Origin of the sequence: Methylobacterium sp. GC_Met_3 (genome assembly GCF_026540775.1) — a bacterium.
Taxonomy (GTDB): Bacteria; Pseudomonadota; Alphaproteobacteria; order Rhizobiales; family Beijerinckiaceae; genus Methylobacterium.
In genome coordinates, this window is record NZ_JALNUL010000011.1 from 56,067 (window position 1) to 156,260 (window position 100,194).

91 protein-coding genes and 3 pseudogenes are annotated in these 100,194 nt (G+C 68.8%); 47 read left to right on the forward strand and 47 right to left on the reverse strand.

Annotated features, from left to right (window positions below):
• Positions 1-271: 271 nt before the first annotated feature.
• The 8 genes and pseudogenes from OXS27_RS15485 to OXS27_RS15520 all read right to left on the reverse strand — a co-directional run bounded on the left by OXS27_RS15485 (position 272) and on the right by OXS27_RS15520 (position 11,222).
• On the reverse strand, positions 272-1,654 hold the full coding sequence (locus tag OXS27_RS15485) for a 2-hydroxycarboxylate transporter family protein (protein WP_243918327.1): 1,383 nt from the start codon (positions 1,652-1,654) through the stop codon (positions 272-274).
• A gap of 360 nt (positions 1,655-2,014) precedes the next feature.
• A complete protein-coding gene (locus OXS27_RS15490; protein WP_267357257.1) occupies positions 2,015-3,613 on the reverse strand; it encodes a porin in 1,599 nt (532 codons plus the stop codon).
• Between the two features lie 657 nt (positions 3,614-4,270).
• Positions 4,271-5,902, reverse strand: a pseudogene (locus tag OXS27_RS15495) (porin).
• Between the two features lie 938 nt (positions 5,903-6,840).
• Positions 6,841-8,475, reverse strand: coding sequence for a porin (locus OXS27_RS15500; protein WP_267357259.1), 1,635 nt, complete (start codon positions 8,473-8,475; stop codon positions 6,841-6,843).
• Between the two features lie 406 nt (positions 8,476-8,881).
• Positions 8,882-9,571, reverse strand: a complete 690-nt coding sequence (locus OXS27_RS15505) for a metal ABC transporter permease (RefSeq protein ID WP_267357261.1) — start codon at positions 9,569-9,571, stop codon at positions 8,882-8,884.
• 124 nt (positions 9,572-9,695) lie between these two features.
• Positions 9,696-9,974 carry a LysR family transcriptional regulator gene (locus tag OXS27_RS15510; RefSeq protein WP_267406941.1) on the reverse strand — a complete coding sequence of 93 codons (279 nt, stop codon included), beginning with the start codon at positions 9,972-9,974 and terminating at the stop codon, positions 9,696-9,698.
• Positions 9,975-10,081: 107 nt separating this feature from the next.
• A complete protein-coding gene (locus OXS27_RS15515) occupies positions 10,082-10,681 on the reverse strand; it encodes a HupE/UreJ family protein (RefSeq protein WP_267357263.1) in 600 nt (199 codons plus the stop codon).
• Between the two features lie 265 nt (positions 10,682-10,946).
• A complete protein-coding gene (locus OXS27_RS15520) occupies positions 10,947-11,222 on the reverse strand; it encodes a hypothetical protein (protein ID WP_267357265.1) in 276 nt (91 codons plus the stop codon).
• A gap of 70 nt (positions 11,223-11,292) precedes the next feature.
• On the opposite strand from OXS27_RS15520, the gene OXS27_RS15525 reads away from it, so the two are divergent.
• From OXS27_RS15525 to ggt, 6 genes are all read left to right on the forward strand, one after another.
• Positions 11,293-12,780: an ABC transporter substrate-binding protein gene (locus tag OXS27_RS15525; protein ID WP_267357267.1), complete on the forward strand. Its 1,488-nt coding sequence runs from the start codon at positions 11,293-11,295 to the stop codon at positions 12,778-12,780.
• Positions 12,780-13,724 (forward strand): ABC transporter permease, encoded by a 945-nt coding sequence (locus OXS27_RS15530; protein ID WP_243917330.1) that lies wholly within the window; start codon positions 12,780-12,782, stop codon positions 13,722-13,724. Before OXS27_RS15525 ends, OXS27_RS15530 begins: the two co-directional genes overlap by 1 nt.
• A gap of 241 nt (positions 13,725-13,965) precedes the next feature.
• The gene (locus tag OXS27_RS15535; protein WP_267357270.1) at positions 13,966-14,880 is read left to right on the forward strand and encodes an ABC transporter permease; all 915 of its coding nucleotides are present in this window, start codon (positions 13,966-13,968) and stop codon (positions 14,878-14,880) included.
• Positions 14,877-15,893, forward strand: a complete 1,017-nt coding sequence (locus OXS27_RS15540) for an ABC transporter ATP-binding protein (RefSeq protein WP_243916482.1) — start codon at positions 14,877-14,879, stop codon at positions 15,891-15,893. The genes OXS27_RS15535 and OXS27_RS15540 overlap by 4 nt, the downstream gene beginning before the upstream one ends.
• A complete protein-coding gene (locus OXS27_RS15545; protein WP_243916483.1) occupies positions 15,890-16,807 on the forward strand; it encodes an ATP-binding cassette domain-containing protein in 918 nt (305 codons plus the stop codon). The genes OXS27_RS15540 and OXS27_RS15545 overlap by 4 nt, the downstream gene beginning before the upstream one ends.
• Before the next feature lie 161 nt (positions 16,808-16,968).
• On the forward strand, positions 16,969-18,570 hold the full coding sequence (ggt, locus tag OXS27_RS15550) for a gamma-glutamyltransferase (RefSeq protein ID WP_267357273.1): 1,602 nt from the start codon (positions 16,969-16,971) through the stop codon (positions 18,568-18,570).
• Positions 18,571-18,659: 89 nt separating this feature from the next.
• On the opposite strand, the gene prfB is transcribed toward ggt, so the two are convergent.
• A protein-coding gene (gene prfB, locus OXS27_RS15555) for a peptide chain release factor 2 (protein WP_243916485.1) occupies positions 18,660-19,788 on the reverse strand; the annotation gives its coding sequence in 2 pieces (ribosomal slippage) (positions 18,660-19,718 and positions 19,720-19,788; 1,128 coding nt in all).
• A 188-nt stretch (positions 19,789-19,976) separates the two neighbouring features.
• Here prfB and OXS27_RS15560 point away from each other — a divergent pair.
• Positions 19,977-20,315, forward strand: coding sequence for a DUF3140 domain-containing protein (locus tag OXS27_RS15560; protein WP_267357275.1), 339 nt, complete (start codon positions 19,977-19,979; stop codon positions 20,313-20,315).
• A gap of 169 nt (positions 20,316-20,484) precedes the next feature.
• On the opposite strand, the gene OXS27_RS15565 is transcribed toward OXS27_RS15560, so the two are convergent.
• Positions 20,485-20,844, reverse strand: coding sequence for a hypothetical protein (locus tag OXS27_RS15565; protein ID WP_243916487.1), 360 nt, complete (start codon positions 20,842-20,844; stop codon positions 20,485-20,487).
• Between the two features lie 111 nt (positions 20,845-20,955).
• On the reverse strand, positions 20,956-21,168 hold the full coding sequence (locus OXS27_RS15570) for a hypothetical protein (protein WP_243916488.1): 213 nt from the start codon (positions 21,166-21,168) through the stop codon (positions 20,956-20,958).
• Between the two features lie 418 nt (positions 21,169-21,586).
• Between OXS27_RS15570 and OXS27_RS15575 the strand changes: the two genes are divergently transcribed.
• A complete protein-coding gene (locus tag OXS27_RS15575; RefSeq protein WP_267357277.1) occupies positions 21,587-21,994 on the forward strand; it encodes a hypothetical protein in 408 nt (135 codons plus the stop codon).
• Between the two features lie 69 nt (positions 21,995-22,063).
• Here the strand turns inward: OXS27_RS15575 and OXS27_RS15580 are convergent, their stop codons facing one another.
• Together OXS27_RS15580 and OXS27_RS15585 are read right to left on the reverse strand one after the other, a co-directional pair.
• Positions 22,064-23,281, reverse strand: coding sequence for an LL-diaminopimelate aminotransferase (locus tag OXS27_RS15580; protein WP_243916490.1), 1,218 nt, complete (start codon positions 23,279-23,281; stop codon positions 22,064-22,066).
• 112 nt (positions 23,282-23,393) lie between these two features.
• A complete protein-coding gene (locus OXS27_RS15585; RefSeq protein WP_267357280.1) occupies positions 23,394-23,792 on the reverse strand; it encodes a hypothetical protein in 399 nt (132 codons plus the stop codon).
• A gap of 218 nt (positions 23,793-24,010) precedes the next feature.
• On the opposite strand from OXS27_RS15585, the gene phaC reads away from it, so the two are divergent.
• A complete protein-coding gene (gene phaC, locus OXS27_RS15590; protein ID WP_243916550.1) occupies positions 24,011-25,792 on the forward strand; it encodes a class I poly(R)-hydroxyalkanoic acid synthase in 1,782 nt (593 codons plus the stop codon).
• 166 nt (positions 25,793-25,958) lie between these two features.
• Here phaC and OXS27_RS15595 read toward each other — a convergent pair whose 3' ends face one another.
• Positions 25,959-27,272 carry a porin gene (locus tag OXS27_RS15595; RefSeq protein ID WP_243916551.1) on the reverse strand — a complete coding sequence of 438 codons (1,314 nt, stop codon included), beginning with the start codon at positions 27,270-27,272 and terminating at the stop codon, positions 25,959-25,961.
• A gap of 416 nt (positions 27,273-27,688) precedes the next feature.
• On the opposite strand from OXS27_RS15595, the gene OXS27_RS15600 reads away from it, so the two are divergent.
• Both OXS27_RS15600 and bioB read left to right on the forward strand, forming a co-directional pair.
• Positions 27,689-28,573, forward strand: coding sequence for a fumarylacetoacetate hydrolase family protein (locus OXS27_RS15600; RefSeq protein WP_243916491.1), 885 nt, complete (start codon positions 27,689-27,691; stop codon positions 28,571-28,573).
• 44 nt (positions 28,574-28,617) lie between these two features.
• A complete protein-coding gene (gene bioB, locus OXS27_RS15605; RefSeq protein ID WP_267357282.1) occupies positions 28,618-29,619 on the forward strand; it encodes a biotin synthase BioB in 1,002 nt (333 codons plus the stop codon).
• Positions 29,620-29,649: 30 nt separating this feature from the next.
• Here the strand turns inward: bioB and OXS27_RS15610 are convergent, their stop codons facing one another.
• From OXS27_RS15610 to mnmA, 4 genes are all read right to left on the reverse strand, one after another.
• Entirely contained in the window at positions 29,650-31,104 is a 1,455-nt protein-coding gene (locus tag OXS27_RS15610) for a HAMP domain-containing sensor histidine kinase (RefSeq protein ID WP_267357284.1), read from the reverse strand.
• 365 nt (positions 31,105-31,469) lie between these two features.
• Positions 31,470-32,267, reverse strand: a complete 798-nt coding sequence (locus tag OXS27_RS15615; protein WP_267357285.1) for a VTT domain-containing protein — start codon at positions 32,265-32,267, stop codon at positions 31,470-31,472.
• Positions 32,264-32,917, reverse strand: a complete 654-nt coding sequence (locus OXS27_RS15620) for a class I SAM-dependent methyltransferase (protein ID WP_243916495.1) — start codon at positions 32,915-32,917, stop codon at positions 32,264-32,266. The genes OXS27_RS15615 and OXS27_RS15620 overlap by 4 nt, the downstream gene beginning before the upstream one ends.
• 25 nt (positions 32,918-32,942) lie before the next feature.
• A complete protein-coding gene (gene mnmA, locus OXS27_RS15625; protein ID WP_267357287.1) occupies positions 32,943-34,097 on the reverse strand; it encodes a tRNA 2-thiouridine(34) synthase MnmA in 1,155 nt (384 codons plus the stop codon).
• Positions 34,098-34,346: 249 nt separating this feature from the next.
• On the opposite strand from mnmA, the gene OXS27_RS15630 reads away from it, so the two are divergent.
• From OXS27_RS15630 to OXS27_RS15665, 8 genes are all read left to right on the forward strand, one after another.
• Positions 34,347-35,969, forward strand: coding sequence for a flagellar hook-length control protein FliK (locus tag OXS27_RS15630; RefSeq protein ID WP_267357289.1), 1,623 nt, complete (start codon positions 34,347-34,349; stop codon positions 35,967-35,969).
• Positions 35,970-36,043: 74 nt separating this feature from the next.
• Positions 36,044-36,727 carry a flagellar hook capping FlgD N-terminal domain-containing protein gene (locus tag OXS27_RS15635; protein WP_243916498.1) on the forward strand — a complete coding sequence of 228 codons (684 nt, stop codon included), beginning with the start codon at positions 36,044-36,046 and terminating at the stop codon, positions 36,725-36,727.
• 91 nt (positions 36,728-36,818) lie between these two features.
• Positions 36,819-37,094, forward strand: coding sequence for a DUF1153 domain-containing protein (locus tag OXS27_RS15640; RefSeq protein WP_243916499.1), 276 nt, complete (start codon positions 36,819-36,821; stop codon positions 37,092-37,094).
• A gap of 322 nt (positions 37,095-37,416) precedes the next feature.
• On the forward strand, positions 37,417-39,054 hold the full coding sequence (fliF, locus tag OXS27_RS15645; RefSeq protein WP_267357291.1) for a flagellar basal-body MS-ring/collar protein FliF: 1,638 nt from the start codon (positions 37,417-37,419) through the stop codon (positions 39,052-39,054).
• Between the two features lie 23 nt (positions 39,055-39,077).
• A complete protein-coding gene (locus OXS27_RS15650) occupies positions 39,078-40,124 on the forward strand; it encodes a flagellar motor switch protein FliG (protein WP_243916501.1) in 1,047 nt (348 codons plus the stop codon).
• Positions 40,121-40,732 (forward strand): FliH/SctL family protein, encoded by a 612-nt coding sequence (locus OXS27_RS15655; protein WP_243916502.1) that lies wholly within the window; start codon positions 40,121-40,123, stop codon positions 40,730-40,732. The genes OXS27_RS15650 and OXS27_RS15655 overlap by 4 nt, the downstream gene beginning before the upstream one ends.
• 10 nt (positions 40,733-40,742) lie before the next feature.
• Positions 40,743-41,075: a flagellar motor switch protein FliN gene (gene fliN / locus OXS27_RS15660; protein ID WP_243916503.1), complete on the forward strand. Its 333-nt coding sequence runs from the start codon at positions 40,743-40,745 to the stop codon at positions 41,073-41,075.
• Positions 41,076-41,147: 72 nt separating this feature from the next.
• The gene (locus OXS27_RS15665) at positions 41,148-42,506 is read left to right on the forward strand and encodes a sigma-54 dependent transcriptional regulator (RefSeq protein WP_267357293.1); all 1,359 of its coding nucleotides are present in this window, start codon (positions 41,148-41,150) and stop codon (positions 42,504-42,506) included.
• A 603-nt stretch (positions 42,507-43,109) separates the two neighbouring features.
• Here the strand turns inward: OXS27_RS15665 and OXS27_RS15670 are convergent.
• Positions 43,110-43,394, reverse strand: a complete 285-nt coding sequence (locus OXS27_RS15670; RefSeq protein ID WP_243916505.1) for a hypothetical protein — start codon at positions 43,392-43,394, stop codon at positions 43,110-43,112.
• A gap of 98 nt (positions 43,395-43,492) precedes the next feature.
• Complete coding sequence (locus OXS27_RS15675) at positions 43,493-44,800, reverse strand: capsule biosynthesis protein (protein WP_243916506.1); 1,308 nt, start codon at positions 44,798-44,800, stop codon at positions 43,493-43,495.
• 281 nt (positions 44,801-45,081) lie between these two features.
• Between OXS27_RS15675 and OXS27_RS15680 the strand changes: the two genes are divergently transcribed.
• The 3 genes from OXS27_RS15680 to fliP all read left to right on the forward strand — a co-directional run bounded on the left by OXS27_RS15680 (position 45,082) and on the right by fliP (position 47,429).
• Positions 45,082-45,525 carry a hypothetical protein gene (locus OXS27_RS15680; RefSeq protein ID WP_243916507.1) on the forward strand — a complete coding sequence of 148 codons (444 nt, stop codon included), beginning with the start codon at positions 45,082-45,084 and terminating at the stop codon, positions 45,523-45,525.
• 63 nt (positions 45,526-45,588) lie between these two features.
• Complete coding sequence (locus OXS27_RS15685; protein WP_267357296.1) at positions 45,589-46,656, forward strand: lysylphosphatidylglycerol synthase domain-containing protein; 1,068 nt, start codon at positions 45,589-45,591, stop codon at positions 46,654-46,656.
• A gap of 5 nt (positions 46,657-46,661) precedes the next feature.
• On the forward strand, positions 46,662-47,429 hold the full coding sequence (fliP, locus tag OXS27_RS15690) for a flagellar type III secretion system pore protein FliP (protein ID WP_243916509.1): 768 nt from the start codon (positions 46,662-46,664) through the stop codon (positions 47,427-47,429).
• A gap of 31 nt (positions 47,430-47,460) precedes the next feature.
• Here fliP and OXS27_RS15695 read toward each other — a convergent pair whose 3' ends face one another.
• The 3 genes from OXS27_RS15695 to OXS27_RS15705 all read right to left on the reverse strand — a co-directional run bounded on the left by OXS27_RS15695 (position 47,461) and on the right by OXS27_RS15705 (position 51,963).
• Positions 47,461-50,847 carry a hypothetical protein gene (locus tag OXS27_RS15695; protein ID WP_267357362.1) on the reverse strand — a complete coding sequence of 1,129 codons (3,387 nt, stop codon included), beginning with the start codon at positions 50,845-50,847 and terminating at the stop codon, positions 47,461-47,463.
• Between the two features lie 135 nt (positions 50,848-50,982).
• Positions 50,983-51,672 (reverse strand): invasion associated locus B family protein, encoded by a 690-nt coding sequence (locus OXS27_RS15700; RefSeq protein ID WP_267357298.1) that lies wholly within the window; start codon positions 51,670-51,672, stop codon positions 50,983-50,985.
• A 114-nt stretch (positions 51,673-51,786) separates the two neighbouring features.
• Positions 51,787-51,963 (reverse strand): hypothetical protein, encoded by a 177-nt coding sequence (locus OXS27_RS15705; protein ID WP_243916511.1) that lies wholly within the window; start codon positions 51,961-51,963, stop codon positions 51,787-51,789.
• Between the two features lie 371 nt (positions 51,964-52,334).
• On the opposite strand from OXS27_RS15705, the gene OXS27_RS15710 reads away from it, so the two are divergent.
• Together OXS27_RS15710 and OXS27_RS15715 are read left to right on the forward strand one after the other, a co-directional pair.
• Positions 52,335-53,780 carry a saccharopine dehydrogenase NADP-binding domain-containing protein gene (locus OXS27_RS15710; protein ID WP_243916512.1) on the forward strand — a complete coding sequence of 482 codons (1,446 nt, stop codon included), beginning with the start codon at positions 52,335-52,337 and terminating at the stop codon, positions 53,778-53,780.
• Between the two features lie 174 nt (positions 53,781-53,954).
• Positions 53,955-54,143: a TM2 domain-containing protein gene (locus OXS27_RS15715; protein ID WP_267357364.1), complete on the forward strand. Its 189-nt coding sequence runs from the start codon at positions 53,955-53,957 to the stop codon at positions 54,141-54,143.
• On the opposite strand, the gene OXS27_RS15720 is transcribed toward OXS27_RS15715, so the two are convergent.
• Positions 54,121-54,969, reverse strand: coding sequence for a metallophosphoesterase (locus OXS27_RS15720; RefSeq protein WP_267357302.1), 849 nt, complete (start codon positions 54,967-54,969; stop codon positions 54,121-54,123). The genes OXS27_RS15715 and OXS27_RS15720 overlap by 23 nt on opposite strands.
• An 8-nt stretch (positions 54,970-54,977) precedes the next feature.
• Complete coding sequence (locus OXS27_RS15725; protein ID WP_267357304.1) at positions 54,978-55,610, reverse strand: cation transporter; 633 nt, start codon at positions 55,608-55,610, stop codon at positions 54,978-54,980.
• Between the two features lie 158 nt (positions 55,611-55,768).
• On the opposite strand from OXS27_RS15725, the gene croR reads away from it, so the two are divergent.
• From croR to OXS27_RS15750, 5 genes are all read left to right on the forward strand, one after another.
• Positions 55,769-56,242, forward strand: a complete 474-nt coding sequence (croR, locus tag OXS27_RS15730) for a 3-hydroxybutyryl-CoA dehydratase (RefSeq protein ID WP_267357306.1) — start codon at positions 55,769-55,771, stop codon at positions 56,240-56,242.
• 1 nt (position 56,243) lies between these two features.
• Positions 56,244-57,074, forward strand: a complete 831-nt coding sequence (locus tag OXS27_RS15735; protein ID WP_267357308.1) for an RNA methyltransferase — start codon at positions 56,244-56,246, stop codon at positions 57,072-57,074.
• Between the two features lie 203 nt (positions 57,075-57,277).
• Complete coding sequence (locus tag OXS27_RS15740) at positions 57,278-57,901, forward strand: TadE/TadG family type IV pilus assembly protein (protein WP_267357310.1); 624 nt, start codon at positions 57,278-57,280, stop codon at positions 57,899-57,901.
• On the forward strand, positions 57,901-58,512 hold the full coding sequence (locus OXS27_RS15745; RefSeq protein ID WP_243916519.1) for a TadE/TadG family type IV pilus assembly protein: 612 nt from the start codon (positions 57,901-57,903) through the stop codon (positions 58,510-58,512). Before OXS27_RS15740 ends, OXS27_RS15745 begins: the two co-directional genes overlap by 1 nt.
• Positions 58,513-58,696: 184 nt before the next feature.
• Positions 58,697-60,013, forward strand: a complete 1,317-nt coding sequence (locus OXS27_RS15750) for a pilus assembly protein TadG-related protein (protein ID WP_267357313.1) — start codon at positions 58,697-58,699, stop codon at positions 60,011-60,013.
• A gap of 219 nt (positions 60,014-60,232) precedes the next feature.
• Here OXS27_RS15750 and OXS27_RS15755 read toward each other — a convergent pair whose 3' ends face one another.
• Positions 60,233-61,108, reverse strand: a complete 876-nt coding sequence (locus OXS27_RS15755) for a LysR family transcriptional regulator (protein ID WP_267357314.1) — start codon at positions 61,106-61,108, stop codon at positions 60,233-60,235.
• A 74-nt stretch (positions 61,109-61,182) separates the two neighbouring features.
• Here OXS27_RS15755 and OXS27_RS15760 point away from each other — a divergent pair, with 74 nt between their 5' ends.
• The 5 genes from OXS27_RS15760 (at position 61,183) to OXS27_RS15780 (ending at position 66,995) form a co-directional block, all read left to right on the forward strand.
• Complete coding sequence (locus tag OXS27_RS15760; protein WP_267357315.1) at positions 61,183-62,397, forward strand: YbfB/YjiJ family MFS transporter; 1,215 nt, start codon at positions 61,183-61,185, stop codon at positions 62,395-62,397.
• A 260-nt stretch (positions 62,398-62,657) separates the two neighbouring features.
• Positions 62,658-64,247, forward strand: a complete 1,590-nt coding sequence (gene crtI / locus OXS27_RS15765; protein ID WP_267357316.1) for a phytoene desaturase family protein — start codon at positions 62,658-62,660, stop codon at positions 64,245-64,247.
• Between the two features lie 77 nt (positions 64,248-64,324).
• On the forward strand, positions 64,325-64,705 hold the full coding sequence (locus tag OXS27_RS15770; protein WP_267357366.1) for a DUF2141 domain-containing protein: 381 nt from the start codon (positions 64,325-64,327) through the stop codon (positions 64,703-64,705).
• A 5-nt stretch (positions 64,706-64,710) separates the two neighbouring features.
• On the forward strand, positions 64,711-65,790 hold the full coding sequence (locus tag OXS27_RS15775) for an ABC transporter ATP-binding protein (RefSeq protein ID WP_267357317.1): 1,080 nt from the start codon (positions 64,711-64,713) through the stop codon (positions 65,788-65,790).
• The gene (locus OXS27_RS15780) at positions 65,787-66,995 is read left to right on the forward strand and encodes an ABC transporter permease (protein WP_243916525.1); all 1,209 of its coding nucleotides are present in this window, start codon (positions 65,787-65,789) and stop codon (positions 66,993-66,995) included. The genes OXS27_RS15775 and OXS27_RS15780 overlap by 4 nt, the downstream gene beginning before the upstream one ends.
• 10 nt (positions 66,996-67,005) lie before the next feature.
• On the opposite strand, the gene OXS27_RS15785 is transcribed toward OXS27_RS15780, so the two are convergent.
• The gene (locus OXS27_RS15785) at positions 67,006-67,485 is read right to left on the reverse strand and encodes a cache domain-containing protein (RefSeq protein WP_243916526.1); all 480 of its coding nucleotides are present in this window, start codon (positions 67,483-67,485) and stop codon (positions 67,006-67,008) included.
• 47 nt (positions 67,486-67,532) lie between these two features.
• A complete protein-coding gene (locus tag OXS27_RS15790; protein ID WP_243916527.1) occupies positions 67,533-67,838 on the reverse strand; it encodes a hypothetical protein in 306 nt (101 codons plus the stop codon).
• 294 nt (positions 67,839-68,132) lie between these two features.
• On the opposite strand from OXS27_RS15790, the gene OXS27_RS15795 reads away from it, so the two are divergent.
• From OXS27_RS15795 to OXS27_RS15810, 4 genes are all read left to right on the forward strand, one after another.
• Positions 68,133-68,978 carry a type 1 glutamine amidotransferase gene (locus OXS27_RS15795; protein ID WP_267357319.1) on the forward strand — a complete coding sequence of 282 codons (846 nt, stop codon included), beginning with the start codon at positions 68,133-68,135 and terminating at the stop codon, positions 68,976-68,978.
• Positions 68,979-69,075: 97 nt separating this feature from the next.
• A complete protein-coding gene (gene crtI / locus OXS27_RS15800) occupies positions 69,076-70,605 on the forward strand; it encodes a phytoene desaturase family protein (protein ID WP_267357321.1) in 1,530 nt (509 codons plus the stop codon).
• A 230-nt stretch (positions 70,606-70,835) separates the two neighbouring features.
• Positions 70,836-71,594 (forward strand): lysophospholipid acyltransferase family protein, encoded by a 759-nt coding sequence (locus OXS27_RS15805; protein ID WP_267357323.1) that lies wholly within the window; start codon positions 70,836-70,838, stop codon positions 71,592-71,594.
• Between the two features lie 67 nt (positions 71,595-71,661).
• Positions 71,662-72,798: a glycosyltransferase family 2 protein gene (locus OXS27_RS15810; protein ID WP_267357325.1), complete on the forward strand. Its 1,137-nt coding sequence runs from the start codon at positions 71,662-71,664 to the stop codon at positions 72,796-72,798.
• A gap of 31 nt (positions 72,799-72,829) precedes the next feature.
• Here the strand turns inward: OXS27_RS15810 and OXS27_RS15815 are convergent, their stop codons facing one another.
• Positions 72,830-73,405 carry a hypothetical protein gene (locus OXS27_RS15815; RefSeq protein WP_267357327.1) on the reverse strand — a complete coding sequence of 192 codons (576 nt, stop codon included), beginning with the start codon at positions 73,403-73,405 and terminating at the stop codon, positions 72,830-72,832.
• A 164-nt stretch (positions 73,406-73,569) separates the two neighbouring features.
• Positions 73,570-73,914 (reverse strand): annotated as a pseudogene (gene cutA, locus OXS27_RS15820) (divalent-cation tolerance protein CutA).
• A 160-nt stretch (positions 73,915-74,074) separates the two neighbouring features.
• On the opposite strand from cutA, the gene OXS27_RS15825 reads away from it, so the two are divergent.
• A complete protein-coding gene (locus OXS27_RS15825; RefSeq protein WP_267357328.1) occupies positions 74,075-74,842 on the forward strand; it encodes an NAD kinase in 768 nt (255 codons plus the stop codon).
• A gap of 2 nt (positions 74,843-74,844) precedes the next feature.
• On the forward strand, positions 74,845-75,327 hold the full coding sequence (locus tag OXS27_RS15830; RefSeq protein WP_267357368.1) for a GNAT family N-acetyltransferase: 483 nt from the start codon (positions 74,845-74,847) through the stop codon (positions 75,325-75,327).
• 54 nt (positions 75,328-75,381) lie between these two features.
• Here OXS27_RS15830 and OXS27_RS15835 read toward each other — a convergent pair whose 3' ends face one another.
• The 6 genes from OXS27_RS15835 to OXS27_RS15860 all read right to left on the reverse strand — a co-directional run bounded on the left by OXS27_RS15835 (position 75,382) and on the right by OXS27_RS15860 (position 78,602).
• A complete protein-coding gene (locus OXS27_RS15835) occupies positions 75,382-75,582 on the reverse strand; it encodes a hypothetical protein (RefSeq protein ID WP_243916535.1) in 201 nt (66 codons plus the stop codon).
• Positions 75,583-75,621: 39 nt separating this feature from the next.
• The gene (locus OXS27_RS15840) at positions 75,622-75,990 is read right to left on the reverse strand and encodes a DUF6481 family protein (protein ID WP_243916536.1); all 369 of its coding nucleotides are present in this window, start codon (positions 75,988-75,990) and stop codon (positions 75,622-75,624) included.
• Positions 75,991-76,097: 107 nt separating this feature from the next.
• Positions 76,098-76,307, reverse strand: a complete 210-nt coding sequence (locus tag OXS27_RS15845; RefSeq protein WP_243916537.1) for a cold-shock protein — start codon at positions 76,305-76,307, stop codon at positions 76,098-76,100.
• A 354-nt stretch (positions 76,308-76,661) separates the two neighbouring features.
• The gene (locus OXS27_RS15850) at positions 76,662-77,789 is read right to left on the reverse strand and encodes a beta-ketoacyl-ACP synthase (protein WP_267357370.1); all 1,128 of its coding nucleotides are present in this window, start codon (positions 77,787-77,789) and stop codon (positions 76,662-76,664) included.
• A gap of 11 nt (positions 77,790-77,800) precedes the next feature.
• Positions 77,801-78,268 (reverse strand): 3-hydroxyacyl-ACP dehydratase FabZ family protein, encoded by a 468-nt coding sequence (locus tag OXS27_RS15855; RefSeq protein ID WP_267357330.1) that lies wholly within the window; start codon positions 78,266-78,268, stop codon positions 77,801-77,803.
• A 25-nt stretch (positions 78,269-78,293) separates the two neighbouring features.
• A complete protein-coding gene (locus OXS27_RS15860) occupies positions 78,294-78,602 on the reverse strand; it encodes an acyl carrier protein (RefSeq protein WP_267357332.1) in 309 nt (102 codons plus the stop codon).
• A gap of 300 nt (positions 78,603-78,902) precedes the next feature.
• On the opposite strand from OXS27_RS15860, the gene OXS27_RS15865 reads away from it, so the two are divergent.
• The gene (locus tag OXS27_RS15865) at positions 78,903-80,021 is read left to right on the forward strand and encodes an AI-2E family transporter (protein WP_267357334.1); all 1,119 of its coding nucleotides are present in this window, start codon (positions 78,903-78,905) and stop codon (positions 80,019-80,021) included.
• 7 nt (positions 80,022-80,028) lie between these two features.
• Here the strand turns inward: OXS27_RS15865 and OXS27_RS15870 are convergent, their stop codons facing one another.
• The 3 genes and pseudogenes from OXS27_RS15870 to OXS27_RS15880 all read right to left on the reverse strand — a co-directional run.
• Positions 80,029-80,286, reverse strand: a complete 258-nt coding sequence (locus OXS27_RS15870) for a hypothetical protein (protein WP_267357336.1) — start codon at positions 80,284-80,286, stop codon at positions 80,029-80,031.
• Positions 80,283-80,471 carry a hypothetical protein gene (locus tag OXS27_RS15875; RefSeq protein WP_267357338.1) on the reverse strand — a complete coding sequence of 63 codons (189 nt, stop codon included), beginning with the start codon at positions 80,469-80,471 and terminating at the stop codon, positions 80,283-80,285. The genes OXS27_RS15870 and OXS27_RS15875 overlap by 4 nt, the downstream gene beginning before the upstream one ends.
• Before the next feature lie 154 nt (positions 80,472-80,625).
• Positions 80,626-81,030 (reverse strand): annotated as a pseudogene (locus OXS27_RS15880) (methyltransferase domain-containing protein); the annotation flags it as partial.
• A gap of 105 nt (positions 81,031-81,135) precedes the next feature.
• Here OXS27_RS15880 and OXS27_RS15885 point away from each other — a divergent pair.
• Positions 81,136-81,423: a GtrA family protein gene (locus tag OXS27_RS15885; RefSeq protein ID WP_267357372.1), complete on the forward strand. Its 288-nt coding sequence runs from the start codon at positions 81,136-81,138 to the stop codon at positions 81,421-81,423.
• 1,002 nt (positions 81,424-82,425) lie between these two features.
• Here OXS27_RS15885 and OXS27_RS15890 read toward each other — a convergent pair.
• The gene (locus OXS27_RS15890; RefSeq protein ID WP_243925365.1) at positions 82,426-83,853 is read right to left on the reverse strand and encodes a hypothetical protein; all 1,428 of its coding nucleotides are present in this window, start codon (positions 83,851-83,853) and stop codon (positions 82,426-82,428) included.
• A gap of 593 nt (positions 83,854-84,446) precedes the next feature.
• On the opposite strand from OXS27_RS15890, the gene OXS27_RS15895 reads away from it, so the two are divergent.
• From OXS27_RS15895 to OXS27_RS15905, 3 genes are all read left to right on the forward strand, one after another.
• Positions 84,447-86,036 carry a TolC family outer membrane protein gene (locus tag OXS27_RS15895; RefSeq protein WP_267357341.1) on the forward strand — a complete coding sequence of 530 codons (1,590 nt, stop codon included), beginning with the start codon at positions 84,447-84,449 and terminating at the stop codon, positions 86,034-86,036.
• A gap of 119 nt (positions 86,037-86,155) precedes the next feature.
• Positions 86,156-86,788 carry a DUF2497 domain-containing protein gene (locus OXS27_RS15900; RefSeq protein WP_267357343.1) on the forward strand — a complete coding sequence of 211 codons (633 nt, stop codon included), beginning with the start codon at positions 86,156-86,158 and terminating at the stop codon, positions 86,786-86,788.
• A 90-nt stretch (positions 86,789-86,878) separates the two neighbouring features.
• Entirely contained in the window at positions 86,879-89,596 is a 2,718-nt protein-coding gene (locus OXS27_RS15905; RefSeq protein WP_267357345.1) for a valine--tRNA ligase, read from the forward strand.
• A 21-nt stretch (positions 89,597-89,617) separates the two neighbouring features.
• On the opposite strand, the gene OXS27_RS15910 is transcribed toward OXS27_RS15905, so the two are convergent.
• Positions 89,618-89,752: a hypothetical protein gene (locus OXS27_RS15910; protein ID WP_267357347.1), complete on the reverse strand. Its 135-nt coding sequence runs from the start codon at positions 89,750-89,752 to the stop codon at positions 89,618-89,620.
• A gap of 277 nt (positions 89,753-90,029) precedes the next feature.
• On the opposite strand from OXS27_RS15910, the gene OXS27_RS15915 reads away from it, so the two are divergent.
• A complete protein-coding gene (locus OXS27_RS15915) occupies positions 90,030-91,574 on the forward strand; it encodes a Do family serine endopeptidase (RefSeq protein WP_243925362.1) in 1,545 nt (514 codons plus the stop codon).
• Between the two features lie 391 nt (positions 91,575-91,965).
• Positions 91,966-92,910: a hypothetical protein gene (locus OXS27_RS15920; RefSeq protein ID WP_267357349.1), complete on the forward strand. Its 945-nt coding sequence runs from the start codon at positions 91,966-91,968 to the stop codon at positions 92,908-92,910.
• Here OXS27_RS15920 and OXS27_RS15925 read toward each other — a convergent pair whose 3' ends face one another.
• From OXS27_RS15925 to hpnA, 6 genes are all read right to left on the reverse strand, one after another.
• Complete coding sequence (locus OXS27_RS15925; protein ID WP_267357373.1) at positions 92,911-93,618, reverse strand: phosphorylase; 708 nt, start codon at positions 93,616-93,618, stop codon at positions 92,911-92,913.
• Between the two features lie 226 nt (positions 93,619-93,844).
• The gene (shc, locus tag OXS27_RS15930; protein ID WP_267357350.1) at positions 93,845-95,842 is read right to left on the reverse strand and encodes a squalene--hopene cyclase; all 1,998 of its coding nucleotides are present in this window, start codon (positions 95,840-95,842) and stop codon (positions 93,845-93,847) included.
• Between the two features lie 43 nt (positions 95,843-95,885).
• Positions 95,886-97,187, reverse strand: coding sequence for a hydroxysqualene dehydroxylase HpnE (gene hpnE, locus OXS27_RS15935; RefSeq protein ID WP_267357352.1), 1,302 nt, complete (start codon positions 97,185-97,187; stop codon positions 95,886-95,888).
• Positions 97,187-98,038 carry a presqualene diphosphate synthase HpnD gene (gene hpnD / locus OXS27_RS15940; protein WP_243925359.1) on the reverse strand — a complete coding sequence of 284 codons (852 nt, stop codon included), beginning with the start codon at positions 98,036-98,038 and terminating at the stop codon, positions 97,187-97,189. The genes hpnE and hpnD overlap by 1 nt, the downstream gene beginning before the upstream one ends.
• Positions 98,035-98,982 (reverse strand): squalene synthase HpnC, encoded by a 948-nt coding sequence (gene hpnC, locus OXS27_RS15945; RefSeq protein ID WP_243925358.1) that lies wholly within the window; start codon positions 98,980-98,982, stop codon positions 98,035-98,037. Before hpnC ends, hpnD begins: the two co-directional genes overlap by 4 nt.
• On the reverse strand, positions 98,979-100,007 hold the full coding sequence (gene hpnA / locus OXS27_RS15950; RefSeq protein WP_243925357.1) for a hopanoid-associated sugar epimerase: 1,029 nt from the start codon (positions 100,005-100,007) through the stop codon (positions 98,979-98,981). Before hpnA ends, hpnC begins: the two co-directional genes overlap by 4 nt.
• Between the last annotated feature and the right edge of the window lie 187 nt (positions 100,008-100,194).

The window sequence follows — 100,194 nt, forward strand, 5'->3', positions numbered from 1 at the left end:
TCCCTGTGAGGGGGAGGGAAAAGCGCTTTAAACTGTGAGGGTTCGACTTTAGAGTAAGAAGTGCAAATCCGCTCGTTGCGGGGGGGCTGCGCCTGACCGGTGTCCTTACGCTCGCTTACGCTCGCGTCGAGCGGTCGCCCGTCATTGAAGACAAGAAAATCCTGCTCGAACTTTTCAGCCGTGTAGGCGCCGAAAGCGGTGCGCGGCAGGCGGGGATCCTCCGGATCGGCCAGCAGCGGGATTAGATCGTCTACGCGTCCTGCGGGGTCGGTCAGACCCCGATCCACTTCATCGCGATGATCGTGCCCGTCACGGTGAGCGCGCCGCCGATGCGGGTCGCGATCTGCGCGAAGGGCATCAGCGCCATCCGGTTCGCCGCCGTGAGGATCGCGACATCGCCGGTGCCGCCCTGGCCGCTGTGGCAGGCGTTCACGATGGCGGTCTCGATCGGGTACATCCCGAGCCAGCGCCCGACGAAGAAGCCGGTGGTCATCAGCGTCGCCACGGTCGACACGATGGTGATCAGGTTCACCAGCGTGAACGCGGCCATCAGCTCGTGCCAGGGGGTGAGCGCCACGCCGATGGCGAAGAGCAGCGGATAGGTCATCGAGACCTGCACGAACTTGTAGACCACGAAGCCGCCGGCCTGGAGATGGGGCGACACAGCGCTGGCAAGCTTGGCGAACACCGCCAGGAACAGCATCGCCACCGGCGCCGGCAGGCCGACCAGGTGGTGGGCCATGACGCCGAGCAGGTAGAGCGTGATGGCGGTCAGCCCCGCGGCGCCGATCGTGGCGGGATCGATCTGGCCCCGCGCCGCCTCGGACTTGGCCTGGGCGTCGCTGGACTTGAGGCCGTCCGAGTCCGGCTGGAGCCGGCCCTCGCCGGTGAGGTGGGGATAGCGCTTGCCCACCGAGTTCAGGGTGCCCGCGAAGATGATCGCGGTGAGCGAGCCCAGCATCACCGGCGGCAGGACCTGGGCGAAGATCACGCCCTGCTGCTGGCCGAGGATCGCCGCGTAGCCGATCGACAGCGGGATCGCTCCCTCGCCGACGCCCCCGGCCATGATCGGCACCACGATGAAGAAGAAGGTCTTGTAGGGGCCGAGGCCGAGCAGCGTGCCGACCAGCGTACCCACGATGGCCGCCGCCACCGAACCGGTCGCCAGCGGCGCGAAGATCTTGAGGAAGCCCTTGATCAGGACCTCGCGGTCCATTCCGAGGATCGAGCCGACGATGATCGTGGCGATGTAGATGTAGAGGAAGTTGGTGAACTTGGTGAAGTCGGTGATCGCCTTCACCATCTGCGGTGGGACGAGCGCGTAGTAGACCAGCGCCGAGGGGATGAAGGTCGCGAAGATCGCGCCCGCACCGATATTCCGGAGAATCGGGATGCGTTTCCCGATCTCCGCGCAGGTGAAGCCGCCCATCACCAGCACGGCGATCATGGTCGGCCCATCCGGCTTGATCTCGCCCTCCTGGACGAGGATCACAATCAGCGCGGCCAGGATGACGTAGACCGGCAGCGGTATGATGCCGATCTTGGTGTCGACGAGGCGCCACCAGCGATCCGGCCAGAACCGGGCCGGGCGCCTCTCCTCGACCCGTGTCTCGACCGCTGACGGGATCGGCCTTGGCGAGGCGGTGCTGGTCATGGACGTCCCCCCGGATGCCTCTCAACGCGTCGGCAATTCACGGCCTCCGCGCATGATTTCGCGCCGGCCGATAACCGTCGCGTCACGTCACGACCCGCACAGCCGGCGGAAATAAAGTGACATTCGGCGTATCAGTGCGGGCGGAGGGCGGCAACGCGCTGCCGGGAACAAAGAGCCCGACCTGTTCCGCGGGTGGGGATTAAAAACGCACGCACCACGAGGGCGATACAGGCCGCCGGGTCCTTCGCGGCGCGCGGACGCTTACCCCGGCGAGGCCCGTGCCCACGAAGAAAGGCCCGGCGCAGAGCCGGGCCTGATTGGTGTTGGCGTCGACGGGAGTTCCCCCGCCGACGCAGGGGATCAGAAGTCGCGCTGGACGCGGAACCGGACGTGGGTCATCGAATCCTGCGTGGCGGTCCGAACCGCGAAGGTACCGTTGTTGATGCCGGCCACGTTGGCATAGGCCGTCGGGCTCTTGTCGGAGTCGATCACCCGACCGTTCTTGACGCCCATCTGGGTGTAGAAGGCCTCGACGCCGATATCGAGATCGGCCACCGGCGACCAGATGAGGCTCGCGCCGGCCGCGACCTGGTAGGTATCGCGCAGGGCTTGGCTGAGCTGGTAGAACCGGGTGCCCGGGACGCCGACGGCGTTCACGCCGAAGCCGCCCGTGCCGTTCGCACTCGCGAGGCCGTACAGGGCTCCCTGGGCCAAGCGGGCACCGGCGGAGAAATCCTGCTCGCCGTAAGAGGCGAAGACGGCTGAGCGCCACTCGGGCGACCAGTAGTGCAGGAACGACGCGACCGCCGAGAAACTGGTCGAGGTCTGGAGCTGGCCGGTGAACGGGTTGATCGACGCGTCCGCGAAGTACTGCTCGAACTTCTGCGTGTCGAAGCCCGTGTTGGATTGCCTGTAGCAACCCGCGATCATGCAGTACCCGGTGTAACTCTGGGCACCGTTGGCGTAGGCACCCTGCAGATAGAGGGTGTCGCCGGAAGCGATCGCGGGCAGGTTGATCTTCACGCCGCCCTGGACGCCCCAGCCCTGGACCGAACGGGTGTGCGGGATGCCGGTGAGCACGCCGCCCGTGCCGGCCGCGGTCGCGGTCGACAGGTTGCCGACATTGATCTCGTGCGTGGCGGCGGAGAGCTGCGCGGAGCCCCAGGCCTGATCGACCCGCAGGGCAGCGACGAAGTCAGGCAGCCTTGAGCGCTGGATCGGATCGACGTTGCCGTAGCGCGTCGGCAGATTGTTGGCGTAGGCCACGAACACGGGGCTCACCGGCGGCCCGGAGAGCGGCGCGAAGACCGGCGAGCGGGTGTAGACCGGGTCTTCGACCGAGAGCGTCGCCGAAAGGCCGTCCCCGAAGGTCGCCGTGTAGGCGAGCAGGTTGGTGGACGAATTATCGGATCCCGAGGTTGCGCCGTAATACTCGAAGTCGTGGGCGTAGAAATCGAAGAACGACGACGCGCGGCCGGCGGTCAGCCCGGCGAACTGGATAAACGCCTTGTCGACGTTCACGTATTGCTGCACGCGGCCCGCCTCGTCGACGCCGGTAGCGCCGTAGGCCTGGCCGATGCGCAGCATGGTCCCGGAGTGGACCACGCCGGTACGGGAGGCGGCATCGAGCCGCGCGAAGGCGCGAAGCGTGCCGTAGGCGGTCTGGGTGCGCGCATCGAGATTGATGCGCAGCAGGCCGCGATACCCCGACGTGTCGCCGCTGGCGCCCGGCTGCCGGCTGGACGCGGTCTGGTAGGCCCCCTCGAACCGGGCGCGGCCCGAGATGCGCAGGCAGGTGTCGGTCCCGGGAATGTAGAAGAAGCCGGCCCCGTAGGCGGTGCAGACTCGGACGTACTCGATCGGCGCGGCCTTCTTGACCGGAAGGTCAGCCGCCTGCGCGGCACCCGTCATCGCGAAGGCCGCGGCGGATCCGAGCAGGATATGCTTGAATGATGTCATTGAATTCCCCAGAGCTTACAATTCCACGACGGCCGGTTTCCAAGCCAATTAAATTATTGACAGTATTATCCTGCCTTGTTTTATGACAGATGATGATTTCTACGATCAGATCGCCGATTTTATCTCTTCGATCGTCCTGATGCCCGGCAAAATTATCGGCAACAGCGAATCATCTTTCGATTTTATCTTTGACCTATCTGTTGCTTAGGTGCAACAAAACATAGATTGTATTCAATGCATGTATAGCTTAAATGAGATGGTGCGAAATTTTGTGTATTTTACTCTACTTGTCGGCAGTGAAAATTATTAGCCGGAGCAGATCGGCGGATAAATGTTGTGATTTTTGCGGATCACACGGTCGCTTCAGGGAGCGGGTCGCTCTCCTGGCCACGTTCGCACCGTGCTGCGCGCCGCCTGTCGATCGGCGCGAACGGCTAAAAGCCCTGAAACTTGGCTGTGATTCGCTCGCCGCGTTGAAAAGCAGCGATCGCGCGACTCGGCATCCCCGAATCGCAGTCCATGCCGGCACCGCGGAGGCGCGCGCAGCAGGCGGCCATGCCCAGCACCGTCATAAAAAAGGCCCGGCATGGCCAGGCTTGAAAGTCATGCTGCACGGGGCCGGCGTCGGGACCGAAATCCCGGCGCCGGGCTCTTGGATCAGAAGTCGCGTTGGACGCGCAGGCGAACCGAGGAGACGGAGTCCTGGGTGACCGTCCGCGGCACAAACGTTCCGGCGTTGATCCCCGCGACGTTGCTGTAGGCCGTCGGACTCTTGTCCTTGTCGATCACCCGACCGTTCTTGACGCCGATCTGCGTGTAGTAGCCCTCGACGCCGATATCGAGGTCCTTGACGGGCGACCAGATCAGGCTCGCACCGGCGACGATCTGGTAGGTGTTCCGCAGCGCCTCGCTCAGGTTGTAGAACCGCGTACCAGGGGCGCCGACCACGAGGTTGCCACCGATATTGGCCAGGGACGAGGCCACGCCCTGGGCGGCGCGGGCGCTCTGCGAGAAGCTCTGCTCGCCGTAGCTGGAGAACACGGCCGAACGCCATTCCGGGGTCCAGTAGTGCAGGTAGGACCCGACCACCGTGAAGCTCTGCGAAGTCTGCAGCTGCCCGGTGAACGGGTTGATCGTCGCGTCGGCGAAGAACTGGTTGAACTTCTGGCCCTGAAGGGTCGCAGTGGTCTGCGTGTATGAGCCGGTGAATGACGAGTAACCGGTGTAGAGCTGAGCGCCCTAGCCATAGGCACCCTGCAGGTACAGGGCGTCGCCCGGAGCGATGAACGGTGCGTTGACCTTCAGGCCACCTTGAACGGCCCAGCCCTGGGTGTTCCGGGCATGCGCGATCGGCGCGATCGGCTGACCGGACGCCTGGCTCTCGTTGCCGACGTTGAGTTCATGGGTCGCGGCGGTGAGCTGGGCCGAACCCCAGGCCTGGTCGAGGCGCAGCGCACCGACGAAGTCGGGCAGGCGCGTACGCTGGATGGTGTCGACGTAGCCGTAGCCGGTCGGGAGGCCGCGGGTGTTGTAGGTGATGAAGACCGGCGTCGGCTGGTTGGTGACCGCCAGGACCGCCACACCGCCGATCCCGCCATTCGTGGCGACGCCGACACTGTAGGGCGAGAAGATCGGGGTACGGCGGTAGATCGGGTCTTCGACCGAGAGCGTCGCCGACAGGCCATTACCAAACGTAGCCGTGTAGGCCAGCAGGTTCGTAGAAGCGACATCCGACCCCGCGGAAGCACCGGCGAACTCGAAATCGTGCGCGTAGAAGTCGAAGAACGAGGAAGCGCGACCGGCGGTCAGGCCAGCGAACTGGATGAACGCCTTGTCGACGTTCACGTACTGCGAGTCGCGGCCGAAGCTGTCGTTGCCGAGGCCGGGATAGGCTTGGCCGATGCGCTGCTGGGTGCCGGACTGGCCGACGCCGGAATAGCCGGTGCGTGCGCCGGCATCGAGGCGGGTGAAGGCGCGGAGCGTGCCGTAGGCGGTCTGGGTGCGGGCATCGAGGTTGATGCGCATCCGGCCCTGGTAGCCCGACGTGTCGCCATTACCGGTCCCGCGCGAGTTGCTGGGCATGTACCCGCCCTCGAACCGGGCGCGGCCCGAGATGCGTAGGCAGGTGTCGGTGCCGGGGATGTAGAAGAAGCCGGCACCGTAGGCGGTGCAGACGCGGACGTACTCGATCGGCACGGCCTTCTTGACCGGCAGATCGGCTGCGTGCGCGGCGCCCACTGCCGCGAACGCGGCGGCAGAACCGAGCAACGAGCCCTTCAAGAGCTTCATAGATATCTCCAAGTTCTCAAGACCCCATAACGCCATCCACGCAGTCTATTTCTGCGCTAATAGCTTATTTTTTGCACAACTCGCCTGTTGATGGCAAAGCTGTTCGGGACCTCGAGGTCGAGATGCACCGATGCGTGAGCACATTGTGCAAACGCCGTCGCATCCGCAACTTTGATCAACGCAAAACAATAATGTTAGCAGAAAGCGTTGTATGCTTACCACAAAACTAAGACTTACATTTAAGCGAGTCAGTTTTCTGATTTATGATTTTTCGATAATTACCAACGACGTATTATTTTATCTATCTTGTTTTGAGCAGCAGAAGTGCAATTCAGGTGGCCATTGTTTTGTCGCGGTCTACGGCGCGCCCGAACCGCGACGGCACGGTCGCGGCGGCGCTGATCTGCACCCTAGGCGGGCAACGCCCACCTCTGCGCACAACCGATTTGGAAATGACGTCGCCACCGCGGATCCCACGCGGAGTGCCTAGCGATTCTGATTCTCGACCGGATCGCGGCGCGACCGCGCTTTGCGTCAGGGATGCTCGCATCGCGCGCCCGCGCGGCCACCCCTTGGAGCCGCGGCTCGGCTCACCTTGCGCCGAGGGGCAAACGCCACCGGGCTGCCAAAGCGGCCCGGGCGAGGAGTCCGACAGGTATCGTCAAGGATGCTGCCCCGCGCTGATCCGGCCCGCGCAAACACGGAAAATCCGGGTCGCAACGCTCCGGTTCAGCATCGGCGGGAATTTGCGCCGCGCTGGCCCGGTCCCGCGTACGGCGCCATTGGGCCTCAAGGCGGCGCGGATGCGCTCGGCCTTACCTACGGTACGCGCGGGATCGTCGAACCACCCGGCGCAACAAAAAAGGCCCGGCCGAAGCCGAGCCTTGCGCTGTGATGGATGAGGCAAGCGGCCGGGGCAGAAGCCCCGGCGCCTGGGATCAGAAGTCGCGCTGGACGCGGAACCGGACCTGCGAGACCGAGTCCTGCGTGGCGGTACGGACCGCGAAGGTACCGTTGTTGATGCCGGCGACGTTGGCGTAGGCGGTCGGGCTCTTGTCGAGATCGATCGCCCGGCCGTTCTTCAGGCCGATCTGGGTGTAGAACGCCTCCACGCCGATATCGAGATCCTTGACCGGCGACCAGATGATGCTGCCACCTGCCACGAACTGGTAGGTGTCGCGCAGCGCCTGGCTCAGGTTGTAGAACCGGGTGCCGGGCGTGCCGACGGCGTTGGCGCCGAACGGGTTGCTGCCGGCCAGCGTGCTGGTGAGGTTGTAGATCGCGCCCTGGGCGAGGCGCGCGCCCTGGCCGAAGCTCTGCTCGCCGTAGGAACCGAAGAAGGCCGAGCGCCACTCCGGCGACCAGTAGTGGAGGTACGACGCGACCGCCGTGAAGCTGGTCGAGGTCTGCAGCTGGCCGGTGAACGGGTTGATGGTCGCGTCCGAGAAGTACTGGGCGAACTTCTGACCCTGGATGGTCGTGGTGCTTTGCGTGTACGAGCCGGTGTAGGCGGAGTAGCCGGTGTAGAGCTGCGCGCCCTCGCCGTAGGCACCCTGCAGGTACAGGGCGTCGCCCGGGGCGATGAACGGGGTGTTGATCTTCAGGCCGCCCTGGACCGCGAACCCTTGAACGTTGCGGGTATGCGCCGGGGCGACGATCGGACCGGTGCCGGTGCTGGCGGCGGTCGAGAGGTTGCCGACGTTCAGCTCGTGGGTGGCGGCCGAGAGCTGGGCCGAGCCCCAGGCCTGATCGAGGCGCACGACGCCGACGAAGTCGGGCAGGCGCGAGCGCTCGATGCTGTCGATGTTACCGAAACGGCCCGGGCCGACGAAGACCGGGGTCGGCTGGTTGGTCACGCCGAAGTTCGACACGGCGCCGGTGTTGACCGTCGCGGAGATGTTAGTCGGCGAGAAGATCGGGGTACGGCGGAAGACCGGATCTTCGATCGAGATCGTGGCCGACAGGCCGTTGCCGACCGTGGCGGTGTAGGCCAGCAGGTTGGTCGAGAACACGTCCGAACCGGCGGTCGCGCCGGCGAACTCGAAGTCGTGGGCGTAGAAGTCGAAGAACGACGACGCGCGACCGGCGGTCAGACCCGCGAACTGGATGAACGCCTTGTCGACGTTCATGTACTGCTGGTCGCGGCCGAAGCTGTCGGTGCCTATGCCGGCATAGGCCTGGCCGATCCGCTGCTGCGTGCCGGAGGTGCCGACGCCGGAGTAACCGGTGCGGGCGCCGGCATCGAGACGCACGAAGGCGCGGAGCGTGCCGTAGGCGGTCTGGGTGCGGGCATCGAGGTTGATGCGCATCCGGCCCTGGTAGCCGGACGTGTCACCGACGCCGTTCTGACGCGAGTAGCTGGTCTGGTATCCGCCCTCGAACCGGGCACGGCCCGAGACGCGCAGGCAGGTATCGGTGCCGGGGATGTAGAAGAAGCCGGCGCCGTAGGCGGTGCAGACGCGGACGTATTCGATCGGCACGGCCTTCTTGACCGGCAGATCGGCGGCGTGCGCGGCGCCCACCGCTGCGAACGCAGCAGCCGACCCGAGCAACGAGCCCTTCAAGAGCTTCATCGATATCTCCAAAGCTTCGAGACCCAATAATGCGGACGTGCCCGGTTAACCGGGTCTAGCCGCACGTTTTGTAGATTTGGCCTGCGTCTTGGGCGGCAGGCTCTTGCGGGCTCTCGCTTGGCGATGCCCCCGTGCACCCTCACCATGTGCGAACGGGTTACGGGCGGCAACGTGGATTCTCGCTTACGGCCCCGGTTCCGACTGCATGTTGCCTGCTGGCAACAATTTCGGAGCGCATTGGCCACTAACCCGTGTCCGGGGGCCGGTTTCGCGCGAATTTTCAGAGCGTCTTCGGACTCGAATAGCCCAGCGCCCGTATTCGCGCGCCGGACGAATCGCGCGCAGGGCCTCCTGCAGCCGTGGTTGCTGCGGGCCCTGCGCGCGACAGCCGCGTTACATTGCCGGCTTACATGGGCGGGGTCAGGCCGTCCTTGCCGACGGCGACCCGGCGGGCCGTGAGATGGCCGTCATCTTCGCGCGCGACGAGCACGAAGGCCCGCGCACCCGGTGTGAGGGCCGCGGCGTCGGCCGGCGCGAAGCTGACGACGGGCGCCTGCGGGGGCACCAGGACCTGGATGGACTGGCCCTTGCCGTAATCCACCGTCAGCGTCCGCTCGGCTCCGCCGCCGCTCGCCGTCACGGTACCGTTGGTCATCGCGCTCTTCACCCGGGGGGCGTCGGGGGCGGTCGAGCGGACGTCGGCCTTCACGGTGCCGTTGGTCATCGCGCTCTTCACCCGGGCGCCGCCGGCCGTGTGGTCCGCGATCATGTCCCAGTCGTAATGCCCCTCGCCGGTGCCGCGCATCGCCTCGGGGAACAGAACGACTTCCAGTGCCACCGGGGGCTGGCCCTTGGTGGCCGTGCCGATGAACACGCCGTCCTTGATCTGATCGAGGCTCGCCGGGATGACCCACGAGACCTTCGCGTCCGCCGGCAGCGCGACCACTTCGGACTTGCCGTCGAGGGTCTTCAGCGTGAAGCCACCCTGATCGACCGCCTCCACTGTTCCCCGCAGGCGTTCAACCTTCGGGGCCGCCTGCGCCGCCGTTGTGACAGCCAGTAGGCTCATCAGGGCGAGCGTCGTGTACTTAGCCATGTGGGGTCCTCTTGTTGCCGCCGGGATCGTCGCGACCGGCAGCACGTGGGGCAGCGTGCGCTGCATTCAGCCCCTGGAGGCCTGTGACACGCACGCTCGCTTATCGCGCCCACGCCCGGGCCGGTTACATGTCCCCCGCCTGCCCCAGCCGGTTCAAGTACGGAGCGGCCGCCACTTCAGCGGCGGTTTCGACGGCGCGGTACCGGGCCACGACATCGGCCCCGAACTCCGAGAGGCGTGCGCCGCCTCCCGCCCGTCCGCCGGTCTGTGCCTCGACCACCGGGCGGCCGAAACCGGTGTTCATCGCCTCGACCAGCAGCCATGCCCGGCGATACGACATGCCCAGGGCACGGCCGGCGCCGGCAATGGACCCGTGCTCGGCGATCAGTTCGAGCAGACGCACTTTGCCGGGACCGAGCCGGTGCCCGGGCCCCAGATCGATGCGGATACTCAGGCGCGGCTCCGACCCCGTATCGGGCGCGCGCGCCGCAGACGGGTCGGCCGCCTCGGTCAGGCGGGCAGCACCAGCAGGGCGAGGCCCGCCATCGCGACGCCGGCCCCGAGGACCGGCGCGGCCCGGGTCGCGCCCAGGCGGGCACCGGCCATGCCAAGGCCGATCCCGGCCGCATGGAGGAGCGCGGTCGCCGCCAGGAAGCCAAAGCCGAACGACAGGCCGGAGGCGGTCTCCGGCATCTCGGCCCCGTGTGCGTAGCCGTGGAACACCGCGAACACCCCGACCAGGGCGGCGAGCAGGGCCACCGGCGCCCGCAGGCCGACCATGACGGCGAGGCCGAAAACCACGATGGAGAGCGCGATCCCGGTCTCGGCGTAGGGCAGCGCGATCCCCGCCATGCCGAGCCCCGCCCCCGCGCTCATCAGTGCCAGGAAGGACAGGGGCAGCGCCCAGAGAGCCCGCCCGCCCCGGAGGGCTGCCAGCAGGCCGACCGCGACCATCGCCAGCACGTGATCGACCCCCATCAGCGGGTGCAGGAACCCCGCCTCCGCACCGATGGCGGCGCCATGACCCGGATGCGCGAGCGCCGCCTGCGGCAGCACCGCAAGAACGGCCGGGAGGGCGGCGGCGAGGGATGCGGAGAGATGACGCTTCATGGGATGTCCTTCGCTGATCCTGAATATTGTAGCGCCCATCCGCCGCCGCTGCGAGGGCCGCGGGCGTGTCGCTGTTCTATAAGGTCATCGCCCTATGACGGCGCTGGGCTCGAACGGCCTCAGATACCCTCACCTTGTGGGTGCCCTGCCGCATCATCCGGGCCATTGTCCGGTCGACCCGGATCGTTGCGCAGAGTTCCAGCGTCCGATCGATCAGCACTGCCACGCCGGACGCCGAGATGGCGAGCACCGGCCCCGAGACGGCTTAGCCGTCCTCCAGTGTCACCGCGGTGATCTTCTCCTTCGGGACGATACGAGGGTGTACCCGAACCGGGGGGCTGGGATCCGGCGCCCGGGCCAGCGTGACGAACTCGCGCGCGAGGTCCGTCAGGGCAGGCCGGTGGCCGCGTACCGAATATCCGAACAGCCGCAGCGCGACACGTCGCTGACGCCGTTTTGCCGGTTTGGATAAAAGATGCAGCTTGATCGTCTGGCATGGATGCTGCCTTGGGATTGTGCATGCCACGGCGGTGCGCGACATTCTTCGCCGCCTCCGGATCGGCCGCGGCCGATCGCATCCCGCCACCCGCGCCAGCCTCCGGACCGATTTCATGTTGCGTCTCGCCGCCTGCCTCCTCGCCGGACTGATTGTGTCCGGGCCCGCCGCGGCACAGACCCTGCGCTACGGCATGATGGAGGATCCGGACGCCCTCGACCCGACGCTGGCCCGCACCTTCGCGAGCCGGATGGTGTTTGCCGCCCTGTGCGACAAGCTCGTGGATATCGGGCCCGACCTGAAGCCGGTGCCGCAGCTCGCGACCTCCTGGGAGTTGTCGCCGGACGAAAAGGCGCTGACCCTGCACCTGCGCCCGGGCGTCCTGTTCCACGACGGCGAAAAGCTCGACGCGGCGGCGGCCAAGTACTCGATCGAGCGACATATGAAGATGCCGGGCTCGCAGCGCCGCTCGGAGATCGCGCCGATCGACTCCGTCGACGTGGTCGACGACCTCACATTCCGCATCAACCTGAAGCAGCCGTTCGCGCCGTTGCTCGCGCAGTTCACCGACCGCGCCGGCATGATGGTCTCGCCCAGGGCCGCCGAGCGGCTCGGTGACAAGTTCGCCTCCGCGCCGGTCTGCGCGGGCCCGTACAAGTTCGTCGAGCGGGTGCCGCAGGACCGGATCGTGGTCGAGCGCTTCCCCGACTACTGGAACAAGGACGCGATCCAGATCCAGCGGATCGAGTTCCGGCCGATCCCCGACGCCACCGTGCGGCTCACCAACCTGCGCGCCGGGCAGCTCGACCTGCTGGAGCGGCTCGCCCCGACCGACGTGCCGCAGGTGAAGCGGGACGCCAAGCTGAAGCTCGATTCGACCACCGAACTCGGCTTCCAGGAGATCCTGTTCAACCCCCACAAGGCCGGCTCGCCGGTCTCCGACCCGAAGGTGCGCGCCGCCTTCGAGGCCGCCATCGACCGCAACGCCATCAATCAGGTGGTCTATAACGGCGAGTTCCTGGCCGGGAACCAGTGGGTCAACCCGAAGAACCCGAACTACGTCGCCGAGTACCCGATCCCGAAGCGGGATGTCGCCAAGGCCAAGGCGCTGCTCGCCGAGGCCGGCAAGCCGAACCCGCAGATCACGCTCACCGTCTACGCCAACAGCGAGTCGCCGCAGGTGGGCCAGGTGATCCAGGCCATGACCAAGGAGGCGGGCTTCGACGTGAAGATCCAGGCGGTGGACTTCACCACGGCGCTGGATGCCGCCGACAAGGGCAATTTCGAGGCGCAGCTCTATTCGTGGAGCGGCCGCTCCGACCCGGACGGCAACACGTTCAGCTTCCTCGCCTGCAAGGCGGCGCTGAACTATCCCAAATACTGCAGCCCGGAGGCCGACGCGGCCCTCCAGGCCGAGCGCGGCACCATCGACCCGGCGAAGCGCAAGGCCGCCTGGAAGGCGCTGGCCGATCACGTGCTGACCGACCGGCCGGGCATCTACATCCTGCACCGCAAGCTGCTCTGGGCCTACAGCCAGAAGATCACCGGCTTCGTGCCCTATCCCGACGGGCTCGTGCGCTTCCCTGGCCTGAAGCTGAACTGATGCTGCGCTTCCTAGCCCGACGCCTCGCTTTGGCGGTCCCGACGCTGATCCTGGCCTCGATGATCATCTTCGCCCTGCAGCAATTGCTGCCCGGCGACGTCGCCACGGCGCTGACCGGGGAAGAGCGCGATCCGCAGGTGATCGCCTTCATCCGCGAAAAGTACCACCTCGATGAGCCCCTGCCGGTCCGCTACGCCTACTGGGCCAACGGCGTGCTGCGGGGCGATCTCGGCGAGTCGATCCGGCTGCAGAAGCCGGTCTCGGAGCTGATCGTCGAGAAACTGCCGGTGACGCTGGAACTCGCCTGCTTGGCGATGCTGGTGGCGCTCGCCATCGGCGTGCCGATGGGCGTGCTGTCGGCGGTCAAGCGCGGTCAGGCCGCCGACACGATCGCCAACGGCATCGCCCTGTGGGGCCTGTCGGTGCCGAATTTCTGGCTCGGGATCCTGCTGATCCTGCTATTCTCGGTGGAGCTGGGCTGGCTACCGGCCTCGGGCTACGTCTCGCCGTTCGAGAGCCTGTCGGACAACCTCGCCGCCATGGTGATGCCGGCCTTCGTGCTCGGCAACGCCATCGCGGCGGTGATGATGCGCCACACCCGCGCGGCGATGCTGGGCGTGCTCGGCTCCGACTACGTCCGCACCGCCCGCGCCAAGGGCGTCTCGCCCCTGCGGGTGACCCTGCGGCACGCCCTGCCCAACGCCGCGATCCCGATCATTACGCTGGGCGCGCTGGAATTCGGGCAGCTCCTGTCCGGGGCGGTGCTGACCGAGCAGGTGTTTTCCGTGCCGGGCTTCGGCAAGCTGATGGTCGATGCCGTGTTCAACCGGGATTTCGCCACCGTCCAGGGCGTCGTGATCTGCACCGCCGCCACCTACATCGCCCTGAACCTCGCCGCCGACCTGCTCTCGGCGGCCGTGAACCCGAAGCTGAGGCGGGCATGAGCGGTATGTTTGAGCGCGACGCCTCTCCTCCCCCTTCTGCGGGGGAGGGTGGCCCCTGCGTCAGCAGGGGTCGGGAGAGGGGAGCGCGGCTTCCGAATGCGGCGCGACCTTCCCGTAGCACTGAGCTTTGTTCTGCACCGTCGCTCCCCTCTCCCGACTCCCTTCGGGGGCCACCCTCCCCCGCAGAGGGGGGAGGGAGAGCGCGTGTCAGTGTCGTCGCTGCCACCTGCGCGAGCCCCCGATGAGCACCGGCACCCCCATCGCCGAGGTGACCGGCCTCGCCGCGCCCATCGGAGCCCCCGCCCTCATCCAGGAACCCGGGACCCTCACGGCGTTCTGGCGCCGCCTGCGCGCCCGCCGGAGCGCTGTCGCGGGGCTCGTCATCGTCGGCCTGCTGATCCTGATGGCGGTCTTCGCCCCCTGGATCGCCCCCTACGACCCAACCGCTACCGACTGGGCCAACGTCCGCGGGCACCCAAGCTTTGCGCACCCGTTCGGCGGCGACGAGGTCGGACGCGACGTGCTTTCGCGGATCATCTTCGGCGCCCGCGCCTCGCTGGGCGCCGGCCTCGTCTCGGTGGCGCTGGCCGTATCCCTCGGCCTGCCGCTCGGATTGCTCGCCGGCTACGCGGGCGGCTGGATCGACGGCGTGATCTCACGGCTCACCGACGCGCTCCTGGCGATCCCGTTCCTGATCCTGGCGATCGCACTGGCCGCTTTCCTCGGCCCGAGCCTCGTCAACGCGATGATCGCGATCGGCCTCTCGGCGACCTCGACCTTCATCCGGCTGACCCGGGCGCAGGTGCGCGCCGTGGCGGCCGAGGAGTTCGTTGAGGCGGCGCGCGCCATGGGCAACCCGCCCTGGCGGATCGCCCGGGTCCACATCCTGCCCAACATCGTCCCGGCGATCCTCGTCCAGGCGACGCTCACCATCGCGGCCGCGATCATCGCGGAAGCGAGCCTGTCGTTCCTCGGCCTGGGCCAGCAGCCGCCCGAGCCGTCCTGGGGCGCGATGCTCAACACCGCCAAGAACTTCATGGACCAAGCGCCCTGGATGGCGATCTGGCCCGGCCTGTCCATCTTCCTGGCCGTGCTCGCCTTCAACCTGTTCGGCGACGGCCTGCGGGACGCCCTCGACCCGAGGCAGCGGACATGACCAAGCCCCTCCTGGATGTCCGCGACCTCGCGGTCGCCTTCGACACCGATGGCGGCGCGGTCCACGCGGTCAACGGCGTGTCCTACACCCTACACGAGGGCGAGACGCTGGGGATCGTCGGCGAGTCCGGCTCCGGCAAGAGCGTGCATGTGCTGGCCATGCTCGGCCTGATCCCGCGCCCGCCGGGCCGCATCACCGGCGGGCAGGTGCTGTTCGAGGGCCGGGACCTGCTCGCCCTGAAGGAGCGCGAACTCCGGAAGATCCGCGGCGGCGCGATCGGCTTCGTGTTCCAGGATCCGATGAGTTCGCTGAACCCGGGCATGACCGTCTCGGCGCAGATCGTCGAGCCCCTGCGGATCCATCTCGGCCTCGACGCCCGCGCGGCCCGCGCCCGGGCCAAGGAGCTGCTCGACCTCGTGCGCATCCCGAACGCGGCGGCGCGCCTCGACCAGTACCCGCACGAATTCTCGGGCGGCCAACGCCAGCGGGTGATGATCGCCATCGGCCTCAGCTGCCGGCCGAAGCTGCTGATCGCCGACGAGGCGACCACCGCGCTGGACGTCACCGTCCAGGCCGAGATCGTCGCGCTGGTGCAGGAATTGAAGCGCGAACTCGGCATGGCGATCATCTGGATCACCCACGATCTCGGCGTGGTAGCGGGCATCAGCGACACCGTGCAGGTGATGTATGCCGGTCGGATCCTCGAGCGCGGCCCGGTGGACGACATTTTCGCCGATCCCCGCAACGCCTACACGCTGGGGCTGCTGCGCTCTCTGCCGGACCTGAGCGCCGGCCGCGCCGGGCGCCGCCGCCTCCACCAGATCGAGGGCGCGCCGCCGGACATGCGCCACCCGCCGCCGGGTGATCCGTTCGCGCCGCGCAACGCCTTCGCGACCCCGCGCTGCCGGGCGGAGATGCCGCCCCTGGCTCAGGCGCCAGGCGCCGCCCCCGGCCACCTCGTCGCCGCTTGGTACGATTTGCCGAACCTGCTGGCGCAGGAGGCCACGCGATGAGCGGGCAGAATTATCCGATCGTCTCGGTGCGCGACCTGTCCAAGCACTATCCCCTGCGCTCGTGGTGGGGTGGCAAGGAATCCGTGTTTCGTGCCGTCGAGGGCGTGAGCTTCGACATCCGCCCCGGAGAGACCCTGGGCCTCGTCGGCGAATCCGGCTCCGGCAAGTCGACCATCGGCCGGGCCGTGACGATGCTCAACCCGCCGACCTCGGGCACCATCGCGTTCGAGGGCACCGACCTCGCCAAGCTCTCAGCGAGCGCCATGCGCAAGATGCGCGCCCGGATCCAGACGGTGTTTCAAGACCCCTACGCGGCCCTCAACCCACGGATGAGCGCCGGGGACTACGTCGCGGAGGCGTTCAAGCTGCATCGGCGCGACATGCGAGGCCCCGAGCGGCGGGAAGCGGTGGCGGCCCTGTTCCAACGGGTCGGGCTCGATCCCCGCTTCATGGGCCGCTACCCGCACCAATTCTCGGGCGGCCAGCGCCAGCGGATCTGCATCGCCCGCGCGATCGCCCTCAAACCCAGCTTCATCGTCGCCGACGAGCCGATCGCAGCGCTCGACGTCTCGATCCAGGCGCAGGTGGTGAACCTGCTGCAGGATCTACAGGACGAGATGGGCCTGTCCTACCTGTTCATCTCCCACGACCTGCGGATGGTACGCTACCTCTGCCACCGGGTGGCGGTGCTCTGGCGCGGGCGGATCGTCGAGCTGGCCGAGGCCGACGCGCTCTACGCGGATCCGCGCCATCCCTACACGCGCCGCCTGCTCGCCGCAGTTCCGGTGCCGCACCCGGCCGAGGAGCGCGCCCGCCTCGCCGCGCGAGACCTCGGGGGCCACGACCAGCCGCCGGACGGACCGCTCACCGAGGTGGCACCGGGGCACTGGGTGGCGCTACCGGGCGCCGGGTAACTATGGCGCACGCGTCTCTCCTCCCCCTTGCGGGGAGGAGCCGGAGGTGGGGGTGGTGCAGAAGGAACCGCACTGCTCGATCCTGAACCACCCCCACCCCTAACCCCTCCCCGCAAGGGGGAGGGGAAACGTTGGACGACTCGGAAACGACAGGACATCCCGTGAGAGACTTCTCCGCCCCCGGCCGCTCCCCGGTCTACGCCGCCAACGCCGCCGTCGCGACCTCGCACCCGCTCTCGACGCTCGCCGCCATCGAGGTGCTGCGCGCGGGCGGCAACGCCGTCGATGCCGGCATCGCGGCGGTCGCCGTGCAATGCGTGGTCGATCCGCTGATGACCGGCATCGGCGGCGACTGTTTTGCGCTGTATGCCCCCGCGGGCGCCACGAAGCCGATTGCCCTCGACGGCTCGGGCCGGGCGCCCGCCGCCGCGACGCCCGACTGGTACGCCGAGCACGGCGTCACGATCACGCCGACCTCGCCGCACGCCGTGACGGTACCGGGCGCCGTCGCGGCCTGGGATCTTCTGGTGCGCGAGCACGGCACCCGCTCCCTCGGCGAGTTGCTCCAGCCGGCGATCCGCTACGCCGAGGACGGGTTCGTCATCCAGCAACGGGTCGGCTGGGACTGGCACCGGGGCGCCGAGCGCGTGGCGACCGATCCGCACGCTGCCGCGACCTACCTGCCCGGCGGACAGGTGCCGGCGATCGGCAGCGTCCTGCGCCTGCCGAAGCTCGCAGCCACGCTCCGTCGCATCGCTGAGGACGGCGCGCGCGCCTTCTATACCGGGCCCGTGGCCGAGGACATGGTGAGCCGGCTTAACGCCCTCGGCGGCCTGCACACCTTGGACGACTTCGCCGCAGCCCGGCCCGACTTGGTCGTGCCGGTCTCGACCCGCTACCGCGGCTACGATGTCTACGAGTGTCCGCCTGCCGGCCAGGGCTTGGCCGCGCTGATGATGCTCAACGTGCTGTCCCACTACGATGTCGGCGCGCTGTCGGAGCTCGACCGGCTGCATCTGTTCGCCGAGGTATGCAAGCAGGGCTACCATCATCGCGACGTGCTGTTCGGAGACGCCGCCCTCGCCAACGTGCCGATCGAGCACCTGCTCTCCGACGCCTGGAAAGCCGCCGCCCACGGGGCGATCGACATGGGCCGGGCCCAGGAGCCGAAGATCTATCCCGAGATCGCCCGCGAGATGGCCGAGGGCCGCGCCCACAAGGACACGGTCTATCTCTGCATCGTCGACCGGGACGGCAACGCGCTGTCGCTGATCAACTCGATCTTCCAGGGGTTCGGGTCCGGAATCCTGGCACCCGAGAGCGGCGTGCTGCTGCACAATCGCGGCCTGTCCTTCCGCACCGAGGGCGGCCACCCGAACAGCGTCGGACCGGGCAAGCGGCCGATGCACACGATCATCCCCGGCATCCTGATGAAGGACGGGCAGGCGGTCGCACCGTTCGGCGTCATGGGCGGCCATTACCAGGCCATGGGCCATGTCGAGCTGCTCTCGGGCCTCCTCGACCGCGGCCTCGACGTGCAGGAGGCCCTCGATGCGCCCCGCAGCTTCGCCTATGGCGGGACCTTGGAGGTTGAGGGCGGGATCTCCGACGCCGTGATGGCGGGGCTGAAGCAGCGCGGCCATCCGGCGATCCGGGCGCCGCTGCCGCTCGGCGGCGGTCAGGTCATCTGGATCGACCGCAAGTCCGGCACGCTGGCGGCGGGATCGGACCCGCGCAAGGACGGGGCGGCGCTGGGGTATTGAAGGCGGTTCGTGGGCGCCGCCTCAAGCGCGACGTCCTCCCTCCCCCGCGGAGGGGGGAGGGAGATCCTGCGGAGCTGTCCGCGCCCTGATCAATCGATATCCTCGACCGCCTCCATACCGCCAAAGACCCGCTGGGCGAGCGAGGCTTCCATGAACGGGTCGATGTCGCCGTCGAGCACCTCGTCCGGATCCGTGGACTGCGTGCCCGTGCGCAGATCCTTCACCAGCTGATACGGCTGCAGCACGTAGGACCGGATCTGGTGGCCCCAGCCGATATCGGTCTTGGAGGCGGCCTCGGCATTGGCCTTCTCCTCGCGCTTCTTCAGCTCGGCCTCGTACATCCGGGCGCGCAGCATGTTCCAGGCGGTCGCCCGGTTCTTGTGCTGCGAGCGCTCCTGCTGGCACGCCACCACGATCCCGGTGGGATTGTGGGTGATGCGCACCGCCGAGTCGGTGGTGTTGACGTGCTGGCCGCCGGCGCCGGACGACCGGTAGGTGTCGATCCGGCAGTCGGATTCCTTGATCTCGATCTCGATCCGGTCGTCGATCACCGGGTAGACCCAGACGCTGGCGAAGCTCGTGTGCCGCCGGGCGCTGGAATCGTAGGGCGAGATCCGCACCAGTCGGTGCACGCCGGACTCGGTCTTGAGCCAGCCATAGGCGTTGTGGCCCTTGATCAGGAGCGTGGCGCCCTTGATCCCGGCCTCTTCGCCGTCGGTCATCTCGACGATTTCGACCTTGTACTTCCGGCGCTCGGCCCAGCGGGCGTACATGCGCTGGAGCATGTTGGCCCAGTCCTGGCTCTCGGTGCCGCCGGCCCCGGCATGCACTTCGAGATAGGTGTCGAAGCCGTCGGCCTCGCCGGACAGCAGGGTCTCGACCTGCCGGCTCGCGGCCTCCTTCTCGACGGCCAGGATCGCAGCCTCGCCCTCGCGGATCGAGGATTCGTCACCCTCCATCTCGCCGAGTTCGATCAGCGTGGCGCCGTCCTCGAGATCGCGCTCGAGCTTCTTGATCGCCGTGACCGCCTCGTCGAGTTGCTGGCGCTCGCGCATGACGTTCTGGGCGGCCTCGGCATCGTTCCAGAGGTCGGGGTTCTCGGAAGCTGCGTTCAGCTCCGCGAGGCGTTTATCGACTGTATCCCAGTCAAAGATGCCTCCTCAGCAGCCCTATAGACTGCTTGGCGGCATCCGAGGCTTGCTCGATCTCGGCGCGCATCTGGTTCTTCGGAAAACGTGTGAGGCTGGTCGGGCCGGGGTGATACCCGCCGGGGGCCGGACTGTAAACGCCACCGCGCCGCCGTATGAGCGCTCCGTGCGGCGGCCGACCGCAGGGAGGGGAGCGACCCCACCGGCCCCGGACGCGTTGGTGTCGACACCTGACGGGGCAAACGGAGGACCGGATCGATGGCAGAGGCCGACCACGGCGAGACCTGGAAGGACTTCAACGAAGCGGTCAACATGACGCCGGCGGCGCTGAAGAAACACCTCGACAGCGAGGCCAGCCAGGAGGTCGGCCAGAAGAAGGACGGCGATGAATCGACCGGCCACGAGATGGGCCGGCGCATCCTGGCGATCAAGGACACGAAGAAGGCCGACCTGACCGACGACGACTATGCCGCCATGCGCAAGGTCGTGGGCTACGTCCACCGCCATCTCAAGCAGGGCGGCGCGGCCCGGAAGGACCCCGACTCGCCCTGGCGGCTCTCGTTGATGAACTGGGGCCACGATCCGCACAAGGATTGAGAGCCCGTTCGACCTGAGCGCACGGTCGTCCGATGCATCAAAGGCCGAGTTCCGGTTTCGAAAGGTCGAGACCTTTCGCGGGTCCAGGGCGGCGCCTTGGAAAGGACTTCAGGGCTCTGCCCTGAAAACCCGCCCAAGGGCTCGCCCTTGGGAAACCCGGATAACCGGCTCAGTAGCGCGGGGGGACGACGTAGGACGGGGCGATCACGTATTCCTTCGGCCGCTTGCGCGCCCCGAACCGGCCCTCGGTGATCTGGTCGTTGTAGTAGTCGAACCCGGTGTAGCCGAAGCCGCCGCCGTTCATCACCTCGGCCACGGGGATCGCGGGCTGGGCGAGATCGGGGCGGCCCGGCGGCACGACCACCGTGCAGCAGCCCTCGGTGTCCAGGACCGTCGGTCCGTTCGGCGCCGTGAACACGTAGGATGGCCCGCGATACGACCCTGGCGCGTAGGCGGCGTCGGAGGCCGAGGCGCCCTGCCCTGCCACGAGAGCGAGGAGTCCGGCGGCGATCAGGGTCTTGGTGCTCACGCGATGCTCCGTCACAGGCCGGCTGGGCCGGCAACTCCCGAACAGTCTAGCTGATCGCGGCCGAATTGTCCGGCTCTTCCGACCCGACCGGTTAGCGAATGGTCGGCCGGATCAGCCCCGGGCGCGCAGGACCACTTGCGGGCTCGCCGGAACCGGCTTGCAATCCGAGATGAAGGCGTTGAGCGGCAACGGCTTCGAATCACAGGCGTAGACATCCGTCGGGCCGGGCGCCGGGATCGGATCGCGGGCGATGATTGGGTTCGGCGCACAGGCCGAAGCCGCGGCGGCGAGCAGCAGGGCGGCGATCAGGTTCAGGCGGCGCATGCTTCTCTCGGGACGCGGGGGGACCCCTCCCCTGACCCTGGCCATCGCAATCCGCACTGACAAGCGCCGGCGCGGGACAGCAGCACCTTTGGCGGAGCCTGTCGCGCCGCGGCAACAATCAGGGCGGGCGCACCCGGAGAACGGAATGCGGGCATCGAGCCGCGTCTGCGTTCCGTTTCATGAGGCAGTGGCCATGGCAGGGTCGGGTTCGACAACACAGTTTCACGATATCGAAGAACAGATTAAAACGAGACTAGCTTCGATAGGCGAGATGGAAATAGATTCCATGATCTTTTGGTTTGATCTCTTAGTATAAAATGGCATAAATCAGGACTAAAATCAGCGCTTTGCGCTTTCTTAACCATCCAGACCTAGGATCTGCTCGTGTCCTGATGCAAACCAGCCTGGAACAAAAGCCATGAGATCGTCCCTCGCATCGTTGATGGCTGACGGGCTCAAGTTTTTGGCCGTCGGCCGTGCCAAAAGCGTTCCCCCCACAGGCTTCGACGGTGAGATCGCGGTTGCGGCCCAGGTTTTCGCGGATGGCTTGGCCGAGATGTGGGCGGCCCGGCGCGATGCGGCGACGGCGCGGCCTTCGGACCCGGCGAGCAGGCGCGCCCTGCTCGACTCGATCACGAACCGGGCCGGCATCCTAACCGCGCGGACGACCGCACCGGCGGCGCAGCCCGGCACGGCCGGCGGCTTCGCACCGGCCGGGGCGTCGATTCACGACCTCGCCCGCAGGGTCCGGGCGGCCCAGACGCTGGCGCCGCACCCTGCGAACAGGCGTACGGCGGAACTTCGGGCCTCCGGCAGCGCGGCTTAGGTCACCGCCGGAGACCCGAGCGTCGCACCGCGGAGGGCGCGACGCCGGCCGGTTCGCGTCGGGTCGGCCTTATCCGGCCCGCACCATCGGCACGACGTTGTGCAGGGTCTTGTCGGTGCCGTCGAAGAAACGACGCACGTTGCGGGCGGCCTGGCGGATGCGCTGCTCGTTCTCGACAAGCGCGATGCGCACGTACTCGTCGCCGAATTCGCCGAAGCCGATGCCGGGCGCCACCGCCACGTCGGATTTTTCCAGCAGCAGCTTCGAGAATTCGAGGCTGCCCATCTCCCGGTAGCGCTCGGGGATCGGCACCCAGGCGAACATCGAGGCCGCGGGCGAGGGAATCGTCCAGCCGGCCTTGCCGAAGGATTCGACCAGCGCGTCGCGGCGCTTCCGGTAGATGCTGCGCATCTCGTTGATGCAATCGTCCGGCCCGTTGAGGGCTGCGGTCGCGGCGACCTGGATCGGCGTGAAGGCGCCGTAATCGAGGTAGGACTTCACCCGGGTCAGCGCCGAGAGCAGGCGCTCGTTGCCGACCGCGAAGCCCATGCGCCAGCCGGCCATCGAGTAGGTCTTCGACAGCGAGGTGAACTCCACCGTGCAATCGATCGCGCCCGGCACCTGCAGGACGGAGGGCGGCGGATTGCCGTCGAAATAGACCTCCGCGTAGGCGAGGTCCGACAGCAGGATCAGCTCGTGCCGCTTCGCGAAGGCCACGAGGTCCGTGTAGAAATCGAGGTCCGCCACGTAGGCGGTGGGGTTTGACGGGTAGCACACCACCAGAGCGACCGGCTTCGGGATGGAGTGGCGCATGGCCCGCTCCAGCAGCGGGAACATCGCCGGGGTCGGCTCGGCCGGCACGGAGCGGATCACGCCGCCCGCCATCAGGAAGCCGAAGGCGTGGATCGGGTAGCTCGGGTTGGGCACCAGCACGACATCGCCCGGGGCGGTGATCGCCTGGGCCATGTTGGCGAAGCCTTCCTTGGAGCCGAGCGTCGCCACGACCTGCGTGTCGGGGTTCAGGGTCACGCCGAAGCGGCGCTGATAGTAGCCGGCCTGGGCCTTGCGGAGCCCGGCAATGCCCTTGGAGGCGGAATAGCGGTCGGTGCGCGGGCGCCCGGCGGTCTCGCACAGCTTGGCGATGACGTGCTTCGGAGCATCGAGATCGGGGTTGCCCATGCCGAGATCGATGATGTCGGCGCCCTGCGCGCGGGCGGCGGCCTTGATCCGGTTGACCTGCTCGAAGACGTAAGGCGGCAATCGCTTGATGCGGTGAAAGTCGGTCATGGGCCTGTCCATCGGCGCGCCCCGGAGCTGGCGTCTCTCATTCGTGCCGGTCGCGCGAACCAAAGACTCTAGCAGACTTACGGGCCGCCGCCGACCCACAAAACCGTGGCTTTTACGGAGGCGGGGGCGCCGGCTTGATCGTGGCCGCCGCGCCCTGGCCGGCGCTCGCGGCGGCACGGCCGCGCGCCACGTTGCGACCGCGCGCGCTCTCCAGCTCAGCCTCCAATTCCTTCTGGCCGGTCGCGGACTTTGCCCGGATCGGGCGCTTCGGCGCGTCGACGCCGACAGGCATGTAGTCCGGCGCGGCCTTGCTGCGGGTTTCGGCCACGAAGTCCGGCGCCGCCACGACCCTTGGCCCATAGCCCGCATCGGAGGCGAGCGAGCGCACGACGTCGCCCGAGCAGGCGGCCAGCGATCCGGCGAGGAGTGCGAAAAGCGCCGCCCGGATGAATGCCGGGTGCCGGCCGGGATCACGGAGGCAGGATCCGGGGTTCAAAGAGGGTCGATCCATAGTCACATGTCCATGAGAAGACGCGCGGGCATGAGAAGATCGGCCGGATGTTTCGATCGCGTTCGTGAGCGCACTGGCGAAAACTCTGGCTCGCTCTTTATTTTGTCGGAAACGCGGCCCCTGCGCGGGTCGACGGATAAACCCACAGGGAGGCACGTTTGACCAGCCCTCAGGCGCCGGACCGGACCGCCCCTCCGAAACCGCCGACCAGCGGCGCGATGCCGGCTGGCGTCAGCCCGGCCTTGCCGGACTTCGAGGCGCTGTCGCGCAACGCCGGACAGTTCATGGAGGCGATGGGCCGCAATGTCGGCCGTCTGCTTCAACCCGACGCCCAGGCCGGCGCCCCCGGCGGGGACATGAACGAGGCCGCCAAGGTCCTCCAGCAGGTGGCCGAGGCTTGGCTCACCGACCCGAACAAGAGCGCCGAGGCCCAGGCCCGCCTGTCCCAGGCCTTCTTGAATCTCTGGGGCTCGACCTACCTGCGCCTTCAGGGCCAGCCGGCCGATCCCGTGGCGCTCCCCGAGCCGCGGGACGCGCGTTTCGCGCACGCCGATTGGTCCACCAACCCGTATTTCGACTTCCTCAAGCAGGCCTACCTGATCGGCACCCGCTGGGCCGAAGGGCTGGTCGAGGAGGCCGACGGGCTGGACGCGCATACGCGTCACAAGGCGCAGTTTTACCTGCGCCAGTTCACCAGCATGCTCTCGCCCTCGAACTTCCTGCCGACCAACCCGGAATTGATCCGCCACACCCTGCAGGAGAATGGCGCCAATCTCGTCCGCGGCCTGAAGATGTACGAGGAGGATCTTGAGGCCGGCGGCGGGCAATTGCGCGTGCGCCAGACCGATCCCAGCGGCTTCGAGGTCGGCAAGAACGTGGCGGTCACCCCAGGTGAGGTCGTGTTCCGCAACGACCTGATCGAGCTGATCCAGTACACCCCCACCACCGAGACCGTCCTGCGGCGCCCATTTTTGATGGTGCCGCCCTGGATCAACAAGTTCTACATCCTCGATCTCAATCCCCAGAAGAGCTTCTTCAAGTGGATGGTCGACCAGGGACTGACGGTGTTCTGCATCTCGTGGGTGAACCCGGATGCGCGCCACGCCGACAAGGACTTCGAATCCTACATGCGGGAGGGGATCGAGGCGGCGATCGACGCGATCGGGGTCGCCACCGGCGAGAGCGAGGTGACGGCTGCCGGCTATTGCGTCGGCGGCACGCTGCTCTCCGTGACGCTCGCCATGCAGGCGGCCACCGGCAACCGGCGGATCAAGAGCGCGACGCTGCTGACCACCCAGGTCGACTTCACGCATGCAGGTGACCTGAAGGTTTTTGCCGACGAGGACCAGATCCGCCAGATCGAGGCCCGCATGGAGCAGCAGGGCTACCTGGAGGGCGCCCAGATGGCGAACGCCTTCAACATGCTCCGGCCGAACGACCTGATCTGGCCCTACATCGTCAACAACTACATCAAAGGCAAGGCGCCCACGGCCTTCGATCTGCTGTACTGGAACTCCGACGCGACCCGGATGCCGGCGGCGAACCATTCATTCTACCTGCGCAACTGCTATCTGAACAACACGCTGGCGCAGGGCCGGATGGTGCTGGGCAATGTCCGGCTGGACCTCAAGAAGGTGCAGATCCCGATCTTCAACCTCGCCACGCGCGAGGATCACATCGCGCCGGCGCTCTCGGTGTTCGAGGGTTCGAAGGTGTTCGGCGGCAAGGTCGATTTCGTGCTCGCGGGCTCCGGCCACATCGCGGGAGTGGTCAACCACCCGGCGAAGCCAAAATACGGCTACTGGACCGGCGGACCGGTGAAGGGGACGCTGGAATCCTGGATCGAAGCCGCGGTGGAAACCAAGGGCTCGTGGTGGCCCTACTGGTTCCAGTGGATCGAGGCCCAGGCCCCCGAGCGGGTCCCGGCCCGCAAGCCGGGCGGCGACGCGCTGCAATCGCTGGGGCCGGCCCCGGGGACTTATGTGCGGATGCGCGCCTGAGGCAACGGGTCTGGAAAGCAGATCAGGATCGGCCGGAGCCTCCTCTTGTCGTTCCGGGCGAGGCACTGGGACCCAGACCAGCGTAAGATCCGCAAGCGTTCCGTCGGATGGAATGGCAGCGCTGCGCTCGCAGGGACGAGCGCAGCGAAACCGCTGAGCGGGTGCCTCAGTACTTCCGCACCAGCGGCGCGGGGGCCGGCGCCGGCGGGGCGCCGAACACGTAGCGGAAGCCCACCGAGACGATGTCGGCGCTCGAATCGACCACGCCCGCGAAGGCGATGTTGCCGACATTGTAGTCGCGCCCGATGCCGGCCAGGATCCGCGACCGGTCGAGGAAGAAGTGCGAGTAGGCGGCGTTGAGGGTCAGCTTCTCGTTCCACCGATAGCTGGCGCCGACCGAGACGTTGTAGCGGTCGCCATCGGGCAGGCGCACCGAGCGGTTGGAGAAGTCGATCGGCGAGGTCTCGTAGGCGAAGCCGGTGCGCAGGGTTAGATTCGGCGCGGCGTCGTACTCGGCACCGATCGAGTAGGTGTAGCCGTCCTTGTAGTTCAGCGGCAGCGAAGTGACCGGAAGGCCGAGCGACTTCGAGACGATGCCGATATTGCCGAGCCTCGACCAGTTGTCCCATTCGAAGCCGAGGTTGACCCGTGCCACCGGCGAGATCGCCTGGGTCAGGCCGACGCTCAGCTTATCGGGGGTGTTGAGCTTGGCGCGGACCTGACCGGCTGCTCGGGCCAGGGCGACCAGCGGCACGCCGATCGAGCCGTCGATATCGTGGTGCACCGAGGAGCGGTAGCCGATGCCCAGCACGGTCCCGTCGCGCGGCGTGATCGTGGCGCCTGCGGTGAAGCCCGCACCCCAGGACTCACCCTTGAGGAAGGAGCTCGGATAGACGGTCGGCTGGATGCCGGGGATCGGCAGCGCCTGCCGCAGGGTCAGGCGAAAATATTCGATGTTTGGACCGGCGGCGACGGACAGCCACTCGTTGACCTTGAAGCCGATCACCGGGTTGAAGGCGAGCGAGAAGATCCGCGACGAGCGTCCGTAGACCTCACCGGCCCAGACCTGCCGCGGCTTGGTCACGAGGCCGAACGGCGCCCCGGTCGAGAGGCCGAGCCAGAGGCGGTCGTTGAGCTGGTAGGAGGTCGCCCCCGCCGGCACGACCGCGCCCTGGCCGATATCGCCGGATCCGCCGAGGCGGGCGAATCCCGGATTGGTGCCGACATCCGGCCGGATCGTGGAGGACAGGCCGATATAGGTGAAGTTCTGCTCCGCGACGAAGCCCGGGTTCATCGTGATCGTCGCGGGATTCCAGAAGATCGAGGAGACGCCGCCCGAACCCGCCGCGGCGCCGGCCCAGGCGAGCCCCTGCGCCTGGGTACTCTGCTCCCGGATCCCGAACGCGCCCGCATGCGCCGCCCCGGCGCCGAGGACCATCGCTGTCGCCGCGAGCATCGCCGCGCGCACCGTCCCGCCCATCTCGTCCCCCAAGCCCTTCGACCCTGTTGGGCACCGTCGAGTGTTCGTGACTCGTTATGCGGCACCGCTTCGCTCATGGTGCCAATTCCGAGGGCAAAACCGCAACGACAATCGGTCATTCCTGCGCGAAGACGAAGCATGCCGAGAGACCTAGAGTACGCTCAAGGATGCTGCAGTTATTTTGGGAACGACTGTTTTTACGAGATCCTATCCTGAGTTCCGCCGCACACGCGCATGCAGGAACAATAGATCAACAAACGGGTAGATATGCACTTTTCCGCCGGTGCGTTGCTCGGCGGCAACACGTGCGCGGACACCGGTCCGCAGCGTTCGCGCTTGCGCCTGGACCGGCGCCCGGCCATGGTCCCGGCGACCGGCGGAGACCGGTTCCAGGGTAGGAATTCAGGAGCGCGGCGATGAAGCTCTTCCGGCACGGTCCGAGCGGCGACGAGAAGCCCGGCCTCGTGGACGCGAGCGGGGGCCTGCGCGACCTCTCGAGCGTCGTCCGCGACATCGCCGGACCGGCGCTGTCCCCCGAATCGCTCGCGCGGCTGCGGGCGTTGGATCCCGAGACCCTTCCGAAGCTGCCGCCGGACGTGCGGCTCGGCCCCTGCGTGGGCGGCACCCGCAACGTGGTGGCGATCGGCCTGAACTTCGCCGACCACGCCGCCGAGACCGGATCGCCGATCCCCGCCGAGCCGATCATCTTCAACAAGGCGCCGTCGAGCCTGTGCGGCCCGAACGACGCGGTGATCCTGCCCAAGGGCTCGTCCTGCACCGATTGGGAGGTGGAACTCGCCGTGGTGATCGGCCGGCGTGCCAGCTACGTCCACGCCAACGAGGCGCTGAACTACGTGGCGGGCGCCTGCATCTGCAACGACGTCTCCGAGCGCGACTGGCAGATGAACCGCGGCCCGACCTGGACCAAGGGCAAGAGCGCGCCGACTTTCGGGCCGCTGGGCCCCTGGCTGGTGACGCTGGACGAGATCCCGGACCTCAAGAACCTCGCCATGAGCCTCGACGTGAACGGCGAGCGCCGGCAGACCGGCTCGACCGCGACCATGATCTTCGACGTGCCCCAGCTCGTCGCCTACACGTCGCACTTCATGCTGCTGGAGCCCGGCGACGTCATCACCACCGGCACGCCGCCGGGCGTCGGCCTCGGCATGAAGCCGCCGCGCTACCTGAAGGCCGGCGACGAGATGGTGCTGCGGATCGAGCGGCTCGGCGATCAGCGCCAGACCGTGATCGCCTTCGACGACTGGACCGCCAAGGTCTCGGCCGGCGAGCCGACCGACTGAGCCGGGTGCTTGATTTTTTTGCGCCGATCCCACTCAAAGGCACCATGAGCCAAGTCACCACCCCGCACCCGCAGGACATCCGCCACGATTGGACCGTGGCGCAGATCCAGGCGATCCACGACCTGCCGCTGCTCGATCTCGTGCATCGGGCCGCCACCGTGCATCGGGCGTACAACGACCCGGCCGATGTCCAGCGCGCGAGCCTGCTGTCGATCAAGACCGGCGGCTGCCCGGAGGATTGCGGCTACTGCTCGCAATCGGCCCACCACAAGGAGACTGGGCTGCCGCGCCAGCGCCTGATGCCGGTGGAGACCGTGCTGGCCGAGGCCGCCGCCGCCAAGGCGTCCGGCGCGACCCGGTTCTGCATGGGCGCGGCGTGGCGCAGCCCCAAGGACGGGCCGGATTTCGATGCGGTGCTGGCCATGGTGCGCGGCGTGCGCGGCCTTGGCATGGAGGCCTGCGTCACGCTCGGCATGCTGACCGCGAGCCAGGCCGAGCGCCTCGCTGAGGCCGGGCTGACGGCCTACAACCACAACCTCGATACCGGGCCGGACTATTACGACAAGATCGTCTCCACCCGGACCTACGAAGACCGGCTGAATACGCTGGATCGGGTACGCGAAGCGGGGATCGGCGTCTGCTGCGGCGGCATCATCGGCCTGGGCGAGGGATCGAGCGACCGCGTGGCGATGCTGCACGTGCTGGCCAACCACGCACCCCATCCGGAGAGCGTGCCGATCAACGCGCTGGCGGCGGTTGCCGGCACGCCCCTGGGCGACACAGCCGAGGCGATCGACCCGTTCGACGTAGTGCGCATGTGCGCGACCGCCCGCATCGTGATGCCCCGGGCCCGGGTCCGGCTCAGCGCCGGCCGGCGGGCGCTCAGCCGCGAAGCCCAGGCTCTCTGCTTCCTGGCGGGCGCCAACTCGATTTTCTACGGCGAGCGGCTGCTCACGACTGCCAACGCTGAGGCGGACGCGGATGCTGCGCTGCTGGCCGATCTCGGCATTCGCGTCGCCGAACCGGTCCTGGCGGCTGCGGAATAAAGCTCCGTCCCGAGGGACGGAGTAGGGGCTTCAGCCCTCGGCCAGCACGATCCGGAACCGCGCCCCGCCCTCGCAGGTGTCGAGGGTCAGCGTGCCGCCCATGATCCCGATCAGCTCGGCGGCGATCGGCAGGCCGAGCCCCGTTCCACCGGACCGCGTCGAGCCCGCAAAGGGCGCGAACAGGTTTTCCCGGGCGCGCGCCGGGAGGCCGGGTCCGTTATCGGCGACCAGAATGGTGATCCGCCCCGGTTCCTCGCGGGCGGCCGTGACCCGCACCGTGGCGTCGGCGACCTTGGCGCCGTCGAGGGCCTGTACGGCGTTGCGGACAAGGTTGGCCAACGCCCGCCCCAGCTGCTCCGGATCGGCCTGGACGGACAGGCCGCCCACCGCCACCGCCACCGCCACGGGATGTGCCGAGAGCGCGGCGAGATCCGGGAGTTCCGCGAAGATCGGCGCCAGCGGTGTCCTGACGAGGCGCGGCGCCCGCTCGCTCACCCGGCCATAGGCGAGCGTCGCCTCGCAGAAGCGGATCGCGCGGGCGAGCGTGCCGACGAGGCGCGGCGCGACGCGCTGGACCGTGGGATCGGCGGTGCCTTCCAGGCGATCACCGAGCAATTGCGCCCCGGTCAGGAGATTGCGCAACTCGTGGCTGATCTTGCTGACGGCGAGGCCCAGCTCGGCCAGCCGCCGCTTCTGGCGGAGCTGATCGGCGAGGCTGCGCTGCATCTGCCCGAGTGCCAGCTCGGCCTGTCCAATCTCGTCGCTGCGGCGGGACGGCGCGATGATCCGGCCTGCATCCTCCGGATCGTCCGCGAAGGCGGTGATGCTGGTGACCAGCCGCCGCACCGGGCGCACGATCAGGACCTGCAGCACCACGAAGACCAGCCCCGCCGCCGACGCCGCGATAATCAGCGAGGAGACCAGCAGCCGCAGGGCGTAATCGACCATGGCCGAGCGGAGCGGCGCCTCGTCGAGCAGGATCTCGACTCGATCGAAGCCGATCCCCCCCTCCCCGACCACGCGGATCGGCTCCTGCGTCGGGGCCACCAGGGTCCGCCACGCCCCGCGGATCGCCGAGAAAGCCGTGACGTCGCGCAGGTCGACGGTATCGGCGACGCGTTCCGGCACAGCCTCGATGGCGAGCAGGCGCTGGGTGCCGCCGCCGCGGACCGCGATGGCGCGGGCGTTGACGCCGGCAAGCAGCCGACTCTCCAGCGCCTCCGAGACCGGCTCGCCCGTCCGGCCGTCGAGGACCAGGGCGGCGACCTGCGCGGCCGCCAGCCGGTCGGACATCCACTCGATCCGGTAATTGGCCACGGCCGGCACGTAGGTCAGCACCTCCGCCACCACCACGAACGCCACGGTGACGAGGAACAGCCGGCCGGACAGGCCCAGGCGCAGCCTGCGCCGGTCGGACCCGTCGCGGATCTGGGCCGGGACTGGCACGGCAGCCGTCGCGACCGCGGTGTCGGACTCGAGCGCCATATCGGTCACGCTCCGCGCGGGCGTCGCGGAGGCGGATCGAGACGGCGGTGGTTGCTCGAGCCGGTTCCGGCCTTCGCGGGGGACATGTTCACAAGCCACGGTTTTGCAGGCGATACAGCCTCTAGGCCGTGAGCACTATAATGTAATGGCCCGCGAGCGGTTGCATCTGCCATCGCCACCGGATTCGCGGTCGGGAGCCATCCGTGTGTCCTGGCGCGGTCACGCGCTCGTATTGCGATCCGGCGGATCCGAACATGTGAACCGACACCCCAAGTGCCGTTTCGGCGCGCCCTGCACGTGGGAATAGCGGCAAGTCGTTGTTTTGACGCAGGCTCTCGCGTCGAAGCGGGCTCCGCGTCGGTGGATCACGCCCGAGAGCGGTGTCGGGCGCGCCGGCTCAGGGTCATGCTGACCAGGGCGAAGGCGGCCAGCATCACGAGCCCCGCCACCATCTTGGGCGTCACGAGTTCCCGCAGGGTCAGGGACCGGTCACAGCCGGTTGCGGCGGTGGCCAGGCAGGCTGTCCGGGCAGCCTCATGGGCGGCGACGACATCCTCGATCCCCGCCCCCGTGGTGGCGTAGACGAAGACGCCCGGCAGCAGGCCCAGGAAGGTCGCCAGCACGAAGACCCGCATCTTAACCCCGAAGGCGGCCGGTGCGAGGTTGGTCACCCAGAACGGGAACAGCGGCAGCAACCGCAGGACCGCGATGTAACCGAAGGCATCACGGCGAAAACCCTCGGCAAGGCCCGCGAGGCGGGTCCCGCCCATCCGGCGGAGCAGGTCGGCGCCGGGGCCGCGGCCGATGGTGAACACGATTGCCGCCCCCGTGGTGGCGGCGCAGAGTGCGGTCAGCGCCCCGGGCACGATCCCGAACAGGAAGCCGCAGATCATGGTGAGGATCAGCGTGGCCGGCACCGACACCACCACGGCCCCGACATAAAGGCAGTAGGCCGAGACCAGCGCGCGGCCATAATCGGCCTCGACATAGCCCCGCAGCCACGCCCGGGAGGCGAGCAGACGGTCGAGGCTCAGGAGCTGCGCCGCGCCCGAGACGAGGACGATGGTCGAGATGCCGATCAGCAGCACGAGCGGCAGCCAGCGCCGGACGCGCTTCCAGCGGCCCTCGCGGGGGGCCCCGGCGACGGGCAGGACCTCGCTCACCCGGGCTTGCGCATCCGCAGGATCTTGAAGAACCCGCCCGGGAAGGTCGGCTTCAGGCCTAGCACCTCGACGCCGTTGCGCCGGGCCCAGGCCTCGATCCGCGTCGCCTTGAAGTCCGAGGACCAGCCGATCTTGGTGCAGAGCGGCGCCACGATCTCCTCGACCCGGGCCAAGGGGCCGTCGCTCTGGCCGAAATGGTTGGCCAGCACGATGCCGCCGCCGGGCCGCACCACGCGCAGGAACTCCGACATCGCCGCCTCTGGGTCGGGCACCAGGGTGATCAGGAACTGCGCTACCACGGCGTCGAAGCTCGCATCGGCGTAGCCCAGGTGGCAGACATCCATCACCTGCAGCCCCTTCACGTGGGCCAGATTCCGGCGCTGGACCTTCGCGCGGGCGCGCTTGAGCATGTCCTCCGAGAGGTCGACGCCGCAGACGAAGCTCGCCTTCGGATAGTAGCCGAGCGCCAGCCCGGTTCCGACGCCGGCCTCCAGGATCCGCGGGCCATGCTCGGCGGCGGCCTCCACGGCGGCGCGTGCGGCGGGCTCGGTGAGCTTGTCGTAGACCACGTCGTAGACGGGGGCCCAGCGCGCGTAGGCCTTGCGCATCAGGGCCGTGCTCGGCCCGGCCGTCTGCGGCTCGCTCAGCATCGTTCGGATATTCCAGAGATTGAGATCAGGCAGCCTCGCGGGGCCGGGCCGACAACGCGTCGACACGCCGGATGGTGCCGCCACCGAGCACCCGGGCGCGGGGACCGTCATCCGCGTAGATCGCGCAGGCCTGGCCCGGCGACACACCGTCCTCGGGCTCGCTCAGCACTACCTCGGCGGTGCCGTCCGGCCCGACCGTGAGGGTCGCCGGGCGCGGCGGCCGGGTCGAGCGCACGCGCACCGCCACAGGGCGGTCGCGCACGGCTTCGGCCGGCCCCTCGCCGAGCCAGTTCAGCTCCGAGAGGCGGATGCGGGTGGTGGCAAGCGCAGTCCGGGGCCCGACGACCACCCGGGCGGTATCCGGCTCCAGCCGCACCACGTAGAGCGGCTCGGCCCCTGAAAGGCCGAGGCCACGGCGCTGGCCGACCGTATAATGCACGATGCCCTCGTGGCGGCCGAGGACGTGGCCTGCGAGGTCGACGATCTCGCCGGGCCGCGCCGCGTCGGGGCGCAGGCGGGCGATCACGTCGCTGTAGCGGCCCTGCGGCACGAAGCAGATATCCTGGCTGTCGGGCTTCTCGGCCAGAGACAGGCCGAGGTCCTTCGCCAGGGCCCGGGTCGCGGTCTTCTCCATCTCGCCCAGCGGAAAGCGCAGGAAGTCGAGCTGCTCGGCGGTGGTCGCGTACAGGAAATAACTCTGGTCCCGAGCGGGATCGAGGGCGCGGTGCAGCGCCCGGCCACCGCCCGCCAGCGCCCGGCTCGCCACGTAATGGCCGGTGGCCAGCGCGTCCGCGTTCAAATCCCGGGCGAGGCCCAGGAGATCGCGGAACTTCACCGTGCGATTGCACTCGACACAGGGGATCGGCGTCTCGCCCGCGAGGTAGCTTTCGGCGAATTTCTCGATCACCGCGTCGCGGAACCGATCCTCGTAGTCGAGCACGTAATGCGGAATGCCGAGATGCTCGGCGGCCGCCCGCGCGTCGTGGATATCCTGCCCGGCGCAGCACGCGCCCTTGCGATGGCTCGCCGCGCCATGATCGTAGAGCTGAAGCGTGACGCCGACCACGTCGAAGCCCTGGCGCTTCAGGAGCCCGGCGACCACGGAGGAATCGACGCCGCCCGACATGGCGACGACGACGCGCGTCTCGTGGGGGGCTTTGGGGAGATCGAGGGCGTTCATCACGAGGATCCGCAGCCGCCGGCCCGGAAGCTTCCCGGCTGCACGGGGCGTCTATAGCGGGACTCCGCCCGGCTTTCCAGCGCGAACGGCCCGCTTGGGTGCGGCCGCTCGGCAGATCCTGCCGGGCAGGCGGCAGCTTCGACCTTGGTGTCGCGCACCAGTTTCTAGAAAATCTTCGCCTTATCAGTGCTTTAGCGCGGATCAACGTTGGCGCGCCCCTTGCGGCATCGCCCTCAAGAGGAGCCCGGAATGGCGAGCGGTGCGACGGATCGGTTGGATGTCACCGCGTGGAACCCATCCACGCGGACGAGCTGGGAAGCGGCGGGTATCGCCGCGCGGTCCGGCACGTCCACGCAGGATCGGTTCGGCGCGGCCCTCGACGCCGCGCGAATCCGGGACGACGCCGCAGTCACGCAGGCCCGTACGGCCGGCCAGCGCGACGCCGCCGACGCGACGCGGACGCGGCAGGCGACGCAGCGCGCGGAAACCGACGCCTCCCGGACGGTTTCGGAGCGGAACCGAGACGCAGCCACGCAGGCCGAGGCCCGGGCTGCGGAGACGCGTTCTGCTGCCGCACCGCCGAGGAAAGCCGCGACCGCGGTGACGCCCGGTACGCCCGCACCGGCAGCCGCCCCACGCGCCGAGGATCCCGCTGCCGCGCCCGATCCGCACCCGGAGCCATCCGTTTCGGCGGCGCCGCGCGCACCGTCAGAGCTTGCCGAGCAGGACGCACCGGCCCCGCCGAAGGTCGCGGCGGCCGGCACGCCAGCGCAGGATCCGGTGGCCGACACGCCGGTCACCGACGCCGATACCCTCACCCCGGCCGAACCCCAGGCACAGCCGAGCCAGGTCGATGCCCCGGCGCAAGCTGCGCCGCCCGATCCCACCGCCACGCTGCTGAGCCTGCTCGCTGCGATGTCGGGCGGCGCGACCACCAACATCGCCACGACCAAAGGGAAGGCTCCGGCGCCGGAAACGGCCGGCGCCGATAGCATTACAGCCACGCCCCCGGCCGGCGCCGGAGTGACCCTATCGGCAACTGCCTTACCAGCGCCGACCCCCTCCCGGACGGGCACGGTCGACGCTGCGCCTGATGCGACGGTCACGGGGATTGCCGGGCCGGGTGTCGGCACGAAGGCTGCGACCGCGGGCGCGGCGCGATCCGAGCCGGTCAATCCCGGCGCCAACCCGGTCGCGACCGTTCAGACCGGCACGGGCGATCCGACGACGCCCGCGACCAGCCCCGGCGCCGACTTCCTCGCCGCGCTGGCCGATGCCAGACAGGCTGCTGGTCAGTCCGCCGCTTCCGGTGCGGCCGCCCCTGCGCCGCAGGCGGCGGGCTTGGCCAATCCAAACGGCTTACCGGCGGCACCGACGGCATCCGTCGGGTCCGCCGCGCAGGCCGTACCCGTTCAGCCGACTGCGCCCGCCCAGCCCGATCCGGCGATCCCGATCGGGCAGGTCCCGATGACCATCGGCTTGCGCTCGCTGAATGGATCGAACGCCTTCCAGATCCGGCTCGATCCGATCGAACTCGGGCGGGTCGACGTCAAGCTTGAGATCGACAAGGCCCGCGGGACGGTCACGACGCACCTTGTGGTCGATCGGCCGGAGACCCTGGCGATGCTCCAGCGCGATGCGAACCAGCTGCAACAGGCCCTGACGCAGGCCGGCCTCGATGCATCGGCCGGCGGCTTGAACCTGTCCCTGCGCGGCGACGGCAGCGCGCAGACCGGCGGCGGCAATAACCAACAGGGCGGCTCCCCCCAGGGCGGGTCCGCCGGCTGGACCCGGGATCAGGCCGAGGCGCCGCAGGAGATCGCCCCGACGCGATGGCTGCGCGGCTACGGCGGTCTCGACATCAGGATCTAGGCGCGGCGGCCCCTCGCCGAACGCCACGCAATCATCGTGCGCCCGCGCTTGGGCGCGGCACGGGAGAGACCAGCATGACCAGCGGCATATCGGGCCTCGCCAGCACGGCATCGGCGACCAGCGCGGCGTCGAAGAGCGGAAACGCGACCGAGATCGCCAGCAACTTCACGCAGTTCCTGACGCTGCTCACCACGCAGCTCAAGAACCAGAACCCCCTCGACCCGATGGATACCAATCAGTTCACGCAGCAGCTCGTGCAGTTCGCCGGCGTCGAGCAGCAGCTCAAGACCAACGACCGCCTCGACAACATCCTCACCGCCTCGCAATCGGCGAGCTCGGCCACGGCGACGAGCTACATCGGCAAGACCATAACGGCGAGCGGGGCATCCTCGCAGCTCTCGGGTGGCTCGGCCGCCTGGACGCTGACCCCGGCCCGCGCCGCCTCGAAGGCGGTGATCACGATCCTCGATTCCAAGAGCAACGTCGTGGCGACGCAGGCGACGTCGCTCGCCGCCGGAAGCCAAGCCTACACGTGGAACGGCAAAACCTCGGCCGGTCTGACCGCACCCGATGGCACCTATTCGATCAAGGTCTCGGCCACGGACGCCACCGGATCCACCGTCGCGGTCGATACCAGCCTGTCGGGGACGGTGGACGAAGTCGATCTCAGCGGGTCTTCGCCGGTTCTGCTGATCGGCTCGCAGAAAGTTCCGCTGTCGAGTGTGCAGACGATCGGGTTGTCCACAAGTGGCGCTTAACGAATCACATTCGAGCGACGCGCTTCAACATCTCTTAAGCGGGCGCAAGTACCTTGAAGCCTCGACAGGTCAGTCGAGTGTAGAGCGTATCATGACCGAACTTAGCCGCCCGAGAGTCAAGTACGTGATCGGGCCAGACGGCAGTCCTTTGACCATCGCGGACCTCCCGCCCCCGAGCACCCGCCGTTGGGTGATCCGGCGCAAGGCCGAGGTGGTGGCCGCGGTGCGCGGCGGCCTCCTGAGTCTCGAGGAGGCCTGCAAGCGCTATACCCTGACCACCGAGGAATTCCTGAGCTGGCAGTTCTCCATCGACCAGCACGGGCTCGCCGGTCTGCGGACCACGCGGATCCAGCATTACCGGCACTGATCCGGGCGTCTTCAGGGATGGGCCAGTTCGCCCGAACCGACCGGTCCCGAAGTCTCGCGAAGCCGCGTCCCGACCCCGGGCGCGGCTTCGTGGCGTTTGGAGCGCTCTCCGACGACGTGGACACCGGTTGGGCGCAAGAGGGCGCGCCTCAACAAAGGCTGAGAGCAGCGTACGGTCACAACGCGACCGGGAACGGCACTAGCCACCCGCTGCGTGCAACTGCAGGGCCGGGCATTAACGCCCCGCTAACCACGACCTGGGCAAATTCTGCCGGGCGAGCCGCCAGGGCCCGCCTCGCGTTCAGAGTGCAGCGAAGCCGCCCGTGAAGCCGGTCCTCGATCTCGTCACGAAGCTCGGACCGGCCCGCATCGCCGCCATGGCGGCGGTCACGCTGACGCTCATCGGCTTCTTCGCCTTCATCATCCTGCGGGTCTCGCGCCCCGACATGGGCGTGCTGTTCTCCGACCTGTCCATGCAGGATTCGGCGTCCGTCGTCCGCGACCTCGACAGCCGCGGCATCCGCTACGAGACGCGGGGCGAGGCCGGCCAGACGATCCTGGCGCCCCGGGGCGACCTCGCCAAGCTGCGCATGGACCTCGCCGGCAAGGGCCTGCCGACCCAGGCCGGCGTCGGCTACGAGATCTTCGACAAGGGCGACGCGTTCTCGTCCACCAACTTCGTGCAGAACGTGAACCACCTGCGCGCCCTGGAGGGTGAGCTCGCGCGCTCGATCCGGGCGATCGGCCGGGTCCAGGCGGCGCGCGTCCACCTCGTCCTGCCGGAGCGGCGCCTGTTCGAGCGCGACCGGGAGAACCCGAGCGCCGCCATCGTGCTGAAGCTGATGGGCGACCTCGATGCCGGACAGGTCCGGGCGATCCGCCATCTCGTCGCCTCCGCGGTGGAGGGGCTGAAGCCCGAGCGGGTCTCGATCGTCGACGAGCGCGGCCGTCTGCTGGCGGACGGGGCCCGGGATGCCGAGGCCGACGTCGCCGGCGGTTACGAGGACCGGCAGGTCGGCCTGGAGCGGCGCCTGCGCGGCCAGATCGAGGACGTGGTCGCCGGCATCGTTGGGCCGGGCCGGGCCCGGGTACAGGTCAACGCCGAACTCGACCACAACCGGACCGAGAGCCGCTCCGAGACCTTCGACCCAGAGAGCCGCGTCGTCCGCTCCGCCCAGACGCGGATCGAATCCTCGCAGACCAGCAATGCCGACGGGCAGGTCAGCGTCGGCAACGAGTTGCCCGGCGCCAACGCCACCGACAAGGCGCCGGCCCCCAAGGACGCGACCAACAAGAACGAAGAGACCACGAATTACGAGATCTCCCGGGTGACCAAGACGGAGATCGCCGAGGGCGGCCGGATCAAGCGCCTGTCGGTGGCGGTGGTGGTCGACGGCGTCTACGCGCCCACGGCGGACGGGAAGCAGACCTACAGCCCGCGCGCGCCCGCCGAGATCGAGCGGATCACCGCCCTGGTGCGCAGCGCGGTTGGGTTCGACAAGGCCCGCGGCGACCAGATCGAGGTGGTCAATCTCCGATTCGCCGAGGCGCCGAGCCTGCCGCAATTCAGCGAGCCGACGCTGATTCAGTCGCTGCTCGCCCCCACCAAGGAGGATGTGCTGCGCATGGCCGAACTCGCCGTGCTGGCGCTCCTGACCCTGATCGTCCTGCTTACCGTGGTGCGCCCGCTGCTCCGGCAGGTGCTGGCACCGGTGCCGGCCCCGCCGTTGCTCGCCGCGCCGGGGGGCATGGGCATCGCGGCCGATGCCGCGGCGGTCGCGGGGCCTGCGGGGGGAAGCATCACGATGATCGACCGGGACAATCCCACCGCCCGGCTGATGGAGTTCGCCAAGATCAACGGCCAGGTCCAGGCCGAAACCGTCCAGCGCGTGGTCGACATGGTCCGGGCGAGCCCCGCCGAGACCGTCGAGGTGCTGCGCGGCTGGATCCAGGAAGAGTAGCGTAGGGCGACGAGGGCAGCACGATGGCGGCAGGTCTGGCGAATTCCCTGGCGACGGTGGGCGGCGATTCCTTCGCGTCCATGCCCGGCCCGCAGCGCGCGGCCGCGCTCCTGCTGATGCTCGGCGAGGAGGAAGGCGCGCCGATCTGGCAGATGCTGGAGGAGGAGGAGGTCAAGAAGGTCAGCCACGCGATGGTCCAGCTCGGCACGCTGGAGGTCGCCACCGTCGACAAGCTGATCATCGAGTTCGTGACCAAGCTCGGCAACAGCGGCGGCATCTCGTCGAACTTCGAGCGGACCGAGGCGCTGCTCCTGAAGATCTTCCCGAGCGATCAGGTCTCGCTGATCATGGCGGAGATCAAGGGCGCGTCCGGCAAGCGGGTCTGGGCCTCGATCGCCCAGGTCGATCCGGAGATCCTCGCCTCGTTCCTGCGCAACGAGTACCCGCAGACCGTGGCGGTGGTGCTGTCCCGGGTGCGGGCCGACTACGCCGCCAAGGTGCTGACCATCCTGCCCGAGGATTTCGCGATCGACTGCCTCAACCGGATGCTGCGCATGGAGACGGTGCAGAAGGAGGCCCTGCGCCACATCGAGGAGACGCTGCGGGTCGAGTTCGTCTCGACGATCGCGCAGACCCAGCGCCGCGACGCGCATGAGATGATGGCCGACGTGTTCAACGCCTTCGACCGGCAGACGGAGGGGCGCTTCCTCGCCGCGCTGGATCAGGCGAATCGCGGCTCGGCCAAGCGCATCCGCGAGCTGATGTTCACCTTCGAGGATCTGCTGAAGCTCGATCCAGGCAGCGTCCAGACCCTGATGCGCTCGATCGAGGGCGAAACGCTCTGCCGCGCGCTCAAGGGCGCCAACGAGTCGACCCGGGCCTTCTTCATGAAGCAGATGTCGACCCGCGCGGCCAAGAACCTCACGGACGAGATGGCCTCCCTCGGCCCGGTCCGCCTCAAGGAGGTGGACGAGGCGCAGACGCGGATGACCGAGATCGCCAAGGACCTGGCCGAGAAGGGCGAGATCATGATCGCCAAGAATAGCGCCGAGGAGGAGCTGGTCTATTGAGCGCCCAGACCGCCCGGAGCGCCAAGCCGTTCCTGTTCGAAAACGACTTCCGCAGCGGGCGTCCCAGCGCCGAGGCGCAGCGCGCCGCCGAGTCCGCCGCCCGCGCCGAGGTGGACGCCCATGCCCGCGGGTTGCAGGAAGGCCGGATCCAGGCCGAGGCGCAGATCCAGGGCCGGCTCGCCGACGCCCTGAACCGGCTGGCACTGGCCGCGGCGGGCCTCATCGCCCAGGCCGACGCCCGGGATGCCGAGCGCGAGGCGCAGGCCGTCGAGGTGGCGATGCTGATCGCCCGGAAGGTCGCGGGCGACGCGCTTGACGCGGCCCCGCTCGCCGGCATCGGCGAGGCGGCACGCGCCGCCCTCCAGCACCTGCGCGGCGTGCCCCACCTCGTGGTGCGGGTCCACGACAGCCTGGTCGAGGAGGCCGAGACCCTGATGAAGCGCCTGGCGCGCGAGCGCGGCTATGAGGGCCGCCTCGTCGTGCTCGGCGACCCCGATATGGCGGCGGGCGATGCCCGCATCGAATGGGCCGACGGCGGCATCGTGCGGGAGCGCGCCCGCATCGAGGCGGCGGTTCTGGACGCCCTCGGCCTGGCTCAGAATTCCTGAAGGAAGCCCGATGTCCGACGATTTCAGCCTGCCCCAGCTCGGCGAGAACGACACCGACTACGCGGCCGGCTCGATCCGCGACGCGCCGACCACGCCGAAGACCGCCGCCGATCTCGAGCAGCTGTTCGACGTGCCCGTGATGGTCTCGGCGGTGCTGGGCTCCGCCCGGATGCCGATCGGCGACCTGCTCCGGATGGCGCCCGGCGCCGTGCTCGAACTCGACCGGAAGGTCGGCGAGGCGATCGACGTGTTCGTCAACAACCGGCTGGTCGCCCGCGGCGAGGTCGTCCTGGTCGAGGACCGGCTCGGCGTGACGATGACCGAGATCGTCAAGGGCGAGTAGCCCGGGCGCGTGATTTTTGGGACGCGGGCGCCGGGGGGCTGTCCGCGCCATGAGCTTTGAGAGGGACGAACCATGCGGCTCCTGATAATCGGGCGGCTGAACGGCGAGCTGATCACCGCCTCGAAGATCGCCATGCAGCGCGGGGCTTCCGTGACGCAAGCCGATGCCGTGCCGCAGGGCCTCAACGTGTTGCGCGCCCGCGGCGCCGATCTGATCATGATCGACGTGTCGCTGCCGATCTCCACCCTCGTCGCGGCGCTTGAGGTGGAGCGGATTCGCACCCCCGTGGTCGCCTGCGGGGTTTCGGCGGACGCCTCGGCCGCCGTGGCGGCGATCCGGGCGGGCGCCAAGGAGTACATCCCGCTTCCGCCCGACCCCGAGATGATCGCCGCGGTGCTGGAGGCGGTCGTCACCGACCGCGCCGCCTTCGTGTGGCGCGATCCCTCCATGGAGCGGGTGGTCAAGCTCGCCGAGCAGGTCGCCCGCTCGGAGGCCTCGGTGCTGATCACCGGCGAGAGCGGCACCGGCAAGGAGGTGCTGGCCCGGCACGTTCACCAGAAGTCCAACCGGGCGGGCAAGCCCTTCGTCTCGGTGAACTGCGCGGCGATCCCCGAGGCTTTGCTCGAATCCGAGCTGTTCGGCCACGAGAAGGGGGCGTTCACCGGCGCGGTTGCCCGGCGCATCGGCCGGTTTGAGGAGGCCAATGGCGGCACGCTGCTGCTGGACGAGATCTCCGAAATGGATGTGCGCCTGCAGGCGAAGCTGCTGCGGGCGCTTCAGGAGCGGGTGATCGACCGGGTCGGCGGCACCGCCCCGGTGCGGGTCGACATCCGGGTGCTGGCCACCTCCAACCGCAACCTCGCCGAGGAGGTCCGCAAGGGCACGTTCCGCGAGGACCTGTTCTACCGCCTGAACGTCGTGGCCCTGAAGCTGCCGCCGCTCCGCGAGCGGCCGGCCGACATCCTCGAACTCGCCGCGCATTTCGCAAAGAAATACGCCGCGGTGAACGGCGTGCCGGTCCGCCCGCTCTCGGCCGAGGCGCGGGCTCTGGTGTTGAAGAACCCTTGGCGCGGCAACGTGCGCGAGTTGGAGAACACTCTGCACCGGGCAGTGCTGCTCGCCTCCGGCGACGCGATCGGTCCCGACGCAATCCTGTCCCCGGACGGCGAGACGATCGCCTTGGAGGGCCCGGCGACACGCGCCGCGCAGGCCGCCGAGGCCGCGACCCGCGGGCTGGTGGGACGGACCGTGGCGCAGGTGGAGTGTGACCTGATCCTCGATACCCTCGACCATTGCCTGGGCAACCGCACCCACGCGGCCAAGATCCTCGGGATCTCGATCCGGACCCTGCGCAACAAGCTCAACGAGTACGTCTCGTCGGGCCTCGACGTAGCCGAGCCCGGTGGCGTGCGGAGCGCGGCCTTCGGATAGGGCCGCTCCGATCAGTGGGATTGGGTTCTGGAGGCGATGCGCGTCCCCCCCGCTCCCACTGCGCTACCAGATCCGCAGGCCACTGCCGGATACCAAGAACCTGAGAAACAAGCGCGTTTCGCCTCCTTGTGGGAGAGGCCAGGGGTGGGGGTGACGCAGGATCGAGTGTGACGGTGCCTTCCGCGCCACCCCCACCTAGCCCCTCCCCGCAAGGGCTATGGGCTACACCGGTTCGCTGTCTCGGCAGGGCGCACCCGCCAGCCGCGGGGAACGCGGGTCCCCTCTCCCGTGCGGGAAAGGGACAGGGTGAGGGATGAGAACTTCCAGAATGAAACGCGCCTCGTCAGCGCATCGATCGCGTGCTTTATCCCGAGAGTTCTCATCCCTCGCCCCAACCCTCTCCCGCACGGGAGAGGGGGTCCGTAGGGCTCCGTCATCGATCGTGAGCCTCAAACCTTTGTAGGCCGTAGCCACAAGGGGGAGGAGAGAGCTCAGCGGCCAGCGGTGTGTGAACCCGGCAGCCCGCAGAGGCGGGAGGGAGAGACGCGGATCGCTCAGCGGACGATCGTCGTGTCTCGTACCTGCCTCGGCAACGCGTGCAATCTACCGACGCCCGGTCTTCGCCGCCTGGTCGCTCTCGTTCTGAGCGGCGAAGGCCGCGTCCAGCTTGCGCAGCGAGGCGTAGCGGGCGACGTCACCCTCGACGTCGCGGATCGTCTCCTCGACGAGATGGCGCTGGAGCGCGACGCGCGGATCGTTGGGCGGCAGCGCTTCCCGCTCCTGCAGGCGGAGAACGGCCTGCCGCACAACGGTGTAGACCGCCTCGCGCTCCTCCCGGGTCATCGACGGCTGGATCGCCTTCGCGACGAGATCGGAGAAATCCGACATGGACCGTTAGCTTCGCTCTTCCATCGGGCGCCGGGACCGCCGGGCCGCCCCCCTCTACAGACCGGGCGGCCCAGGATCCAGAGGCGCGCTGCAGCCGCCTACATTCTCTGGTCGCGGATACCCGCGATCAGAAGCGACGACGAGCTCCAGATCACGAAGAAGCAGAAGAACGCCACCAGCAGCGTGTGGCCGCGCTCCGGGTAGAGGCTGTCCGTCGGCAGGACCGGCGGCACGAAGGTCGCCAGGAAGATATGCTGCTTGGAGGCCGCGACCCGCGCCCGGTCGAGCAGCAGATGGGCCGATTCCTCGAGCTTCTCGGCGATCGTCCGCTCGACGAGCAGACCCTCGTACTGGAGCAGCGCTTCGGTCAGGTTCGCGCCGCCGGCGGCACCCGAACTCGTCATCTCGTCCTGCAGGATCTTCATCTGCTGGTCGATGGCCGTGATGTTGGCGACGAGCGTCTGGATCGAGCGCGAGCGCTCATCCAGGCTGGAGCTGCGCAGGACCTGGAGGTCGTTCTCGGCCTTGAGCTTGTCTTTCTTCAGCAGCGTCAGGGTCGCCAGCGTCCCCTCGGCGGACTTGACCGGATCGATCACGCCCCACTGGTTGCGGAAGGATTGCAGGGCAATGTGCGCCTTGCGCAGGCGCTCCTGCGCGGTTCTGGCGTCAGTCTCCGCCTGGACGACCATGTCGGCCTGCGCACGCTTCGAGATGTCGTTGATCAGCGCCTCGGAGCGCGTCACCACCTCGCGGGCGATGGTCAGCGCGTCCTCGGGCGTGAAGGCCCGGACCGACAGGCGGATCACGCCCGAGATCGAGTCGATATGCGCGATGACGTGCTTGCGCCAATACTGGGTGAGATCCTCGATCGGGTCGGTCGGATCGAACCGCGTCCAGAAATCGGCCTCCTGTCGGGAGAACATCTTGGACAGGCCGATGCTCTTCTCGAGCGACTCGACCATGGTCTGGCTGGCGATGTAGTCGCGGACGATGAAGCTGTCCTGGCTGTTATGCTTCTGAATGAGGTTCGTGTACTGGCCGAGGGAGATGTTCTCCATCGGTTCGACGTTGCCGCGCACCGTGAACTGGGCCTCGGCGACGTACTGGTTCGACGCGAAGCCGAACAGGTACAGCCCGACCACGAGGGTCGGCAGCAGGACGAACAGGCTGATGCGGCGGATGATCCGCGCGCCGTAGCTCGACGTGTCCTCCCGGCGCGGGCGCAGGCCGGGCAGCTGGGTCCAGTCCAGGCGCTTGCGAATCGCGGTGGCCAGAGCCTGGGCGCCGCGCTGCTCCGGAACCGGCCGGATCGTCTCCGCGCTCCGCCGCAGCTCGGTCATCGTCGGGGCTGCGAACGTCACGATCTCGCTTTCGCGCGTGTCGTCTTTGACGTCGTCGAGGCTCATCCGCTCTCTGTTCCTGGGTCTGCGCCGGTTCCGCTGATGCGGCGCCGGCCAAGGGGCGGCCCGTGCGCGGAACCGGAATCCCGTTCTTTTAGGCCCTTTTTATGGCGCCCGGGTCGACCTGCGGGGCGCGGCGACGGGCGACCGAGAGCGCTCTGCGCCAAAGTGGATACCGGTTCGGCGCCAGAGAGCGCGTCACGACAGAAGCTTGGAGCCGCGCTCGATTGCACCGCGATCGGGCACGGCTCTAGCCCGATGCCGGTATCGCGCCCTACCTTCTCCGGATGATGACAGAACCACGCTCAACGGGCGACGCCGATCGTCCCGCTGCCGGCCGGCCGGCCGGCCGCTCGGCCAAAACCAAGCTCACCGAGATCGTGGTGGTCTGCTCCAAATGTGCCAAGCGGCAGGGCTTGCGCGCGAGCGCCGTGCGTGCGCTCCTCAAGAAGGCCGGGAAACAGGCCGCCAAGGAGACGTCGGGCAACCGGAGGAAGCTCCGCATCGTCGAGTCGGGTTGCCTCGGACCGTGCCCGAAGCGTGCCATCGCGGTCGCCACCGGTGCGAGCCTCGCGGCCGGCCGCGTCCTCCTGCTCGATCCCGAGGCCGGGCCGGCGGAGGCGCTCGCCACCATCCTCCAACCCATCCCGCCGCGCCGGCCGTCCCCCGAATTCGGCCCCAATACCGTTCTAGCGGCGGTACCACCTGACGAATCGCCGCCGGCGCGCTGACCGGCACAACTTGGAGCCGCCCCTGGTGCCCGCCTTCAGACACGTCACGCACGCACTGCGACCGTGAAGGAAGCGCGCCCATCCGGAAAGCGCCGGGTCATCCGCGCCCTCGTCCGCCGCCTGCCGCTGCTCGGCACGCTGATCGGGCTGGGCTTCGCGATCTGGCTCGTGGCGACCAACGACCTCCAGGCGGTGGCCACGGCGTTCGGCCGGATCGGCGTCGTGGGCTTCGTCGGCGTCACGCTGGTGCGGACGCTGGTGCTGCTGGTGTGCGGAATCGCCTGGGCGCGCATCCTCGACGGGCTGTCGCCGGCGCCGGCCTCGGCCTGCCTGATCCTGCGCTTCGTGCGCGAGGGCATCAACGTCCTGTTGCCGGTCGCCTCGGTGGGCGGCGAGGTGCTGGGCGCGCGGCTCCTCACCTTCTGGGGCGTGGCCGGCTCGCTCGCCGCCGCCTCGGTGCTGGCCGATCTCTTGTTCCAGGTCGGCACGCTCGCCCTGTTCGCCGGCCTCGGGGCCGGCCTCCTGAGCCGCGTCGAGGGCGCGGAGGCGGCCGAACTCGCCGGTTGGACGCTGCGCACCCTCGCGGTGGCGGCGCTGGCCGTCGCAGCCTTCTTCGCGCTCCAGCGGACCGGGATCGTCCGCGTCCTCGAAGACCGGATAAACGCCCTCGGCCGGCGCTTCGTGCGCGAGGCCGACGCCCTGCCCGAACCGCGCCAGCGCATCCAGGGCGCGCTGGACGCCGTCTGGGCGGCGGGGCGGCGGGGGCGGCTCGCCCAGTCGGTCGCCCTGCACGCGCTGGCCTGGCTCCTCGGTGCGACCGAAATCCTCGTCGTCTTCACCTGCATCGGCGTCGACAATGTCGGCCTGACCGACATCCTGGTGATCGAGTCGCTGAGCCAGGCGATCAAGGCCGCCGCCTTCCTGGTCCCGAGCGGACTCGGCGTGCAGGAAGGCGGGCTCGTGCTGGTCTGCGGCCTGTTCGGCATCGATGCCGGAACGGCCATCGCCCTGTCGCTCGCCCGCCGGGTGCCCGACGTGGTGCTGGGCCTGCCGTCGCTCCTCGTCTGGCAGAATCTCGAAGCCCGCCGCGAGGGCGTGCGCCCCGCCGCGCCGACCTGCGACCGCTCGTGATCCCGATGCCCGATCCGCCCACAGCCCCGACCCGCCCCGGCCGGGGGCGCAGGCTCCGGCGCCTCGGCCTCGCCGCGATCCCGCTGCTCGCCGCCTCGCCCGCCCTCGCCCAGAGCGTCACCCTGGACCTCGGCGCCGGCGGCACAACCGAGCGCGCCCTCCAGCTCGTCGCGCTGATCACCGTCCTGGCGGTCGCCCCCTCGGTGCTGGTGATGGCCACGGCCTTCACCCGGATCGTCGTGGTGCTCTCGCTCCTGCGCTCGGCGCTCGGCACCCAGACGGCGCCGCCGACCGCGGTGCTGGTCAGCCTCGCCCTGTTCCTGACCGCCTTCGTGATGGCACCCACGGGTCGCGCCGCCTACAGCGCCGGGATCGAGCCCCTGATCGCCGGACGGATCACGCAAGCTCAGGCCTTCGAGCGCGCGTCGGCGCCGTTCAAGACCTTCATGCTGAAGAACGTCCGCGAGAAGGACCTCAAGCTGTTCCTCGACCTCGCCAAGGTGCCGACGCCGAAGGGGCCGGAGGATGTCGGCCTCGAGATCGTCACCCCAGCCTTCATGATCTCGGAGCTGAGGCGCGCCTTCGAGATCGGCTTCCTGCTGTTCATCCCGTTCCTGATCATCGACCTCGTGGTCGCCTCGGTGCTGATGGCGATCGGCATGATGATGCTGCCGCCCGCCACGGTCTCCCTGCCGTTCAAGCTGATCTTCTTCGTGCTGGTGGACGGATGGACGCTGGTGGCGGGCTCGCTGGTGCAGAGCTACGGGAGCTGACGCCGCCCGAGCGGGATGACGCGCCGCGCGCTCATCCCGGCGGCGTGCCGGGGGTCTCGGCGTTGCTCTGCCGATCACCGCCCTGGGGCTCGGAACCGCCCTCGCCCGCGGCCTTGGCCTTCCCCCGGTCGGGGGTGGCGGCGTCCGGGTAGCGCTTGCGATACTCGGCCAGGAAGGCCGACAGCGTCTCGGCCTTGGTGGCCTGGGCCGCTACCGCGCGGAAGCCCGGGCTGCGGGTCGGGTCGGAGCCCGTGAGCAGCGCGAAGGTGCGCGCGTCGGGGCTCGCCGCCATGGCCTCCGAGAACTTCGCCTTGAGCCGTTCCAGGCCGATCGCCTCGCCCGCGAGGTTGTAGGCGATCGCGGCGCGCATCGCGTCGGCCCGGGACGCCGCGTCGAGGGGCTGGCCGGATCGCCACGCCTCGCCGAGCAGCGCCTCGTGCGTCTCGCCGGCGTCGCGCCAGCGTCGGGCACCCCAGTAGATATCGGCCCGCAGGCGCTCGATGTCCGGCCCGGCCTCTCCCTCGAGCGTCTCCAGGGCGAGGTCGGTGCGGGTCAGGTCCGAGAGGGCGCGGGCGCGGATCAGGTTCCGGGCACGCTTCAGCTCGCCCGGCAGCTCCGGCAACTCGGTCGCGTCGAGGACCTTCAAAGCCTGCAGGGGCTTGTCGTCCATCAGCCGCACCGTGGCGAGCCGCGCCGCGACCGCCGACCGGGCCGGGCCGGTCAGCCGGTTGTCGATCTGGTACTGCAGGAGATCGGCGGCGGGTTCGAGGAGATCGAGGCGCACCAAGCGGTCGGCCAGCCGGCGCACCACCTCGTCGCCGCGCCGACCGATCGGGCTCAGCTCCCGGAAATCGAAGAACAACGCCACGGCCTCGACCCCCGACAGGCTCTCCCCCTTGTCGGTGAGGTACAGGTTCTCGAAGGCGACCTGCGCCTCGCGGGTGAGTGCCACCGAAGCCGTGGCGTTCGGCGCGAAGACGTTGGCCCGGCGCGCCGCCGTGAAGGCCTGGCGCCAGTGTCCGGCGGCGAGGTGGAGGCGGGCCACCCCGGCCGTGATGCTCTCCTCGATCGGGCCGCCATGCCAGGTGAGGGCGAGCCGTTCCAGGCGCTCGGTCGCGGCCTCCGGCGTCAGCGTGCCGGCGGATTGCGCGAGCAAGGTGCCCCGCAGGGTTGCTTCGGCCGAGACCGGACGCACCGCCTCCCTCTCGAGGCGAGTATAGGCGTCGAGCGCCGCCTTGACCTGGCCGGTCGCCTCCGAGACGCGGGCGCGGACCAGGGCCAGCCGGTCGCGGATCCAGGGGGGCAGGTCGCGGGCATCCACAGCGCGGGCGGCAGCCGTTTCGGCATCGTCGTTCTCGATCGCCGATTCGGCCGTCGTGGCGCGGATCGTCTGCGCCAGATCCGTGGGGTATTCCTGGGCGAGCGGCAGGACCTTAAGGAAGCCGGTCTCGGCGGCTTTCCAGTCCCCGGCGCCGGCCGAGGCCATCGCCCGCCACAGGGCGGCCTCCGGATTCCCGGCGAGGATCGGGACGGACAAAGCCTTCAACGCCTCGGCGTTGCGCCCCATTCGCACCTGCGCGATGCCCCGCAGCAGGGCCGTGTCGCGCTGGCCGGCGAGCAGGGGATCGTCGGCGGCCGCCGCTTCGAGCGCCGCGAGGGCTTCAGGATCGAGCCCGTTGGCCAGATAGGTGCGGGCCAGCGCGAGCCGGGCCGGTCCGCGATCGGCCGGATTGGCGGCCGCGGCGGCATCGAGCGCCTGGCGCAGGGTATCGCGCACCACACCGGACCGTGCCCGGTTCCAGGCCTCGGGCGTGATCGCGAGGGTCCCCGGATCGGCCAGGGCGACTTCGTCCCTCCGCGCGGGCGCCGACGTGGCGAGCCCCCCGGTCCGGCCGATCGTCACCGTGTCGAGTTCGGGCCGCACCGCGAGATCGTCGGCGCTGGCCAGCACCGCGAGGCCGTGCCGGCTCGGGAGGATCTCGAAATCCACGAATCGCCGGTTCTTCGGATTGCCGACCGGCCGCCGGGACGCCGACGTGACCACCGCGATGCGCTCGCCGTCGAGGTCGAGCCACGTCGCCGAGCCCGGGCGGGGCAGGCCGAGGGATACCGCGATGCGGCCCGCGCTGTCGGGCTTGCGCAGGGGGTCGATCGTATCGCTGGGGCTCAGGACGTCGCCCGCCGAGAGTTCCCAGCCGACTCCGCCCTCCGTCGAGACCGCATTGAGATCGACCAAGCGGCCCTGGGGCGCCGAGAAGCGCAGGATCGTCAGGGGTCCGGTCCGGGTGGGGCTTCCCACCGGCACCAGGCCCTGATGGCTGGTCGGAGCCGGGACCGGCTCGGCGGTCTCGAAGGCGAGCGTGACCACACCGCCGCGCTCGAACAACACGGCCGGCGGCATGGCATGGAACGGAAAGACCAGGCCCGACCCAGCCGGGCGGATCGGCGGCGGTGCCGGCGGGCGCTCGGCGACGGCCGGCGCTTCAGCACGAGCCGACGGCGCGGAGGGAGGAGCGGGAACGGCCGGCGCCACAGCCACCGGTGCCGGTGTCGCCGGCCCGGGTATCGCGACGGCGGTGCCGGCAGGTTCCGCCGGCTTGCGCCGGACGGCGTCCAAGAGGAAGGCCCCGTCCTCGCGCTCCGAGCCGATCTGGAATCCGTCTTCGGGGGTGACGAGCAGGCTGGCCGAGGTCTCATCGGTCTCGGTCGCCAGCTTGGCGATGCCAGGCCGGGGACGCCCGCGTGTCCCGGACGAATCGATGGTCCAGGGACCGACGACGCGCAGCCGCGTCGTAGTGCCCTCGGCGGTGAGGGTGGTGACGGCCTCCGCGGGCATCCGCAGCGAGAGACGCGTCAGCGTCGGGAGGAGCGCTAGTTCCAGCGACAGGGGCTTGCGCACCGGCTCGGGGATGCGGGCCTTGAGTGCTTCCTCGGCAACTCTGGCGCGACGGGCGAGTTCGGCCACCACCTCGGGCGGCAGCGGCGGCGGCAATCCGGCCCAGCCCTCCGGCAGCAGATCCACGAAGATGCGCTCGCCGGCCATCTGCAGGTTGACCCGGTAGGGCCGCTGCAAGGCGACGCGCAACCCGGTCCCGTCCGGGTCGCGCCGTACGCTCGACACGTAGGCGGGCATCTCTTCGGCCAACCGCTCGGGACCCTGCCCGACGCGCTCGCCGTAGCCGAGGAGAAGGACGCCGCCGGCGAGCTTCGCCTTGACGGTGACCGGCTTGTCGAAGGTCAGCACGATGCGGCCGTAACCACCGGGACCGGTGCCGGTCTCCGCGCCTTTGGCACCGGTCAGCCGGGCGGCCAGCGCCGGGTCGATGACCGCCAGCAGGGCGAGCACCGGAAGCGACCCGCGCAGCAGTCGCCGCCCGAGCCCCTGACCGATCCGGGGTCGCCCGCCCTCCGATCCCATCGCCTCGCCGATCCGATCCCGGCGTGCGGCGCTGTAGGCCGCAGCGCGCGGCGCCACATGTCGCGGGCATCCTGCGGCGGGGCCACTAACGCGGCCTTAACCGTAACCCGCAAATCCGCCGGATCGCGCTCCCGGTCAGCCGCTCAGGGCGACGGCGCGGTCGAGGGCCTGGGCAAATCCCTCCAGCGGCACCGTGATCGTGGCGTCATCGCTGCTGCCGGACTTGTGGCCGATCACGAACAGCTTCTTGGCGGTCCGCATGCCGTCGAGGGCCGGCGTCGGGAAGCCGATCGGCACGAAGCAGCCGTCCGGCCCGCAGGCGCTGTAGGGTGCGCCCTTGCCGAGGACCTGGTCATCCAGCTTGAAGGTGATGCCCGGCTCGATCGAGAGGCCGAACGGCATCAGCACGATCCCTTCGGCGCGGCCGTCCTTCGGCGTCTGGAATTCGATGCCGAATTTGCGCCGGCCCGTCTGCGAATCGCCCTGCGCCTGAGCGACGATGCAGGTGATCTTCTCGCCGGGATGCGTACAGGTGATGGACCAGTCGCCGTAGCTCTCGGTCACGGAATTGGCGCCCGTGGGCCACGCGGCATGGGCCGGCGCCGGTGCAGCGGCCGGTGTGGCCAGTGTTGCCTCTGCGGCAGCGGGCTTGGCCACCGGCTTCGGGGCGGCGGGCTTCGGCTTGGGCTTCGGCCGGGCCTTCGGCGGCGCCTCGGCCGGGGCGGCCTCCGGCTCGGCATCCTGAGCGCGCGGCGCCGCCAGCGGAAGGGCGAGCAGCAGCGTGACGGTCAGGCTGGAGCGCAGGAGCGCGCGAATCGTCGGCATGGAATCAACAACCCCCGGGGCCATGGAACGGCAGAGCCGCCTAAAGCCCTAGCGGGGACGACGCAATTGCTCCGGCCGATTCGACGCCGAAACCGCCTCGCCGCGTCCGAGTTTTCAGAGCGGGTTGGGGCCGCCGATGGCGCGGGCCAGGGCACAGCGACGGGCGAACGCGACCTCGGCGCCGCTGCGGACCGCGCGGGCGCAGGCGAACATGAGGGTGAGGATGCCGGGATCGCGATCGACGGTCTCGGTGACCGGGCCGGGGATCCGGGAGGAGATGAGAGCGAGCATGAGGACTCCGACGGGCTGTGGCTCGGACGTTTCCGTGAAATCCCAGGCTGCGTGGCCATCTCGGCGGCCTTGCTGCAACGCAATATGAGTAATGCGGCCTGCGCCGGCCACGGGTCGAGACGCGGATACATCATGCGTATGGCTCATAGCAACGAGCCAACACGTCAACGTTGCGTTTACGTCTTGATGCAGCGGATGGTTGACCGGACCCAGGCGAGACGCCATTGAGCGGCTTTCGGCGCTGGCCCCACCGGTCGCGCCGCAGCGCAAGCGTGGACCTGTCGCCGCAGTGTCACATGCGCGCCATAACCCGCCCGCTGGCCAGACCGCGCGGACGCCCGCCGCGTCCGCCAGATCCGAGGATTTTCCGTATGACCGATCAGCCGTCCCGTCACCCGATCCATGGCCGCATCAGCGGCCCCATCGTGATGATCGGCTTCGGCTCGATCGGCCGGGGCACCCTGCCCCTGATCGAGCGCCATTTCGAGTACGACAAGGCCCGCTTCACGGTGATCGACCCGGTCGACACCCACCGGGCGCTCGCCGAGAAGCACGGCCTGCGCTTCCAGAAGGTGGCGCTGACGCCTGAGAACTATCGCGAGGTCCTCACCCCGCTCCTCACCGAGGGCGGCGGCCAGGGCTTCTGCGTGAACCTGTCGGTCGACACCTCGTCGCGCGCCATCCTGGAGCTCTGCCGCGAGCTCGGCGCCCTCTACATCGACACGGTGGCCGAGCCCTGGCCGGGCTTCTACTTCGACAAGTCGAAGAGCCAGGGCGACCGCACCAACTACGCGCTCCGCCAGGACATCCTCGACGCCCGCACCCAGAAGCCCGGCGGGCCCACCGCGGTCTCGTGCTGCGGCGCAAATCCCGGCATGGTCTCGTGGTTCGTCAAGCAGGCGCTCCTGAACATCGCCCAGGATACCGGCCTGCAGCGGCCGGAGCCCAAGTCGAAGGCCGAATGGGCCGGCCTGATGAAGGATCTGGGCGTGAAGGGCGTCCACATCGCCGAGCGCGACACCCAGCGCGCCAAGAACCCGAAGCCGCGCGGCGTCTTCGTCAACACGTGGTCGGTCGAGGGCTTCGTCTCCGAGGGCAACCAGCCGGCCGAGCTCGGCTGGGGCACGCACGAGACCTGGAAGCCCGACAATGCCCGCGAGCAGGAGAAGGGCTCGCGCTGCGCGATCTATCTGCTGCAGCCGGGCGCCGACACGCGGGTGCGCACCTGGGTGCCGACCGCCGGCTCGCAGTTCGGCTTCCTCGTGACCCACAACGAGGCGGTCTCGATCGCCGACTACTACACGGTGCGCGCGGGTGAGCAGGCGGTGTTCCGGCCGACTTGCCACTACGCCTACCACCCGGCCGACGACGCGGTGCTGTCGCTCCACGAGATGTTCGGCAAGGCCGCCAAGGTGCAGGAGCAGCACCACATCCTCGACGAGACCGAGATCGTCGACGGCATCGACGAGCTGGGCGTGCTGGTCTACGGCCACAAGAAGAACGCCTACTGGTACGGCTCGCAGCTCTCCATCGAGGAGACCCGCCGGATTGCCCCCTACCAGAACGCCACCGGCCTGCAGGTGACCTCGGCGGTTCTCGCCGGCATGGTCTGGGCGCTGGAGAACCCCGAAGCCGGCATCGTCGAGGCGGACGAGATGGATTTCCGCCGCTGCTTGGAGGTCCAGACCCCGTATCTCGGCCCGGTCGTGGGCGTGTACACGGACTGGACGCCGCTCACCGACCGCCCGGGCCTGTTCCCGGAGGACATCGACACCAGCGATCCGTGGCAGTTCCGGAACGTGCTGGTCCACGGCTGATGGCATCCGGGCCGGCGGTGCGCATCCGCCGGCCCACGCTTGCCTTCGGCACCACCCTGTCCCAAGCTCGACCGTACAAGTCAGGGAACGGGACAGATGGCATCGACGATCCAAGAGAAGATCCTGATCGAGCAGCGCATCGCTCATGAAGGGCCGAGCATGCTTCGCGCCTAAATCCTTTGGTTCTTCTTCGGTTTCTTCTCAGACCATCGCTTTTATCTCGGCCGTGTCGGCGGCGCGATCCTTCAGATCGTCCTGAACTGCTTCCTTACCGGCCTGAAGCGGCCGAGCTGTGCGGCACTGGACGATCCGGCCTGGGATTTGGCTCGGGATCGGAACGCTATGTCCCCGCAGAGACCGTGAAGTCCGGCCGGTAGGTCGCCCCCTCCACCGGGTTCGAAACCCAGCGGCAGCGCCCGACCGCGAGGTCGTGGCCCGCATGGAAATGCCCGGAGATCCAGAGATCCGGCCGCTCGGCATCGGCGAGGTCGTCGAGCGCCGTGGAGGCGTAGAAGGCCGGCACCCACCAGGGGACGCCGGGCTCGTCCCGGTAGCGATCGGCCGCACGCGGGCTCGCCGGATGGTGGGTGATCACCACGGTGGGGCCGTCATGCGGGATCCGGAGCGCGGCGTGCAGGGCCGCCCGCTCGGCTTGGTGCTCGGCCATCGCGTCCGCGGGCTGCCAGGGGCTGCCGTCGGCCTTCCGGATCGAGCCCAGATATTCCCGCGACCCGGTGAACGGGTCGGTCATGCGCGCGGCCGCGTAGGCGATCGGATCCTCCGGGCGCCCGGGCGTCTCGGCGTCGAGCCAGCGCCCGGCCAGCGTCCAGTCGCTCCACAGGGTCGCGCCGACGAAGCGCACACCGTCGATGGTGCAGGCCTGCGCCCGCTGCAGCAGGTGGATCCGGGCGCCGAGGCCGTTCAGCCGCGCGACCTCCGACTCCAGGGCTGCCAGCAATTCCGGCGCGGTGCGCCCGTCGCCGGTCGGCGCGTAGCGCTCGTGGTTGCCCGGGACCAGCACGATGGGCCGCCCCTGCGCGAGGTGCAGCAGACCCGCCAAGCCGCGCTCGGGATGCCCCTCGTAGAGATCGCCCGGGCAGGCGAGCAGGTCGAACGGCTCGCTCGGCGGCGCGATCAGGTCGAGGCGGCGCCGTTCGAGGTGGAGATCGGAGATCGGGAAGATGCGCATGGTGGTGATTACCGGGCCGCCCGGCGCTCGGCCGCCGCAGCCTTGAGGATGTCGGCGGCGGAATCGGCGTTGAGGATCGCGATCCCCCCAGCCACGACGAGATCCGGCCAGGGCGAAGGATAGAGGGCGGTCACCAGCCCGGCCGCGATGATCGCGAGGTTGGCGAAGGTATCGTTGCGGGCCGAGAGATAGGCCGCCTGGGTCAGGCTGCCCGAGCCGGTCCGGTGCCGGGCGAGCATGACGGCGCAGGTCAGGTTCACGGCGAGCGCCCCGAGCCCGGCAAGGGTCAGCGGCAGGGCGGCCGGGGCCACGAAATCCGAGATCTTCCCATAGGCCGCCCAGGCGCCCGCCAGTGCCGGCAGGAGCAGGATGCCCGCCATGGCGGTGCCGAGGCGGGCGCGGTTGCGCGCGCTCCAGCCGAGGCCCGCGAAGATCAGCAGGTTGATCGCGGCGTCTTCCAGGAAATCGAGGCTGTCGGCGATCAGCGCCACCGAGCCGATGGCGAGCGCAACCGCGATCTCGATCCCGAAATAGCCGAGGTTCAGCGCCGCCACGCGGGCGACGACGGGGCGGAGGGCGGGCGGCGCGGGCCGGGCGGGGTCATCGGCAATCACGGGGCGCGTCTTCGCCGACCCGGGCATTCCTGTCGAGGGCTGTTGAGAAAACCCTGCCCGCGCCTCAAGAAAGTTCGAGGCTCTTACGCCTTTGTCCGGGTGGATTCGATGCCGCGATCGTGCGAGGCCAGCAGAGGGCCGGGCGCGCAAGGCGTCGCAGGCCGGAAGCGGAGGTCTGCCGAGCCATGCTGCCCGAATTGCGCGTGCTCTATTTCGAGGATCTCGAGGTCGGGCTGTCGGAGACCCTGTCGAAGACCATCGCGTCCTCGGACGTGATCGGCTTCGCGGAGATCACCGGCGACCGCAACCCGATCCACCTGTCCGAGCACTTCGCCGCCCGCACGCCCTTCGGCACCCGGATCGCCCACGGCCTTTACACCGCCGGGCTGATCTCGGCGGTGCTCGGCACCCGCCTGCCGGGCCCGGGCGCGGTCTACATCTCGCAGACCCTGAACTTCCGCGCGCCGGTGCGGATCGGCGACGTCGTGGAGGTGACCGTGACGGTCGCCGAGCTGATGCCCGAGCGGCGGCGCGCACGGCTCGCCTGCCAGTGCTCGGTGGCGGGGGAGACGGTGCTCGACGGCGAGGCGCTGGTGAAGGTCCCGACCAAGGCCGAGGCCGACCCGCTCGCCATCCGCATCGAGCGACAGCAGGGCTGAGGTGGAGCCGGTTCCGGAGACGATCACCGATCCGGACGATCCGCGCCTCGAACCCTACGCCCGCATGCGCGAGCGCGACCTCGTGGGCCGCGCCGGGCGCTTCATCGCCGAAGGCGAGGTGACCCTGCGGCTGCTGCTCGGCGGACGCAGCCGCTTCCGCGCCGAATCGATCCTGCTTCTGCCGGAGCGGTGGCCGGGCCTCATGGAGGCCGTGGCGGCATGCCCTGCGCCCCCGCCGGTTTTCCTCGCCAGCCGAGCCGTGATGAGCGCCGTGGCGGGATTCCCGATCCACCGCGGGGTGCTGGCGGTCGGCCTGCGCGGTGCGGCGCCCGACGCGGCGGCGCTCGTGCCACCCGCGCCCGCGCCGGCCCTGGTGCTCGGCCTCGCGGGCCTGACCAACCACGACAATGTCGGTGCCGCCTTCCGCAACGCCGCCGCCTTCGGGGCGGATGCCGTGGTCCTCGACGCCGCGAGCTGCGATCCGCTCTATCGCAAGAGCATCCGGGTCTCGGCCGGCGCCGCCCTGATCCAGCCCTTCGCGCAGCTCGCGGCGGGCCAGGACTGGCTGCAGCTCGCCGAAGCGCTCGACCTCCAGCCGCTGGCGCTCAGCCCGGGCGCAACCGAGACCCTGGAGCAGCACGCAGCACCCAAGCGGACGCTCCTGATCCTCGGCACGGAGGGGCCGGGGCTCGATACGGCGATCCTCGCACAGGCGCGGCCGGTCCGCATCCCGATGGCGGCGGGCTTCGATTCCCTCAACGTCGCCACTGCGGCGGGAATTGCCCTTCACAAGCTCGCGTGGGGCCAGGGGCGTCTCGACGTCGAGCGATAAGTTCCAGCGCGGACGCCACGCCCGGGATCACAGTTCCAGCCCGTTCAGCGCGCGATTGAGATCTCCGGTTGAAATTGCTTCTGCGATACAACCATAGAATAGAACACTATCGATCTGCCGCCCTATTTTAGGACCGCATAGGCAAAGACGTAAGATTTCCATGGTCTACCCGGCCGTAGTACCGCAACCTGGCGGGTCGGACCGTGAGATCATCAAGTTCTGTCGCGCGCCATTGGCTGAAGCTGCCGAATCCGGTCGCACGGCTGTGGCGTGAGCGGAGCGGTGCAACGGCGGTCGAGTTCGGGCTCGTCGCGCTGCCGTTCCTCGCCATGGCCGGCGCTTGTCTCGAGAACGGGATCGTCGCCTGGGAGCAGGAGATCATCCAGCAGGCCGTCGTTGAGGCCGGGCGCCAGATCTATACGGGCTCGTTCCAGACCGCGAATGCCGGCACGACCGACGCGGCGACGCTGCTGAGCCGATTCCGGACCGCGATCTGCACACAGCCGAACGGCGCCCCACGGGTGACGATCTTCAACTGCGCCAACGTCCGCGTCAGCATCACGCCGGCCGCCAGCTACGCCGGAGCCACGACAGTCTCGCCCGTCGCCTCCACCGGCAACGGCGTCAGCGACTGGAACCCGAATTTCCAGAGCTACACCTGCGGTGGAGCGTCCTCGATCATGGTGATTCAGGCGGCCGTCGACATCCCGGTCTTCTTCCCGTTCCTCGGCGCGGCGACGGCAAACCTGCCGAACAAGCGGCGCGTGCTCCAGGCCGCGACGGTGTTCAAGATCGAGCCCTACACCACCCAGTCGGTCTGCTCGTGATGACCGCCCTCTCGCAGACCCTGAAACGCTTCCGGGCCGACGGGCGGGGCATCGCCGCGGTCGAGTTCGCCTTGGTTCTCCCGGTGCTGATCGCCATCTACTTCGGCACCGTGGAGTTGACCCGCGTCTTGGATGCGAACCGCAAGCTGACCTTGTTCGCCCGCACGCTCGCCGACCTCTCGGGACGCGCCGACAACCCGAAACCTTCCGCCGCCGACATGACGACGATCGCCGGCGCGGCGACCGCGATCCTCCGGCCGCTGGACGCCTCGGGCCTCCAGATCGTCGTCAACGCCATGGGCGTCGAGTCGGTCTACGGCACACTCTACGGCGGCGTGTGCTCCAGCTGGCCCCAGAACGCGACCCAGCGCCCCGCCCAGCAGATCAACGGGACGAACGGCTTGCCGGCTACGCCGGCCGCCTATCAGTTCGACGGGGCCCGCTACATCCTGGCGGAGGTGTCGATGGCCTACACGCCGATCATCGGCAGCGCCCTCTACCGTTGGATCTTCGGTCCGCGCGGTCTGACCTTCACCCGGCAGATCCCATGGTCGCAGCGGACCATCAACGAGATCGTCATGCCGGGCGGCGTGGCCTGCCCGACCTTCTAGAGCCTCATCGCGCGACGGGGGCTCCGGTCTTCGGGACGCGCTGCGGCAGGACCAATAACCGGACGCCAACCCCCGATCGCGACGGTCGGGCCCGGCACCGTCCCTGTTCCGACCTGTGTTCCATCGCGCTCCCGCCGGACGCCACCAGATCCACCGGCAGAACGCCCGACCGCGCGAGGATATCGTGTCGTTGTTTCCTGGCCGCGCCATCCGCTCCCTTCGCGTGCGCCTGACGGATTACCGGCGGGCGCGCTCCGGCCAGGTGGCGATCACCCTCGCCCTCATGGCGATGCCGATCCTGTTCGCCTCGGCCGCCGCCATCGATTACGGCCGTCGGAACGCCGCCAAGGCACGGCTCGACGCAGCGCTCGACGGGGCCGTCCTCGCGGTCATGTCCCAGAAGACCAACACCATCACGCAAACCAATCTTCAGAACATGGAGACGCAGTTCCGGAATGAGGCCGCCAAAGTCCCCGGCGTGACCATCACCTCCTTCACGCCCGGAACGCCGGTCAGCGGAGCCTCGACCCTGAGCCTGACGGCAAGCTACACGGGCACCGTGAAGACCAGTCTGGCCTCGATGATGAAGGTTACGTCGATGAACATCGGCGCAACTTCGTCCAGTACCCGCAATCTGTTTCAATACATCAATTTTTACCTGCTGCTCGACAATTCCCCGTCAATGGGACTTGCGGCAACCGATACCGACGTCAACAACATGAAGAACGCGACGCCCGACCGTTGCGCATTCGCTTGCCACGAGCACACCTACGACAGCCAGGGCAATATAACCGGTGACAATCTGAACGACTACTATCACGTCGCGCAGAAGAACAACATCAAACTGCGCATTCAGGTCCTACGAGATTCGGTCTCGGCGCTGGTCGATCAAGCCAACGCCAGCATGACGCTGAGTCAGCAGTTCCAGATGGAGATGTGGACCTTCAACGATTCCGCGACGCAGACGCGGTTGCAGGCCATGACGCCGGCCCTGAACCAGATCAAGACAGCAGCTGCCAACATCGACATCGCCTACGCGTATCGCATTCAGACCGACAATCAGACCGACTTCGAGCGCGCCATTGCGAAGATGAACACGACAATCCCGGCCAGCGGGACGGGCGTGACATCGGCGTCGCCAATCCGGTTCCTGTTCTTCGTGACCGACGGTGTCGAGGATACCGGCGGCACCGTCACCAACCAGAGCGCCGGGTTTCAGATCGCCAGCAATCGCTTCATCGGCCCGTTCAGTCCGTCGACCTGCAACGCGCTGAAGAACAACAACGTCCGCATCGGGATCATCTACACGCAATATCTTCCGATCTACGACAATCCATTTTATGTATCCTACGTCAAGCCGTACGAGAACCAGATCGGACCGATGCTCAAGGCCTGCGCGTCGGACGGCCTGTATTACCCCGTCGCCTCCGGCGGCGACATCACGGCCGCCATGCTCCAGCTGTTCTCGACCGCCGTGGCCTCTGTCAGACTGAGCAATTGACGCGCCCGTGCGGCGAGCACGGTTCGTCGTGCCCGCGACGCGGCTGTCGCTTTCTGCAGTATAAAAGAGACGACGCATGGGGGATGCTCGTCGCCGCACTGCCGGCGTCCACCCGTGGATGGATCTCAGATTTCACGCACGCTCGACAGGGAAGGCATGCGCCGAGATGGGCCAGCGCTTTGTCTACCGACCCTGTAGACAGCTGAGACCGCCGCCGTGTCACGCCGCCCGGGCATCGACGGCCGGCTTCGGGAGCAACGCCATGAGCGCCTGCAGCGGGGCGCTCGCCTCCCCGGTCCACACGAGATGCGTGCGATTGCGGCGCAGGCGCTCAGGCAGCGGGTGGCGCTGCACCGTATCGCTCAGAACGGCATGGTCGAGCATCTCGCTCGGCACGATGGCCGCCCCCGTCCCCGCCGCCACGCAGGCCACGATGGCGTGGTAGGAATTCATCTCCAGCACCCGCTCGGGCGACGCACCCTCCCCGTCCAGCCACGCGACGAGGCGAGCGCGGTAGGAGCACCCGTGCGGGAAGGCCACGACGGTGCGTCCGCCCAGCGCGACCGCCTCGCGGATCGTGGTCGCGCCCTTGCCGGTGATCAGCACGAGATCCTCGTCGAAGACATGAACCGAGGAGAGGCTTCGACGCTCGAACGGCTCCGAGACGAAGGCCGCCTCGATCTCGAAACCGTCGAGCTGACGCAGCAGTGCGCGGGTCGTGCCGGTCTGCAATTCGATCGCGACATCCGGATACCGCGCGTAGAAGGCCGACAGGATCGGCGGCAGCCGGGCGCCGGCCGCGCTTTCCAGGGAGCCGAGCCGGAGCACGCCGCGCACGGCCCCGCCGCGCAGATCCTGCTCGGCCTGATCGGCCATCTGCAGCAGCTTTTCGGCATGGCCCAGCAGGGTCCGCCCGGCCTCCGTCAGCGCGAGGCTGCGTCCCTGGCGGCGGAACAGCGCGACGCCCAGGCGCTCCTCGAACTGCTTGATCCGGGTGGTCACGTTGGAGGGCACCCGGTGCAGGTGCGCGGCAGCCCGCGTCACCCCGCCCTCGCGCACCACGCTGCGGAAGATATCCAGATCGTCGAGATCCATTGTTCTCATGGCGAGAACGATAGGTCACAAAAATTCATTTTCCAACACGATGAGAGCCGTGTTCAACGGACTCGATGAGCACGACGCAGCCCGCCGCCGCCCGACCACAACCCACGATCGGGCCGATCGTCGGGGCCGGCCTCGTCGCCCTGGCGGTCGCCATGGGGATCGGCCGGTTCGCCTTCACGCCGCTCCTGCCGCTGATGGTCCGCGACGGCGCCCTGAGCCCAGTCGCCGGCGTAGAATGGGCGGCGGCCAATTACGTCGGCTACTTCCTCGGCGCGCTGACCGCCGCATGGTTCGCGGGCGATCCGCGACGCGGGTTGCTGCTGAGCCTGCTCGGCGTGGCGCTGACGACCTTCGCCATGGCGGCGATCGACGCCGATACGGTCGCGCTGCTCGGCCTTGCACTGCGCGGCGCAGCCGGGGTGTTCAGCGCCTGGGCGCTGGTCTGCGCGAGCGGCTGGTGCCTGGCCGAACTCGCCCGGCGACGGGCCGGTCAGGCCGGGGCCTGGATCTACACAGGCGTCGGGCTCGGGATCGCCCTGGCCGGCCTGCTGACGTGGCTCGGCGGACGCCAGCCGGCGCAGTGGCTCTGGCTCGAACTGGGCGTCATTGCCGGCGCCGGCGCGCTTTTCGTCTGGGCGCAATCCTCCGCGCCATCCTCCAGAGCCGACACGCAGACGGCCAAAATCACCGAACGCGAGGCCGCATCCGCCGCGCCGATGCCCCGGAGCCGGCAGTTCTCCCTCGTGGTCTGCTACGGGACCTTTGGGTTCGGCTACATCGTCCCGGCGACCTTCCTGCCCTCCATGGCGCGAGCGCTGGCGCCCGATCCCCTGGTCTTCGGGCTGACATGGCCGCTGTTCGGCCTCGCGGCCGCGCTCTCGGTCGCCGCGGTGGCGCGCTTCCTGCCCCATGGCTCCCGCCAGCGGATCTGGGCGCTGGCGCAGGGCGTCATGGCGTTCGGCACGGCCCTGCCCCTGTTCGTCCAGACCCTGCCGGCCATCGCGGTGTCGGCCATTCTCGTGGGCGGCACCTTCATGGTCGCCACCATGGCGGGCCTGCAATTGGCCCGCGCGACGCGGCCCGACAATCCGACGCCGCTCCTGGCGCGCATGACCGCCGCCTTCGCGGCCGGGCAAATCGCCGGCCCGCTGCTGGTGCGCGCCCTCGGCTCCGGTCGCTGGGGCGGTTGGGACGCGCTGGGCTGGACCGGAGCGGTTGCCACGCTGCTGCTGATCCTGACGGCCTTGTGGCTGTGGCTGTCCGAGCGGCCTGCTTTTTGAAGCCCTCGCTGCCGAAGTGGGCACCGGTTCGGAGCAAGAGGACACGTCACAACAAGGCTGAGAGCCATGCCCCGTCCTGAAGCCCCCTAACCGATCGCCCCGGTTCAGCGGGTGTCGACACGAAGAACACCCGGTAAGGTTGTCCCGGTACGATCGACCGCGTCAGTCTGCGCGCGACAAACGGCAGCAATTGCCGCGCGCGCCAGATGGCCTAGCTTGACCATTGGGCGTGCTGGGGAATCGACAGGGAGTCGGCGGCGTTGCTTCAGTCTGGGAATGGGTTGCGGGCGCTGACCGGTCGCCGGGTAGCCGTGGTCGGCGCCGGTCCGGGGGGCTTGGCCTCCGCCCTGCTTTTGGCGCGGGCCGGGATCCACGTGACGCTGTTCGAGAAGGACAGCCAGGTCGGCGGCCGCACCAAGACGGTGTCGGCGCCGGGCGGCTACAAGTTCGATATCGGACCGACCTTCTTCCTCTATCCCCAGATCCTGGCCGACATCTTCGCCAGCTGCGGCGAGCGGCTGGATGACCACGTCAAGCTCGAACGGCTCGATCCGCAATACCACCTCGTGTTCGAGGGCGAGAGCGGGATCTCGGGGACGATCCGGGCGACCGGCGACATCGCCCGCATGGAGCAGGAGATCGCCCGCCTCGCGCCTGACGACGCCAAGAACGTGCAGGCGTTCTTCACCGAGAACCGGACCAAGCTCGAATACTTCAAGCCGATCCTGCAGCAGGCCTTCCACACCCTGCGCAGCCTCGCGAGCCCGGCGATGCTGGCCGCCCTGCCCTACCTCCACCCCGGCCGGAGCGTCGACCGCGACCTGAAGCGCTACTTCGCCGATCCGCGGGTGCGCCTCGCCTTCTCGTTCCAGACCAAATATCTCGGCATGTCGCCGTTCCGGTGCCCGAGCCTGTTCACGATCCTGTCGTTCCTCGAATACGAGCACGGGGTCTACCACCCGGTCGGCGGCTGCGGCGCGGTCTCCGACGCGATGGCGGGTCTGGCCGGTCGCATGGGCGTCGACCTTCGGCTCAACACCAACGTCGAGCGGGTGCTGTTCGACGGCAAGCGCGCCAACGGCGTCGTTGCGGACGGCGAGACCTTCAACGCCGACGCGGTGCTGATCAACGGCGACTTCGCCAAGGTGGTGCGAGCCCTGGTGCCGGAGCGGCATCGCCCGCGCTGGCGCGACGCCAAGATCCAGAAGGCGCGGCTCTCCTGCTCGACCTTCATGCTCTACCTCGGCATCGAGGGAAAAATGCCCGAGAGCCTGGGGCATCACACGATCCTGCTCGCCGAGGGCTACGAGAAGAATATCCGCGAGATCACCGAGGGCACGCTGCCGATGCAGCCCTCGCTCTACGTGCAGCATGCCGGCTACACCGACGGCGGCATGGCGCCCCCCGGACAGACTGCACTCTACGTGCTCGTGCCGGTGCCGAACCTCAAGTCCGGGATCGACTGGGCAGCCCAGCGGGAGAGCTACCGCGCCCTGATCATGGAGCGGCTGAAGCTCCTCGGAATCGAGGATCTCGAAGCCCGGATCCGCTACGAGCGGATCATCGACCCGACCCAGTGGGAGGAGGATTTCGCCGTCCACGAGGGCGCCACCTTCAACCTCGCCCACGACCTGATGCAGATGCTGTATTTCCGGCCGCACAACCGCTTCGGGCCGGGGCTCTACATCGTGGGGGGCGGCACCCATCCGGGCTCCGGCCTGCCGGTGATCTACGAGGGCGCCCGCATCTCGGCCCGTCTGCTGATCGAGGAACTGGCCGGTGCCCGCGCGGCCGCCTCCGCCGGCATCCCCGAGACCGCACCGCTGGCCACCTCCCACGAGGCCTCGTGAGCCGGCCGAGGGGTCGGAGGCCCGGTCGACGGCACGGTCTGCCCAGGCTCGTGGTCGCGGGCACGCTCTGTGCCACCGTGCCGGCGACGGCAGCGACCGTGCAGGTCGAGATCGACGGGATCGAGCCCGGCGGAGGCCCGGTGCGGGTCGCCCTGTGCCAGGGGAGCCTCGCGGAAGCCGCCTGCGCCCGGGGTGACGAGGCCTCGGCCTCCGCCGACCGGCTCCAGTTCACCTTCCAGGGCGTGCCGACCGGGACCTACGCGGTGGCGGCCTACCAGGACGCAAACAGCAACGGCCGCCTCGACCGCACCGGGCTCGGCCTGCCGCTCGAACCCTACGGATTCTCAGGCGTCGCCGGACGCCGGGCGCGGCCGGACTTCGCCGAGGCGGCCTTCAGCCTTCGGGAGCCGGGCGGCTCCATTCGCGTGCGCCTCGCACGCGCCCTGCCGCGGCGCTGACGCGGATGGGCGATCCCCAGGAGCGCTCTGCGCCGAAGTGGATACCGGTTCGGCGCAAGAGAGCGCATCACGACAAGGGACCAGAGCCGGGCCCGATCGCAACGCAGTCGGGCACGGCTCTGGTCCGGATCGCGGGCGTCGGTCTCGACCTCGGCGGGCGGCGGGTCTTGGAACGCGTCGATCTCGACCTCGAAGCCGGCGAGACCCTGGCGCTCCTCGGCCCGAACGGGGCCGGCAAGTCCTCCCTGATGCGCCTCGTGGCGGGCCGGCTCGACCCGAGCGCGGGATCCGTGCGGGTCGGTGGCGCGGATCCGTATCGCGCGGGCAGCGCCCGCCGCGCCATCGGCTGGGTCCCGCAGGAGATCGCCCTCTATCCGAAGCTGACGGTCGCCGAGAATCTCGGCGTGTTCGGCCAGCTCGCGGGTGTCGCCCGGCGCGACCGGAAGGCGGCCGTGGAGGCCGCGCTGGCGATGGCCGACATCGCCGAGGTCGCGCGGCGCCCGGTGGGAACCCTGTCGGGGGGCTACCGACGCCGGGTCAACATCGCCGCGAGCCTGATGAACCGACCCAGTCTGGTCCTGCTCGATGAGCCGACGAGCGGTGTCGACCTCGCCGCCCGCGCGGCGATCCACGCCGTTCTCGACCGGCTGAAGGCGGCCGGCACCGCGATCCTGATCGCCACCCACGATTTTGCGGAAGCCGAGCGTCTGGCCTCACAGGTCGCGTTCCTGGCGCAGGGCCGGATCGTGCGCGCGGGCCGCCTCGCCGATCTGCTCGCGCAGCTGCGCACGGGCGCGCCCGAGCGGGAGCTGAGTCTGACGGTCCCGGCGGACGCAGCCGCAGCCGCGTCCCTGCGCCGGGCCGGCTTTGCGGCCGCCGAACCGGATGGCCTCGTCTGGCGCTCCGTCGAGCGCTCCGGGCTCGACGGAGCCGCCCTGCTCGGAGCCCTGCGGGCCCAGGGCATACCGGTGGCCGAGGTCCGGGTGCGCGCTCCGCGGCTGGAAGCGCTCTACCTCGACGCCCTTCGGCCCCGCGAGGCGAACGACAGCGGGACCACCACCCTGCGGGCGGGGATGGCCCGATGATCGGCGCCGCGTTCCGCGTGATGGCGCTCAGCCTGCTGCGCGACCGCGCCGCGCTGGTCATGGCCTTCGTGCTGCCGACCGTGATGTTCTCGATTTTCGCGGCGATCTTCTCCGGGGCGACCGGCGACCGGATCCGCATTCATGTCGGGCTCGCCGACCTCGCACAGACCACCGCCACGCGGCGCCTCACCGACGCGCTGGCGGCCGATCCGTCCCTGCGGGTGACGCGCCTGCCCGTGACGGACCTCGCGGGCGTCGCCGAGGCGGTGCGCTCGGGCGAGGTCGATGTGGCGCTCGCCCTGCGGGGCGACCTGATCGCGGCTCCCACGGGGAGCGCGCCCGGCCCGGCCGACCAGCCGGTGGTGCTGGTGGAGAATCCCGCCAAGGCCCTGGCGACGCCGATCGCGCTCGGTCAGCTCCAGCGCGTGCTGAACGCGGCCTTGCCCGACGTGGTCCTGTCGCGGATCGTCGCCGACGTGGAGCGCAGCGGCAAGATCGGACCGGACGAACGCCGCTTCCTCGACGAGGCCTTCGCCGAGCAGCGGGCCAAGAAGGAGCCATTCAGCTTCGCCAATCTGGTCGAGCGGCGCAGCACCGCCGTGGGCACGGCGAACGCCCGGATCAGCTACTATGCGGGGGCGATCACCGCAGTGTTCCTGCTGTTTGCCGCCATGCAGGGAGCGATGTCGCTGGTCGAGGAGCGCGAGACCGGCCTCGCCGAGCGGCTGATGGCCGGTCCAGGCGGGCTTCCGGTGGTGGTGCTCGGCAAGTTCGGCTTCCTGACGCTTCAGGGCGTCGTGCAGGCGGGGCTGATCTTCCTGGCCGCCGCGCTCCTCTACGGGGTGGAGATCGGCCCGCACTGGCCGGCCTTCCTGGCGACCTGCCTGCTGGTCTCGGCCATGGCGGCGGGGCTGGCGCTCGCCGCCTGCGCCCTCGCGGCGAGTCGCCAACAGGCGCATCTCGCCTCGACCTTCGGCGTGCTGCTGCTCTCGGCGGTGGGCGGCTCGATGGTGCCGCGCTTCCTGATGCCGCCCTGGCTCCAGCAGGCCGGCTGGCTCACCCCCAACGCCTGGGCGATCGATGCCTATCAGAACGCGTTGAGTGAGGGGTTCGCCGTCGCCGCTCCGGCGCTGGCCGTTCTGGGGGGCCTGGCGCTCGGCGGGCTCGGGCTTGCCCTCACGCTGGTGGCCAGACGCACGGCCTGAGCGGACGACGCTATTCGACGTAGACGCCGGCCCCGATCAGCGCCCCCGTGCCCGCGACGTGGGTCTCGCAGACGTAGCTCCATTTCACGGTGGGCACCGCCTGCCCCGGCCTCGGGAACATGTAATCGACCCAGCCCGAGCCGAACCGGCTGACGGTCTCGATGAAGTCCTGATGGAATTGCTTCCCATCGGCATCGCGCTCGTGGAGCAGGTCCCGTCCCTCGCGGTTCGGATAAGCGGCGTTGAACAGCACGACGCCCCGCATGTCGACGACGAACAAGTAGACATCCCCGTAGCGCCATCCGCTGCCCTTCCGCCGGAACTCGGTGAAGGCGGCGGGGCCGCGCTCCTCCACGAACTCTGCCGCCCGGTTGACGAGCTTCTCGATCTCCACGGCCTGATGGAAGACCGGCGGCGTGCGCGTCCCGGACGCGGGCAGCGTCACGCCGAGCAGGAGCAGCACCGGCCAGATCAGCAGGGCTCTCGCCATGGCCTCACCTCACCGAAGCACCTTCCGGCTTTCGATCCCACGGCCGGTCAGGCCCGTGTCTCCAGGGCGGGACCGCCGGGTGTCAGGCGTTGTCGCAGGGTGGCCAACCACCTGCGCCGTGGGGGCGGGACCGTCTGGCCAACGGCATTGGGCAGGGCCTCGAAGGCGAGGCGGTTGCGGTGCAGCTCGATGATCCGGTGGAGGTGTCGCATCGCCGTGAGCCCCTGCGCGGCGATCAGGCGATGACCCTCGCAGGCGTCGTCCTCTACGAGGCGCTGCACGGCATCCTCGGCCCGGGCGATCAGCCCCCGCGACTCCAGACAATACAGCTCCATCTCAGCGAGATCTGGCATCTCGAACTCCCTGCTGATCGCATCTCAGTATTAAACCCATCCTGAATACTGTTGTGGTTGGCCGGAAAGCATCATCCGTTTGGGGTGTATCGCGCTTCCGTACCGATCACCGTTTCGTGCGCGCCCCGCGACCGCATCGGACGGCGCGATTGCCGGCGCTCGGTCGGCCAGCCGGTCGCGCGTCCGGCCCGGAAACCAGGGGCGTGACGATCCGCGCCGGCCCTGCGACCAGGGGCGCGCGGACACGGCCGGCGCGATCCGTCACGGTCCGGTCCCGCCTGACGAGAAGAATCCATGCTCCGCCTGCTCATCGCCGACGGCAACGATCGTGCGGCCCGCGGCCGGCACGTCGCCGCCACGGGCCGGACCTCGGCCGAGTCCTACGCCGCCGTGGTGCGGGCGCTCGCCCCCGGGACAACCTGCCGTTTCGTCAGCCCAGCCGATGCAGACGCGAACCTGCCGGCCGGGCTCGAAGATTTCGACGGCCTGATCTTCACCGGATCGACCCTCAAGGTCTCCGAGGGCACGCCCGAGGTGACCCGGCAGCTCGCTCTGATGCGCGCGGCCCTGGAGGCGGGCCGGCCGATCTTCGGTTCATGCTGGGGCGTCCAGGTCGCCGCCACGGTGGCTGGTGGCAAGGCCGCCGAGAACCCGCGCGGCCCCGAATACGGTTTCGCCCGGTCGATCACACCGACCGAGGAGGGGCGGACCCATCCGCTGCTCGCCGGCCGGCCAGCCGCCTGGGACGCCCCGGCGGTCCACTCGGACGCGGTGCTGCAGCCGCCGCCGGGTGCCCGCGTGCTCGCCGGCAATCCGATGCTGGGCATCCAGGCGATCGAGATCCGCCACGGCACCGGCTGGTTCTGGGGGACGCAGTACCATCCGGAACTCGACCTCGACGAACTCGCCGCGATGCTGCGCCTCTGCGACACGGCCCTCGTGGAGGCCGGCTTCGCGGAGGATACCGGGGCGGTGGCCGCCTATGCCGACGAGATTGCCGGCCTCGATGGATCGGACGCGGAGGCGGCCCGCCGCCTCGCCTGGCGCAATGGGATCGGCCCGGAAGTTCTGGACGCGGAGTTGCGTCGCCGGGAAATCGGCAACTTCCTGGCCCGTCTGTCCACAAGCGTGGACCGATAGACCCGCGCCGCGACCGGGTGGCGCGTTGACCCGCCCGGTCGTGGGTCTAGCTTCGCTGGAGCGGGCCGCCTCACGGCCTCGGGAGCGACCCATCAGGATGACCCAGGATTCTACGGTCGCCGTCATCGGCAGCGGGCTCGGCGGACTCGCGGCCGCGTGCGTCGCCGCCGCGCGGGGCCACCGCGTGACGGTCTACGACAAGAACGGCTGGCTGGGCGGCAAGGCGGCGGTGCTGCACGAGGGCGGCTTCCGCTTCGACATGGGCCCGACCATCCTGACCGTACCCCGGGTGCTGGAGCGGATTTTCGCCGAGGCCGGCCGCTCGGTTCACGACTACATGGATTTGCGCCGACTCGACCCGCAATGGCGCTGCTTCTTCGACGACGGCAGCCAGATCGACCTGATGCAGGACATCGCGCGGATGGCCGGCGACATGGAGCGCTTCGCCCCCGGCAGCGGCGAAGGTTATAAAAAATTCCTCTCCATCTCGGAGCATCTGCACGGGGTTTCGGAACGTTTCTTCTTCTGGAAGCCGGTCGAGGACCTGTTCGACACGATCAACATCCGCGCCAACATGAACCCCGGGACGCTGCGCGACGTCCTCTCCCTGCGCATGCACGCCTCCGTGGCCTCGACGATCCGCGGCAAGGTCAAGGATGCCCGGCTCGCGCAGATGCTCGACCACTTCGTGCAGTATGTCGGCTCCTCGCCCTACGGTGCGCCGGCGGTGCTCTGCGCCATCGCGCACATGCAGACGGCCGACGGGGTCTGGTACCCGATGGGCGGCACCCGCGCCGTCGCCGAGGGGTTGGCGAAGCTCGCCCAGGAACTCGGCGCCACCTGCAAGACCGACACCGAAGTGACCGGCATCGAGACCGCCAACGGCGCGGTCCGCGGAATACGCACCGCCGCGGGCGTCACGCCGTTCGACGCGGTGATCTCCAACATGGATTCGGTGCGCACCTACCGCGAACTCGTCGGCGGTGATGCTGCCAAGGCTTACGCCAAGAAGAACCCCGAGCCGGCCTGCTCGGGCGTGGTGCTCTATCTAGGCCTGAACAAGCGCTACGAGCACCTGAACCACCACGATTTCGTCTTCTCCCGCGATCCGGAGGAGGAGTTCGACTACATCTACAACAAGGGTGAGCCGGCCCCGGACCCGACCGCCTATCTGGCCGCCCCCTCCTCCACCGATCCGAGCGTGGCGCCGGAGGGCGGCGAGGCGCTCTACGTCCTCGTGCACACGCCGTATCTGCGCCCGCACCACGATTGGCGCCCGGACGGTCCGCTGTTCCAGAACTACCGCCGGACGATCCTCGACAAGCTCAAGCGCACCGCCAACATGCCGGATCTTGAGGAGCGCATCGTGGTCGAGCGCCACCTGACGCCGCAGGACATCCACGAGCGCTACCGGGTGCTGAACGGCGCGATCTACGGGCTGGCCTCGCACGGGCGGGTGATGGGGGCGTTCAAGCCGGGCAACCGCTCGCGGCAGGTTCGCGGGCTCTACCTCGCGGGCGGCGCTGCCCATCCGGGACCGGGCATGCCGATGGTGATGATGTCCGGCTGGATCGCCGCCGACGCGCACGATCAGGACGCGCGCGGCGTCCTGCGCGCCACGGCGTGACATCCTCCAGGTCCTTCCCTCCCCCCTCCGCGGAGGAGGGTGGCCCTCGCGTCAGCGAGGGTCGGGAGAGGGGAGCGACGGTGCAGAACAGGGCTCAGCCCCTCATGCCGGTCGCATCTCTTCCGGAAAACGCGCTCCCCTCTCCCCCCCTGCTGCGCAGGGTACCCTCCCCCGCAAAGGGGGGAGGGAGAGCCGCGCTTCCCAAGGTCTCCCCCGCGATCCGCCGCTTCATGGTGGCGTGGTTCGAACGCTATCTCCACCGCCATCTCGACGCGTTGCGGATACCGCTCTGGAGCACACCCCCGGACCGCGGCCACGCAGGGCCGATCGTGGTCTATTGCAACCATCCCGCGTGGTGGGACGCGGCCCTGATCATCGTGCTGGCCGGGCGCCTCTATCCGGAGCGGCCGAGCCGCGCGCCGTTCGACGCCACGATGCTGGCGCGCTATCGGATCTTCGAGCGGATCGGCGCCTTCGGGGTCGATCTCGACAGTCCCCGGGGCGCCGCGCAGTTCCTGGCGGCCGCCCGGACGATCCTGGCTGCGCCCGACGGGATGCTCTGGATCACCGCGCAGGGCCGCTTCGCCGACGCCCGCGGGCGGCCCCTGGCGCTACGGCCCGGTGTGGCCCGCCTCGCCGAACTCGCGCCCGATGCCCTGTTCGTGCCGATGGCCGTTGAATACGCCTTCTGGGACGAGCGCGGCGCGGGCGCCTTCACGGCGTTCGGTGCCGGGATCCCGGCAGCCGACCTCGCCGCCCTGCCCCGGCCGCAGCGCCTCGCCCGGCTGGAAGCCGACCTGACCGCGACCCTGGACCGGCTCAGCGCCGACGTGATCAGCCGGGAGCCGGCGCGCTTCCGCGCCCTGATCTCGGGCCGCAAGGGCGTCGGCGGCGTGTACGACCTCTGGCGAAGCCTTGCGGCCCGGCTCTCCGGCCGCCGCTTCGATCCGGCCCACCGCGCCGCGGACGGACAGGACCGCGCCGCGTGAGGGCTTCGACTCCATCCCGCACCCATGCGATGCAGGGGCCGGGCGGGATCCATCTTCGGCACGGACCATGACCGATTCGATCCTGACGGCCCTGGCTCTCCTCGGTCTCGCCCTGGCGCTCCTCCCGGCGGTGCTGGCGGCGGTGAATCTCGCGGTCCTGCGCCGGCTGCAGCCGGAGGCGGATCCCGATCTCGTCTCGATCCTGATCCCGGCGCGCAACGAGGCCGGCAACATCGCCGCCACCGTCCGCGCGGTTTTGGCCAGCACGACGGTGCCCGTGGAGGTGATCGTCGGCGACGACCATTCCACCGATGCGACCCCGGAGATCGTCCGATCCATCGACGATCCGCGCCTGCGCCTCGTCGCCGTGCCGGCGCTGCCCGAGGGCTGGACCGGCAAGAACCACGCCTGCTTCCACATGGCCGGCCTCGCGCGCGGGCGGCATCTCCTGTTCATCGATGCCGACGTGCGGCTCGCGCCGGATGCCGCCGCATCCCTGGCGGCGCAGGCCCGCCGCACCGGCGCGGCCCTGATCAGCGGCGTGCCGCGGCAGGATTTGGGCACGCCCGGCGAGATGCTGACCGTGCCGATGATCGATTTTTTGCTCTTGGGCTACCTGCCGGTGCCGCTGATGCGCCACCTGCGCGACCCGTCGCTCGGCGCGGCCTGCGGGCAGCTCATCCTGATGGAGGCCAAGGCCTACGCGGCCACGGGCGGCCACGGCGCGATCCGCACCTCGCTGCACGACGGCGTCCGCCTGCCGCGCCTGTTCCGCGCGGCCGGCCACCGGACGGATCTCGTCGCCGCCGCGTCGCTGGCCACCTGCCGGATGTATCACGGCTTCGCGCAGGCCTGGGCGGGCTTCTCGAAGAACGCCCACGAGGGCATGGCGACGCCCCGGGCCCTGCCGGTCTGGACCCTGCTGCTCGGGGGCGGACAGGTCCTGCCGCCGCTCCTCGTCCTAGCCGGCCTGCTCGGCCTGATACCGACCGCCGCCCTGATTGCTGCCGCCGCTTCGCTCGCCCTCTCGCTGGCGACGCGGACGGCCATCACCCTGGCGGTCCGGGCGCCTCTGGCGACGATCGCGCTCCACCCGGCCGCGGTCGCGGTAGCGCTGGCGATCCAGTGGAACGTGCTGCTGCGCCGCGAGCGGGCCGGCGCCGCCACTTGGAAGGGCCGCAGCTACCCGGTCAACGGAGTCTAAGGCAGCCCGATCCAAGGCTTGCCGAAAGCGTTCACGGCGCAGGCTGGCACGGCTCGGTGCCGCGCCCCTGCGTCTGCGGCTTCACCGAAACGATGAGCTGCACGGTCGGCACGTCGCCGACCTGCCGGGTCAGGTGACCGGCCCGGCCATCCGGCCCCTGCGGTTTCGAACCCGAATCGGCGTTGAACTGAATCTCGCCGGGCTCCTGCTCCATCACCGTGCCGTCCGTGGCCTCCACCGACCAGCGGCCCGACAGGGTGACGACCCATTGCGGGCCGGGCGCCGCGTGCCACGGCCCGACATAGCCGACCGGAAGCACCGCGTAGGCGATCGACGCCACGTCGCCGGGCGGCGCGCCGACATATTGCGGCGGTGCGGGCGGCGCGTAACTCTTGAAGGCGAAGTTCTTTAGATCGCAATACTGGACGTGGCTGCGCCCTTCGGCATCGGCGTAGAGCACGCCGTACCGCAGGGCGGGTGGATCGGCCGTCGCGAGGCCCGCCGGCCCGGATGGCGCCGGCGCGACGGTCAGCGCGGGCGTATCGCCAGCCGCCTGAGCGTCTCCGCTGCCCGCGAGGACCGAGATCAGGAGGGCTGCGACGCGCACTCTGCAGTTCGATGACGCCATCGTTGTTTGCCCTAATTCGGCCAGCCGTGAAGCGCGCTCAGTCAACCGCCGCCGGCGATGCGACCGCGACCCTGCGCCTGACAACGCGATCAGCTCCAGGGACTCGGACGGGTGCGCGCGAGCGCCGCACCGGCTCCGGTAACTCACGCCGGGCGATGCGGCGGCGCCTCCAGGCCGGTCTCCGCCAGGATCCAGGCCGCCGTGTCGGCGTCCGCTCCGGCAACCGGCAGATGCAGGATGATCGGCGTATCGTAGGGATGGCGCGCCTTCAGGGCGGCCGACAGGGCATCGGCCAGCCCTTCCCGGCTCTTGAGGATCGCGGCGACTTCCTCGCTCCGCTCGACCGCACCCTTCCAGCTTTAGACCGAGCACATGCCCGGCAGCACGTTGATGCAGGCAATCAGCCGTTCGCGGACCAGCGCCTCGCCGATGTTGAGGGCCGAAGCCGCATCGGGAAAGGTGGTGTAGACGAGAAGCGGACGCTCCATGCTATGCCTCCAACTCGCGCAGTCCAAGTCGCGCAGTCCCGGCAAGTGAGGGGCATGCGGGGCAGCGACGTCAACCGGGCGGTTCGCTCGTCAGCACTGGAGCCGTGACGTGATGACGCCCGACGCGACCTCGACGCGACCGCCCGGCCTCACCTGACCGATGCCGCATTCCAAGAAAATCGCCTTCGTGGCGAGCCCGACCGGCTACGCCCGCGAAGCCGCCGCCGCCCTGATGCGCCGCTACGATCACGTCCCGCCCGAGGAGGCGGATGTCGTCGTCGCGCTCGGTGGCGACGGGCTGATGCTGCAGGTGCTGCACCGGTTCATGGACAACCCGAAGCCGATCTACGGGATGAACCGCGGCACGGTCGGCTTCCTGATGAACGAGTTCCGGGACGATGACCTCCTGGAGCACGTCGCGGCCGCGCAGCGCAGCGTCATTCACCCGCTGGTGATGGATGTGCTCGACACGGAAGGCCGCTCGCACCGCGCCCGGTCGATCAACGAAGTCTACCTGCTGCGCCAGACCCACCAGACCGCCAAGCTGAAGATCGCCGTGGACGGGAATGTCCGGCTCGACCTGCTGATCGCCGACGGCGTGCTGGTCGCGACGGCGGCCGGCTCGACCGCCTACAACCTCTCGGTCGGCGGCCCGATCCTGCCGCTGGATGCCAAGCTCCTGGCGCTGACGCCGATCTCGGCCTTCCGGCCCCGGCGGTGGCGCGGCGCCCTCCTGCCGGATTACGCGAAGATCCGGATCGACGTCCTCGACGCGCCCCACCGCCCGGTGGCGGCAGTGGCCGATCACACCGAGTTCCGCCGGGTCTGCACGGTCGAGACCTCGCTCGACCGCACCACCGAACTGGTGCTGCTGCACGATCCCGGCCACAGCCTCGACGAGCGTATCCTGCGCGAGCAGTTCGGGTGAGCGTGCAGATCAGGTCCGCCGCGGAACGCGATCACGCGGCAATTGTCCGGATCATCCTGCCGACTATCCGTGCCGGAGAAACTTACGCCCTCGACCGCGACCTCAGCGCGGCGGACGCGCTCGCGTACTGGACCAACGCCGACCGCAGGACCTATGTGGCCGAGCAGGATGGAGCGGTGCTCGGCACCTACTACCTACGAGCCAATCAAGCAGGCGGCGGCGCCCACGTCGCCAATTGCGGCTTCATGACCGATACGGCGGCAGCAGGTCGCGGGATCGCCCGGGCCATGGGCACGCATGCCCTTCATCAGGCGCGCGCGCACGGCTTCACCGCGATGCAATTCAATTTTGTTGTGAGCACCAACGTCCGGGCCGTGCGGCTTTGGGAAAGCCTCGGCTTCACGGCGGTGGGTCGGCTCCCGGGAGCCTTCCAGCATCCCAGGCTCGGGTCTGTCGATGCCTTGGTGATGTTCCGGACGCTCTGAGACCAGCGCGGCGCGGGAAAGCTCCAGAGTAGGGGCCTTCGCGCCGCGTCTGCCTCAGGCCTGCGGCGCCGCCACGAGATCGCTCTCGCGGATCGCCCGCTCCCCGCCCTGGGTGCGAATCCGATAGCTCGGCTCGCCCGTTTGGTCCGCCGGCATCAACCGCAGCACCTCGAACACCTCGCCAGCACCCTGGTCCCCCGGGAGGCCGAGCCGGGGGCGGCAGACGCGCTCGCCGATCTTGAATTTGTGAGACATGCCGAACTCCTGAATGCGGCGTCGATAGGCCGGGGCGGCTCAGCGCTTCTTCTGAGCCTTCGCCTTGCGGGCGAGGTAGCGGGCGTCGCGCTGAAGCTTCTGCTCAGCCTGCAAGGCCTTGGCGCGCTCCTGGGCAGCGAGCTGCTCGGCGTGCTTGCGCTCGATCTCGGCAAGGCGCTCGGCCTCGGCCAAAGCGGCGGCGCGCTCGAGTTCGGCCTGACGCTGGGCCGTACGCTCGGCGGTTCTGGCATCGCGCGCATCGACCACGGCGCGGCGGGCGGATTGGCGGGCGAGGACCACCGGATCGTCCGCGGACGGGCGCGCCCGGAACCGGGCCAGCATTTCCGACCGCGCCTTGGCGGCCGTCTCAAGGCGATCGACGACGCCCTGCTTGTTAGGAAAGCTCACAGACACTCCTGGGTCGGGCACGGCGAAAGCCAGCGCCCCGGGGGATTGCAGATACGAAGAAGCCGCTCCTTCTGAAGCGGCTTCGACGCGAAACGTTCGGACGAGGATCAGGCCGTCTGGAGCTGACCCGCGGACTCCTTGCCGCTGCGGCGATCCGTTTCCAGCTCGTAGGTGACCTTCTGGCCCTCGTTCAGGCTGCGCAGCCCGGCGCGCTCGACGGCCGAGATATGGACGAACACGTCCTTGCCGCCGTCATCCGGCTGGATGAAGCCGTAGCCCTTGGTCTCGTTGAACCACTTGACGGTTCCGGTGCTCATGGAATTCCTTGATCTTCGCAGGCGCAGTGAGAGAAGACGCCTGCCCAAGGGGCATGACGCCGTTATCGACCGATAGCGATAGGAAAGTCAGAACCGCCCTGCGAAGGCGTAACGGTCCAAGATATCCGGACACGTGCCGATCCGGTATTGTTAGACCCCTCGTGCTGTCTTGGCAAGTGCTGAGAAATATTTCTCATGCTGTTGGCTTGGTTCGGCGCGCAATTTTGGCTTCTGGACGGTGGTAATGGCTTCTGGAGCAGCTGTCTGAGCGGCAACCAAATGGACTTCAACGGAGGCGGCGCGCCGTAGACCTGTGTTCCGGCACGGACACTTGGACGTATCGTTGCCTTTGGCTCAGATCGCGCCAAGGCGCAGCAGACCCTCGCCGCGGCGATGTCCCACCGCTGTCACCGCCACCTCGCGGGCACGGCCGGCAGCCACGAGGGCGGCCCCGAGGGCGGCACCGAACGGGGCCGCCACTTCGAGCCCGTGGCCAAGCACGTCGCCGAGCGCGTGGAGGCGGGCCGTCGGCGCGAGCCGCCCCAGGGCGTCCCGCTCCTCCGTGGTGATCGATGCAAGGCCGGTCGCACCGGACAGGACGTGATCGGGTGCGTCGAGCCCGGCCTGCCGCCACAGGGCGTCGAGACTCGCCGCGACGCTGCCGGGCCTGCGCCGGGTCCGGTCGCTCGCCACCGGGTCGAGCCGAGCGAGGGCGCGGGCGCCCCGGGCGGCCGCGTGCGCTTCCGATTCGAGCATCAGGAAGGCCGCGCAGCTGCCGAGGATGAACCCGCCGGGCTCCCCGCGCGCGAAAACCGGCCGGTAGCCGTCCCGGGCGAGAAAGCCGCCCATGGCGTGGATCACCAGCACGTCCGGCCGCTCGGCGCTGTACGAGCCGCCGACCAGGATCGCGTCGATCTGGCCGGACGCCACCCGCGCCTGTGCGATCCGCAGGGCGTCGACCCCGGCGGCCTCCTCGCCCATGAAGGTCCGCGAGGCCGCCGTCACCCCATGGACGATGGCGATGTTGCCGGCCAGCAGGTTCGAGAGCTGGGCCAGGAACAGGGTCGGGCGCAGGTCGTTCTGGAGCCGCTCGTTCAGGTAGGCGCCCGGGTCGGGGGCGTCGCGCAGCCCGGTCAGGATCGCGCCGTCGGCCGCATAGTCACGCTCGCCGCCGCCCGCCGCCACCACCAAGTGCAGGGCTTGCTTGAAGGCCGCGTCGTCCTTCACCCCCGCGGAGTCGAGGGCGAGGCCGGCGGCGTAGACGCCGAGCCGCTGCCACGCCTCCATCTGGCGCTGGTCGCTGCGCTTGGGGATCTGACCGTCCCAGGCGATCGTGGGCGCCGGATGCACCGCGTAGGGTGCAAAGCTCTCCGAATCGGTCCGGGGCGGCACGCCTGAATCGAGGGCCGCGAGATGGACCTCCACGCCCTCGCCCGCGCAGGAGACGAGGCCGAGGCCGGTGACGACGACGGGGCGATTCACGACGCGGACCGTCACGGCTGCACCGGATCCGGGAACAGGCCGATCGTCCGGGCGCGTTCGCGCATGGGCGCATCGAGCCCGTCCGGGAACGGCATGGTGCGGAAGCGCAGTTCGGCGTCGCACAGCGCCTTGCCGGCATGGCTGATCGCCGCCTTCGTCACGGCGTAGCCGGAGCCGTCATGCTCCAGACTCGCGGTCACGACGAGCTCCGCCCCCGGCCCCACGAAGGACCGGAACCGCGCCTTGTCGACCCCGGTGAGGAACGGCATCCGGGTGAAGTCGAGATGGGCGAGCACGAGGTAGCCGGAGGCTTGCGCCATGGTCTCGGTGAGAAGCACGCCGGGCATCAGGGGATGGCCGGGAAAATGCCCCTCGAAGACCGGGCTCTCCAGCGGCACCCGGGCGAGCGCCTCGATCCGGCCGGCGGCCCGGTCGAGGAGCCGCACGGTATCGATCATCTCGAAATATTCGAGGCGCATGGCGGGACGATCAGCCGGCTTGGCGTCAGACCTTGGCGGCCTTTTCGGCCACCAGGCCGTCAATGCGCGCGCACAGGTTCTTGAGCACGAAATACTGTTCGGCCGGGACCTTGCCCTCGTTGACCTCCTGGGTCCAGCGCTCCAGTGGCAGCTTGATCCCGAAGGCCTTGTCGACCGCGAAGGCGATGTCGAGGAAGGCGAGGCTGTCGATGCCGAGGTCGTCGATGGCGTGACTCTCGGGGGTGATCTTCTCCCGCGGGATGTCGGCGGTCTCGGCTATGATGTCGGCCACGCGCTCGAAGGTGGCGGTGCCGTGGGCGGGCTCGTCGGACATTTCTTCTCGCGGGCTGGACGGATTCCGGATCGGTCGGGCGGGAGCCCCCTCGCCACCGGACAGCCCGGTACGCCCCGCGCGACCACCCTCGGCGTCTAAGGGCCCCGATACGCGGCCCCGTGGAATGGCGGCGACCTCTACACGAGGGTGTCAAGGGCGGCAACCTTGGCGGACCGCCCAGCGTTTCAGCGCCAGTCCACAGGTGCGCAACGCCGCGCGTGCGGGCATCTGTACCGCTTTCGCCCCATAGGTCCTCACTGAGGGACGGGACGGCAGCCGCGTTCCAGGAGATTGAGACGGATGCCACCGATCACCAAACCCGCGCGCCCGCCGGCTCGGATCGAGGAGGCGCCGCTGCCGCCGCACGAGCGGGCGCGCTCGCAGGGGGCGGCCCGGGTCCTGCTGGTCCTGGCGCTCTCGGCGCTCGGCCTGTGGATCCTGCACCGGTTCCTGCCGGCTTTGGCCTGGGCGGTGGTGCTGGCGATCGCCCTGTTCCCGGTCTACATCCGGCTGGAGCGCCGCTTCCCGCCCGGCAAGCACAACATCTTGCTGCCGTCGCTGATGACCGCGGCCGTGGCGCTGGTCTTCCTCGCGCCCCTCGCGATCCTCGGCGTCCAGGCGGCCCGGGAGGCCCACGACGTGGCCGAGTTCGTGCGCAACGCCGAAGAGAACGGCATCCCGGCGCCCGAATTCCTTCAGCACCTGCCCTACGGCGCCGCGCAGGCGACCGCGTGGTGGAACGACAACCTCAACCACGCGCAGGCGGGCTCGGACCTGCTGCACCGGTTCGAGAACGACTCGGTGATCGGCACGTCGCGCAATGTCGGGCGCGAGATCGTCCGGCGGGTCGTGCTGTTCGGTTTCAGCCTTGTGGCGCTGTTCTTCCTGTTCCGCGACTGGCGCACGGTGCGGGACCAGTCGCTGACCGCCTGCCAAAAGCTGTTCGGGCCGCGGGGCGAGCGCGTCGCCCGCCAGATGGTCGCCTCGGTGCACGGGACCGTGGACGGCCTCGTCCTCGTCGGTCTCGGCGAAGGCGTCCTGCTCGGGGTCGTCTACTACTTCGCGGGCGTGCCCCACCCGGTGCTGCTCGGCGCCTTCACGGCCGTGGCGGCGATGATCCCGTTCGGCGCCGCCCTCGCCATCGCCATCGCGGCGCTGATGCTGGTGGCGGCGGGCGCGACGAAGGCCGCCCTCGTGGTGGCGGTCGCCGGCCTCGTCGTGACCTTCGTGGCGGACCACTTCATACGGCCGGCCCTGATCGGCGGCACCACGAAGCTGCCGTTCCTGTGGGTGCTGCTCGGCATCCTCGGCGGCGTCGAGACCTTCGGCCTGCTCGGCCTGTTCGTCGGCCCAGCCGTGATGGCGGCCCTGGTGCTGCTCTGGCGGGAGTTCACCGAGGGCCACGACAAGAAGGCCTGAGCGGTTCCTACTCGTCCGCGCCGGCCGAGGCTTCGACCCGGCGCCGGTCGTTGCGCCAATCGGCCGGCTTCTCGAAGGTGCCGGCCCAGATCCCGCGGCGGGTCGCCCAGGCGTGACCCTCCTGCGCGACATAGGCCGTGGTCCCATGGCGGCTGGCCAGCGCGAAGCCCTGGCTGGCCATCCAGGCCGACAGGTCCTCCCCGTGGACGTGGCAGAGGCCGACGAGACGGCCCGCGACTGCGGGCTCCTGCCGCTCGCAGGTCACGACGGCGCTGGCGATCCGGGCGCGCAGCTCTGCGCGGTCTCGGGCGCATCGATGCCGTAGAGGTGGAGGCGGGTGCCCTGAACCTCGATCGTATCCCCGTCGATCACGGTCGCCGGGCCGCTGATCGTCCCCGCGGCGGCAGCGGAGCCGCACAGGAGGAGCAAGGCGAGCGTCGATCTGATCATAACGAGGGGTCCACGGGGGCGTGTCGGGGCTGTCGGCGCGCAAGTGCCGCCACAGACCTGACGAAGCGGCGACGCTCGCAGATCAATGTGGCGAATTTGACAAGACGCAGCCCGACGCGCCCCGGACCGGCCGCGCGGCACGGGGCGGAACGGATTACCGCCGCGCGAACGCCCAGACGGTCACCGGAAAATCCCGCTCGTTGTGGAGGGGCTTGTACCAGCCGAAGCGCGGCCACCGGCGGAAGTTGGCCCGCACGCAGGCCCGGTTGCCCCATGAGGCGGTCTTGATGTTCTGCGCCTCGAAGCCGCACTCCTGCAGGAGGTAGGACATGCCGGTCTCGGTCCAGCGCGAGCAGTCGATCGGGCTGTCGTGCAGCCGGATCAGGAACGGCGTCGTCACGATGAAGGTGCCCCCGGGCTTGAGCATGGAGAAGACGTTCTTCCCCGCTCGCTGCGGCCACTTGAGGTGCTCGAACACCTGATCGGCGATGATGAAATTGAACTGCTGGTCGAGCCGGCCCTCGCAGATGTCGAACGCCGGGTAATCGACCGCCGTGTAGGACCTGAACTGGAACCTGCGCTTCTATTTCGGGCCGGCCGCAATCTCTAAGGTGTCCAGCTTGCCGGGCGAGAGACTCTCGACGAACGAGAAGCACTCACGGTACTGGTCTACGGGCTCGCGGTGACGTTGGCCTACCTCGTCGGCCTGACCACGGCTTTCGTGCTGGCGCGGCGCTACGTCTTCGCCTCGACAGCAAGCTGGCTTGGCGAATATGGCCGGTTCGCCCTGGTCAACGTGTTCAGCTTCCTGATGGTGCTCGGGGTCAGCGTGGGTCTGGCGCGGGTGGTCTTCCCCAGGATCGGCTTCATGTGGCACGCCGAGGATATCACCCACCTGATCGGCGTCGCGAGCCCGATGCTGCTCAGCTTCTACGCCCACAAGTACTTCTAGTTCGGCAAGCGGGCGCTGTGGGCTTGAACGACGGCGGGATCCGCACGCTCCGATGCCCTATCGTCTCTCGGACCGATGCGGTGCTGGCGTCACAGATCGATCCCGGCCTGCCAACCGGAGATGGTATCCGCGTTCGCGACGAGGGCCGACTCAGCGCGTCTCCTTCCCCCTTTAGCGCTACGACATTTACAGATCGCTCTCGGGCTCTGACACACGCTCTCCCTCCCCCCTCTGCGGGGGAGGGAGGACGCACCTCAGCTTATCGTTCTTGATAATGTTCCTATTTTATGCTCATTAGCCGCCACCTGTCCGCGGCGGCCTGGGAGCGATCCCGGGGCGTCCTTCGGGGGCCCGCCCGGTGGCTGACCGTGCGGGTCCGGGGACGGGGCGGTGCCCGCGTCGGTGGCTCTCAGCCGCCATCGCCCCGGGCGGCGGACCGGTACGGGGCGTGCCTCGGATGCGGGCGTGAGACCGGGCGGCAGTTTGCCCGGCGGGGGGAGGAAATGCCCCCCGCGCCGACCCGCGTCTGGGCTGACCCTGAGCGACCTGCGGACCCGCCCACGACGAGGCGGGGGACGGCTGGAAGGCCACGGCGCCGATGCGGGTTCCGGGGGTGCGTGCACCCCGCCCGAGACCGCTAACGGGGAGTCGCAGGATCGGGACGTCGGAGACACCGCGACGAGAAAGACGGCACCGGCCGGGGACCATGCCCGGTCGATTCCGCGGGCGCCGCGGGGACCGGATCCCGCGCGTTACTTGGCCGACACCTGGGTCCCCGCGGCGTCCCGCGTCCCTCGTGTTATTTCTTCGGCCATGCCCCCGGCGCCAAAGGCGCGCGGGGACGATGTCGCGCGTGTCGAGGGGGCCGCCATCTCAGATTGTCAGCGCGAACGCAGCGCAGCAACTCAGGTCGACGTAACCTCCGCGAGCGAGGCGTGGCTCCGGCCGAGTTCGCACCCTGCGCCCAGATTCAGGAGCCGACTTCATCGACCGCAGGCGGCCTCACTCCGCTGGCACGCCGCCCTCCAGCATCTGCGCCCGCGCCACGGAGGCGCTCTTCTCGCTCTCGCTGACGGCCATCGACATGCCGGCACACATGAAGAACAACAGGCCGAGGTCGACGAACGGGGATCCGATCGAACCCAGGACCACCTGACAGATGCAGGCCAAGCGGATGCTTTTCTGGAAGCTCCGCGTCCGGTCATCTTTGGAGGGACGGGCGAAGAAGAACAGGAGCACGAACGCGAAGTACGTGACCGTGCCGATGATCCCCAGGCTCGCCAGCACCGCGAGCGGCCAGCTGGATGTCCGGGTGCTGCCGACACCGACACCCAACCCGTTCGTCTCGTAGAGGTTCTGCAGCCCCTGGTAATTCCAGGAGCTTCGCTCGATGCCGGAATCGGAGGTCAGTTTTTCCGAGAACGCCGCCTGATAGATATTCTGGACCGCATTCCAGACCGATTCCTGCAGCGCGCCGAGCATCACGAGGAAGACGACGACGAACGGGCCGAGGAACAGGAACAGCGTCGCGTTGCGGGTCGATCTCCGGTGGATGACCAGCATGTACAGGCAGGTCAGGTACTCGAAGGCCACGACGATGGCCAAGCCGGCATAGGCGGTCGTCGAGGTCGACGCGATGACCGCGATGAGCGACGCGGCGGCGGCCAGTCCCGCGCGCCGGGTGAACACCTCTTCGAGCCACATCTTGCCGGTGAAGGTGAACAGGAACAGCGAGGCCGACCCATACGTGGAGGCTTCGGAGAAGGAGCCGACCACCCGCTTGAAGCCGGCCATCTCGACCTCGACCAGCATGGTGTAGCCGGCATTTCTGAGGAACGACAAAAGTTCTCCGGTCCCCGTGAGGTAGGTCGCAACGTCGATCAGCCCGAAGGCCAGATTGGCGAAGGCACAGACCACGGCGGCAGAACAGAGGACCGGCAGGCTGCGCGAGCCCAATTCCCGGGAGCAGGCGTAGAACGCGACGTAGGCCAGAAGATCGGATGCGAAGTACAGGCTCTGCGTCAGGTTACCGGTCGTCGGAACCAGCGGCACGAGGGCGATCCGGACGCCATCGCCCAGGCGGGCGATCGAGTAGACGTTCGTGCTGCCCGCAAACAGTCGCGTGATCAGCACCGAGCCGGCCAGCGCGTACAGCACCGTGATCAGGAGCCAGAATCCCGGACGCGGGAAGCTCAACGCGGACAGGCCGTCGGCGAGGCGATAGGGATTCGTCCCGACCTTCAGCAACACGAAGGCCAGCATGAGATGGGCCGGCTGCAGGCTGGCCCCACCCAAAGCCGTCAGGATGGCGGCCGCGGACGCCCCCAGCAGCGTGCTGAGGAAGACCATGTAGACCGAGAAAGTGGGACTGCGCCCCAAGCTGATGAGCCCGATCAGGAAGGCGACGACTCCGATCAGCTCGATCTGCATGCTGCCTCAACGCGAAAGCCGATCCGTCTCAGCCCGAAGCGCGGCCCCGAAAGGCCGTCGCGAGCCGCCCACGGAGACAGTCCGGGCGGCGCCCTCCGACTGGAATTCACGTGTCTCGGACTTGACGTCGATATCACGGGCCGAGATTGTCTGTGAAGCGATCAGTCCCGCGCGCCGTCCTTAACCGGAGGCCGACGACTACCGACCCGAGCCTGCGCAAAGCCGAGGTCGCGTTCGAACGGGCAGATCGCGGCACAGCGATTCGTGCAGTCCACGGGGAACGGCGCATGTCGGACCAGAGTCCGACGCGAGTCCCGCGGGTCGCCCCGTCTGCCTCTCCGGGCGGTTGGGCGATGTGTCACCTTAATGCCCCAACCGCCGTACATTCCGACTCGTCCGGCCCCTCGGCGCAAGCCAAAGCAACCTATTTGCGCTAAGCGTGACCGTGGGGCGGGCTTGATCGGATACCAACGGACTGCCTTACCTTGGCTGTTTTCGTCGCACATATTCGGATCGGAAAAGGCCGGAAGGGCTTGTTCATCGTGACACGACGTCCGCCAGCGACTCGCTCCACGTTCCGCGCGATCGGAATGATGGCGTCCGGGCTCGCGATCTCTGCAGCGGCCCCGGCCACCGCCGAGACGTTGGAGAGCGCACTCGCGAAAGCCTATCAGGGCAACCCATCACTTAATGCCAGCCGCGCCGGAGTGCGCGCGACCGATGAGAACGTGGCCATCGCCCAATCCGGGTATCGGCCGCAGGTGAATGTCGGCGCGTCGATCGGCGTCCAGTACCTCCAGACCCGCAGTTCCAGCACGGCGGCGGCAGCTGCCGGCGCGGCTGCGACCGGCGCGACGACGGCGACCGCCGGGACCTCGGGTGTAACATCGGGCGTCGGAACCACCGGCCTCGGGACATCGACGGGAACGACGGGCGTCGGCACATCGACCGGCATCGGAACCACCAGCGCCGGAACAAGCGGGACGTCCGCGACCGGAGCCGGCGGGGTAGGCGGCGCCGAGGCTTCGACAGCGACCACCGCGCAGTCGATCACGTCGAGCCGGACGGTTCGGACGACCTATCTCCCGACCACGGCGAGCCTGACCGTCTCACAGACGATCTTCAACGGCTTCCAGACCGACAACCAGACCCGTCGCGCCGAATCGAACGTCTACAGCCAGCGCGAGACCCTGCGCTTCACCGAGCTGACCGTGCTCTACAATGCCGTTCAGGCCTACATGAACGTGCTGAGCAACACGGCGACGCTCGAACTCAACCGGAACAACGTCGAGGTTCTTGAGGAGCAGCTGCGGCAGACCCGGGACCGGTTCAACGTCGGCGAGGTGACCCGCACGGACGTGGCGCAGGCCGAGGCCCGCCTCGCCGGGGCCCGCTCACAGGTCAGCACGGCCGAATCGACCCTGCGCACCAGCATCGGCATCTATCGGCAGAACATCGGCGTCGAGCCGCGGCAGCTCGCGCCCGGCCGGCCGCTGGACCGGTTCGTTCCGGGCTCGCTGGATGCGGCCATCGCCATCGGCCTGCGCGAGCATCCGCAGATCGTGTCGGCCATTCACGCCGTCGATGCGGCCGAGGCGCAGGTCAAGGTTCTCGAGGGCCAGCTCGCGCCGAACCTGAGCCTTCAGGGCTCGCTGAGCCAGGTCTACGATCAGACCGGCCCGAACCAGTCCTACTTCATCGGCTTCGTCGGCGGGCGGCTCAACATCCCGATCTACGAGGGCGGCCAGACCTACGCGCAGATCCGGCAGGCGAAGGAGACGGTCGGGCAGACGCGCATCCTGGTCGATCAGGTCCGCGACCAGGTTCGGGCGCAGATCGTCAGCTTCTGGGGCCTGCTCGAAGCCGCAAAGGCGCAGGTCATCGCCGCCCAGGCGCAGGTCCAGGCCAACGAAGTGGCGCTGAACGGCGTGCGCGAGGAAGCCCGGGTCGGCCAGCGCACCACCCTCGACGTGCTGAACGCGCAGCAGGAGCTCCTGAACTCGCGCGTGAACCTGATCCTCGCCCAGCGCGACCGCGTGATCTACTCCTACGGGGTGGTTCAGGCGATCGGACAGCTGACGGCCCGGTTCACCGCCCTGCCGGTCGAGTACTACAGCGCCAAGGTCCACTACGATCAGGTCAAGGACCTGTGGTTCGGCCTGCGCACTCCGGACGGCCGCTGACGCCTTTTCACGGGAGTGTGGTGAAACCACGCTTGCCGCGACGAAACGGCATGGAATACTGATTGAACATCGACCCGATCGGGTCGCGTTCCAGTCTCCCATGCCGAGTGCGCCTGCCGATGAGTGCAGCTAGCCCCAAGATCCCGGACACGAAATTCCAGGACAAGGCTGCCGATAAAGGGCAGGAGCCGTCGATGGAGGAGATCCTCGCCTCGATCCGGCGGATCATCGCCGACGATCAGGCGACCAAGCCCGCCGAAGCCTTGCCCGAGCCGGAGCCCGACGACGTGCTCGACCTCGCCGAGGTCGCCCAGCCGGTGGCGCGCCCCCGTGCCGTCGTGCCGGAGCCCGAGCCGGAGCCGCTCGATTTCGACGCGATCGACTTCGACGCGCCGGCCTTCGAGCCAGAGCCCAAACCGGAACCCAAGTCGGAACCCAAGCCAGTCGCGGCTGCGACCGTGCCGCCGCCGGCCGCACCGCCGCAGCCGGCCGTTCAGGCCACGGCACAGCCGCGCGAGCCGGAGCCGGTGTTCGAGCCTGAGGCGCTGGTCTCGCCGTCGACGGATGCCAGCGTGAGCGGCGCCTTCAACCTGCTGGCCCACACCGTCCTGACCCAGAACGCCCGGACCCTGGAGGATCTCGTCAAGGAGATGCTTCGGCCGATGCTGAAATCCTGGCTCGACGACAACCTGCCGGCCGTGGTCGAGCGGCTGGTGCGTGCGGAGATCGAGCGGGTGTCGCGCGGCCGCTGAGCGTCACGCCGGACTACGTGTTGACGGGAGCGGCGTGACGGTCGAAAGCGGGTCCGACCCCGTTTGGACAAGCGCCCGCCCGTACCCGCGATGATGGACAAGACCTTCGAGCCCGCCTCCGTCGAGGCGCGGATCTCCGCCGCTTGGGAAGAGGCGGGCGCCTTCCGCGCCGGCCTGGCCGAGCGCGCCGGTGCGCCTCCCTACTGCATCGTGATCCCGCCGCCGAACGTGACGGGCTCGCTGCATATGGGCCACGCGCTCAACAACACCCTGCAGGACGTGCTCTGCCGCTTCGAGCGCATGCGCGGCAAGGACGTGCTCTGGCAGCCCGGGACCGACCATGCCGGCATCGCCACCCAGATGGTGGTCGAGCGGCGGATGGCCGAGGCTCAGGAGCCCGGCCGCCGGGACATCGGCCGCGCCGCCTTCGTCGAGAAGGTCTGGGCCTGGAAGGCGGAATCCGGCGGGGCGATCGTCAACCAGCTCAAGCGGCTGGGCGCCTCGTGCGACTGGTCGCGCGAGCGCTTCACCATGGACGAGGGCCTGAGCCGCGCCGTGCTCAGGACCTTCGTGGAGTTGCACCGGCAGGGCCTGATCTACCGCGACAAGCGGCTGGTGAACTGGGATCCGAAGTTCCAGACCGCGATTTCGGACCTGGAGGTTCAGCAGGTCGACGTGAAGGGCCATCTCTGGCACTTCGACTACCCGGTGGTGGACGAGGCCGGCCACGAGACCGGCGCCATCATCACGGTGGCGACAACCCGCCCCGAGACGATGCTGGGCGATACAGGCGTCGCGGTCCATCCCGACGACGCGCGTTACACGGCGCTGGTCGGCAAGCGCGTGCGCCTGCCGCTGGTCGGCCGGTTGATCCCGATCGTCGCCGACGACTATTCCGACCCCGAGAAGGGCACCGGCGCGGTCAAGATCACCCCAGCCCACGACTTCAACGATTTCGAGGTCGGCCGGCGGCACGATCTCGGCCTCATCAATGTCCTCGACCCCGAGGGCAGGATGCTGCTCGACGGCAACGCGGCCTTCCTCGACGGTGCATCGCCCGAGCCGGAAGCCCTCGCGCTGCACGGCCTCGACCGGGCACAGGCTCGTAAGGCGGTGGTCGCCCTGATGGAGGCGCGCGAGCGCCTGCGCACGATCGAGCCGAACACCCACGCGGTGCCCCACGGCGACCGTTCGGGCGTCGTCATCGAGCCGTATCTCACCGACCAGTGGTATGTGAACGTCAAGCCGCTGGCCGAGCGCGCGCTGCAGGCGGTGCGCGACGGGCAGACCAAGTTCCTGCCGGAGAACCACGAAAAGATCTTCTTCCAGTGGCTGACCAACATCGAGCCCTGGTGCATCTCGCGCCAGCTCTGGTGGGGCCATCAGATCCCGGTCTGGTACGACGAGGAAGGCGGCGTCTTCGTCGCCGAGAGCGAGGACGAGGCGCTGGCGCAGGCCGCGGCGAAGCATGGCCGGCCGGTTGCGCTCACCCGCGACGAGGATGTCCTCGACACGTGGTTCTCCTCGGCGCTCTGGCCGTTCTCGACGCTGGGCTGGCCGGACAAGACTCCGGAACTCGCCCGCTACTACCCGACCAACACCCTGGTGACCGGCAAGGACATCCTGTTCTTCTGGGTTGCCCGGATGATGATGATGGGCCTGCACCTGACCGACCGGGCCCCGTTCGACACGGTCTACCTGCACACCCTGGTGCGGGATGCGTCCGGCGCGAAGATGTCGAAGTCGAAGGGCAACGTCGTCGATCCGCTCGAACTCATCGAGAAGATGGGGGCGGACGCCCTGCGCTTCACGCTGTGCGCGCTGGCCGTCCAGGGCCGCGACATCAAGCTGTCGGAGGACAGGGTCAAGGACTACCGCAACTTCACGACCAAGCTCTGGAACGCAGCCCGCTTCGCCGAGCTGAATGGCTGCCGCCTGGATCCGGCCTTCGACCCGCGCGCCGCCACGGGCGCCATCAATCGCTGGGCGCTCACCGAGGCCGCCCGCGCGGTCGACGAGGTGACGGCGGCCCTCGAGGCCTACCGGTTCAACGACGCGGCGGGCGCCGCCTACCGCTTCGTCTGGAACATCTTCTGTGACTGGTATCTCGAACTCGCGAAGCCGGTGCTTCAGGGCGAGGGCGTCGATCCGGCGATCCGGGCGGAGACGCAGGCGAGCGTGGCGTTCCTGATCGATCAGGTCGCCAAGCTTCTGCACCCGTTCATGCCGTTCCTCACCGAGGAGCTGTGGTCGATCAAGGGGGCGGGCCTGTCGGAGCGCGGCCTCCTGACCCTGGCCTCCTGGCCGGATCTCGGCGGCCTCGCCGATGCGGCGGCCGAGGCCGAGGTCGGCTTCGTGGTGGATCTCGTCACCCAGGTCCGCTCGGCCCGCTCGGAGACGAACGTGCCGGCCGCCGCGCAGATCCCCCTGGTGATGGTCGGCGCGACGGAGGAGGTCCGGACGCGGGTCGCGGCGTGGCGGGACACGCTGCTGCGTCTCGCGCGGCTGTCGGACATCGCCTTCGCGGATGCGCCCCCCAAGAACTCGGTTCAGTTGCTGGTGCGTGGCAGCGTCGCCGCGCTGCCGCTGGAAGGCGTGGTCGATCTCGCCGCCGAGGTCGCGCGCCTCAAGAAGGAGCAGGCGAAGGCCCAGGCCGAGATCAAGAAGGTCGACGCCAAGCTCGGCAATGCCGATTTCGTCGCCCGGGCCCCCGAGGAGATCATCGAGGAGAACCGCGAGCGGCGGGAGAGCGAGACGGCGCGACTCGCCAAGATCGAGGAAGCGCTCGCGCGGTTGAGCGGGGATTGAGCACCGGTCCCGGTCGGAAGCCTACGCGACCGCGAGACCGTGCTCGCTCTTCATGGGCGCATGCGGCTCGCACAGCTTGCTGAGCCGGAAGAGGTCATGCGCCTGATCGCAGACCACGCGTTGCACGGTCTCGGTATCGGCTACGTCGATGCACATCTCCTGGCATCCGCGAAACTGATGCCCGGCTCCCGACCCTCGACGCGCGGCCGCCGCTTGGCCGCCGTGAGCGACCGGCTCGGACTGGGTTACCCAACGACTCACTGAGATCACCGGTGACATTGGTTTTAGCGGCTGGTGCCGAGAGAGCCGTCGACCTGTCCAAACCGTAATGTGACCGCCACACCCGGGTCAGGGGCCACCCTCTAGACCGATTGCATAGACCGCCGCCTGAACCGGCGTCGTCCCGATCGTTCCCGAGAGGTTGAGACTCCCCATGACCGAGACCCGTCCTTCCGGCCGCACCTCGCGCCGCGCCCTCGCCTCGGTGGCTGCCGCCGCGCTGATCGCCGGCGGCGCGCTGGGCAGCGGATACCTGCCGACCGCCACACCGGCCTACGCCCAGGCGCTTCCCAAGTCGCCGATCGAGGCCCCTGAGCATCCGCCGGGCTCGTTTGCCGGCATCGTCAACAAGGTGAAGCCGGGCGTGGTCTCGGTGAAGGTCAAGCTCGACGACTCGGCGAGCAGCAGCAGCGATGACGAGGACGGGCCGAACCAGGGCCGCAACCTCCAGAACGTGCCGCCGCAGTTGCGCGAGTTCTTCAAGCGCTTCGGCCAGAACGGCCCTGGCGGCGGCGGTGGCATGCAGCCCCAGCACCAGGGTCCGCGTGGCGCGGTCGGCTCCGGCTTCATCATCTCGGCCGATGGCTACGTGGTGACCAACAACCACGTGGTCGACCATGCCAAGACCGTGCAGGTGACGCTGGATGACGGCCGCACCCTCGACGCGAAGGTGATCGGCAAGGACGCCAAGACCGACGTCGCGCTGCTGAAGATCACGGAGGGCTCCAGCTTCCCGTACGTTCAGTTCGGCAAGGCCGCACCGCAGGTGGGTGACTGGGTGGTGGCGATCGGTAACCCGTTCGGCCTCGGCGGCACCGTGACCGCCGGCATCGTTTCGGCCCGCGGCCGCGACATCGGCGCCGGCCCCTACGATGATTTCCTGCAGATCGACGCCCCGATCAACAAGGGCAATTCGGGCGGCCCGACCTTCAACGTCAACGGCGAGGTGGTCGGCATGAACACCGCCATCGCGTCCCCTTCGGGCGGCAGCGTCGGCCTCGCCTTCGCGATCCCAGCCGAGACCGTGCAGGCGGTGGTCGACCAGCTCCGCACGGACGGCAAGGTCGCCCGCGGCTATCTGGGCGTACAGATCCAGCCGGTGACGCAGGACATCGCTGAGGGTCTCGGCCTCGACAAGGCCAAGGGCGCGCTCGTCGACCATGCCGAGAACGGCACCCCGGCGGCCAAGGCCGGCCTGAAGGCTGGCGACGTGATCGAGAAGGTCAACGGCGACACCGTGGACAGCGCCCGTGAGCTGTCGCGCAGGATCGCCGGCATGAAGCCCGGCGCCAAGGTCGAACTGAGCTACCTGCGCGGCGGCAAGTCCGACACCGCCACCGTGACCCTCGGCACCATGCCGACCGACGGCACCAAGGTGGCGAGCCGCGGCGACGACGACGCGACGAACGGCCAGCCGCGGCTCGGTCTCCAGCTCGCCCCGGCCGGCGATGTCGGTCTGTCCGATCAGGGTGTCGCCGTGGTCCAGGTCGATCCCGACGGGCCGGCCGCCGCCAAGGGCATCGAGGCCGGCGACGTGATCCTCGATGTCGGCGGCCAGAGCGTGTCTCGACCCGCGGACGTAGCCGCTCAGATCCGCGCTGCCGAGTCGAGCGGACGCAAGGCCGTGCTGATGCGGGTAAAAAGCGGCAAGGGCCAGACCCGCTTCGTCGCGGTCTCGCTCAGCAAGAACGCCGGCTGAGGCCGGTTCCTCCGGGCGCGCGGGCGCCCTCCAACTTCTGGCGACTTCGGACTGGCGTCGGCTCCACAGGCCGGCGCCTTTTTGAATGGAAGGCAGCCCTCAGCTTCAGGCGCAACCGAGCTACTTCAGGCTCGATCCGCCCCGCCAAATACCGGACCTCAGAAGCAATACAACGGCCAATCCTCTGAAAGGCGCATCAGCATTATCACATATACAATAAATAAATCACCAATGAAGTTTTCATCATAAAACTTACGCCTGCGCAGACACGATAAAGATCTCAGATTCCTGCCTTATCATTCCATAAATTTTCTGATATGCGACGACGCTCTACCCTCTGCGATGGAACAAGACAGCTAAATTTACTATGGGCGGATTGGAATACTCCGATATGCTGGATCGAGGCTATGTACTTTGCAGGCCGGATGCCGGACTGAACGATATTCTTTGCCAAATTGAATTTATGCATTGCTACGCAACCCAATCAAAAAGAACTCTCGTTGTCGACACGGCTTACGAGAATTCTTTATACTTTAAAGATCATTTTTCAAACTACTTCAACACCAGTGCTTCGAATTTGATATTAGACATTAAAGAGATTGCACCCTATTTTGATAGAATGAGAACATTTCCTGAAGAGATCACAGGCCGTGTCAACTCGTATCTCGCCTGGCCCAGCCCGGAACATCAGAATTTCGCAGATCATCATACCGGGACGCGACTTTCATTTGACGCAAGTCAAGTCTATGAGCATCAATTATTAGTTCATCATTCCTGGGGTGGGGGAAATCTTTCTTTATTCGCCCTGACGAAATTGAACCTCGTCGACCCCATTGTAGATGTTTTAATTGATCGTATTGACACTATTGGTGAGCCGTTTAGCGCTATTCACATCAGAAACACCGACTACAAGACCGATTACATTCAATGCATTCAGCAGATCAAAGACTCTATATTAACCCCAGTCTTTTTAGCGACCGATGATTATGAATGCAGAAATTACTGCATCGATCTGCTCGGATCAGAAAATGTAAAATATTTCTCCGACCTACCAGAAGAAAATATACCGCTTCATGCCAATCATATTTTCACGGATCCATATAAAAGAAACGTCGACGCGATTCTCGACTTGCTGACCCTTGCGCTCTCAACATGTTTTTATCGTGTCGGTATAGATGGCACGCTATCAGGAACTGCCACGGGTTACGCCACGCTCGCAGAAAATTTGACGCGCCATGACGGTATTGTTCTTTCCGTCTTAGGTATAAACCAGAAATCTATCGCGCTCTTCAAGAAAATATCCGAGTGGCGAAAATCGGTACCGGGTACAGCGTAATCAAAGAGTATTATTTTCGTTGATCGGAATTCCTAGCCCGGGTCCCAGCCGCGCTCGGCACCGGCGGAGGGCCGCGAAGGCCGCGTTCGAGTCCTTGGCGAGACGCATCAGATCGCCTAGCCGCGCTCTGCCTCGCGCGAAGGCGAAGAATACAGCGGCAATGTCGGGCTCGCCGTCCACCGTTAGCGCTTCAGCCGCGAAAGCCGGCAGCGCTTGGCTAGCGGGGTCGCAGATTACCCGCAGCGCCGCAAACGGCAGGCCGTGCCGTCCGGCGAAAGACGCGGCCACGTGCGATTCCATGTCGACCGCTGCTGCGCCTGTCGTGGCCCGCAGCTCTGTCTTGCCGTCGACGGTGAGCACCGCCGTGTCGACACCCGCCAGATCCGCCGCGATCAGGCGGGTGTCGACACCCAAGAGCCTATTGAGAAGCGCAGCCGAAAGGTCGAGATCGGCCGGACGCCGCCCCTCCTCGCCGACGACGCCGGTGCCGACCACGATGTCGCCCGGCTTGAGCGAGGGATCGAGGCCGCCCGCAATGCCGAAGCTCACCACCGCCCGGCAGCCCGGCGGCACGCGCGCGTCGAGGAGTTGACGAAGCCGGTGCGGATTCCCGCCGGCGCCCACGGCCTCGACCCCCGCCCCGGCCGCCATGCGGCGCTCGCGGGCGAGGCCTGTGACGGCCAGGACGGGTGCAGTCGGGTCGATCATGGTCCGCTGGTGGACCAGTCCGGCGAGGTCCGCAAGCAGGCGTGACCGCCGCGGCACGACGGCAGGTTGGTCCTGCTGTGAACCGGGCTCGCTCGACCCCGCGCGGTCGCTGTCTGAAGAGGCCACGTGTCGGATACCGGGGCTCGCAGGTCGGTTACCGGGACGGCCGAACGCGCTGCGATCCGGTGGAGAGTGGGGCCAGCCCGTCCAGACCGGCCCCGTCGCATCACATGCCGAACTGGACGCGCCGGCTGTTGGTGCGCTTGAGGTTGCGGTAACGCGCCATCGCCCAAAGCGGGAAGAACTTCGGGTAGCCATGATACCGCAGGTAGAACACCCGCGGGAAGCCGGTGGCGGTGTAGCGCTCTTCCTTCCAGAACCCGTCCGCGCCCTGCGTACGGGTCAGGAAATTGATGCCCCGGGTCACGGCCGGATCGTCGACCGCGCCGGCCGCCATCAGGGCGAGCAGCGCCCAGGCCGTCTGCGAGGCCGTGGACGAGCCCGGCTCGAAGGCCGGATCGATCTTGTACGAGGAGGCGTCCTCGCCCCAGCCGCCATCCGGGTTCTGGATGCGGATCAGCCAGGAGACCGCCCGCTGGATCCTGGGGTCGGCCGAGTCCACCCTGGCCGCGTTCAGCGCGCACAGCACTGACCACGTGCCGTAGATGAAGTTCATGCCCCAGCGGCCGTACCAGGATCCGTCCTCCTCCTGATCGTTCAGGAGGTAGTTCACGCCGCGGTCCAGAGCCCGGGAGGTCGCGCGGGTCTCGCCGAGTTGGGCCAGCATGCCGACCACGCGGGCGGTCACGTCCGCGGTCGGCGGATCGAGCAATGCGCCGTGATCCGAGAACGGGATGTGATTGAGGTACATGTGGTTGTTGTCGGCGTCGAACGCCGCCCAACCGCCATCCTCGGACTGCAGCCCCTCGACCCATTCCCGGGCACGGGCGATCGCGACCTTATAATCGGGCATGCCCACGACCAGCCCGTGCTGGTGCATTGCCCGGTCCATCGCCATCACGACCACGGCGGTGTCGTCGAGATCGGGATAATGCGGGTTGGCGTACTGGAACGCCCAGCCGCCGGGCCGGACCTTCGGCTTGCGCGCCGCCCAGTCGCCGACGATGTCGAGCACCTGACGGGGCTTCAGCCAATCGAGCCCGGCGCGGGCCTGGGCCTCCGCCTCGGGACCGCCGGCTTCGAGCAGGGCGTGGCTCGCCAGAGCCGTGTCCCAGACCGGCGAGACGCAGGGCTGGACATAGGCCTCGTCGGCCTTCTCGACCACGAGCTTCTCGATGGCGTCGCAGGCGACGCGGACCTGCGGGTGATCGGGCCGGTAGCCCATCACCTCGTACATCAGCACCGAATTGACCATGGCCGGGAAGATGGCGCCCAGCCCGTCCTCGCCGTTCAGGCGCTCGCTGACCCAGGCGCGGGCCATCTCCATGGCGCGCTGCCGGCTCTTGCGCGGTAGGTGGTTCTCGACCGATTGCAGGATCCGGTCGATGAAGCCGAAGATCGGCGTCCACGGCCACGTGGCATGGGGCGAGCCCGGCCAGGTGCGGACGCTCTCCGGCGGCGTGACGAACAGCTCCTGCACGCTGATGCCGCGCGGGTTGCGGGCCCGGGGCTTGGTGGCCTGGAGCACGAACAGCGGCACAACGGTGGTGCGGGCCCAGTAGCTGATCTTGTCGAGGTGGAACGGGAACCACTTCGGCAGGAACATCACCTCGACGGGCATCACCGGCACGGCGCGCCACGGCACCTCCCCGTAGAGAGCCAGCATGAACCGGGTGAACACGTTGGCGTTGGCCGCGCCGCCGCGGGACAGGATGCCCTCGCGCGCCCGGCGCATGTGCGGCGCCTCGATGTCGTCGCCGATCATCTTGAGCGCGAAATACGCCTTGACGGTGCAGCTCATGTCGAACGGCCCCTCGTGAACGAGGGCCCAGCCGCCGTGACGGCCCTGGGTGCGGCGCAGGTAATGGCCGATCTTGGCCTCGAGGCCGTCGCGGATCTGCGTGCCGCGGAACTGGTGGAACAGGATATATTCGGACGGGATCGTGGCATCGGCCTCGAGTTCGAAGCAGATATGCCCGTCGTCATGGGCCAATTCCGCGAGGGCACGCGTCGCCTGCGCGATGCCGCACTCGACATCGTCCAGCGAGATCCCCTGCGTCTTCGAGCGCTGCAGCGGCTCGACTTTGCTTACGGCCTCTCTCATCATCCTCGACCTTGAGCGCCCACCTCCCGGCGGACGCAATGCCTCAAGCTGCGCCGCGCGCCGGGGTTCCGGAGCGCGCGACCGATCCAACGCGCAGGGCGCGCGCGGCCGTCTTGCCCGAGCGGATCGCTCCCTCAATCGTCGACGGCAGACCGGTGGCGGTCCAGTCGCCTGCCAGGACGAGATTGTCGTAGGCGGTTTCAGCCCCCGGGCGCCGCGCGGCTTCCGCCGGCGTCGCCGCGAAGGTGGCACGCTTCTCCTTTACGATCTGCCAGCTGGGCAATTCCGGTGCAAGATCACACAGCTGTGCGATCTCGGACCAGATCTGGCGGGCGAGATCCTCCCGGGGCACGTCGAGGAGCCTGTCGGCACCGCTGATTGTCACCGAATACCGGTCCGGATAGGCGAACAGCCATTCCGTGAGGCTGTTGACCACGCCCAGAACCAGCGGGCTGCCGGGCTTCGGCACCAGCTTAAAATGCGCGTTGACGATGGAGCGGAATTCCACCGGGGCGAGGAGACCGGGCAACACCTCGCGGGCCACCCAGGGCGGCAAGGCCAGCACGATCCCGTCTTCGGGGCCGAGCGTCTCGGCACCGTCCGAGAACTGAAGCTGGGCGACGCGGCCCTCCGCCAGATCGAGCCCGCGCAGGCGCCGGCCGAGCCAGATTTCGCAGCCGCGGGCCGTGAGGTAGCGCAGCGCCGGGTCGACGAAGGCGTAGGACAGGCCCTCCACCGCCACCAGCGGCCGGCAGGCCTTGCCGCCCGCCCCCAGGGTCTCACGCAGGATCCGGGCAGCGAGCCCGACATCGCTGTCGCGCGGCTCGGTGTTGAGGGCGGCGAGCAGCACCGGGTGCCAGAGCCGCCGGTAGAGGTCGCCTTCGCACTCCATATGGGCACCGATGGTGCCGCCCGCCCCCTCCGCCTTGCCGGAGGCCGCCCGCAGGATCCCGAGCGGGGCGAGGTAGTCGCGCGCCTTCGTGCCGGGAACACGGCGCGACGGGCTCATCACCCACCAGGGCAGCCGGCCGTCATTGGGGCGCAGGCGCCAGCGCTCACCGGTCGCGAGATCGGCGAAATCGAACTCCGCCGCGTCGGGCCCGACGAGGGCGTCGGCGGGTGCACCGACCGTCTTGAGGAAGCCCAGGGCATCGGCATTGCCGGAGAGCAGCAGATGGTTGCCGTTGTCGAGGGTCAGGCCGAGGGCCGGATCGTAGTAGGAGCGGCAGCGCCCGCCCGCCTGCTTGGCGGCCTCGTGCAGCACCACCCGCGCGCCGGTTTCCGCCAGCGCGACAGCCGCGGACAAGCCGGCGAGACCGGCCCCGACGACGTGAATCGTGCCCATCAGATCACGCCGTGGCGGAGGACGACGCCGAGCAGCGCGAGCTTGCCGGGCTTCACCCTGGCCCGGGGCATGGCCCAGCCGCGTTCGAGCACGGCCTTCAGGTAAAGGTGATAGGCCGACGCCATCAGCCGGGCCGCCTTGGTGGCCTTGCGGGGGCTGCGCCGGATGATCTCCCAGGTCGCCTGATAGTGCTCCTCGGCCTCGCGGGCGAGGGACATGCAGACCTCGCCGATGCGGGGATGGCTGATCGCCTGGAAAGGTGTCGGATCGGTGAGCCCGATCGCCTCAAGCTTCTCGCGGGGCAGGTAGAGACGGCCGCGTTCGGCATCCTCGTCGATGTCGCGCAGGATATTGGTGAGCTGAAGAGCCCGCCCCTCGTGCCACGCGAGCCCGATGCCGTCCGCCTCCGGCATGCCGAAGATCCGCACCGACAGGCGCCCCACCGCGCTCGCGACCCGGTCGCAGTAGAGATCGAGGGTCTCGGCATCGGGAGCGACGATGTCCTCCATCGCGTCCATCGCCATGCCGTCGATGACCGCCTGGAAATCCTCGCGCTTCAGGCCGAAGCGGCGCACCGGCTCGACGAGGTCGCGCACCCGCGGCACCGGGCGTCCGGCATAGAGCGCGTCGATATCGGCCCGCCAGCGGTCGAGCTCGGCCTGCCGGACCGGCCGGGTGCCGCCGTCATCGGCGACGTCGTCCACGGCCCGGCAGAAGGCGTAGACCGCGTACATGGCCTCACGCCGCTCCTTCGGGAGCAGGCGCATGGCCGTGTAGAAGGAGGAACCGGCGGCCGGGAGCGCCGGGGCCGTCTCCGTTCCGGCCGGGGCAGGCGTCGCGGTGGCGCTCACGGGCGGCTTCCCTGGGCCGAACGACTGGCCGGATTCGAACGATCGGCCTGCGCGCGCATGCTCCGGGCGGCGGCCCGCACGGTCCGAAACCGGAGGGGGCGGCGCACCAGCGTGGCGGCGACCCCGCCGAGCGCCGTGAGCGCGAAGGCGCGCTTGCTGTGGTGGACCTTCTCGGAGAGCGGATCGCGCTCCAGCAACCCTCGGGCGAGGACGACCGCTAGGCGGTGGATCGCGGCGATCTCCATCGAGAGGCGCAGATCGTCGATCAGATCCGGCAGGATCGCGCCCTCGTCGAGCAGGGCGAGGCAGTTCTGCGCCAGCTCGCGGATCACCGCGAGGAGTTGCGGCGGCGCCTTGGCCTCGCCCAGCATCGCCACCGTGGCGCCATGCCGGTCGAGGATGTCCTGCGGCAGGTAGACCCGGTCGAGGGCGGCAAAATCCTTGCCGCAATCCTGGAGGTGGTTGATCACCTGCAACGCGGCACAGACCGAGTCGGACGGACCCCAAACCCGGGCCGGATCCTCGCCGTGGACGTCGAGGACGAAGCGCCCCACCGGCATCGCCGAATAGCGGCAATAGTGGATCAGCTCGTCCCAGGTCGCGTAGCGGTTCTTCCGGGCGTCCATCCGGAACGCCTCGAGCAGTTCCAGGGCGTGGCGGGGCGGAAGGACCCGGGCCGCCAGCTCGCGCTTCAGCGGCGCGGCCTCCGGATCGGCCGGGCCGGCCCCGGTCAGCGCATCCGCCAGCCGGTCGAGCAATTCGATCTTGCGCTCCGGCGACAGCTCCGCATGGTCGGCTACGTCATCGCCGGCGCGGACGAAGTTGTAGAAGGCCAGGATCGCGCCGCGGTGTTGCGGATGGATCAGGTGCGAGGCGACCGGAAAGTTCTCGTCGCGGTGCCCCTTGCCGGAGCGCGCCGCGGTGGCAGTGTCGAGGGTGCTCATGCGAGATACCCGGCCTCCCGGAACCATGCGATCGCGTCCGATAGACCCTCGCGATAGGGCCGGGCCGTGTAGCCGAGCTCCGCGCGGGCCTTGCGATCGGAAAAGAACATGCGGTAGCGCGACATGCGGATACCGTCGATCGTCGCGAAGGGCTGCTTGCCCGTGACCCGGGCGGCGAGCTGGGCGAAGAACGCGACCGGATAGACCGCCGCCCGCGGCAGGTTCACGGTCGGCGGCTTGCGCCCGACCATGCCGGCGATGTCGGCCAGCATCTGCGACAGGAATACGTCCTCGCCACCGAGGATGTAGCGCTCGCCGATACGCCCCTTCTGGAGCGCCAGCAGGTGCCCGTACGCCACGTCGTCCACGTGGGCGAGGTTGAGACCGGTATCGACGAAGGCCGGCATCTTGCCGAGCGCCGCCTCTTGGATGATCCGGCCCGTCGGCGTCGGCTTCACGTCGCGGGGGCCGATCGGCGTCGAGGGATTGACGATCACGGCCTTCAGCCCGTCCCGGGCCACCATCTCTTCGACCACGCGCTCGGCCACGACCTTGCTGCGCTTGTAGGCGCCGATCGCGGTCTCGGGCGTCAGCGGCATGGTCTCGTCGGAGGGCGTCACCCCGTCGGCCGGCGGCTTGATGGTCGCGACGCTCGACGTGTAGACGACCCGCTCCACGCCGGCTTCCAGCGCGGCGCGCATCATCAGGCGCGTGCCGTCGCGGTTGGTGCGGACGATCTCTTCCATATCGGGCGCCCAGAGCCGGTAATCGGCCGCGGCGTGGATCAGGTAGCGCTGACCGCGCATCGCCGCCGCCACAGCGGCCGCATCGCGCATGTCGCCCTCGGCGATCTCGACATCGGTCCAAGTCAGGTTCCGGCGCGGACTCGACGCGCGCACGAGGATGCGCACCGGGAAGCCGGCGCGACGGAACACGTCGACCAGGGCCGAGCCCAGGAAGCCGCTCGCACCGGTGATCAGCACGGGGCCGACCTCGGGAAAGCCGGGGGTTGTGGCCTCTGCCATCACGGTTCTGGAGGGTTACCGTCTCTCAGCGCGGCCGGGGATGGCCGGCCGCGCTTGTGTCATCGAACCGGCGAAGCGGCAAGCCGCGGTGCCGGCGGGTGAGAATGCGGAGCCCCTGCGCGAAGCGTCCCGCGCAGGGTCCTCTTCGATCAGGCGAGCCGCAGCCGCGACCGACCCTCCTTGCGCT

Bases quoted from the DNA above. Each gene is read 5' to 3' on its own strand.
- OXS27_RS15755 (WP_267357314.1), bottom strand. From the start codon at position 61,108: ATGGATCTCGACGATCTGGATATCTTCCGCAGCGTGGTGCGCGAGGGC.
- OXS27_RS15860 (WP_267357332.1), bottom strand. From the start codon at position 78,602: ATGTCCGACGAGCCCGCCCACGGCACCGCCACCTTCGAGCGCGTGGCC.
- OXS27_RS15695 (WP_267357362.1), bottom strand. From the start codon at position 50,847: ATGGGATCGGAGGGCGGGCGACCCCGGATCGGTCAGGGGCTCGGGCGG.
- OXS27_RS15545 (WP_243916483.1), top strand. From the start codon at position 15,890: ATGAGCGGGCAGAATTATCCGATCGTCTCGGTGCGCGACCTGTCCAAG.
- OXS27_RS15760 (WP_267357315.1), top strand. From the start codon at position 61,183: ATGAGCACGACGCAGCCCGCCGCCGCCCGACCACAACCCACGATCGGG.
- OXS27_RS15865 (WP_267357334.1), top strand. From the start codon at position 78,903: ATGCCACCGATCACCAAACCCGCGCGCCCGCCGGCTCGGATCGAGGAG.
- croR (WP_267357306.1), top strand. From the start codon at position 55,769: ATGCTGCCCGAATTGCGCGTGCTCTATTTCGAGGATCTCGAGGTCGGG.
- OXS27_RS15595 (WP_243916551.1), bottom strand. From the start codon at position 27,272: ATGGGCGGGACGGTGCGCGCGGCGATGCTCGCGGCGACAGCGATGGTC.
- OXS27_RS15600 (WP_243916491.1), top strand. From the start codon at position 27,689: ATGAAGCTCTTCCGGCACGGTCCGAGCGGCGACGAGAAGCCCGGCCTC.
- OXS27_RS15630 (WP_267357289.1), top strand. From the start codon at position 34,347: ATGGCGAGCGGTGCGACGGATCGGTTGGATGTCACCGCGTGGAACCCA.
- OXS27_RS15900 (WP_267357343.1), top strand. From the start codon at position 86,156: ATGAGTGCAGCTAGCCCCAAGATCCCGGACACGAAATTCCAGGACAAG.
- OXS27_RS15610 (WP_267357284.1), bottom strand. From the start codon at position 31,104: ATGGCGCTCGAGTCCGACACCGCGGTCGCGACGGCTGCCGTGCCAGTC.
- OXS27_RS15525 (WP_267357267.1), top strand. From the start codon at position 11,293: ATGTTGCGTCTCGCCGCCTGCCTCCTCGCCGGACTGATTGTGTCCGGG.
- fliP (WP_243916509.1), top strand. From the start codon at position 46,662: ATGCCCGATCCGCCCACAGCCCCGACCCGCCCCGGCCGGGGGCGCAGG.
- OXS27_RS15620 (WP_243916495.1), bottom strand. From the start codon at position 32,917: ATGCTGAGCGAGCCGCAGACGGCCGGGCCGAGCACGGCCCTGATGCGC.
- OXS27_RS15540 (WP_243916482.1), top strand. From the start codon at position 14,877: ATGACCAAGCCCCTCCTGGATGTCCGCGACCTCGCGGTCGCCTTCGAC.
- hpnC (WP_243925358.1), bottom strand. From the start codon at position 98,982: ATGAGCACCCTCGACACTGCCACCGCGGCGCGCTCCGGCAAGGGGCAC.
- OXS27_RS15785 (WP_243916526.1), bottom strand. From the start codon at position 67,485: ATGGCGAGAGCCCTGCTGATCTGGCCGGTGCTGCTCCTGCTCGGCGTG.
- OXS27_RS15700 (WP_267357298.1), bottom strand. From the start codon at position 51,672: ATGCCGACGATTCGCGCGCTCCTGCGCTCCAGCCTGACCGTCACGCTG.
- fliN (WP_243916503.1), top strand. From the start codon at position 40,743: ATGTCCGACGATTTCAGCCTGCCCCAGCTCGGCGAGAACGACACCGAC.
- OXS27_RS15505 (WP_267357261.1), bottom strand. From the start codon at position 9,571: ATGGCTAAGTACACGACGCTCGCCCTGATGAGCCTACTGGCTGTCACA.
- OXS27_RS15745 (WP_243916519.1), top strand. From the start codon at position 57,901: ATGACCGCCCTCTCGCAGACCCTGAAACGCTTCCGGGCCGACGGGCGG.
- OXS27_RS15775 (WP_267357317.1), top strand. From the start codon at position 64,711: ATGGGCGATCCCCAGGAGCGCTCTGCGCCGAAGTGGATACCGGTTCGG.
- OXS27_RS15640 (WP_243916499.1), top strand. From the start codon at position 36,819: ATGACCGAACTTAGCCGCCCGAGAGTCAAGTACGTGATCGGGCCAGAC.
- crtI (WP_267357321.1), top strand. From the start codon at position 69,076: ATGACCCAGGATTCTACGGTCGCCGTCATCGGCAGCGGGCTCGGCGGA.
- OXS27_RS15490 (WP_267357257.1), bottom strand. From the start codon at position 3,613: ATGACATCATTCAAGCATATCCTGCTCGGATCCGCCGCGGCCTTCGCG.
- shc (WP_267357350.1), bottom strand. From the start codon at position 95,842: ATGAGAGAGGCCGTAAGCAAAGTCGAGCCGCTGCAGCGCTCGAAGACG.
- OXS27_RS15925 (WP_267357373.1), bottom strand. From the start codon at position 93,618: ATGATCGACCCGACTGCACCCGTCCTGGCCGTCACAGGCCTCGCCCGC.
- OXS27_RS15895 (WP_267357341.1), top strand. From the start codon at position 84,447: ATGGCGTCCGGGCTCGCGATCTCTGCAGCGGCCCCGGCCACCGCCGAG.
- OXS27_RS15670 (WP_243916505.1), bottom strand. From the start codon at position 43,394: ATGTCGGATTTCTCCGATCTCGTCGCGAAGGCGATCCAGCCGTCGATG.
- OXS27_RS15855 (WP_267357330.1), bottom strand. From the start codon at position 78,268: ATGCGCCTCGAATATTTCGAGATGATCGATACCGTGCGGCTCCTCGAC.
- phaC (WP_243916550.1), top strand. From the start codon at position 24,011: ATGCCGGCTGGCGTCAGCCCGGCCTTGCCGGACTTCGAGGCGCTGTCG.
- OXS27_RS15675 (WP_243916506.1), bottom strand. From the start codon at position 44,800: ATGAGCCTCGACGACGTCAAAGACGACACGCGCGAAAGCGAGATCGTG.
- OXS27_RS15515 (WP_267357263.1), bottom strand. From the start codon at position 10,681: ATGAAGCGTCATCTCTCCGCATCCCTCGCCGCCGCCCTCCCGGCCGTT.
- OXS27_RS15580 (WP_243916490.1), bottom strand. From the start codon at position 23,281: ATGACCGACTTTCACCGCATCAAGCGATTGCCGCCTTACGTCTTCGAG.
- OXS27_RS15780 (WP_243916525.1), top strand. From the start codon at position 65,787: ATGATCGGCGCCGCGTTCCGCGTGATGGCGCTCAGCCTGCTGCGCGAC.
- OXS27_RS15810 (WP_267357325.1), top strand. From the start codon at position 71,662: ATGACCGATTCGATCCTGACGGCCCTGGCTCTCCTCGGTCTCGCCCTG.
- OXS27_RS15535 (WP_267357270.1), top strand. From the start codon at position 13,966: ATGAGCACCGGCACCCCCATCGCCGAGGTGACCGGCCTCGCCGCGCCC.
- OXS27_RS15570 (WP_243916488.1), bottom strand. From the start codon at position 21,168: ATGCGCCGCCTGAACCTGATCGCCGCCCTGCTGCTCGCCGCCGCGGCT.
- OXS27_RS15835 (WP_243916535.1), bottom strand. From the start codon at position 75,582: ATGTCTCACAAATTCAAGATCGGCGAGCGCGTCTGCCGCCCCCGGCTC.
- OXS27_RS15805 (WP_267357323.1), top strand. From the start codon at position 70,836: ATGGTGGCGTGGTTCGAACGCTATCTCCACCGCCATCTCGACGCGTTG.
- OXS27_RS15890 (WP_243925365.1), bottom strand. From the start codon at position 83,853: ATGCAGATCGAGCTGATCGGAGTCGTCGCCTTCCTGATCGGGCTCATC.
- OXS27_RS15635 (WP_243916498.1), top strand. From the start codon at position 36,044: ATGACCAGCGGCATATCGGGCCTCGCCAGCACGGCATCGGCGACCAGC.
- OXS27_RS15920 (WP_267357349.1), top strand. From the start codon at position 91,966: ATGCTGGATCGAGGCTATGTACTTTGCAGGCCGGATGCCGGACTGAAC.
- OXS27_RS15790 (WP_243916527.1), bottom strand. From the start codon at position 67,838: ATGCCAGATCTCGCTGAGATGGAGCTGTATTGTCTGGAGTCGCGGGGG.
- OXS27_RS15650 (WP_243916501.1), top strand. From the start codon at position 39,078: ATGGCGGCAGGTCTGGCGAATTCCCTGGCGACGGTGGGCGGCGATTCC.
- bioB (WP_267357282.1), top strand. From the start codon at position 28,618: ATGAGCCAAGTCACCACCCCGCACCCGCAGGACATCCGCCACGATTGG.
- OXS27_RS15585 (WP_267357280.1), bottom strand. From the start codon at position 23,792: ATGGATCGACCCTCTTTGAACCCCGGATCCTGCCTCCGTGATCCCGGC.
- OXS27_RS15795 (WP_267357319.1), top strand. From the start codon at position 68,133: ATGCTCCGCCTGCTCATCGCCGACGGCAACGATCGTGCGGCCCGCGGC.
- OXS27_RS15875 (WP_267357338.1), bottom strand. From the start codon at position 80,471: ATGATCAGATCGACGCTCGCCTTGCTCCTCCTGTGCGGCTCCGCTGCC.
- mnmA (WP_267357287.1), bottom strand. From the start codon at position 34,097: ATGAACGCCCTCGATCTCCCCAAAGCCCCCCACGAGACGCGCGTCGTC.
- OXS27_RS15560 (WP_267357275.1), top strand. From the start codon at position 19,977: ATGGCAGAGGCCGACCACGGCGAGACCTGGAAGGACTTCAACGAAGCG.
- OXS27_RS15825 (WP_267357328.1), top strand. From the start codon at position 74,075: ATGCCGCATTCCAAGAAAATCGCCTTCGTGGCGAGCCCGACCGGCTAC.
- OXS27_RS15530 (WP_243917330.1), top strand. From the start codon at position 12,780: ATGCTGCGCTTCCTAGCCCGACGCCTCGCTTTGGCGGTCCCGACGCTG.
- OXS27_RS15500 (WP_267357259.1), bottom strand. From the start codon at position 8,475: ATGAAGCTCTTGAAGGGCTCGTTGCTCGGGTCGGCTGCTGCGTTCGCA.
- OXS27_RS15575 (WP_267357277.1), top strand. From the start codon at position 21,587: ATGAGATCGTCCCTCGCATCGTTGATGGCTGACGGGCTCAAGTTTTTG.
- OXS27_RS15520 (WP_267357265.1), bottom strand. From the start codon at position 11,222: ATGTCGCGCACCGCCGTGGCATGCACAATCCCAAGGCAGCATCCATGC.
- OXS27_RS15680 (WP_243916507.1), top strand. From the start codon at position 45,082: ATGATGACAGAACCACGCTCAACGGGCGACGCCGATCGTCCCGCTGCC.
- hpnE (WP_267357352.1), bottom strand. From the start codon at position 97,187: ATGGGCACGATTCACGTCGTCGGGGCCGGTCTCGCCGGCTTGTCCGCG.
- OXS27_RS15905 (WP_267357345.1), top strand. From the start codon at position 86,879: ATGATGGACAAGACCTTCGAGCCCGCCTCCGTCGAGGCGCGGATCTCC.
- OXS27_RS15725 (WP_267357304.1), bottom strand. From the start codon at position 55,610: ATGCCCGGGTCGGCGAAGACGCGCCCCGTGATTGCCGATGACCCCGCC.
- OXS27_RS15910 (WP_267357347.1), bottom strand. From the start codon at position 89,752: ATGTGCATCGACGTAGCCGATACCGAGACCGTGCAACGCGTGGTCTGC.
- OXS27_RS15705 (WP_243916511.1), bottom strand. From the start codon at position 51,963: ATGCTCGCTCTCATCTCCTCCCGGATCCCCGGCCCGGTCACCGAGACC.
- OXS27_RS15665 (WP_267357293.1), top strand. From the start codon at position 41,148: ATGCGGCTCCTGATAATCGGGCGGCTGAACGGCGAGCTGATCACCGCC.
- OXS27_RS15710 (WP_243916512.1), top strand. From the start codon at position 52,335: ATGACCGATCAGCCGTCCCGTCACCCGATCCATGGCCGCATCAGCGGC.
- OXS27_RS15485 (WP_243918327.1), bottom strand. From the start codon at position 1,654: ATGACCAGCACCGCCTCGCCAAGGCCGATCCCGTCAGCGGTCGAGACA.
- OXS27_RS15845 (WP_243916537.1), bottom strand. From the start codon at position 76,307: ATGAGCACCGGAACCGTCAAGTGGTTCAACGAGACCAAGGGCTACGGC.
- OXS27_RS15915 (WP_243925362.1), top strand. From the start codon at position 90,030: ATGACCGAGACCCGTCCTTCCGGCCGCACCTCGCGCCGCGCCCTCGCC.
- OXS27_RS15720 (WP_267357302.1), bottom strand. From the start codon at position 54,969: ATGCGCATCTTCCCGATCTCCGATCTCCACCTCGAACGGCGCCGCCTC.
- hpnA (WP_243925357.1), bottom strand. From the start codon at position 100,007: ATGGCAGAGGCCACAACCCCCGGCTTTCCCGAGGTCGGCCCCGTGCTG.